Below are 115,343 nucleotides of genomic sequence, written 5' to 3' on the forward strand. Positions count from 1 at the left end.
CGCTCGGCTCGTCCGCGGACGCGTGGGATTCACCGGACGCCGCTTGGCCCTCCTCGGGCAACGTGACGACCGGCGCCGCGACGACGGGATCTCCGCCCGCGGGCTGCGCGGCGCCGCCGCACGCGCCGGAGGAAAGGGTCGCGGTGAGAAGGAGGAACCGGGAGCGGTCGATCTGCATGGCAACGAGAGAACATCGGAGCCGGGCGCGGCCGTCAAGGGCCAGGTGCGAGCCCGCTCAGAAGACGCCGCGGTCGAAGATCAACACGCGGCGGGGGCGCGGGGCGAAGGGGACGAGGTACGGGTGCGGCTCGCCCTCCGGCGGGCCCTCCGCGTTCCGCGCGGCGTGCTCGCGGAAGACCTCGACGTCCCGCTCGATGCTGTGGCCGAGGCGCGGATCCTTCGCGAGGTAATCGCGGAACAGGCCGAGACGGACGGTCGCGGCGAAGGCCGGATCGACGACGGCGACGTTGCACTCGCCCTCGTATTCGAAGCCGCGGTCGTTCACGTTGCAGCTCCCCACCATGACGAAGACGTCGTCGACGATGAGGAGCTTGCCGTGGTGATCGACCTCCTGCACGCGCCGCTTGCCGCGGCCGTCGCGGCCCGCGCAGCGGAGCGAATAGAGCTCGAAATGGGGGATCACCTCGCGGATCCGCTCGAAGCCGGCGTGGCAGAAGGCGCCGGCGAAGGGGTGGTTCGCCTGCGCCTCGCTCGTGATGACCAGGACCGAGAGGCGCGGGTTTCCACGGGCCGCCTCGGCGATGGCCTCGCTCACGTAGGTGGAGCGGAAGTACTGGTCCTCGATGTAAATGAGGCGGCGGGCGGCGGCGACGGCGCGCAGGTACACGTCGAGGATCCCGCGCTCGGTATGGGGCGCGGGCATGGTGCGCACGACCTGCACGGCCGATCGTCCCGGCGCCTCGGGCAGCACGGCGGGCTCGGGCGGGGGCACGTACGTCGCGCGCTCGGCGTGCGGGGCGCCGCGCTCGAGGAGCCGATTCCACCGCTCGCGGAAGTTCTCCTCGAGGTGCGCCACGCTCGGCCCCTCGATACGCGCCATGAAATCGTGGCGCGGCGGGTGATCCGCGGCGGCGAGCCCGTCCTTGACGCGGGCGCGGAACACGCTCGGGCGCGAGAATCGACAGCGGCAGGGGTCGAAGAGGTGGTGGCTCCGCGTATCCCAGTCGTTCTGGCGCATGTTCATGCCGCCGCAGAACCCGACGCGGCCGTCGACGACCACGGTCTTCTGGTGCATCGAGCCGATCTGCACCTCGCCGAGCAGGCGGTTCGGCAAGGAATGGCGCTCGTCGAAGAGGGGCCGCTCGGTCGGGTTCTCCTCGGAGAGCACCTCGAATCCGTCGCCCTCTTCCATCGCGACGCGCCGCGCCTCGCCCGGGATGGGCAAGAGCGGCGGGTCCCAGAGCAGGAGCTGCACGAGCACGGACGCCTTCGCGCGTGACTCGAGGATACGCTGGATGGTGTGGGCCTCGCGCTCCGCGGGCTCCGCGAGCGGATCGGGGCGCAAGAGCTCGAGCTCGGGCTCGTAGACCCACGTGGTGACGCGGATCGAGCGCTTCGCCTGCATGAGCGCCTCGGCCACCGCGCGCCAGCCGTCCTCGCCGTCGACGAGCATGTCCACGCGATTGCCGAGGGTCGGAGGAGCTCCAATAGGGGAAAACCACACGTAATCGAGGACGACATGGACGACGCTCCGGCCCTCCTCGCAAGAGGCGCGCGTGACGCGGGACCTCGCGCCTTCGAGGCCGCTCATCGCCGCGACGACGTCCCCGCATTTGCCCGGCGTGACGAAGATCGTGGTGCGCAGCGGCCGGAGCTCGAACGGAGAGGCCCCGGGCTCGACGATGAGCTCGTAATCGCCGCGGCGCGGCAAGAGGACGCGGCTCCGCCCCGGCGCGATCTCCTGCCCCACCACGGCCCCGCGTGGGCCGAGCAGACGCACGGATGCACCCTGGACAGGCGTGCTGTGAGGCGTCGTGACCAGCACTTCGAGCTCGGCCCGCTGCCGCGCCATAGGCCCTCCCCTACAGAGCGCCGTAGAGCCAACCGAGCGGACTCGAAAGCGTGCATACGCGAGCAACACCACCGAAAGACTGCGTACGTACGTTCGCAAGAAACGGGATTGCTACCGTCCCGAAAAAAACCGGTAGTATGCGGAGAGCGGAGGAATGACCTACCGATGAAGGCAGGTGAGCGCAGCGCAGAGGCGTCGGCGACGGCGAGGGAGGAGACCCTCGGCACGATCCCGCCAGGCTCGGGCGCCGTCGCGACGGCCGCGACGTGGCTCGACGAGCTGCTCGAGAGTGAACACCTGCACGTGGCTTTCCAGCCGATCGTCGATCTCGGCACGGGTGAGGTCATGGGCCGCGAGGTGCTCGGGCGCCTCGGGCCGGGCGCGTCCGAGGCGCACGCGCGCGGGGTCTCGGGGCCGCAGGCGCTCCTGGAGATGGCGCACTCGCACGGCAAGCTCGTGGCCGTCGATCGGCGCTTCCGCGAGATCGGGATCGAGACACTCGCGCGCGTGGGATCCGAAGGGGTGTTTTTCCTGAACGTCGATCCCCGGGTGATCGACGACCCGGCGTTCTCCGCGGGTTTTACGCGCAGGTTGCTCGAGGAGCACGGGGTCGCGCCGACGCGGATCGTCCTCGAGCTGACGGAGTCGGGGGCGGTGCTCGACAGCGACAGGCTGGAGCGGATCGTCCGGCACTACGCGAGCCAGGGGTTCCGCATCGCGCTCGACGACGTGGGCGCGGGGTACGCGTCGTTGACGGCGCTCGTGCGGGTGCGGCCGCATTTCTTGAAGCTCGACAAGGCCATCGTGCGGCACCTCTCGGGGGATCCGCTGCGCGCGCACCTCGTGCGATCGCTGGCGGATTTCGGGCGGCGCGCGGGGATCCAGGTGATCGCGGAGGGCATCGAGGACGAACACGATCTCTGCGCGTTGCTCGCGTGTGGCGTGGAGCTCGGTCAGGGCTACCTGCTCGCGCGGCCGGCGCCGGAGCTCGCGCCCTTGCCGACGAACGTGCGGGATCTCGTGCGCCGCGCGGCGAGGCAGGCGGAGGGGGACGGTCGGTCGAACCCGCCGCCGCGTACGATCGGCGCCCTGCGGGGCTCGCATGCGTCCGTGTTGCCCTTGACGAGCGCGGGGGAGGTGGCGTCGGTGCTGCGACGGTCGCCGGTGCACGCCGCGTTGCCCGTGGTGGACAGCGACGGTCACGTGCTCGGGCTCGCCACGCGCGAGCGGCTGCTCGACGAGCTCGCGCACACGCGCCGCGGAGGCTCGCCGATCGTGGCGCTCATGGATCCACACCCGCTGCGCGTGGACGAGGCGACGAGCCTGCCGGTGGCGCTGCGGCTGGCGACGTCGCGGGACGAACATCGCGTGTACGATCCGGTGATCGTGGAGCACCACGGGCGGTACCTCGGGACGGTGACGGTGCAGGTGCTGATGCAGGCGATCGCGGACGGGGAGTTCTAGCCGCACCGGCTGCAAGGCCCGTCGTGGTGCACCGGGACCCGCGTGCACGCGGTGCAAAGGGGTCTTGGAGTGTCACGAGACCCCTTTGCACGCGATGCAGACGGGTCTTGGAGTGTCACGAGACCCCTTTGCACGCGGTGCAGACGGGTCTTGGAGTGTCATGAGACCCCTTTGCACGCGGTGCAGACGGGTCTTGGAGTGTCATGAGACCCCTTTGCACGCGGTGCAGACGGGTCTTGGAGCGCGCCGGACGCACATTTTCCCGTCAGAGCGTGCTCTCGGGCCCGTAACAGGCCCCCACGAAGCCACAATGCAGCTTGCGGCAACGATCCAGCGGGACGGCGTCGAACCGGTCGGCCCAGCGGGCCTCGGCGAAGCGCTCGCCGAGGGTCTTTAGCTCGCCCGCGAAGCGGTCGTGCTCCGCGTTCGTGATGGTCCCGTCCTCGCCTTCGGCCGCGAGCCAGACGGGCTCGGGGTTCGCGCCCGCGAGGAAAACGACGCCGGCGCGGATGCGCCGCTCGGGCTCGCGGCGGTGCATGCTGAGCGCGTAGGCGTGGAGCTGGAAGGCGTAGACGGAGAGGTCGGAGCGCGGGCGGGAGAGCTTGTAGTCGATGACGTCGACCGTGCCGTCGGGCCGGAAGACGACGAAGTCGACGGCGCCACGCAGGCCGAGGGCGCGCGGGGAGCCGTCGGGCGCGGCGGAGAGGTCGACCGTCAGGACGAACGGCTCTTCGCGGAGCATACGCAGGCCCTGATCGCGGATCGATCGGGTGAAGGGGCCGTCGAGGAAACACGCGATGCCCTCGGCGATACGCGCCGCCTCGGGCACCTCGGGGCGCAGGCCGGCGAGCGCGAGACGGCGGCGGACGTCGGCGACGTCGACGGGGCGGCCGAAGGCCTCACGCGGCCAGCGCTCGAGCACGCCGTGCGCCGCGAGGCCACGGATGCGCGGGTCGAGGTCGGCTTCCGTGTCGATCTCCACGGCCTCCGTTGCGGGGTCGCCGGGCAGCTCGACGTAACCCGTGCTGATCGGCTCGTCGAAGCCCATGAGCTGGCGCAGGCGGAAGCGGCGCGCGCAGCCCTGGAAGAGCGAGAGCGGGGTCGTGGCGATCGAGATCGTGCGGGTCGGCGGGCGCTCGGGCCAAGGCGGCGCAGGGCCGGTCGGCGAGAGGGCGCCGCTGCGCGCCTCGCGTGGCTGCGCGTGCGGATCGGCGAGCAACACGGAGGCCTGCTCGCGGCGGGTGATCGCGTCCTTGATCGCGGGCTTCGTGAGGCCGTCTTTCAGGGCCTCGAACGCCGATCCTCCCTTCGCGCGCTTGCGGCTGCCTTCGGGAGGATCCGGCACGCCGATCATGACGAGCGCGCGCTTCGGCCGGGTGATCGCGACGTAGGTGAGGCGCTGTCGCTCGGCGAGCTCACGCGCGCGGGCGAGCTCGTCCGCCTTGGCTTGTGCTTCGGTGCGCAGCGCGTCGAGCACGGGCCGCTCGCCTCGCTCGAGCCGCGCGAGCATGGTGTCGGAGAGCGGATCCGGTCGTGAGGCGTGGTGGCGCAGGATCAACGTGGGCCGCGGGCCGCCGAGGGAGGCGATCTGCAGGCCGGAGGGCCGCGGGGAGACGCCGGCGTCGAGGTCGAGGACGATCACCACGGGGAAGTCGAGGCCCTTGCTCGCGTGGATCGTCATGAGGCGGACGGCGTCTTCTTCCTCGGCGAAGGTGGCCTCGTCGCGCTCGTCGGAGTCGTCACGCATGCGGCGATCGAGCCAGCGCACGAAGCCCGGGAGCGAGCCGCCGCGGCGACGCGCCACGCCGAGCAGGCGATCGACGTGGCCGATGCGCATCTCGGGCCGAGGCATGGCGGCGAAGACGCGGTCGAGGTCGAAGGCCGCGACGGCCGCGCGGATCGCCTCGCCGGGGTGCAGGCGCAAGGCCGCGCGGCGGAGCTCGACGAAGCGGCGGACGAAGTCCTCGAGGCGCGTGCGATCCGCGGGGCCGAGTTTTTCCCACGCGGGCAAGGCGGGCAGCAGGCGGAGCGCGTCCGAGCGTTCGAGGGGGAGAGACAGACCTGTTTTCGGCGCGCCGAGCCACGCGAGCGCGGCGTCGGACAGACCCACGGCGGGCCCACGCAGGACGGTGGCGAGCGCGAGGCGGTCGCGGCGATCGACGAGCAGCCGGAGCACGGCGGCGACGTCGCGGACCTCGGAGGTGTCGAAGAGCGCGCGGCCCGCGACGACGTGCGGGATGTCGATACGCGCGAGGGCGAGCTCGAGGAGCGGGAGCGTCTTCCGACGTCGCGCGAGGATGGCGATGTCGCGGAACGAGCCCTCGCCGCTGCGCACGTAACGAGCGGTGAAGGCCGCAGCGACGAAGGCCTCGCGCATGGATCGGGTGGCGCCGCGGACGACGGGCTCGGCGTCGGCCGGAGAAGCGCCGTCGTCGTCGACGAGCACGACCTCCCCCGCGCCCTGGGCTTCGGCGACGGGCATGAGGTGATCGGCGGGGCCGTAGACGACCTCGAAGTCACGTGGATGTGTATCTCCGGGGGCGTGAAAATCGTGGGCGGAGAAGGCGTTGACGAAGTCGAGGATCTTGCCGCCGCTGCGGCGGCTCTCGCGGAGGGCGACGAGGTCGGCGCGGGCGTCGCTCGCGCAGATCTCGGGGGCGAGGGCGAGGGCCTCGCGGGCGAGGGGGCCGCAGAGCTCACCCGTGATACGCGAGAAGACGGCGACGTCGGCGCCGCGGAAGCCGTAGATGGATTGCTTGCGATCGCCGACGAGGAAGAGGCCGTGCCCGATGAGGCCCTCGGCGTCCGGGGTGCGTCCGATCGGGCGTCCGCTGTCCTCGCGCTCGCGCAAGAGGTAGACGATGTCGCGCTGGGCGCGGCTCGTGTCCTGGAACTCGTCGACGAGGAGCGCGTCGATGGAGGCGCGGACCTGCGCGGCGATCTCGGGGCGATCACGCAGGCCGTCGCGGGCCATGCGGAGCATGTCGCCGAAGCTGAGCAAGCCTTCCTTGCGGCGGAGGGCGCCGAGGCGCGCGCGCGCATCCTCGAGCAACGCGACGATGCCACGCTCGCGCGCGGAGAGCGCGGGGGCCTCGCGCAGGATGGCGAGCAGGCCGGCGCCACGTTCGGCGCTGTTGTCGCCGGGCAGCTCCTCGCGGAAGGCGGCGAACTCCTTGTCGGCGTCGCTCGTCTTGCCACGCATGGCGACGGCGAAGAGCTCGCGGAGCGGCTCCTCGGCGGCGGCGGGGAAGAGCTCGCCGGGGCCGCCCTGCGCGAGGGCACGCGCGAGGTCCTGGGCCGCGTCCTTCGTGCGTGACCCGCCCGCGACGCAGGTGGCGACGACGGCGTCGAGCGAGGCGCGCAAGGAGCGCGCGCCGCGCTCGTGTTCGGCGAGCAGGAGCTCCGAGGGCAAGAGGCCCTCCTCGTCGAGGCGGTCGCAGAGGCTCGCGATCTGCTTGCGCGCGCCCCACACGCCGTTCGCGGCGGCGATGAGCGAACGCGCCGCCTCGGCCTGCGCGCCGCCGGCCGAGAGCGCGGCCGAGAGCGCCTCGTCGACCGCGAGATCCGCGAGGGCCTGCGCCTCGTCCTCCTCGACGACGCGCGCCTGCGGATCCACGCCGAGCGCGAGCGCGTGTGTCCGGACGATCTGCTGCGCGAGGCCGTGCAGCGTGTCGATGCGGGCGCCCGCAGCGCGACCGAGCGCATCCGCGGCGCGACGCTTGATCTCGGGGATGCTCGGCGGATCGGCGATGACGGCCCGGCGCGCCGCGATGATGGCCGCGAGCTTGGGCTCCGGCCCCTCCTGGTCCCAGGCGGCAATTTCTGCGAGCGCCGCCTGCACACGCGCCGCGATCTCCTGCGCCGCGGCGCGCGAGAAGGTGGTCGCGACGATCCGCTCGGGTGGGATCGGCTCGGCAGGTCTGTCGCCATCCGTTCGCCCCATCGAGGTGAGGCCAAGCGTGAGCAGGACGTAGAGCGCCGTGAGCCGGTACGTCTTTCCGGTGCCCGCGCTCGCGGCCACGACGATGTTGCGGCGGAAGGCGTAGAGGAGGGCGTCTTCGGGCGGCAGCGTCATCCTCCGCCCTCCTCGTCCGCCTCGCCGGGCACGACGGCCGGCCTGCGGCACACGTCCCGCGCGTCACAGCGATCGCAGAGATCCCCCTTCACGGGCCGCGGCTCGATGTGCCCGTCCCAGAGCGAGAGCACCACCCTGCGCGCCGTTCGTTCGGCGTCGAGGCGCTTGTCCGCGATGGCGCGCCGGTCCGGCTCCTTCGCGGGCTTCGCGCTGATCTCGCCCCGCTTGTCCGCGCCGATGTAGAGCGCCTGCACCTCCTCGGCCCCCGTCGCGCGCGCCACGGCCGCGGCGTAAAGCGGGAGCTGCAGGTGCAGCGTCCCTTGCTCGCTCTTGCTCGGGATCTGCCCCGTCTTGTAGTCGACGACGCGCGCGGCGCTTTTGCCGCCGTCCCCTCGATCCACACGGTCGATCTTGCCCTCGACGAAGACCGACGCCGAAGGCGCCGGCGCGCCCTCGCCTTCCCCCGGCATCGGCGCGATCGGCAGCGCGTCCCACGGCGCGGCCACCGACGGGCCGAACGGTTGTTCGGCGAGCGCAAACGAGAACCCTTGCTCGTCGAGGCCGTGCGCGACGAACCCGAGCGCGACGTCGACGGCCCCGATCAGGAGCTCCCGCCGCAGCGGCGCCGCCTCCTTGTCCGCGCCGACCGCGCGCATCGCCGCCTCGCGCGCCGCTTCGAGCGCCTTGCGCCGGTTCGCCCGCCCGCCCGCCTCCCACGCGGCCTGGAACGCCGCCGCCGTCGCCGCGTGCACCTGCGTGCCACGCTCGCGTGGATCGGCCGCCTCGAGCGCGTCCTCCTGCCGACGCGTGCGCCACACGCGCCGGGCAAACCCCGCGAACGCGCAACCCGCGGCCTTCTCGATGTGCGTCACCGCGATCGGCCGCGCGGGCATGTCCCCGCCGACACACGCGCGCAGGTGCGCGGCGAGCTCGGGATCGGTGAGCTCGATCCGCCCCGTGAAGGGCCCGGCGTCCGCGCGCGGATCCAGGAAGTACGCGAGGCGCGCCCGCTCGATCGAGACCCGATCCGCGATGAGCGGCGCCGGCGCCGAGCCCGCCGAGAGCAAGACGAGCTCCGCCCCGCGTGGATCGATCCGCGAGGCGGCCCGCGACACACGCGACGAGGGCTCGACACGCTCGGGTGTCTTCGCCCGCAAGGCGCGCGTCACGATCGCATGGGGCGCCGCCTCGTCGTCGGTCGTGCTGTACGAGACCACGACGCGACGCGCCCCGCCCATGGCCCAGGCGAGCTCGGCGCGCCGGATGCGATCACGCTCGCGCGCCGTGGGGGGACGCGCCGAGGCCGGCAGCGTCGACCAGAGCCGCTCGTCGATGAGCCCGCCGTCCGCCTCCGGCCCATACCCGCCCGGGCCGAGGCCCGTGACGATCAAGACCTCGTACCGGATCCCACACAGCTCGTTCGGGCGGGCGATCCGGACGGCGCTGGCGCGGCTGCCGCCGCCGTCGGAGCGGCCCTGTGACGCGGCGCGACGCACCTCGGCATACAGCTCCTCGACGCGGGCCGGCGCGTCCGCGAGGCCGAGCATGGCCGCCGCCTCGACGACGGCGCGTGTCGCGTCACGAATGGCGCGCACCGCCGCTTGCCCCTCGCCAATGGCGCGTAACGCGAGGGACCGGCCGCGCAGGGCCTCGACGCGTAACGCCGCGCCGAGCTCGCCCATCGAGGGCCGGCCGAGATCGAGCTTGTCGCAGAGCGCGCCGAACCTCGCCGCGATATCGGCGCGGGTCTGTCCTGCGGCGAGCAACGCGATACTCTCCAGCATTCGCGTGAGGGCCGCGGGCATCCAGGCCTCGTCCGTGTCGCCGGACGCTTCAATGACGGCGCGGAGATTGTCGACGAGCAGCGTGCCCGTCCGATCGACCTCGACGGGGACGTCGCGCAGCCTGTGGGCGAGTAATGCGGCCTTGGCCTCGGCGTCGCGCTCGTGGCGCTCGGAGACCCAGATGCCGGCGTGCAGGCCGGGGGCGCGGAGGATATCGATGACACGCTCGCGGGTGATGGGCCCGGACGCGAGCGCGAAGAGGCCAAGCGCGGCGCGGCCCTCGGGCGAAGCGTCGGGCGAGGGGCCGCGCGGCTCGTGAAAAGGAATCCGGGCGTCGGAGAGGGCGGCGCGTAGCGGATCGAGCGTGCCGTCGTCGAGCGCGGGGACGAGGATCGTAATGGATTCGGGCGGGACGCCGCTGCCGAGCGCGGTCAGGACCTCGGCCGCGACGGCCCGCGCCTCGCCCTCGGGGCCCGCGGCGCGCAAGACGAGGGCGGCGGCGCCGTCGCCGAGCGGGCTCCAATCGATCGAGGGGCCAAACGCGAGCTCGGACCAGCGTTTTTCGAGGACGGTGGCGACAGAGCCGACGGCCTCCTCGTCGAGGTCCGTCGGGTCGAACAGGGATTCCCCCGAGAAGAGCGGCATCTCGACGACGAGCCCACGCCCGCCGGCCTCGCGCGAGCGGGCATGCAAGGCCTCGAGCCAGGAGAGGTCGTCGGCCTCGAAGGAGAGCATGCCGGAGAGGGTGACGTCGTAGGCCGACATTTCCTGGAGGAGGGCGTCACAAGGGCCGCGGCGCAGGGCGCGGGAGAGGACGAACCCGGCACATCGCGGATCGACGAGGCTCTTTTGCGCGAGGATCTCGTCGGCGCGGCGCATGACCTCGGCGAGCAGGGCGGCCTGCGGGCCTTCGGCCTGGAAGAGGTGGTCCGGCCGAACACCGGCGCGGCGGAGGCGGCCGAGGGCGGCGTCGACGACGTCGGCGAACGCGACCCGCTCGGCGGGCGCGTCGGGCAGATCGACGCCGGCGATGGGGCCGGCTTCGAGGGCGACGCGGGAGACGAGGCGCGTCACGGCGTTCGAGGCGAGGCTACAATCCGGCTCGACCATGGCGAGCGCGCCTTGCACGAAGGCACGCAAGGTCCTCGCGCCACGCGCGGCTTGGCCCGGCGCGGCAAGGGCAATCTCGACGTGGCGATCGGTCGGCGCGAGAAACAGGGGGCGCCTTTTTGGCAGGGGGGGGATCGGGCGGCAAGAGGTTTCCCACGGGGGCGTCGGGCGGGTGAAACGGGGGACGAGGGCGGAGGGTTTGCCAGGGTCGGGGGTGGGGAGCGTCTGGTTTCCCGGCGCACCTCCGGGCGTCGTCGGCGGTGACGCGGCTGTTGGCAGGTGCACGGCGACTCGACTACAAGGGTCTGCATGCAGGACGCTCCGATCGATCTGCGGAGGCTTCAGCACTTCATCAAGCAGTGCGACCCGAATCAGCCGCTGGAGCCCGGGGATCCGCGGTACGTGGATTTCGACGCGGGCCAGCCGGTGCGCGGGTCGAGCGGCGCGAGGTGCATCGACCAGATCGAGCGGACCATCGTGTTCAACGAGCCCACGTCGCCGGTATGCCTGCTCTTCACGGGCTTCCCGGGCTCCGGCAAGACCACGGAGCTGCGCCGGCTGCAGAGGCGCCTGGAGGAGAACAAGCTCACGCCGTTCCACGTCGTGATGGTCGACTTTCAGGACTATCGCACGGAGCCGACGCCGCTCTCGATCCTGGAGACGTTGCGTGTCCTCGCCTTCGAGCTCGATCGCGCGGCGACACGCGCGGAGGGCCGCGACCCCGACGCGGAGCCGGGGTATCTGAAGCGGTTTTACGATTTCCTGAAGACGACGCAGATCGATTTGAAGGGGCTCGGCTTCGCGCAGCTCGGGGCGACGCTGATGTTCGAGGCGAAGGGGAATCACTCGTTTCGCAAGCAGCTCGAGGACGCCCTGGCGTCACGATTCCAGGTCTTCGTGCAGGACGCGCAGGAGGCGATGGCGGAGGCCGTGGTCCGGCTGCGCCGCGCGACCCACGCGCAGCAGATCGTGGTCCTCGTCGACGGGCTGGAGAAGGTGACGCCGCTGCGGGAGGAGGACCGGGAGATGCTGGAGGCGAGCGCCGAGACGGTCTTCGTCGAGCACGCGGCGCGGCTGCGATTGCCTTGCCACGTGGTCTACACGTTCCCGCTCTGGCTCCGCTTCCGGCACACCCAGCTCGACAGCTTTTATCATCGCCCCGCGCAGATCTTGCCGATGGTCAAGGTCGCGGATCCGGACGGCGTCACGTATGCGCCGGGTTATACGAAGCTGACGGACCTCGTGGGCAAGCGGCTCGATGTGGACGTGGTCTTCGGCCAGGATCGTCGAGAGACGCTCGACCGTCTGATCGCCGCGTCCGGCGGCTTCACGCGGGATCTCTTGCGGATGGTGCGCGAGGTGCTCTGGAGCGCGAACACGTTCCCGGTCGACGCGGAGACGATCCGGCAGATCATCGCCCGGACGGCCGAGGGGTATGTGATGGCGATCCGGGACAGCCACGCCGACCTGCTCGCCGAGATCGCCCAGACCCACAAATTGCCGCGGGGCGACGACGGGCGCGTCGCCCTCTTCGGGCGCCTGCTCCAGCTTTATCTCGTGCTCGCCTACCGCAATGGCGAGCCCTGGTTCGACGTGCACCCGCTCGTGCGCGGCGCGCCGATCATGCAGGAGCGGCTCGCGGGGAAGAAGGCTTGAGCCACGAGCCTCCCGCTGCGCTGCCCTCGTGGGCGGAGCCGTACCTCGACGAATTCGCGGGGATCCTGCGCGTCGTCGAGCTCTCGGGGGGTTTCGTGCTCCTGCCGGTGGAGGTGCCGGGGCCGGACCTCGCGCGCGCGCTCGCGGAGTGGCTCGAATCGAAGGGGCATGTGGCGCTCGTGTTCGCGCCGCAGGACGACGAGGAATGGCGGTATCTCTCGACCCGGCTGCTCGAAGCGAAGCCCGAGGAGGGCGGCGTCTGCGTGGTGATCGCGGGGGGTGATCTATCGACGAAGGGCGTGTCGCTCGCGTTTCGGCTGGTGAACGAGCGGCGGGACGCGATCTCGAAGCGGATCGGTTGTCCCTTGTTATGGTGCGGGACGGCGGAGTTCTTGCTGGAGACGGCGCAGTGGGCGCCCGATTTCTGGTCGGTGCGGGCGGTGGAGCGGAGGCTCCGGCTGCGGGAGAGGGAGGAGAAGCCGCGGGAGGAGGCGGCGGCCCCGTCGTCGAGGGCCGATCTGCTGGAGGAGGCGCGGCGGCAGGGGGATCGAAAGAGCATATCGACGCTGACCGTCGGCCAGATCCGTCCGATGCTGTCGGCGGGCGAGCTCGCGGAGGCGGAGGCGCTGCTCGCGGGGACGCCCGCGGCCATGGCGGAGAAGGACCCCGAGGACTGGGGCGAGATCGAGCTCTTGCGGGCGGAGGTCGCGCGGAGGCGGGGGCAGCTCGATCAATCCGAGGCGATGCTGCAGCAGATCCTCGCGGCGCCCGGCCTGCCGAAGTTGATTGCGTGCCGCGCGCACTTGCTCCTCGGGCGGGTGCGAGACACGGGGGACGACGCCGATTCCCAGGCAGCGGCCGTGCAGTATCAAACCGCGAAGGAGCTGGCGCAGGCGATACGCGCGCCGGCGCTCGAGCGCCTGGCCTCCTATCGTCACGTGTGGCGCTCGCCGCGTCACGTCCTCGAGCTCTGGGGCGCGTCTCGGACCACCAGCGTCGACGACCGCCCGGTCCAGGCTCTGCTCATGGCGATCGTGGCCGCGGCGATGGCGAGCTCCCACGACATCCAGCAGGCCAGGCGATTGCTGGCAGAAGCGTCCGCATTGGCAGAGCGCTCGAAGGACGATCCCACCATTCTTTTTGGCGGAGAGGTCGAGGAGGAGCTGCAAAAGGCGCGGGAGGTGATCACGCGGCTCGAGGCCAAGCCCGAGCCCAAGAAGGTGGCGATCACCCCGACGCCCGCGGTCCCGCAGGTCGAAGCCACGACGACGAGCAAGAGCGGCCGAGGGTGGTGGATCGCAGCCGTGGCGCTGGCCCTGGTCCTGGTAGGAAGCTGGGCCCTGTGGAGGTATTACGACGCGGTCGACGAGGTGCAGTTCTGCTTCACCGACGGAGCGCTGATCCACTGCACGCGTAGCCTCGGCGCCTGCGAAGAGCTCCGCGCGAAGATCGGCCCCTCCGCCGGGCCATGTCAACCCGTGACGACGACCTTCCCCTGAGCTTTTTGGGGTTTTCCCCGCCGCTCAGTCGCACGTCGTGTTGGTGATATACACCGGCCGGTTGGTGGAGCTGTCGCCGATGAAGAGGTTACAATCCACCAGGTAGAGCTTCGAGCCGGCGGTCGAGTTGATGGCCGTGCTGCCGACCTTCAGCGTGCCGTTCGAGAAGGACGCCGTCGTGCCCGTCACGCTCGACTGCCAGCGGGTGCTGCCCGTGGTCTTGTCGACGATCTGCAGGCGGCCGCTGCTGTTCAGGATGAGCTTGGCCTTGCCGGTCTCGAGGATCGTTTGGCTCGAGGTGGTCTTGGTGAGGCTGAAGCTCGAGGTGTTCCTGACCGCGTATTTGCAATCGTCGCTGTTGCACGCACCCGAGGCCCACAGGATGTCGCCCGAGGCGGTCGTGATCCGGAGCTGGTTGCGCATCAATTGCAATTCGCCGGCCACGCCCAGGTTCGTCTTCGAGGACCAGAGCGCGTTGTACTCGTCATCGTAGATGACGAGGTTGCCGTCCTCCTGGTTGCACAGATACTTCCCCGAGCCGCCGGTATTCGTCTGCCACACGGTGCTCCCGCTGCTGCTGTACAGGGCGAGGTTGCCCGTGAAGTCCCAGGTGAGCCTGTAGTCGTACCCAGCCCCGATGTAGTCGCCGTTCTTCAGGAGGTTCATGGCGCCCGGGAAGGCGGGGATGCAGAACGGGCCGCCGCCGTATTGAAACTCGTAGGCGTCGAAGGGCGTGATGTAGCCGTTGCTGTGGCGGTTCCAGTCCGTCTCGCTGTTCCATACCGAGACGCCGTCCGCGTCGACCAGGTGCACGACCTCGCCGATGAGGACCATGGCCGTCGCCTTGCTCCCGCCCATCGCCGTCGTCGTCTCGGTGCTCCAGACATACTGGCCGCCGGAGGTGATCTTCAGGTTGCCGTCGCTCTGGAAGGAGAGCGTGTCGGCATTGCTGGCGTGCGTGCCCGACGCCCAGATGACCTTGCCGTTCGTGGCGTAGAGGACGAGGTTGCCGTCGGACTGCCATTTGAAGGTCGCGGCGTCGTTCTTGAGCAGCGTGGTCGCCGCCGAGGTGCTCCAGGACGTGTAGCCCGTCCGTCGATCGAAGGTGCCCGTCGTCGAGACCGTCTCCGTGCAATCGGCGGAGCAGGTGTCGATCTCGCCGAGGGCGCACGTCCCATTGCCGCAATACTCGAAGTCGCCGCCCGCGGCCTTCTCGAAGGCATCGATGGTCTCGTAGACGAGCTCCCCGAGCTTGTCGTCGCGGTAGTTCATCCTGACGTTCTGGTGCGCGATCCGGGCGGTCGCCTCCTTCTGGTTGTCCTTCGTCGAGCTGTGATTGCCGCCGGACCGGTACGTACAGCGCCAGTACTCGTAGGTATGACAGGTCGTCCCCGAGGAGCTCGTGGGGTCGCTGTAACACCACTTCGAATCCACGTCGTTGTAGAACCCATTGTCGATGAGGAACACGAAGCAATCCGATTTGCAGCACTTGTTCCCGGATGAGTCGGAGTCGTGGTACACGGAGCCGAACGCGCTGTCGACCTCGTCCGACCAGTCGTCGAGGAAGAGCGCGACTTCGTCGGCCTCGCTCTCGATTCTGTTCGTCCGGAAGCTCGCGAGATCACTCGCGTCGAGCAGGTATTCCCCGGAGCCCGCCGCCACGCCCAGCGCATTCTTGGCGACCTCGATGTTGTACATCTCGACCAGCATCGCGTGGCGGATCGCCGCGAGGACCCGGTAGCCCTGGGCTCCGTCGAGGCCGTAGGCGATGAGGACATCCATCACGTCCTCGGCGTCGTCGTGGATGCTCTCGGCCCAGTCGTAGGATTGCTGGAGCGCGCTGATGCTCTGCGTCTGGTTGCGATAATACTCCGACGCGTCGCTGATGACGCCGTCCGATTTCGCCGCCAGCTCGGTCAGCGAATGCGCGTCGAGCTCCTCCGCCACGATGGCCTTGATGTTGGCGAGGTCCGAGCTCGAGAGCGAATAGCTGCTCGTCTCCCCTCCGAGGACACAAAGGCCAAAGTTGTCGGTCGAGCCGGAGGCCAGGCAGCCGATCGCATTCTTCACGAAGAGCGAGGCGACGCTGGAGACAAAGCTCGCCGAGGCTTCGCGCTCGGCCACGAGGCTCGTGCCAGCCAGGGCGCCGGCCACGGCGAGAGGGAGAAAGGCCGTGCGCATCGAGCGGCCGAATCCACGACGAAGGAGGCGAAGCTCATCGTTATTCGTTTGCATGGGCGTGGGTAGAGCATCGGCCGTGCCAGCTCTGCGAAGGCGGCGCGAGGAGGGAAAGCCCGCTGCAAAGAAGGCGATTTCGCGCCGTGCACCGGCGGGCGCCGCGCGCGAGGAGGGGGGATTGGAGGTTCGAGCCGCCATCGATGGAGGCGCGGACCTCCAACGTGCCGGACCCACCGCCGGACCGTGCCAAGAGGTGACTCTCACCTCCCCGTGAGACCCGTCGACGCCTGCGGCGAGCTGCTCGGACCAGCGAGGCGGCGCCGTCGGCCGCTGCCACGAGCTGCTCGGACGCGCGGCACGACGCGGTCGACCGCTCCCACGAGCTGCTCGGACACGCCCGATGGTGCCGTCGACCGCTCCCGCGAGCGACTCCGACTCGCCCGATGGCGTCGTCGACCGCTGCCGCGAGCGACTCCGACTCGCCTGATGGCGCGGTCGACCGTTGCCACGAGCTGCTCGCCCTCGCTTGAAGGGGCGACGCACGGTGATTTGGTTTACATTTGAAGAACGATCCGCTCCGGCGGCGGCGCCATGGAGGCCCGTCCGTCCTCGCGCTGGGCTTTCAGGACACGTCGTCGAACAACGCGGACGCGGACGAGACGAGCACGGCGCTGCGGTGCCACCGGTCGAGCGTGGACAGGTCCTTCGTCGCCAGCACGCGCCGGCGAACCTCGTCCGGGACGGCGAGCCCGCGCGTCTCGAGCACGTCGAGCACCGCCTTGGCCTTCGCCTCGATCGCACCCTCCTCCCGGCCCTCCTCCCGGCCCTGCTGGAAGTACTTGCGGGCAAAGTCGCTCTGGTACTCGTAGTTGCGAATCGTCATGGACTCCTCCAGCGCACGTCGGACCGCCTGGCTCAGCGCAGAGAATACCAGGTCTACATAAAGCGCGCTCCGCTCGGCGTCGAGACCCGCGCTCGCCCGGTCAAGAAAAACGTTTGGCCCGATGGAACCCCTACGTCCGCACCTCGATCCGCTCCGGCTCCATCGTCACCCCCAGGTACGCCAGCGCCTCGCTCGGGTCCGTGAACACCCCCATCGCACGCTCGTCCGTGCGCACCTGACGCGTCACCTGCAGGATCCCCACCGCCGTCTGCACCAGCGTCGCGATCTTCTGGAACTCTCGCAAGAAGTGCTTCCGCAATCGACCGAACTCCGCCTCGAACTCGGGGTCGTTCCGCGGCGGCGCCGGGCGCGCGTCGATGAGGATCATCGTCCGCGGACGCGAGACGTACCCGAGCGCGCTCTCCATCTCGACGAACGTCTCCCGCATCGCGTCGATGCTCGGATAAGGCTCGCTCGTACGCGTCGCGATCACGAGCTTCCGCGTCACGTCGTGCCGCAGCACCATGTACGGGTTGCGGAAGACCTCCTTCGGCCCCACTCGGCTCGAAGGGACGATCGTCATGTCGACGCAGCCTCCTCCCGCGTGCACGTCACCACGTGCAGCGATGCGCCGCTCACCGGCTTCACGTCCACCGCCCGGCCAAACCGCGTCCGCATGACGAGCGCGCGGATCGCAGGCGGATCCCGCGGCACGATGCTCCACTCGAGCAGGTGCTCCATCATCGGCAAGTCCGTGAGGTCCGGCGAGAGCGAAGCCCACACCGCCGCCCCGCCCGGCGCGAGGCGCCCCCAGATCCAGTCGAGCAGCGCGACCGCGTCGTCGTCCGAGAGGTAGTCGAAGAAGCTGAACGCATACACGAGGTGCTGCGGCGCGAGGAAGATCTCCGAGCCCGAACCCGAGAGGCTCAATGGCTCGGCGCAGAGGAAGGTCATCGACGCGGCGTGCCCCGCCTCCGAGGCCTGGTGGTTGCCACGGCGGAGCGCGTCCGGATCCGGGTCGATACACGTCGCCGCGAGGACCCCCTCGCCCGCCTCGTCCATCGCGTCGAGAAGCTCGTCGCCCCCGCCGCTCCCGATGCTCGTCACGAGGAACTTGCCGCCCTCGCCAAACTCGCCCGCCCGACGCACGATCTCGGCCACCATCACCCGGCGACCCTCGCGCCGCGCCTGGCAGACAGGCCGATCGAGGAACCACCGATCAACGAGCGGGCCAATGAGGCCGTCCCCCTCGGCGTCCGCGTCGGCGATCGCGCGGCGCGTCTCGTCGTCCTCGGCCACACCACAAGGTTTGTCGTAGATGCGCGCGATCGTCGCGCTCGACATGAGGAGCGAGAAGCAGTTGCGGAACACGAAGCTGCCCACGCCCTCACGCAAGCGGCTGATGTCCCGGAAGGTGAGGAGGTCGTCGACGCTGATCGCGAGCAGCGCCTTCTCCGTCGTGTGCTCCTCGAGCAGCGAGACCACACGATCACACGAGGACGCGACCACGCGCGCCGCCGCGTCCGGCGTGGTCCGGCGCTGCGCGAGCGACTCCTCGATACGCGTGACCTCCCGCGAGACGCCCGCGAGGCCGTCGATGAGGCTCGAAGGGACGTGCCGCGCCGAGAGCTGGCCATAACGCGCCTTGTGCGAGCGCTGGCCGCGGAGCTTGGTCAGGCTGCCGGAGAGGGCGCGCACGCGGCGGGACAAACTCACCGCGAGCGAGCGGTAGAAGCGCGCCGCGAGGTCGGGGTGCGCGCTGAGCAAGGCCTCGAGGTCGGCGTTGTCGATGCGGTTGAGGACGGCGTCCCCCTCGGCGACGACGGTGGCGCTCGCGCTGCGCCGCTCGAGGAAGCCGATCTCGCCGAGGACCTGGCCCGGGCCGAAGTAGCCGACGGTCACGCCGCCCGCGCGCACCGAGATGAAGCCCTCTTGCACGAGGAAGATGGCCTCGGGGCTCTGGCCCTCACGGACGACGATCTCGCCGCGCACGACGTGCCGCCTCTGGCTCGAGCGGAGCAGGAGGTCGATGTCCTGGTCCCCAAGAAAACTCAGCTTGTCACGGAGCATGCGTCGGACCTCCCTGATCCCCCACCGTCGCCTTGCGGAAATCGAACGCCGCCGGGATGCCGGCGAGGCCGTTCTCGATGACCCTCTCCCACGCCTCGAGCCCGAACCGATAGAGCGCGTCGCGGCTCTCGGGCACGTGGCGCGAGGCGCCGCCCATCGCCAGGTTCATCGCCCGGAGCAGCGGCGCGACGTGGCGCCACGGCGTGCGCGGATACGCGAGCGCGTCGGCGAGCTCTTCACCCACGAGGTGCCGCGACAGTCCAAAGAGCAGGTCCACGAGCCGCTGCGCCACCACCCGCTGCGCCGGGGTCTTCGCGAGCTCGAGCGGCGCCTCCATGAGCGCCTTGACGAGCGCGCGCGAGTCGTCGTCCGGCGGATCCATCACCGCGTGGATGAGCCGGATGAGGCGCAACCCCTCGGCCTCCGTCGCCGCGCAGATCTTCGAGTCGACCCCGCTGAGCAGGCCGCCGTAACGCCAGAGCTGCACGATGTCGTCACGCTCCTCCGGGAGGAACGCGAAGCCGAGCTTGGCGAGGCCCTCGATGAGCACGGACGAGAAGAGCACGTTCGTCCCGGCCATGTACGCCTGGTTCACGGGCATGCCCCAGCGCTCGAAGGGCCAGGACTTGCGCTGGAGCAAGAGCCTGCGCACCTGGGCGTGCATGAGCCGGACGCGGATCGTGATCTTGAAGCCCTCAGCGCCACGACGCAGGCCCCCCGGGCGGCAGGTCTCCACGAGGAAACGCGCGGTCTCGGTGAGCCTGCGGGAGGCGCGCTGGACGAGGCGACCCGAAGCCGTGAGGGGCTTGCTGCCATCCGGCGAGGCATACGAGAGCGGGAGCGAATAACAGGCGAGGACGACCGCGCCGAGCGGGCCCGTGCGTAACACGGCCCGGCCGCCACGGTCGAGTTTGTCCCAGTCGAGCCAGAGGGGGATCTCGTCGATCTGCCGGAAGAACTGCACGAACGCGCGCGGCGGACGGCGCACGGCCGCGATGCCCTCGTCGAGGGCCTGCGCGAGCATGCGGTTCGCCTGCGCGGGGCGGAGGTCGTTCAAGACCGCGACGAGCTCGTCGGCGGGCGGGTCGCCGCGCATGAGGAAGGGGCCAAAGGAGTCGACGGCCTCGCCGAAGCGGGCGCGGGCCACGTCTCGACCGACATACCAGGCGGGGACGCGTGGCACGACCGCGCCTTCGGGGATGTCGGGATGCAGCCTGGGGATGTCGGTGCTCATGGCCGCTTCACCACCCCGACTCCTACCACGCCCGGCCGACGCGACGAAAGCCCCGCGGCGCGCTCGGGCTCAGCGGATCGAGCGCGGGGGCCGCGCCGGCTCGTCGTGGGACGCTCCCTGCGAGGAGCCCGCGTGGGGGCTCGAGATCGGCGCGGCCTGCGAGGGCGGCGGGGTCGCGGTGGACGAGGGCGCGAGCGTGGAGGTCGAGGAGGGCGACGCGTGGGGCGGCTTCAAGCTGTGCCGCAAGGCGCGGTGGTAGGCGAGCGTGAACTCCTGGCGATCGGTGTAGACCGTGAGCATGCCCCCGAGCGCGAGGTTCGCGATCGAGACGCCCATGCTGACGATCTTCGAGCGCACGAGGATGTGGCTGCCCACGATCTTGCCGCGGATCCAGAAGATCCAATCCGTCAGCTTGAGGCGCGCGTCGGAGTCGTAGCCGCTGAGCTCCCACCAGTCGTTGAAGATGATCGGCCGCGCGCCATGGCCGATCAGTTTGTCGACGGGGTGCGTGATCTTTCCGACGACCTCTTTCTCGAGGTAACCCGTGACCTGCTCGTAAACGACGTCGTCGGTGACCTTGATGCGCAGCTCCCCCCGGCTCCAACGGAAGTGTTCTTCCGTACTGGAGCTAGCTCGCGGATGGCCTGCCGGGGGCATGTGCCACTGATACCGGAATCCAAGATGGAACGCTAGCTTCGGCCGAGCGGGGCGCGAACCGCTCGGTCGTTCGAGGGGCGGGGCTACCGCGGGCTGCTGATGGGGGCGCTGTCCGGCAGGGCCTCGATGATCCGGCGGCGGCTCGCGCGGAGGAGGCGGCCCACGCCAGGCTCGACGCTGGGGATCGCGGTGCCGATGAGGCGCGCCCGCTCCGCGAGGCGGCCGAGGCCCTCGGGGCCGATGCGCAGCCGCGCCTTCGGCTCGATCACGCAGAGCATGCCCCGCGTCCGGCCGGCCGCGTCGAGCACGGGCGCCGCCGCGAAGCCCCGCACGAGCCCCTCCATCACCGAGACGTCGCCCTGGAAAAACGGATGCGCGAACGCGTCCGCCACGACGAGCGTCTCCCCCGCCCCGAGCACGTGCCGGCCGATCCCCCCGAGCACCGGCCACCTGCGCCCATCCATCCCCACCGCCGACACGATCACGCGGCCCTCCCCCTGGGCCACGAGCGCCACGACCACCGACGCGTGCAGCTCCTCCGCCGCCGACCGCACGAACCAGTCGAGGCGCGGATCCTTCGGGCCCTCCTGCATCGAGCGGACCGAGTTCACCTGCGAGGTCGAGAGCGTCGCCTCCGAGAGCGGCGCCGGCATCTCGGCGCCCGCGAGCAGCGCCTCGGCGACGACACGCAGCGTGTCGGCCGATACGTTCCGCGGCAAGATCGCGCCGATGCCGAGGTGCTCGTGGAGCGCGCCGGCGAAGGCGCGGAGCTCGGGGAACGGCGAGGTGACGATCACCTTGGCGCCACGTCCGGCGATGCGGGAGCGCAACCAGTCGAGCACCTCGAAGCCGTCGACGACGGGCAACGAGAGGGCCGAGACGAGCAGCGCCGGCGTGCCGAAGCGGCGCAGGAGCCAGATGGCTCGCTCGCCGTCCTGCGCGACGAGCGGGACGAGGCCGAGGGCATCCACGACCGCGACCTGGGCGGCGGAGAGGGCTGGATCGGGTTCGGCGACGAGGGCGAATGCGGACATGAGGGACCTCCTCCGGGGGGCGGGGGGTTCAGGGAATTCGCCACCAACCTAAACAATTGTCGTGCCACCGCAAGATTGCGGTCGGGCGGCGCCCGATTGAGCAGATGCCGCGCGAACCGGGCTCGTGTCGCGCAAAGATCGCGCGCTTCCCGTCCGTCCCGCGCGAGGGGCGCTGAGGGCTGGACATCGCAGTGAGGAGCGGCGACATCGATCGCGGCGCGTTCAAGCGGGATCCTGTGCGAAGAGGGGGCGCACGTTCTCGGGGCCCTCGTTGCGCGGGTTGTTGACGCGGGTGGAGACGGGCGTCACGACGAGATCGTCTCCGCTGCGGGCGTCGACGATCGACTGCAGGAGATCCAGCCGATGCTCGTCGGGGTCGAGCCAGGGTCCGTAGGCGTCCGGGGAGAGGATGACGGGCATCCGATCATGGACGTCCGCCACGGCCGCGCGGGCCTCGGCCGTCAGGATGGTGAAGGTATCGAGCGTGCTGCCCTCGGCGTCCTTCCAGCGGGCCCAGAGGCCGGCGAAGGCGAAGGGTTTTTCGTCCGGGAGGTGCATGCGGCAGGGTTGTTTTTTCCCGTTCGCCAGCTTCTTCCACTCGTAGAAGCCGTCGGTGACGACGAGGCAACGCTTCGACTTGAAGCTCGAACGGTAGGCGGGCTTCTCGGCGGCGGTCTCGACCCGGGCGTTGATCATGCGGTCGCCGATGGAGACGTCCTTCGCCCACGAAGGGACGAGCCCCCAGCGCGCGAGCTCGATCGTGCGAGGCGCGCCAGGCGAGAGCACACGCACGATGGGCACGTCCTGGGTGGGCGAGACATTGAACCGCGGCGAGAGGAGCGGGACGTCGTCGACACCAAAAAGGGGACCGAGCAAGTTCGGCGCGACGTTGGTCAGGGTGTATCGACCACACATGGAAACATCCGAAACGTCTGGAAATGCCGCGGCTGGCGTACACGACGAAGGCGTCTCGCAGGACGCACCTCGCTCGTTCGTACCACATCGAGGGGCGCTCGTGGGGAGGAGGATGCGGACGCCCGTGAGGAAGGCGTGGCGTCGGCAGGCGAGGGGCGGATCCGGGCCGCATTCGAGCCGCAATTCCGGGGGAAATGGGCGTGCTACATTTCGAGGGCGGCGAGGCCCGGGAGAAACGAACGTATTCGCAGGCGCGCGCGCCGCTCGGGCGAGGCGCGAGGAGACAAAAAGCCCTGGGAAGGAGGCGCCGCTTTCGCTACCGTCGGCGCGATCCCCCGATGCTGGGTCGACTCGACCGAACGTCTCTCCTCGCCGCGGCCCTCGCCCTCGGAGCCTGCACGCGCGCCGCGCCCGAGCCCACGCGCGCCCCGAGCCACCCGCCGCCCGCGCCGTCCCCAAGGCTCGACGCGCCGCTCGAAGGCGGAGCGCGGCTGTTCCACACGGCGGTCGACGACGCGTTCTGGGTCTCGCACGAGCAAGGCCGGGATCGGCTGATCTCGGCCGGCGCGCGGTTCGAGCTGACGCCGGAGACGGGCGAGGTGCTCGCCGTGGCCTGGGACGTCGACCTCGCGCTGCGCGGCGATCCGCTGGTCGGGTCGCTCGCGGTCGCGGCGCACCTCGGCGGCGGGTTCGTACACTGGAGCCGCAACCGGGTCTTCCGGTCGGACACGTTCACGGGGCCGCTCCGGCCGGTCGCGCACGGCGGGTTGCTCGGGGCCGGAGCGGTCGTGCGGGGCGCGCGGAGCGGGCTCGACGCAGTGATGGTGTTCGGCGAGGCGGGCGCGGCGGCGCTGCGGAAGGGGAGCGATACGCTCGAGCCGGCGAGCGAGGCGGGGCTCGCGGATCTCGTGGCGCTCGGCCCGAAGCTCGGGTTACGCGTGGACGCCCTCGGCAGGCTGGCCTCGACGGGGGACGGCGGGGCGACGTGGAACGACGCGGCCGGCGTCGCGGGCCTCGGGAGCAAGACGGTGCTCGTCCAGCCGGACGCGCTCGCCGTGGAGACGTGGCGAGGGCGACTGCCGCTCGGCGCGGACGGGCGGTTCGGGGCGATGGACGGGGCGCAACACGGCTCGTCGCACGGGCGCAACTTCGAGCCGATCCTGCCCGGATCCCGCGCGGACGATCGGAACGCGTGGTGGATATGGCGGGACACGCCGCCGATCCAGGCGGCGGTGCTCGCCGGGGCGAGGGTCGCGGCGGGGCGGGCGCTCGCGCTGGCGCCGACGGCCCTCGCCGAGGTGGACCTCGCGACGGCCACGATCACCCGCGCGATGACGGATTTCCCGCAGCCGGGGCTGCTGTGCTCGGCGGTCCCGGGGCCCGAGGCGCCGCTCGTGGTCTGCGGCTGGGAGACGTACCAGGACTCGGCCTCGTACGTGCTCTCGCTTCGCGACGGGGCCTTCCCGCCCGTGGTCGAGCGGGCGTTCAGCGACGACGGGTATTTCGTGACCGACGACGCAGGCGCGCTCGGCTTCGTCGGGTCCTGCGCGCTCACGCCGAGGTTCTTCGACGTGAACGACCCGCCGCGCCTGGACACGAGCGAGATCCGGCCAGCGCCTCGGATCTGCGTGCGGCGAGGGCCAAACGACTGGGTCGAGCGCGTGATCGAGCTGCCCGAGGGGCGGGAGATCTACGGCTGGATCCCGCGGCGCGACGGGACGGCGGTGGCGCTCGTCGTCGACGGGAACGACGATGGTTTGCCCGCGCCGAAGGACGACGAGCCACGCGTCTCGGAGCAAGGCGGCGTGCGGATCGTGCGGGTCCCGCTGGATGTGGGGGGCCTCGTGTTCTCGCGCCCCTCGTGGAACCCGTACGGCATGTACGCGGGCGGCGCGCGGGGGCCACTCGGGCCGCTCGTGGACCGGCGCTTCCAGGTGCGCGAGGACGGCTCGATCGAGGGCTGGGTGGCGTCGACGAGCGGGGGCGAGGTGGGCGGCGTGTTCGCGGGGGTCGTCGTGGATCCACGCGGCCACGTGACGGCGTACCCCCCGCCGCCGCGGGTGCTCGGCATGATCGTGACGGGTGATTTCGGCCTGTCGCTCACGCGGGACGGCGAGCTCTTCGAGACGCTCGATCACGGGCGGAGCCATCACGCGGCGGGGCGCTCGCCCGTGCCCCCGGCGAGCTTCGGCGGGTCCTGCTCGCCGCTCGGGTGCGTGATCGGGCAGGTGACGCGCCTCGGCTGGGGCGCCCCGCGCGTGGAGCCCGTGGTGTACCCGGTCAAACCCTTCGAGGAGCCGGAGATCAAGGCGCCGGTGCGCCTCGCCTGCGCGCCGAGCGGCAAACCGGAGCTCGTCGCGGAGGCCGCGCTCGTGCCGGAGCGGAGCAGGTCGTCGTGGCAAACCGGGCTCGGCGACGTGATCACGCTCGTCCGCGAGGTGGAGAACGTGGCCGGGGAGCAGCGGGGGCAAGCGGCGCTGCCCGCGGACCTCCTGCAGTACGTGCCGCCGGACGTGCTCGCGCAGATCCCGAAGAGCCAGCTTCGGGCCATCGTGCAAGCCGCGCTCGCGGCGAGCGCGCCGCCGGGCGACGGGAAGGCGCAGGCGGCGGGGAAGGCGCCGCCGCGGAAGGCGAGCGGGCCGGCCTTGCGGACGCACTCGCTCGTGATGCGGGCGCCCTTCGATCCGAGCGGATCACCCGTGCGGATCGACGCGACGGGCGCGGACCTCGAGGAGGCGCGGCGCGTGGCGGTGACGCCGCTGCTCGCGCCGAAGGGGGACCTCGGGTTGCTCTTCGTGATGGACAAGCACGAGCTCGTGGTCACGCGTGATCGCGTGACGAGGCTCCCGATCTTCGAGCCGCGGCGGTACGCCCCGATCAGCGACGGCGCGGGGACGAGCGGGCTCTTGCTCGGCCCGGAGCGCGCGCTCGTGCTCGGCGAGATCCGGCGGCGTATGTCGCTCGAGGAGCACGGGCAGGCGCCGATGCGTCCGCCGGTGTTCCTCGGCCAGGAGCGCGACGGCGGGTCGCGCAGGCCGATGGCGCTCGGGCGGCGGGACGACGGGGCGCTCGGGCTCTTGCTCTGGGACGGGAGCCCGCCGCGGGTGGTCGCGATCGCGGAGCTCGATCCGAAGACGCAGAGCCCGAGGCCCCGCGCGCCGCTCGCGCCGTGGTCGACCGCGACGACGGCCGACGATCCCCGCTGCAAGAAGGCCTCGGGGTGGCGCGCGCTCGTGCCGATCGAGCCCTCGTCGTGGCTCGGGATCGACACGCGGGCCTTGCCGGGCGTCACGCTGCGCGGGCTGGGCGCGGCGCTCGTGCGCTGGAGCGAGTCCCGCGTGTGCGTGGAGGCGATCGACGTGGCGGCCGAGCGGCGGCCCGACGACGGCACGCGCAGCGAGGGCCACCTGGTCGTGCGCTGGGAGGCCTCCGGCGCGGCGCGGCGCGGCGCGGCGCTGCTTTCGGGTGGGCTGCGGCAGGAGCTCGCCTGCAAGCTCGAGCCGGCCGAGGAGCCGTCGCGATGAGGCGCGCCGCCCTCGGATCGGCCTGCGCGCTCCTCGTGGCCGCGGCGAGCTGCGGGGGGGCGCGCCCCGCGTCGATCACGCCTCCCGCGGGAGGAGCGGCCGGCGCGGCGACGGCGACGCCGCGGGCCTCGGCGCTGGGTACGCCGCGCTGGATCGTGGAGGAGATCACGGATTGGGTCGAGCGCGCCGAGGCCGGGGTCGATCGGTGGCTCGTCGGCGGTCGCCGTGTCGAGACGCGTGGCGCCGACGTGGTCGAGGCGGTCGAGGACAAGTCCGACTACGAAGGAGCCACGGTCGCCCCGCCGTGGAGCGCCGCGCCGGATGCGCCCTCGCGGTACGTGCTCTGGCGAGAGCGTGAGGTCTTCGGCGCGGCCACGTGGCTCGGCGAGGTCCGGCCCCTCGGCGAGCTGCCGGCGCCCGTGCAAGGCTCGTTCGACTGGCTCGACGGCACGGGGCTCGTCACGGAGGCCGGCGTGTTCGTCGTGCCCCCGGGGGGAGGAGCGCCCCGCGAGCTCGACCTGCCCGGGTTCGCCACCGGGCTCGCGGCCGACGCCCGCCGCGCGCTCGTGCTCACAGTGTTCGGACATGCGCGCCTGACGACCGACGGCGGCGCGACCTTCCGCGACGTCTCGGCCGAGCTGCCGGAGGCCCTGCTGGTCGAGGTCCGCGGCGAGGATCTCCACGTGCTCCTGCACAGCGAGGAGAGCCGGCTCGTCGACGCGCGTGGGGCCATCGTCTCGGATCGCGCCCCGCAGGGCCCCGCGCGCCACAGGCCGCCGCCCGACCTCGACGACCACTGGCCCGACGACCTGGGCATGACGCCCCTCGACGCGGCGACCTCGCGGGGCCTGCGCTGGCTCGAAGGTGACGTGATCGCGGTCGCGGAAAATGGCACGGTCGCGCGCGTCGACCTGCGCACGGGCCGGGCGAACGCGCGGCTCGTCTTGCCCACGCCCGAGCAGAGCTGCGCGCCCCTCCGCGTGAAGGACGCCGCGCTGCTCGTCTGCGAGTCCGACAACCGCGCGACGGTGCTCGACCTCGCGAGCGGCGGCCGCGTGGAGCGCACGTTTGATCTGCCCGGCGCCCCGAGCTGGGATCGCTTCGTCGTCGCGGACGGCGAGGCGCTCGGCTTCCTCGGCCCGTGCGAGGGGCCCGCGCCCGGCTCGCCGGCCGACGTCGTCGCCTCGGCCTCGCCCACGAACGCCTCGAACCAGCGCAGCCCCGTCTTCTGCGTCCGCGCGGGCCCCGGCGCCTGGGTCGAGCACAGGCTCTCGCTCGCGGACGCGAGCGACGTCGTCGCCTGGATCCCCCGGGCCGAGGGCGCCGCCGTGGCCCTCGTGGCCATCCCGGGCACGTTCCTGCACGGCGCGCCCCGCGTCACCACACGCGGCCCCCTCCGCGTCGTCCGCGTGGCCCGCAACGAGCCGCCGCTCGACATCACGACCTACACCTCCGACTCGTCCGTGCTTCTCACCCGCGCGCTGCACGTCACCCCCGACGGCACGATCGAGGGCTGGTTGCCCTCGGCGCACGGCCCGTCGAACCTCGCGGCCGTCACCATCGACCCGGAGGGCCACGCGCGGCAGCACCCCTTGCCCGCGCAGACGGTCAGCGTCACGACCTCGGGCCGCTTCGCGATCGCCCGCACCGAGGCCAACCGCCTCTTCGAGACCACCAACTACGGCCGCACCTTCCGCCCCGTCGCGCCCCCGCCGAGCGGCGGCTCCACCGAGCCGCTCTCGTGCAGCGAGGTCGGCTGCCAGTTCGGCACGTTCCTGCGGATCGGCTGGAACGAGGGGCCCGACGCCCCTGCCGAGGACACGACCCCGGCCCGGCAGGCGCCCGGCTACCAGCGCACGATCCCGGACCCGCCGCTCGTGCGCCTCGCCTGCCGGTTCGCCGGCCCGGGGGAGGGCAAGCGTATCCCCGAGTCGTTTGGCCTCGGCTACACGCAGGCCCCGATCGCCCGCATGGCCCCCGGCCGCATCGGCTTCACGGGCGGCATGCTCATCCCCTGGAGCGGCACGCCGCAGCTCGCCACCTCCGCCGACGCCGAGATCGCCTTCGTCCCCCTGCTCGACCTCGCCGCGCCGATCACGCGCGCCACCGTGCCGCTCTCGCGCCTCGGCAGCTCCCCGTTCCACCCGCACGAGATCCGGCTCGGTTACGTGCTCGACGGCGCGAAGGTGCGCGCGGTGGCCACCTCGGGGTACGGCCGCTGCGCCGCCCCGCTCACCGACGACGCGGGCCTGACGATGCCCATCGGCGGCGGCTGCACCGAAGAGCCCACGGTGGGCGTCGTGCTCGGCAGCCGCGCCCTGCTCGTGCATGGAGCGAGCATCCGGCGCGCTGTCTCCACGGTCGAGCTGCCCCGACAGACCCGCGACAAAACCCCCGGCCGCCCCGTCTCCGCCGGCGTCTTGCGCGAGCTCGGCTCGCTCCACCCGCCGAACGGCGCCCACCGCTACGACCTCGCCGCCGGCCTGCGCGGGCAGAGCCCCGTCGTCATCGCGGTCGACGCCGCCGGTGACGCCGTGCTCGCCCCGCTCGACCCGGATCGAGGCGCCCTCGGGGCCGAAACGCGCCTCGTGTCCCTCGAAGGCCTGCTCGCCGCCTCGGATCCCCGCTGCGCGCCCGCGCCCGACGACGCCCGCGTCGTCCTGCCCTTCGACACCGCGATCGGCCTCGCGCAGGGCTCGCTCCTCGGCGTCACGGCGAGTGGCTCCGCGGGGCTCGCCGTGTTGCGGTGGTCCGAGGCGCGCGTCTGCCTCGAGGCCGTGGAGATCGCCGTCCGCGACGAGCGCCACGAGCCCGAGCTCGGCGCCTACGACCCGCCGGGCACGGTCCGCAAGCTCGTCGCCCGCTTCGACGGCAAGGGCCCCGGCAAGGGCACGCTCGTCGTCCTCGGCTTCGGCGCCGAGGTCCGGCAGCCGCTCACCTGCGAAGGCATCGTCCGATGAGAAAACGCGCCTTCCCCCGGGCCGCGCCCCTCGCCCTGCTCGCCGCCTCCTTCACCGCCTGCGGCGGCGCGAAGCCCGCGCACCAGGGCGCCTCCACCGCAGCCCCCGCGCCGAAACTCCCCGCGCCCGCCGGACCCGAGGCGCTCCTCGGCCCGGCTCGGTACGTGCTCGCCGACGGCGTCGGCGTCGTCTTCGACCAGGCCGGCCGCCCCGCCGACCTGCCGCGCCCCGAGCCTGCCCTCGCCGACGGCACCCGCTTCCTGCTCAACGGCGGCCTCGTCCTCGCCGAGGCGCCTGGCCCCGAGCACCTCGTCGGCTTCCGCTCCTTGCCCGCGCGCCTCGGCGGCGGCTTCGTCTTCTGGTCGAATACGCGCACCTACCACGGCGCCACCTTCCTCGGCCCGCTTCGCCCCCTCGCCGAGGTCGCGGCCGAAGGCGGCGCGCGCCCCTGGCTCGACACCCTCGTCCTGCGCACCCCCCTCGGCCTGCTCGAGCTCGACCTCCGCGGCCCCGCCCCGGCCCTCCGCCGCACCGAGCTCGCGCGTTTCGCCGAGGCCATGTCCCTCGACGGCAAACACGGCGCCCGCATCGACGCCTTCGGCCGCGCCGAGATCACCCTCGACGGCGGCAAGACCTTCCGCGACCTCACCGCCGAGCGCGGCACGCGCCTCTCCGGCTTCATGGAGGGCCCGGCTGGCAGGCTCCTCCTGCTCACCGGCCAGGGCCACATGCAGCCCACGCTCGCCCTCGACCCTGGGAAGGGGCTCGTCCCCGTCGTCGCCGACCCTCCGAGCGACCTCGGCTGGGCGTCGATGCCCACCCCCCCGGAGGACCCGGCCCTCGCGAGCCGCACCCTCGCCCCTTTCGAGCTCGCGACCGCCGTCTTCGCCGGGGCCCGCCTCCCCGGGGGCCGCGCCATCGTCGGCGCCCGGGATCGCTCCGCCCGCGTCCTCTCCCTCGCCACGGGCCGCCCCCTCGGCGACGCCCCCTGGTCCACCGTCGCCGAGCCTTACGCCCGTTGCCAGCCCATCGCCCGCGGCGAAGGCCTCCTCTTCGCCTGCACCCACCCCCACGGCGCGCATGTCCTCGCCCTCGCGGGCGACCCCTCCGCGCCGCGCCTCGAAGCCACCTTCCCCGAGCCCGGGACCTTCGTCGCCGGCCTCCGCGAGCGTTTCGCCTTCCTGGGTCGATGTGGCGCCCTCGTGCCCACGGCCGCCGACTTCCGGGGCGCCCCGCCCGTCGAGATGGAGGGACAAAACCGGCTCTTCGGCCCCAGCGAGCCCCCGCCCGAGCCCCAGGACCCGCCCGAGCCCCTGGATCCGACCCCCACCGACGACGCCTACGTCTGCGTCCGCGGCGCCGACGGCGCCTGGACCGAGCGACGCCTGCGCGGCGAAGACGCGGCCCACCTCTACCGCTTCCTCCCCGGCGACGGCGGCACCGTCACGGCCCTCGTCCTCCGGCCGAAGCCCGAGAAAGCCGCTCCCCCTCCCGAGGGCGTCCGCGTCGTCCACGTCGACCCCGACGATCCCGCCCTCGGCGGCGCCCTCTTCCCGGCCCTGCTCACGCCCCAGGAGGACCTCCCCTACCGCTCGATCGACCGCGACTTCTGGCTCGACGACAAGGACGGCTCCCTCCACGGCTGGATCGCCCTGCCCCCCGAGGGCGAGGACGCCGAAGATCCCGAGTCCATCCCCCAGGGCCGCTCCGAGCGCCTCCTCCCCGTCTCCACGCGCCTCGGCGGACGCTTCGCCGGCGTCCACATCCGCCTCGACGGCCGCGTCGAGGTCCACCCCCTCCCGCCCGGCGTCGTCGAGGTGGTTCGCGGCGGCCCCTTCGCCCTCGCTCGCGCCAGCGTCGACGACCTCGACACCTATCACGAGACCATCGACGGCGGCCGCACCTTCCGCCCCGTCGCCCCGCCCCCGCCCGTCGTCGAGCTCCGCGCTCCCTACGACGCGAGCTCCATCCAGGGCTGCTCCGAGCTCGGCTGCGCCCTCGGAAACAGCGTCGTCCGCCTCGGCTGGGGGGGCCCCGCGCCCGCGGCCCCCAAACCTCCGCCCCCCGACGTCCCCTCGGCGCCCGCTCCGCCCGTCGAGCGCCTCGGCGCGCTCCCCCTCCGCTGCCGGCTCGCCGGCCCTCCCGCCCCGAAGGACACGCCCAAGCAGGGCACCTTCCTCCTCAACCCGAGCACGATCCGCCACGACCTCGGCTCTGCCGTCGGCGGCATGCGCGGCGACACCTTGACGGCCGACGTCGGCCTCCCCTTCGACACGCGCCCCCTGCGCGTGGTCACCGTCAAGGCCCCTGGCTTCGTCCTCCCCCCGGCCCGGGACGCCCTCGTCCCTGTCCTGCTCGCGGAGGGCCCCTCGCCTGTCGGCTTCTTCCTCCGCGCCAACGACCGTCGCCTCGACCTCGGCCTCCCGCGTGGCCTTTCGAGCCCTTCCGCCCTCCCCTTCGAGCACGGCGGCGACTTCAGGGTCGCTGTCGACCTCGACCGCGGCGACCTCCTCACGCTCGCCTCCTCCGAGCTCTCCCTCCTCCGCGGCGGCCTCCTTCGCCCCTTCGCCAAACCTGGCTACATCCCCGACGTCAAGCGCCAGCGCCTCGGCCTTGCCCGCCGCCTCGGCAAAGGCCCCGCGCGGGTTGCCTTGAGCCTCGTCTCTGGCAGCTCCGGCGACATCCTCCTCGCCGACCTCGACCTCCTCCGCGCCACCGTCGGCCCGCTCCGCCCGGCCGGCAGCCTCACGCGCCTCGACCCCTCCGCCGCCTGCCGCCCCGACCCCGACGCCTACCGCCTGCTCGCCGACGTCCTCGTGGACCTGCGGTTCGACCCGCCCCACCCGGATCAGGACGAAACCGGCCTCGACGCCACGGCCCTCGTCACCACCTCCGCGGGCCGCGCCTGCCTGGAGGGCCTCGAGGTCCGATGGCCGAAAAACGATCGGACGCTGATCGTGCGATTCCCGTCTGGAGAAGCCATCGTGCGGGAGGCGGGGCAACGGGGCGACAAGGCGGTCTGCTCGAGCCCGTGAGCGCGAAGTGGCTCGGTGGCGGCGTCAAGAGCATCGAGCGGTTGCAAACCGAACGATGTTCTACGGTGGCGTTGGCGCACCCTTCGCAGCCATCAACTGCTCGACCAGCAGATGGACGGTCGTGCAAGGGTTATCTTTCTCGGGGTTGTGGTTCGCCCCGTAACTGGTGAGCAAGTTCCGAGCATTCTTGATCGCGTCCGGCAACCGGTCCCGCAACGACATGAAGATCGTCTCGTCGTTCTTCTTGTACGGTCGACCGAGACGCTGGCTCAGTTTATCGGCATAGAGGTCGCGAGAGGTCGCCGAGGTATAGTACTCGAAGTGTAGCAGATACCAGATCTCGAACGCTTCGTTCGAGTAGGCGACCTGGAAGCCTGCGCGCCTCGCCTTCTCCAGCGCAGTATTGAAATTTTGCGCGGGAAACGAGTCCCGATCGAACACGCACCAATAATGGTCGTATCCCTCCTCCCTGCGCCGGATGGCTTCCTCGACCAGGCTCCGCGTGTTCCTGCCGGTCCCCACGACCTTGACCGATATGGAAGGGAGCCGGAAGCCCTCGAAGTACTGTGGCTCCGTCTTCGTTCCTTCACACACGATGAAGAAGGATGCGAGTGGCTTGCGTCCTCCGACGATACGCGGGCGGACGCCGCCCCTTGTGCCGTCGCGGGTCACTTCACGTCCTCCGGGTTGACGAGCTCGCCGATGATGGGCACGGCGCCGTACTTGCCGAGCAGGTAATCGCGCTCGTAACGCGCCTCGGCCGGCAGGTCGAACTCGGCAAGGGAGTAGAGCTTCGTGGCGCCGCGAGCATCTTTCTCGGTGAACCAAATCTGATCACGCCGAAGTAGCTGTCGATCGAGCAGATTCGTGTCGTGGGTAGCCGCGACGAGTTGCGCGTTGTTCGGGTTTGACTCCTCATGGAACAACCTCACGATCGCGCGGCACAGGCGAGGGTGGAGGCGGGCATCGAGTTCGTCGAGGAGCAACGTGGTTGCGCTCTTGAGGACATCGAGCAAGGGGCCAGCAAGAGCGATGAATTTTTGCGTGCCCGCGGACTCGTCACCCCATTTGAACTCCACCTCGCCCGTAGGCCGTCCGACCGAGTCGAACATCTTCCGTCGAACGACGAGGGTGCCGTACTCTTTGGAGAGGATCAGGTTTCTCAACTCTTCGCGTAGGTTGCCGGGCAACATCTCTGGTCCTATCTCGGGCGCAGAGATGCCTACGATTCCAAGATCGGCCTCGCGCGCCAGGCGAAGAATCTCCTGGGTCCACGCGCCTTCCCGGAGCTGGTGCATGGTGAAGCCCAGAAGCCTCTCATCCTCGAGCCCGGAGGCGATCCCGAGCTGCTCACGAAACCAAGCAATGATTTTTTGCGACTCGCTGCCGTTGAACTGCGCGACCACGGACAGAAACAGCGCATTGGCGCGAGTTTTCGTCACGACGTCCCGCCCTTCGGGAAACTCATCGCCAACGTCGATGCCGGACGCATCGCGTCGGAACAACGCCACCTCGAGATCTACACCCGCAGGAGCACGGAACAGGTGTTCCTCCGCGACACCAGCGCTGCGTACCGAGACGCTATATCGGTAACGAGAACCATTCAACATCCAGATCAATTCGAATGAACTTTCCCGTTCCGCAGCGACCGGGTCGAGCCGGAACGGAGTGACCTTGATGGGTTCGCCAGCCTGGGTATCCTTCGCCGAGTCGAGGACCAGCCACCGGACAAATTTGACTGCCTTGATGAAGTTCGACTTCCCGCTCGCGTTGGCTCCATAGATCAGCGTACTCTTCAGGAGCCGAATCCCGCCAGGCGCCTCGAACGTGTTCTCGATCAGCCCATCTGTTGCGTCTACCTCGGGCGCGGCGACCAGGCTGAGCGTCACGCGCTCGTTGAAAGACAGAAAGTTCTCGACGCTGAACTCGATGAGCATGGGTGTATCCTACGCGGCAAACACGCGTCCGCTGCGGATGCTGCGCGTGAAGCCAGGCCCCGTCAAGGGGCGCCTGTTACCCTTCACCGGTCCCTCCGCGCGGGCGGTTCTTTGTCGGCCATCTCGTACGCCCGCCCGAAGCCGGACAAGCCGCGGACGTTCGGCTCCACGACGACGTAGCCCTGCGACGTGAGGAAATACCGGTGGGTCCCAACCGACCTGCGACGCGGCCGCTCACGATGACGGGGGTCTTCTTCGGCGCCTTGTCGAGCCCGGCCGGGAGGTACAGGTTGACTCCGTCTCGTCCGTCTCGCGGTGTGACCGTTTCAGAGACAGCGCCAGGATCCCTCCTGGTTGATACATTCGAGCCCGAGGCCACACACGATCGGCTCCGGCCCGATGTTCGAATTGATCGAGCAGGGCATGTCCACCCCGACCGAATGCGGCGTCACGCAGCCCCATTGCTTCGTGCAGACGAGCGGCGCGGCGCAGGTCTTCGCGTTCGGCTGCTCGGGATCGCAGGCGTCGTGGACGAGGCCGTCGTCCTTCGTGACGCACGTCCCCGGCCAGGCGCCGGCGTAACAGTCGTCGTTGCCGTTGAGGCACAAGAAACGAGGGTCGTCCCGCTTTCCCGTGGGGAACGTCGAGCTGTAACATTGCCCCGTGGAGCAGGCGCGGTCCTCGACGCAGAGCGCGCCTGCCGGGGCGAGGCCCGCGCGCTTGCAGACGCCGGGGTGCCCGCACGGGTTGATGCCGCTGCAGATCGTCGTCCCCTCCGGCACTTCCTCCGGCGTCACGCGGGCGAGCGGCTCGCAGACGAGATCACCTTTGCAGCCGTCGGAGCCAAACGTCTCGTCCGTGCCCTCCTTCGACGCGTTCTCCCAGAAGCAGGGCCCATTCTCGCCCTGGAGCGGCTTGCAGCGCCCGAGCCGCTCGGGATCGTCCGGCGCCGCGCCGTAATTGCAGAGCAGGCCGTCGATACAATCCCTCACCGTCTGGCAGGGCTTGTCCTCCCGCCCGAGCTCCTCGCAGATCCCGTCGAAGCGACAGACGAGGCCGGTCTCGCACTGCTCGCCGCAGGGCTCCCCGCGCGGCGTCGGCTTCTCACAGTGGTTCGTCTCCAATGAGCAGAAGTACGGCTCCTCGCAGTCCTCGCGGGTAGGGTGACAGACGTTGATCGTGCCGTCCGCCGTCTCGACGACCTGCACTTCGCAGCCGAACACGCACTGCTCGCCGAGGCCGTGCCGCTTGCAGGAGGACGAGAGCGAGGTGAGGCCCGCGAGCAGGGCGAACGCGAGCAGGACGGCCGTTCTCTTGTGTTGCAATGGAGATTGGTTTCGCGTCATGATGGCCCACTCTATGAGAAAGCAGCGAGCGCAGGAAACGAAAAATGGCAAGGGGGCGCGCGGCGCGGCGCGGCTCCTCGTCGCGGCGGTCCTCCTCGGCGGGTGCGGCGGCGAGCCCGAAGGTCCGGGCGTCGTGGTGCCCGTCGGCTGGAGCGAATCCCTCGGCACGCCGAAGGTGAAACGCGCGCCCAATCCCTCGCGTGACGTCGACTGGAACGGCGACGGCTTCGCCGACCTCGTCACGCTGGACACCTCCCGTGATTCGAACTGGGTCGCCTTCTACCCGGGCGGCGAGACGGGCATCCGCTTCGACGAGGGCCATTACCGGCGCGCGCCCGGCGCGAGTTACGCGCCCCTCACCTGGGTCTCCCACGCGGGCGACGTCGACGCCGACGGTTACTCCGACCTGCTCGTCGGCAAGGACCTGCTCACGAAACAATCGCAGGTCTTTCTGTATCGCGGCGGCCCGAACGGGCCCACCGATCCCGAGGCCGTCGTCCTCGAAGAGTCGACCCCGCCCACGGAGGAGCGGCTCGGCCCGCGCGGCTATCCGGCCGGTGATCTCAATGGCGACGGCTTCGCCGACGTGCTCGTCATCCGGTTCTTCACGCACCTCGCCGTGCATTACGGCGCCGCGGGCGGCCCGAACGGCAAGCCGGACCTCGAGCTCGCCAACGACGGCGGGGGCCGGCAGATCCTCGGCGCCGTCCCCGTCGGCGATCTGCAAAACGACGGCTACGACGACGTGCTCATCGCCTGGCAAAACCCGAACACCGACGAGCTCGCCGTCAACCTCCACCTCGGCGGCCCCTCGGGCCTCGCGACCGAGGGCCCCCTGATGCCCGGCGACCTCACCTTCGGCAATGACTTCGGGCGCCTCGGCGGCCTGAGCTTCGATTTCGACGCCGACGGCACCGGCGACCTCGTCGGGTTCAACTGGCCAAATGGCTTCCTCCTCCCCGGCCCGAACGACAACGACGAGCCCATCCGCGTCTGGTATTCGTGGCTCCGCGGGGACGCGGCCGGCTTCTTCGGCAACCTCCGCGGCCTCGTCTCCTGGAAAGCGTCGAGCCCGGTGTACGGGAAGCCCTCCGAGGGCGTGGGCGCCGACGTGAACGGCGACGGCCACACCGACGTCATCGGCTCCTATGAGCTCGTCGACGACGGCACCGGGCCGCTGGAGCTCAACACCATCCGCGGCATCGGCGGCTTCTTCGGCGGCCCCGCGCGCGCCGAGCAAGAGGTCGGGGGCCTCGACTTCGCCGTCCCCATCAACCAGCAATACATCGACGCCGCGAACACGAACTTCTTCGCCCGCGCGGCCGGCTGCCCGGGCGACATCGACGGCGACGGCTTCGAGGACTGCGTGCAGATCGGCGAGTCACGCGTCTTCCTCTACCGCGGCTCCCCCGAAGGTCTACGCCTCGCCGAGGAGCGCCTGCTCGTCACGGAAGCCCGCACCGTCGCCACGCGCGCGACGCTCGTCTCGAAGCTCTTCCGGTAAAAACGCCTGCGTTTCAGGCGCAACGCGCGCTCGCAACGTGCGTCCCTCGCCAGATTTCTGGCTCCTGCATTTCGGAGCCGTCGCCCCACCCGGAGGAACGAGCGCTCCGCCCGGTCGGAGCCTGCGACCCTCGTGAAGGACACGCGCGCCGAAATGTCGGAGCGTACATCCCTCCGGAGGGACGCGCGCTCCGCACCGGCCAGATCCATATCCTACCCCCGAAGGACACGCGCTCCGCGATCTCGCAACGGTCGTCCTTCCGGCCGTCCAGCGGCGCCGCCGGGTCGGAGCGCGCGTCCCTCCGGAAGGCCAAGCGCTCCGCTTCGGCGAAACGCGTTTTTTTCGCGACGTCCACGCGTTCCCCCCGCGCGCAGCCACGTTTCGCCCGTCGCGGGCTCCTGCGCCTCGGGCCGGCACCGCCGTCCGGGCCGGCGCGCGCATCAGCCCGCGCGCAGCGGCGGCGTCGACGCGTCCTGGTCCTGCCGGTACTTCGCGGTCGCCACGTAATGAAGGACTCGGTTGCACTCGCCCGCGCTGCACCGCCCCGCGCACGCGTGCTGGCCTTCGAAGAGGGTCCGGCGCGACGCGAGGGCGTAGAGGATCTCGCGCGTCATGTCGTATCCGCCTTCTTCACATTTCGGCTCGGAGCACGGCACCTCGAAGAGGGCCGGCGCCTGGGCGAGGACGACGCGTCGGATGTAACGCGTGCCGCCCACCTTGTTGCCCCGAGGCGTCTCGTCGATCTCGATCTGGAGATCCATCAGGTCCGGCGCGCGCGAGGTGAGCTTGCCGGCGGCGTCCTCCCGGGCCAAACGCTGGTTCCGCCGCTCTGTGCGCTCGAGGTTCTTGCGGTAATTCATCGTCCTCCTTTGCTCGCGGTCACGAGCGAGCACGCGCCTCGCGATACGAGCGGCCGCTCACCGCGCGATCGGCGCGATCGAGCGGAGCTGCTTCTTGACCTTCTTGATGAAGGTCTCGGTGCATTTTCCGTGCGTGGCCTCGTGGTCCGCGATCTCGCGCATCAGCTTGGCCTTCGTGTCGTTCGAGACGTGCGCGCTCGCCTGCACATCGTTCGCAAGCTGAACGCCTTGGAACGTCACAGGCCCCTGGGCCTTCGGGGGTGGGGCGCCCGGCTTGTTCGTGCCGCGGTAGTGCGAAGGTTTCGTCTTCGTCACGTCACGCAGCCCGCCCTCGTCGGACCTCCGCCCCGTCCCGTGGCAACTCGGGCATCGCGTCTCGTTCCCGAAGGAGTTCGTGATACGGCCGTCGCCGCCGCAGATTCCGCAACTGTCGACCGCCATTCGTCGCTCCTCGCACGCGGGTCACCAGAGGCCCGGTGATTGTTTCATCCCCTGCTTTCGAGGGATAGAAAGCACAATGGCGGCGCGTCACGGCCGCTCGTGAGAGCCGCCGCAGCCGCGCCGCCGATTGTTGTTGCTCGATCAGTACCGGCCGCGACCGCCGCCGCCGCCGCCGCCGTAGCCGCCGCCACCGCCGCCACCGCGCTGGGGACGCTCCTGCGCCTCGTTCACCTTGATCGAGCGCCCGTCGAGCATCATCCCGTTGAACTGCGCGATGGCGTTGTTCGCCGCCTGCGCATTGCCCATCGTGATGAACGCGAAGCCGCGCGGCTGGCCCGTCTCACGGTCGGTGGGCATCGCCACCTCGCGGATGTCGCCGGCAGCGGCGAACGCGGCCTCCAGCGTGGCCTGGGTGGTGCTGAACGAGAGGTTTCCGACGTAAAGGCGATTTCCCATGTTGCTTTCGTGGCTTCTCGACGAGCGTCCGCGAGGACGCCAGGCGCCGACCGTTCGAAGAAGCCTCAGGGGGCGAACGGAGGGCGCACTGAAACGTACGAAGCCCCATCATGGGAACATCGTCCGCCGCAGCGCACGTTGCGTCATCCAGTCTTCCAAGCGAGCGTCAGTCTTCGGAAGAGGATCGACGTGCCAAGCTGCCAGGGACGTTTTCGTGTACAACGCGGTTGTATCGCCTCCGGCGACGTTTTGCAAGCATAAAAAAGGGCCTGTCCGCCTGCTCGCATCACAGGTAAAAATTCCCCGCCGCCTCGGGCTGGTAGGGGACGGCGAGCACGCGCAGCCGCCGCTGGCCGGCGATGGGCATCGGCCACACGATCGCCTGGCCCACGGCGAGCCCGAGCAGCGCCGTTCCAATCGGCGAGAGGACGGAGACCCGCCCTTGGTCGACATGCGCGTCGCGCGGATACGTGATCATCACCTCGCGGCGCCGCAGCGTGATCTCGTCCATGTAGACGACCCGGCTGTTCATCGTCACCACGTCGGGCGGCACGCTCGGCGGGGCGACGAGCTCGGCGCGCGCGAGCTCCCTGTCGAGCGCCTCCGCCGCCGCGCGCGTGACGCCTTCGAGGTGGTATTCGACGACCAGGCGGAGGCGCTCGGCGTCCTGGGTCGTGATCACGAGGTTCGGAGCGGTGGGATACATGGGATGGACCTCCTGTGCAGTGGTCTGGACATTCGAATGGAAAGAGAACGCGGCGCGGCGCGGCTCGACGCGCGCGCCGCGCTCGAGAGGAATCATTCGCCGCTTTCGTCTTGGTCGCTCTCCCCGGTGAGCACACCGGCGAGCGATCGCAGCCCCGCGACGCAAGACACCAGGAGCCCGAGCTTCACGAAAAGCACGAGCTCGGGGCGCGTGAGAAAGTACGAGAACCTCATCGCCGCCTCGTCGGTTGAAATCACGAACGAGCGAAGGCCGCGGCACACGCGCCTCGAACGCGCGAATGCCCGCCTTCGCCTGCTATCGCTCGGCGATCTCGACCGGAGGGCCCCGCGCCAGATCGGGCGCCCGCTCCTCGGCGCCGCGGCGCCTCGGATCGAGCCGATCGGCGGCCCCCACGTGGGTCGCGCGGCTCATGCCACGCCCGAACATCAACAAGCCTGGATCTGGAGGCTCGTTCACGTCACGGCCGCCCATGCTTCGCGCCGCAGAGCTGTTCTCTGGAGGATTCGTCATGGCGGCCCACGTTCACCTCCCAGCTTCCGAGACGGGGGCGCGAAACGCAAGCGCAAAGATTTCGTCCGTTATGGCGCGGCCAGGCGCGCGCTCCCCCTCCACGCGCCCCTTCGTCGGGGACGAACGCCCCGTCCCTGCGCCTCCCCCATGACAGACGGACTCGTCCGTCCCCGCCCCTGCGTGGTACCGTCGCTCCATGCACGACGCCTCTTCCTCTTCCAAGGATCGCCCGCGCTTCGCCCGCGGCGCCGCGGCCCTCTTCGCCCTCGGCTTCGCCTTTGTTGCGTGCGGCGGGAACGCGAACTACCCGGACCGCCCCGACGTCACGGCCGCGCAGGCCGCGTGGTGTGACGCCCTCGCCAAGTCCGAGGGCCCCGGCGGCGCCTGGGACCGCATGACGGAGTGCCGCTCGGCCTTCCCCGCGGCCTCGGCCGCGTACATCCGCGTGATGACGAAGTGTTTCTTCGAGCGCGTCGAGGAGGCCAAGCAGTCCGGTGATCCCGCCGCCGCCGACCGCGCCCTGCTCCTCTCCGAGTGCAACGAGAAGGCCCTCGTCGATCTGCCGATGACCAGCGCCGGCGTCGACGAGGTCATCGACGCCCGCTGCAACCGCGCCGTGCGCTGCGAGAAGGTCGAGTTCACCGAGTGCAAGGCCGCCATGAAGCGCCTCGAGCCCGCGCAGCAGGCCATGTTCACGACGCGGTACAACGCCCGGACGCTGCACGACATCGCCGGCTGCCTCGGCGGCTCCTGCGGCGACAACGAGGAGCAGGCCCAGGCCGAGTGTTACCAGAGCGCCGAGGACAAGCTCCTCTGGTTCCCGTGAACCACAATCTGATAGGTTGTCCCACCATGAAATCAGCGCTGACACACAAGGGCCCGCCGCGACGCGTAGCCCTCCTTCAGGCGTTCTTCGCCGCCCTCGCGCTCGCGTTCGTGCTCTTCGCGCCGACGCACGCGTTCGCCGCCGGCACCGTCACCATGGCCACGAAGGAGCCCGAGGAGGTCAACGGCCGGTGGAAGCTGAACTTCACCATCAACTACGGGTCGAAGCCGGACATCGCCTACGTGCCGATGATCTTCAGCTTCACCCCCGTCGTGCTCTACGAGCGCTCGCTCACCGACCAGTCCCCTGAGCGGCCGATCCTCACGAAGCTCCCGCTGAAAGGCCAGCCGAGCATCAACGAGAGCATGGACGTCGGCTTCTCCGACGCGAGCGGCAAGGTCTTCAACATCACGAAGTTCGACTTCGTGATCCGCCGCGACAAGGGCTTCGAGGCCGGCGAATACCAGCTCAAGATCACGCGCCAGAACGACGGCGCCCAGATGGGCCAGACCATCAAGCTGATCCTCAAGGGCGACAACCCCATCGTCGACCGTCGCGCCATCGTCTTCGCCGGCGAGAAAAAGAAGAAGAAGCCCGCCGAGGAGAAGAAGGCCGAAGACACCTCGGCCGAGAAGACCGAAGGCGGAAGCGAGCCCGCCGCCCCCGAGGAGACGAACGACGCAGCCGCCACGGGCGAGACGCCCACCGAGGCGCCCCCGTCCGTCGAGCCCAAGCAAGGCGGCTGCGGCTGCCGCGTCGCAGGCGCGCCTCGGCCCTCGTCCTTCGCAGGCCTGTCCGCTCTGCTCCTCGGCGCGGCCCTCGTCCTGCGCCGCAGGACCGCCCGCGGCTGATCGCGCCGCCGGACGTTCGCCGCGGCCCTTCCTTTTCCCGAGCATCCCGCAAAACCCGGCTCGCCTCCCTTTTCGGTGGGAAAGGCAGCAGTTCGGCCTGCAGAGCCCCTCCGCTGGGTGATATCCTCTCCGCTACTCGCCCGCCACGTACGGTCGGCGATCCAGAGCGGAGAAGGGCATGCGCAGACGCTTCGCATTTCTTGGTTTCGTGAGCACGCTCGGCGTGGCGATGTTCGCCTACGGCTGTAGCAGCGGCGGCAGCAGCAGCAGCGGCTCCGGCGGCGACGCCGGCGACTCGAGCGGCTCGAACAGCGGCGGAAACGGCCAGGGCGCACAGGGCGGCGAAGGGGGCTGCCTGTTCAACTGTGGCTCGGGCGGCAATGGGGGCACGCCGAACGTCCAGCAGCTCGTCATCACGCCCCAGAACCCGACGCTGAGCGTCGTCGACCTCAACAAGCCGAACCAGGTCTTCACCGTGAAGACCCAGGACGGCCAGGACGTCACGAGCAGCGTCTCGTGGGTTTACGAGCGCCCCGACATCGGCGACATGACCGGCGCGACCTTCACGCCCACCGGCAACGTCGGCGGCACGGGGGTCCTCACGGCCAAGCTCAACATGGCCGATGTCAGCACAAACGTCACGGTCAACGTCAAGAAGACCGTCAACGCGGCGAACCTCGACCCCGCGCAGCAGGCGGCCTTCGACACCCCGGTCGGCCCCGATCCGGGCATGAACGTCGTTTATCCGTACCACGACACCGTCTTCCCGCTCGGCGTCCTCGCGCCCGAGGTGCAGTGGAACAACGTCGGGAGCGGCGAGACCTACCGCCTCAAGATCACCGAGAAGCACCTCGAATACGTGGTCTATTTCCAGACCGGCGCGCCGGCTCGGTATCTGATGGACCAGAAGGACTGGGAATACATCGGCTCCTCCGGCACGGGCGCGCAGAGCGACCCGGTCCTGGTGCAGCTCTCGCGCCTCGCGCCCGGCGGCGGCGCCTACCAGCCCGTGGTCCAGACCTGGCGTATCGCGCAGGGCAAGGTCCGCGGCGCCGTGTATTACTGGGAGCTGCCCCTGAACGGCGCCGGCAACGGCCGCATCCTCAAGATCAAGCCCGAGTCCGCCACGCCCGAGGAGTTCTTCAACCCGGGCGGCTGCTGGGGCTGTCATACCGTCAGCCGCGACGGCAAGACCATGATGGCCACGCTCGACAGCAACGTGCCCTTCCCGCAGATCACCATCGATCTGACGCAGACGCCGGCCGTGTACGGCCCGATCCAGCCGCCCTCGCCCATCGGCGGCACGTTCGGCGCCTTCAACCACACGGGCGACAAGCTCGTCGTCAGCAACGACGCGGCGTCGAGCCCTGGCAGCTCCATCCTGCGCATCGTCGACGCCGCGGGCGGCGCGGTGCTCAACAACAACGCCATGGGCAATGGCTGCGGCGAGCCGGCGTGGTCGCCCGACGGCGCGAAGCTCGCGGCCATCTGCGGCCTCGGCGGCAATGGCTGGATCTTCGACGCGAACAGCGGTTACCTCGCGACGGGCGACGTCGCCGCCGACGGCGTCACCGTGAGCAACGTGAAGCAGATCGTCCAGCAGGCCGGCGCGCAGGGCCGCCCGGCGTACCCGAGCTTCACCTCCGACAGCCAGTACATCGCGTTCGGCCGTCCCACCCAGGGCTCGCGGTCGACGGGCAATGGCGACCTCTGGCTCGTCAAGCCCGACGGCACCGAGCTGAAGAAGCTCGCGATCGCGGCGAGCGACAACAAGAGCTTCAACCCCGTCTTCGCGCCGCAGCGCGCGGGCGGCTACTACTGGCTCGTCTTCATCTCGCGCCGCGATTACGGCAACACCCTGGTCAACACGAACCGGCAGCAGCTCTGGATGACGGCGATCGACGACCCGCCGACGGCCGCCGATCCCTCGCATCCGCCCTTCTACATGCGCGGCCAGGAGGGCAATGGCCTCTCCGAGAACGCGTACATGGCGAAGGAGCCCTGCAAGGAGAAGGGCGAGGGCTGCGTGACGGGCGCCGATTGCTGCGACGGTCAATGCGTCAAGGATCAGAGCTCCGGCGCGTACGTCTGCGGCGAGGCCCCGCCGCCCGGCTCCTGCTCGGAGACCGGCAACGCCTGCACGACGATGGCCGATTGCTGCAACCCGGTCGACGAGTGCATCGACGGTTTCTGCGCGCAGAAGCCGCCGAAGTGACCTTCCCCCTCGCCTGCCCTCCCTCTCCGCGCGGCGCGCGCTTCGGAGAGGGAGGGAGCTCCCGCCTCCCCGCGATCGTCGCCTTCTCCCATCACTGACAAAACTCGGCGTGGCACTTGCCTTGCTCGGCGTGCCGCGCCCGTGCTTTTTTTGCGCGCGTGCCCGATTGACCAGCACATGCAGGATGTGCGTCACGGGCATGGTCGCCGCGATTTTCCAGCAAAAAGAAAAGGAGCCTTCGCGCGGATAGCTTGAGGAACCGACGAGAGACCGGACAATCGAATACAAGGAGACAAAGCATCGTGATTACCCTTAACGTGGTGACGAAAAGCGCGACGTTCTTCGCGTCCGCGGCGGTGCTGCTCTCGAGCATGAGCGGGACGGCCCTCGCCCAGGACAAAGGCGCGCTCGAAGACCTGGGAAAGTACGTCTTTTTCGACAAGATCTCGTCTCCGCCTCGCCAGGCTTGTGCGACGTGCCACGTCGCCAAGCACGGCTGGACGGCCGGCGTGGCCGGCGTCAACAAAAACGGCGTCGTGGTCCCCGGCGCCGACCCCAAGGCGGCCGGCCGGCGCAAGCCTCCGAGCAGCGCCTACGCGAGCTTCAGCCCGCCCTTCGCCACCCTGCCGAAGACCATGACCATCGCCGTGCTCTCGCCCGAGGTCGCGTGCACGAACGGCTTCTTGCCCCTCTGTTACGGCGGCGCCTTCTGGGACGGCCGCGCCGAGGGCCGCGACAAGCCCTTCAAGGCCCCGCCGAACTTCACGGGGGAGGGCGCGGTCGCGCACGTCGGCTCCGAGATCTTCAGCAGCCTCCTCTTCGAGGACGCCTACGAGGGTTTCCTCGGCCCGCTCGCGGATCAGGCGCTCGGGCCCTTCCCGAACGACAACGAGCAGAACGTACCCGACGGCAGGGATCACGGCCTGCCCGGCGCCGAGGCCGTCTGCTTGCACGTCGCGTCGTCCGATTATGCGCCTCTTTACACGATGGCCTGGGGCGAGCCGATCAACTGCCGCATCCCGGACATCGCCTTCAAGCGCGTCGCGCTCGCGCTCGCGGCCTGGCAGCACTCCGACGAGGTGAACTCGTTCAGCTCGAAGCGCGACATGGCCGCCCGGACCATCGACGCGCAGGGCCGGGAGGTCCTCGCGCTCCCCTTCAGCAGCCTGACCCCAGAGGAGAACCTGGGGCACGACCTGTTTTACGGGCGCAACGACTCGGGCCTGAACCCCGAGCTCAAGGCCGCGCGCTGCAATGCCTGCCACAGCAGCGGCGAGTCGGCCTTCCTCGGGCCCGCGCTGGCCTCGAAGGGCGACGAGCTCGACCAGATCTACAGCGATTTCGCCTATCACAGCATCGGGCTGCCGCCGAACTGCGACGCCACGAACTACGACCCCGATGGCGGCGACGCCGGCATCCTCTCGCACGCCGATCCGAGCGCCGTCTACGACGAGCTCGACCCGGACGCGACCCCCTTCGCCGGCCACTTCAAGACCCCCACCCTGCGCAACGTCGACAAGCGCCAGGGCAAGGGTTTCCCCAAGGCCTACATGCACAATGGGTACTTCAAGACCCTCGAGCAGGTGGTCCACTTCTACAACACCTCGGTCCTGCTCCGGGACCACGTGAGCTGCCCGCCCTGCACGACGGCCGAGGAGGCGATGGAAAGGGGTTGCTGGCCGGAGCCGGAGTTCAATATCGACAACGCGGCCGAGAACCTGGGCCTCATCGGCGACCTCGAGCTCACCGAGCAGCAAGAGGCCGCGCTCGTGGCGTACCTGAGGACACTCTCCGATACCCTCACCGTGGATCCGCCGAAGCCCTTCAAGGGCAAGCCCAAGGGACAGGGCAAGGGCAAGGGCAAGTGACCGTACGCGAGGCGTGAGCCCGTCGCCCGGCCGAACGGCCTGACGCGACGGAGAGCGCGCCGCGAAGGTTCTGGCATACTGCCCCCCGTGCGTCCCACCGTCCTCCTCTTCGACATCGACGGCACCCTCATCGACTCCGGCGGCGCGGGCCGCCGCTCCATGGAGCGCGCCTTCGAGCGCGTCATCGGCCGGGCCGACGCGTGCGCTCACTTCTCCTTCGACGGCATGACCGATCGCGCCATCGTCCGCTCGGGCCTCGACGCCTCCGGCGAGCGCGTGGACGAGCCGGCCATCGACCGCGTCCTCGGCGCCTACCTCGAGGCCCTCGCCGCCGAGGTCGCCGCCTCCACCGGGTACACCACCCACCCCGGCGTCGACCTCGTCCTCGATCGCGCCGCGGCGCATTCCCACATCGCCCTCGGCCTCGGCACCGGCAATGTCCGGGACGGCGCGCGCATCAAGCTCGATCGCGCCCGCCTCTTCGATCGTTTCTCCTTCGGCGGCTTCGGCTGCGACGCCGAGGACCGCGCCGCGATCCTCGCGGCCGGCGCGCGGCGCGGAGCGGAGCAACTCCGCCGCGATCTCCATGATTGTCGCGTCGTCGTCATCGGCGACACACCCAAGGACGTCGCGGCGGCCCTCGCCATCGGGGCCGAGTCGCTCGCCGTCGCCACGGGCAGGTTCGTCCCGGGAGAGCTCGGCCGGGCCGGCGCCACGTTCGTCTGCGACAACCTTCTTTCGCCCGGGGCCTTCGCAATGCTCTTCCCCGACGCCTAGGGTTCGGATTATACCGGGCAAAACCCCTCGGAGCCCGGTTCATGAAACAACGCTCGTTCTCCTCCCTCGCCGTCCTCGCCCCGCTCGCCCTCACGGCCGCGGCCCTCGCGTGCAGCTCTGCGCCTCCCCCGCCCACACAGTCCTCGGCCACGGCGGCCACGGGCGGCGCGGCCGCGGCGGCGCAAGGGCCGGGCGCCGCCGCCGAGAAGCCACCCACGGCCGAGGAGGCGCACGGCTTCACGATCCGCGTCAACGACGACCTCAAGAAGCTCTGGACGGCGTCGGCGCGCGCGGCCTGGGTCAACAAGACCTACATCACGGACGACACCACGGCGCTCTCGGCGGCGGCCGAGGAGGCCAACATGGAGTACCTCGGCGGCGCGATCACCGGCGCGACCCGCTTCGACGGCCTGACCCTCCCCGAGCCCGTCGCGCGCCAGCTCAAGCTCATCAAGCTCTCGAGCACCCTGCCGGCGCCCGCGGACCCGAAGAAGCGGGCCGAGCTCGCGCAGATCGCCGTCTCCATGGAGGCGGATTATGGCAAGGGCAAGTATTGCCCCTCGCGCCTCGGCGGCAAATGCCAGAACCTCGACGAGCTCTCCAACATCATGGGGAAGAGCCGCAAGTACGACGAGCTGCTCGAGGCGTGGACCGGCTGGCACTCGATCGCGCCGCCGATCCGCGAGCGGTACAGCCGTTACGTCGAGCTCGGCAACGAGGGCGCGCGCTCCATCGGCTTCTCCGACATGGGCGCGCTCTGGCGCTCCGGCTACGACATGACGCCCGAGGCCTTCGAGGCCGACACCGAGCGCCTGTGGAACCAGGTCAAGCCCCTCTACGACGAGCTGCATTGCCTCGTCCGCTCGAAGCTCCGCAAGGTCTACGGCAAGGACAAGATCGGCGACAAGGCCCCGATCCCCGCGCACCTGCTCGGCAACATGTGGGCGCAGGACTGGTCGAACCTCTACGACCTCGTCACGCCGTACCCGAAAGAGGCCTCGATCGACGTCACGAAGGCGCTCGAAGGCAAGAAGGTCGACGCCATTGAAATGGTCAAGATGGGCGAGAGGTTCTTCACCTCGCTCGGCCTCGACCCCCTGCCGAAGACCTTCTGGGAGCGCTCCCTCTTCGTCCGCCCGCGCGACCGCGAGGTCGTCTGCCACGCGAGCGCCTGGGACGTCACCTACGGCGGCGACATCCGCATCAAGATGTGCATCGAGCCGAAGGAGGAGGATTTCATCACGATCCACCACGAGCTCGGCCACAACTACTATTACGTCTACTACCACACCCTCCCGGTCCTCTTCCAGGCGGGCGCCAACGACGGCTTCCACGAGGGCATCGGCGACACGGTCGCCCTGAGCGTGACCCCGGGCTACCTGAAGACGATCGGCCTGCTCAAGGACGCGCCCGAGAACCCGAAGGCCGAGACGAACTTCCTGATGAAGCAGGCGCTCTCGAAGATCGCCTTCCTCCCGTTCGGCAAGCTCATCGATCAATGGCGGTGGGACGTCTTCGCGGGCAAGACGCCGCCGGCGAAGTACAACGAGGCGTGGTGGAATCTGCGGCAGAAATACCAGGGCGTCGCGTCCCCGGTTCCGCGCAGCGAGAAGGACTTCGATCCCGGGGCGAAGTTCCACGTCCCTGGCGGCACGCCCTACACGCGGTACTTCCTGGCGCACATCTACCAGTTCCAGTTCCACCGCGCGCTCTGCAAGGCCGCCGGCCACACGGGCCCGCTGCACACCTGCTCGATTTACGGCAACAAGGCCGCCGGCGACAAGCTCAAGGCGATGCTGGCGATGGGCGCGAGCAAGCCCTGGCCGGAGGCCATGAAGGCGATCTCCGGCGAGACCCAGGGCGACGCGAGCGCGATCCTCGAATACTTCGAGCCTCTTCGCAAATTCATCCGCGAAGAGAGCAAGGGCGAGACCTGCGGCTGGTGATCGGATCGGCCCCCTCGGGACGAAACACCGAGGGGGCCCGTCTGCTCAGTTGAACAGGTAATCGCAGAGCTCGCTGCCCGGGCAGCAGATGTCGAGGCCGCCGAATTGCTCGGTGTGCGCGCAGACGCGGGATCCCTTGCTCGGGTAATAATACGCCCAGAAGAAGCACATCTCCTGGTTCGCCGACTCCCCGAACCCGACCTGCGAGCTGCTCTGGTTGTCCCAGGCGCACGTGAACCGGAAGCCGCCGCCTTGCGGCACCTCGAACGGCGGATCGTGGTACACGGTCGGCGGCTCGCTCCAGAGCCAGTTATCGACCTTGTACACGCTGACCTCCCCCCCGAGCTCGCCCGACGCCGTCGCGACGGTCACGTTCTTGCCCCACTGGTGCGTGTGGCCCGTGACCCCGAAGAACTTCGACCCGGCGAGGTCCGCGGGCAGCGCCATGTACACGGGCCCGAGCGACGCCGTCGAGTGCGGCGCGATACTGATGTCGGGGCTGCCGATGAAGAGGAAATCGGCCTCGTCCTTGAAATCCTCCTCCTTCATCACGTGGAACGTCGACGTCGCCGACACGTCGAGCTCGCTCAGCGACGCGTTCAGGTAATGCATCTCGAGCCGCACCATCTGGTTCGGCTGCATCGTGAACCCGACGCCGTCCGGCAGCGTCAGCGTCTCCTCGTGCTTCTGCGTGATCATCACCGGCGCGCCCTTCGACGGGTCGAGCGTGTCGGCGAACGGCTGGCAATCGTAGGGCTCGAGCTGCTCCATCGTGTCGTTCGTCCGGTACACGATGAGGTGGTGCGAGCCCGTCGGCAGCACGTTGTGGATCTCGTGGATCCGGATCATCTCGTCATTGCCGAGCCGCTTGATCACGCATTGCGTCCGCTCCGTCCCGGGCGCGACCTTCACGGGGTCGAACGTCACCGTATACGACATCCCCGACCCGCCGGCCCCGCCGCCGCCGTTGCCGCTGCTGCTGCTGCTGCCGTTGCCGCTGCCCCCGCTCCCTCCGCCCCCCGCGCCGCCCGGCCCGCCGCCCGCCGGCCCGAGCTGCACGTCGCCGGAGCTCGAGCAACCGACCATTGCAAAAGAAATCGCGACCACGGAAAGAAGCGTTCTCATGGTAATTCTCGCTTTCGTGTGGGCAAGGAGCGTGGAAAACGAGCATACCGCGGCGCCGAACGCCGCGTCCATGCCTTTCCGCAGAGACGCGCGGACTTCCGCAATCGTCGCAATTTTAGATGAGTGAAAAACCCCTCTCCCGGACGGGAGAGGGGCTGGGGTGAGGGAGAGGGGTTGGGGTGAGGGCGTCGCTCAGCGCCGGCGACGACGCCGGAACGGCACGAGCATCGCCGCGAGCAGCGCGCCGAAGAGGCCCATCGAGGTCTTCGTGTCGCTCTCGCCCGCCACGCTGCAGTTGCAGCCGCCCTCGACGTCCGAGCCGGGCGTCGAGCCGCCCGTGCCGCCGCCGCCGCCTTCACCGGTCGACTCGGGCCGGCACTCCGCCGAGCAGCCGTCGCCGTTGGTCGTGTTGCCGTCGTCGCACACCTCGCCGGTCGTCAGCACGCCGTTGCCGCACCCCGTCGCGGTGCAGTTCGAGTCGCAGCCGTCGCCGTCGTCCTTGTTGCCGTCGTCGCACGCCTCGCCGTCGGTCACGGTGCCGTTGCCGCAGGCCGTCGACTTGCAGTTCGCGTCGCAGCCGTCGCCGTCGTCCGCGTTGCCGTCGTCGCACTCCTCGCCGAGCGTCTGCACGCCGTTGCCGCAGGCCGTCGCCGTGCAGTTCGAATCGCAGCCGTCGCCGTCGCTCGTGTTGCCGTCGTCGCAGGCCTCGCCCTCGTTGAGGATCGCATTGCCGCAGCCCGGCAGCTTGCAGTTCGAGTCGCAGCCGTCGCCGTCGTCGGTGTTGCCGTCGTCGCAGTCCTCGCCCGTGGTCTGGATGCCGTTGCCGCAGACGCTCGGCGTGCAATTCGAATCGCAGCCGTCGCCGTCGACCGTATTGCCGTCCTCGCAGGACTCGCCCGCCGTCAGCACGCCGTTGCCGCAGGCCGTCGCCGTGCAGTTCACGTCGCAGCCGTCGCCGTTCGTGTCGTTGCCGTCGTCGCAGGCCTCGCCCTCGCCGACGAACCCGTTGCCGCAGCTCGGGTTGAGGCAGTTGCCGTCGCAGCCGTCGCCGCCCACCGTGTTGCCGTCGTCGCAGAGCTCGCCGCCGGTCACGATGTTGTTGCCGCAGCCCGTCGGCGTGCAGTTCGCGTCGCAGCCGTCGCCGTTCGCGAGGTTGCCGTCGTCGCAGGTCTCGTCGCCGGCCATCACGCCGTTGCCGCAGGCCGTGACCGTGCAGTTCGAGTCGCAGCCGTCGTTGTCGGCCGTGTTGCCGTCGTCGCAGACCTCGCCCTCGGTCACGAAGCCGTTGCCGCAACCCGTCGGCTGGCAGTTCGCGTCGCAGCCGTCGCCGCTCACGGTGTTGCCGTCGTCGCAGGCCTCGCCGTCCGTCACGACGCCGTTGCCGCAGGCCGTGACCGTGCAGTTCGCGTCGCAGCCGTCGCCGCTCGCCACGTTGCCGTCGTCGCAGGCCTCGCCTTCCGTCTGGACGTTGTTGCCGCAGGCCGTCGGCGTGCAGTTCGTGTCACAGCCGTCGCCGCTCGTCGCGTTGCCGTCGTCGCACGCCTCGCCGCTCGTCACGACGCCGTTGCCGCAGGCCGTGATCGTGCAGTTCGAATCGCAGCCGTCGTCGCTGTCCGTGTTGCCGTCGTCGCACGTCTCGCCGGCCTCGGCCTCGGCCACGCCGTCGCCGCAGGCGCCGACGTCGAGCGTCATGACGATGTGCATGTCCGGGAAGCCGATCGCCGCGGTGTCCGTCGGCTCGTTGATGGAGCACTCCGGCGCGCGGATGTAGCTCGGCGCCGACTGCCCCGCGCCGTTCGAGCCGACGTAGAAGAACCTGCCGTCCGCGGAGCCGTCCGGCGCGAAGATCTCGACGACGATCTGATCCTGCGTATCGAAGGAGATGCTCGGGTTCAGGGGGACCGTGATCAGCGACGCCTGCTGATCCGGGACCGACACGGTGACGGCGCCGATCTGGACGAGGTTCGCCACCTCGAAGGTCGAGCCGAGCGTGTAGAACTTGACCTGGATGTCCTGCGGGCCGCCGAGCGCCTCGTCGATGCCGAACTGCACGCTGCGGATCCCGCTCGCGGGGATGCCGATGCCGAACAGATCGAACGCGCGATAGAACGAGTTTTCGGACGTACCGGCGCCGCTGCCGCAGGCCGCAGAGGCCCCGTAATCGACCGTGGTGGGGTCGGTGTTTTGCGTGATGGGCGCGGCGCCGGCGAGGCTCGCGAACCCGAGCACCGCGCCGACACACATCACCCCGAAGAACCCTCGCTTCATCATCATACCCTCCGCGCCTCCTCGCTGGCCGAGACCAAAACCCCGGGTCCTCGCTGCGTCCGCTCCGAACCCTCGTCGCTTCATGCGCACGAGAGGCGGGACATCCGGGAGTCGGGCCAGAGGATGGTCAAATATCGTGAGCAAACGATCATGAATCCGCCCCCGTGGCAAGAGCGGAATGAGCGCTGGACGCTTTTTTTACCGCCCGGACGACGGACACGTGGCTCAGCCCAGCGCCACGCGCGCGGCGCGCTCGAGGCCCGTGCGCTGTGCCTGTACGCTGTCGAAGAGCGCGAGTTGACCTTTGCCGCGCACGAGGTTGTGTTCACCACGCGCCGGGAATCGCCGCGGGTCGAAGCCAAAATACGCTTCGCGCAGCGCGTCCGCGAGGAACCGCGCCGAGAGCTCCAAGGTTATCGTCGCGAGCCCATCCACCACGGCCCCCGCCTCCTCGACCGAGACGAGCCCCAAAGGACGCGTGATCTCGCCATACCCCGCGAGCGCCGCGCCGAACGTGTCCGCGTCGAGCGTCACGCGCTCGACGTCCTCCCCCGCCGGATTGCACCAGGAGCGAAGCGCGTCCCCCATCTCGAACGGCCATATCATCCGCCCGAGTGTGTCCAGATCCACGAGGCACACGGCCTGTTCGCCCTGAAACAGCAGATTCGATATTTTCAGGTCTCCGTGCACGTGGCGCGACGGCAGGCCCGAGAGATCCGGCAGTCGGGCGGCCTCGGCGAGCAGGCGCCGCGCGAGCGGCTCGACCTCGCCGAAGAGCCGGTGCCCCGCGTGCGCCTCGAGCGCGGCTTCGAGCGTGGCGAGGTGCTTCTTCGTGTCGTGCACGCCCGCCCGCACGTGCCGGTAGTCGTACACGAGATCGGCGACGGCCGCGTGAAACCGCGCGACCATGCGGCCCGCCTCGCGCGCGACGCTCCCGCTCGGCACGCGATCGTGGCTCCTCCCCGCCACGTACGTGAGGGCGCGATAGGGCCGCCCCTCCTCGTCGTCGACCCAGAGCGCGCCGTCGTCCGTGCGCAAAGGCCGCGGCGTCACGAGGCCCTTCCGCGCGAGGTGCGTGGTCACGGCGTCGATGTCCTCGTTCACCACACCCGCGAACACCGGGTGCAGCCGCTGCACGATCACCTTGCCCGCGCGGCCCTCGACGAGGAACGTGCGGTTGATGAGGCCCCCGCCATGCACGGCGTGAGGCCGGCCGTCGAGGTCACGGTAGCGGGCGAGGATCCATGCCGGGATCGTCTCCATCGGCGCGCGAGGATGCACCGGGAGGCGTTTTTCGACAAGAACTCAGTCCCCGGCGAGCGCCTGATCGAGGTCCGCGATCAGGTCCCGCGTCGCCTCGATCCCCACCGAGAGCCGCAGCAGATCCTTCGGCACGCGCGAGCCCTCCCCCTCCACGCTCGCGCGGTGCTCGATGAGGCTCTCCACCCCGCCGAGCGACGTCGCGCGTTTCCACAACGAGACCCGCGACGCGACCCGCACCGCCGCCGCCTCGCCGCCGCGAATCCGGATCGAGAGCATCCCGCCGAAGGCCCCGTCCATCTGCCGCGCCGCCACCACGTGCCCGGGGAACGAGGACAAACCCGGGTACAACACGGAGAGCACGCGCGGGTGCCGCTCGAGGCGCTCGGCGATGGCGAGCGCGCTCGCGGAGGCCGCCCGCACCCGCAGGAACAAGGTCCGCATTCCCCGCACGAGCAGCCAGGCCTCGAAGGGCCCCGCGAGGCTGCCGATCTGCGACCGCGTCGCGCGAATGCGCTCCCAGAAATCGCCCTCGCGCGCCGCCGTCAAGGTGCCGGCGAGGACGTCGGAGTGACCATTCAGATATTTCGTCGCCGAATGCAGCACGAGGTCGGCGCCCCAGTCGATCGGCCGCGTGAGCACCGGCGTCGCCGACGTCGAGTCCACGCAGACGAGCGCGCCCGCCGCGCGCGCGAGCCGCGACACCTCGGCGATGTCCGTCACGCCCCAGAGCGGGTTCGCCGGCGTCTCCACCCAGACGAGCCGCGTCTCGCCCGGCACGATCGCCTTCGCGACCTCTCGCGGATCCGTCATGTCGACGATCGACGCCCGCAACCCGAACCGCGCCCCCGCGCTGCGAATCCAGCTCTGGAGCGAGCAGTACATCGCCTCCGGCACGACGACGTGGTCCCCGGCCTCGAGGCTCAGGAACACCGCCGTCGCCGCGGCCATCCCCGACGCGAACAGCATGCTCGACGCGCCGCCCTCGAGCGCCGTCACCAGGGCCTCGGCTTGATCGAACGTGGGGTTGTCCGAGCGGCCGTAGACCCTGCCCGACCGGTACTGGTTGTCCGGATCTCGCAGGAACGTCGTCGACGGGTGAATGGGCGCGACAATCGCGCGCGTCTCCGGATCCACCCATCCGAGCGCCTGCGCCGCAATGCTCTCCCGGGCGAACTCTCGTCCTGTGGAATCGTCCCGCATGGGCCTCCTCGACGCCCCCACTCTACCCCGAATCTCCGAGGGCGCCCGGCCTCTTTTCGTTCGATCGCGGGAATAAGCCGAGAGCAAAAACCCGAAATGCCATCGATTCGGCATTCCTGGGAGAGCTCTCCCCGCGGGCCGGCCGGCTCGACGAACGGCTCGGCGCGCGCGGGCGACTGGGACTAAAACGCGGGGGCCTTCTTCTGGGCGGCCATTTGCCGGATGCAATACGAGAGCCCCTGTCGCAGGGTCCCGAGCGTCTTCAACGACGATAGATCCATCCCGATCGAGATGATCGTCTGCGCCACGTTCGGCCGGATGCCCGTGACGACCCCGCTCGCGCCGAGCAGGCCGAGCGCGCGGACCATCCCGATGAGGTAGTTCGCCGTCGCCGTGTCCACCACGTCGACCCCGGTCAGGTCGAGCAGCACGTAGCGGGCGCCCGTGCGCGAGACCGAGGCGAGCAGATCGTTCATCACCCGCGCCGCGCGGCTCGAATCGAGGATCCCCACGAGCGGCAGCGCGATCACCCCCTCCCATACCTCGAGGACCGGCGTCTCCAGGTTCCGGATCACGTCCTCTTGCCGCTCGATCAGATCCACCTTCTGCGCGAGATCCCGCTGCGCCCGCTGCGCCTCGGAGACGTCGATCGACATCCCGATCACGCCCGTCACCTCGCCGCCTTCGCCGATGACCGGCGTATACCAGCTCTCCCAGAAGACGCCCGGCGAGGGCTCCGTGACCTTGCGGTGCTTCTCGCCCTGGAGCGCGCGGCGCAGCCACACGTTCGCCTCCTCGGGGTAGAGATCGAACGCGCATTTCCCCGTGATATCCGCCTGGGCCTGTGCCGCTTTCCCGTCGTGGAACGTGAAGTTGCCCTTGGGGTCGACAGCCCAGACCACGACGTCCAGGTTATCGAGCAGCGAGCGCAAAATGGTCGCCTCTGCAGCAGGTCCGCGGTCGACGCCACCACCGTCCATGCCACCCTCCCCCGGCCAGAAAGGCCGTACAAATCGTAATGGGTTCAGGAGCTACCATGGACGGATAGCCAGCGCCACGGCTCTGACGGCGCCGAGGCTGGAAAAGCAGCAATCGGACGGGGTGGCCCGCAGGAAATGGACGGGGCGCGTGAATGGGCCCCCGCGCGGCGCGGGGGGCCCGAAACGCCCACTACGGAATCAATACTGCGGGTGCTTCTCGAGGATGGAGAGGACCTCGAGCAGCTCGGGATCGTCGCCCTGCGTGTTGGCCGCCTTCGCCAGGGCGTGGGCGTCCACGAGGGCCTGATGCCCGCCCGACTTCAGGGCCTCGGCGAAGGCCACGATGGCCTTGGCCTTGGGCAGCCCGGGCTTTTGCGCCGAGAGCAGCTCCCCCACCGTCGTCGTGATCGCGGTCTCCTGGTCGAGGTACGTGAGCGGCGTCTTCCAGCGCGCCCGCACGGTGATCGTATCGGCCTGGACGATCTGCGCCGGGTCGCAGGCCTTGAGCACCTGATTGAAGATCATCGCGTCGCTCGGCGCGAGGTGCTGCGGCTCGACCTCCTCGGGGTTCTCCGAGTACTCCTCGCCGTAGAATTTGTGCATCTGGAAGTACCACGGCATCGTCAGCTCGACCTGCACGCCACGCGCCGCGACCTCCATCGTCTCGTCGAATCGGTCGACGAACATACGCGCCGCCTCGGCCGGGTCGTCGAGGTAGATGTACGCGCCGCGCCCCTTGTCGGTCACGATATCCATGAGCCTGTCCTCGTACGAGCCGGCGGGCCCGGTCCCCACGCCGACCAGGTAAATGCCCTCCTTGTCGGCGTCCTTCGATTTCTCGCCGATGAAATCGGCGTCCGTCTGCCCCACGTTCGCCCCGCCGTCGCTGATCAGCACCATGCGGTTGAGCCTGCCCGGACCATAATGTTGCTCGGCGAGCGCGTATCCCGCGACGAGGCCGCTGTGCAGGTCCGTCCCGCCGTTCGCCTGGAGCCCGTCGGCCAGGGCCACGATCTTCGGGTCGTTCGGCCCCGTCACCACGTGGCCGCTGAGCACCACGTTGTTGCTCGTGTTCCAGGTGACGGCATTGACGACGTCGCCCTCCGACAGGCTCGCGGCGAGGGCCTTCACCGCGGCCCGCTCGCGCTCGATCCCGGGCCCGCCCATCGAGCCCGAGGTGTCGAGCACGAACGTCACCGTCATCGGGCGCCGCGGCTCGACGGCGTCGTAGGATCGCACGGCGATCTGGAAATCGAGCTCGTTTTCGACCGCGGTGTTCGCGAGCTCGGGGAAAATCGCGAGCTCTCCCGCCGGCGGGGCCTGGTAACGAATCTTGTAATAATTGAGGAACTCATACGTGCGGATCTCGTGCGCCATCGGCTCGAGGCCCAGGTGGATGAGCTCGCGGACGTGGACGGGAGAGCCCATCGAGTTCGAATCGTCGGCCGAGAGGTAAAGGACGACGGGCTTCGAGTCATCGAGCCCCTCGCAGGTGAACTCCGTCGAGGCGTCGGTGCCCGCGTCCTGCGAAGGCACCGGCACCGCCGGATCGGACGGAGGGGGCTCGGTCGGGAGATCACCGCCGCCGCCGCCGCCGTGGAAGCCGCCCCCGTGGCCCTCGCCCGCGCCCGCCCCCACCGACCCCACGGGCCCATTTCCGCCCGACGCTTCGGCAAACCCCCCCGCGCTCGTGCTGCCATCCACGGCGAAACACGCGGCGAGACTCCCGCCGAGCGAAGCAAATGCCAAAAAAGGGACGCCGAACAAGCGCAACGACCGGTGTTTCATGAGGACCCTCCGGAGCAAGGACGCGAGAGCCAGCAAGCGACATGCCCGGGCGCGAGCGCACGATTCCCGCGGTGAACCTCGTTCTTTTTGAACCGGCGCGCCTGGCCCACGCTGGCACAACGAGGACGCCCGTCGGCCCGCGGCGTCATGACCTCACGCGGGGGGGGTAAGGTCGGGGCGCGACAGGTAAGGCCGAGTAAGGCGACGACGAGGGCGAACCACCCTAGCTTTGCACGTGTCGACGGCGGGCGCGTATCGCTCGCCTCCCTCCGAACCCTGGACAGCACGAGGTCCCATGAACTTTCGCCCTTCTTACGCCCTTGTTTTCTCCCTGCTCGCCGCCGCCTGCCAAGATGCAGCCGTTTGTGAGGAGGGGAGCGTCGACCAAGATGGCCAGTGCGTCGCCCCCGCCTCCCCCCTCGGGTGGGTGCGGCTGACGCACCTCGATGTCAAATACGACCTGTCGAAGCCGGTGTACGTCAACAACCGGGTCCCCATCACCTTCGGCATCACCGCGAACAGCGACGACCCCGCGAATCCGACCACCGAGAACGTCGCCGTCACCTTCTCGTTCGTCGAGGCGAATCCCAGCGACCCGAACAATCCCATCGCGTGCAGCTCCAGCGCCATCAACGTCGAGGTGATCTGCGACGGGACCGAGCGGTTCGTCGACGCCTTCATCTGGCCCACCACGCAATGCGCCGAGCTCGCCGCGAAAAACGCCGAGGTGAACCTCCAGGTCGATTTCAACGGCGACCCCGAGCTCGCGGCCGAGATCGGGTCGAAGCTCACCGCCCCGAGCGTCGTGTTCACGGAGGCGCGCCGCAGCGACGAGCTGAACCAGCGTTGCCGCGCTTCGCTCGACGCGGCGGACCCCAAGCCCGGCTGCGTGCACGCCATCAACCTCCAGCCGACCCCCACCGGCGCCGAAGGCTCGCTCATCGACGTCCGCTACGCCCTCAGCTCGAGCTCCTCGGTTGCCATCGTGCCGATGGTGCAGACCGAGGACATCGGCCCCGAAGGCCCCGCCGACGTCGACCCGACCCTGGTCGTCCAGTCGCGTTTCGTCATCAACGGGCGAGATCCGTACATCTCCCCCCTGGACCCGGCGCTGATTCCGCCGGCGCTCCTCGAGGCCGTCCCCGACATCGAGGAGGAGCTCAAGTTCGACCTCGACGACGCGACGCTGGCCGCCCTCACCACGCTGCCTGGCAAGGCCACCGTTTCGTACACCATCCGATCGGCCGCCGACAGCAATACACAAATGCCCCTCACCATCCGGGATCCCGCCGATCCGACGAAGAAGGTCGCCGAGGTCGTCGTCGAAAAGATCGTGCCCGGCACGCCCAACGACGCCGTGCACGAGCTCTTCCTCGAGGGCGCCGCCCTCGAAGCGGTGGCGCCCGGAGGCGTGTGGGCGAACCAGAACGACTTCATCGTCCGCGGCTGCTTCACCGGCGAGTTCGCGCAGGGCGGCAACGAGGGCGACGGCAACCTCGACGATTGCCGCGAGCTCGAGGTCGTGCTCGTCCGCGAGGCGTCGTCCGCGTCGGCGGCCTCCTCGCGCAGCTTCAACAAGGCGTTCGAGCGCAAGCTCGGCAATGATCGCATCGCGATCGAGAGCTCGATGTCGACCCAGAACCGCCTCGACCTGAGCGGCGCGTTCAGCCGGACCGAAGGGGAGGTCGCGCTGAAGGGCAAGATCGGCAAGAGCTTCGACCTGACGCTGGCGCGCGCCTTCGCCGACGCGAACCTCGCCGTCGACCCCACGAAGACCTCGTACGAGGTGGGCGTCGACGCCTTCGGAAAGCGCATCTTCGGCGTGTCGGAGCAGGCGTCGATCATCGTCCAGACCGAGGACTTCAGCGCCTCGAAGTCCTTCACGATCGGCAACCTCGGCTTCGGCTTCGGGCCCGTGACCGTCGGCATCAAGATCGGCGTCGGCGGCACCATCGGCGTCGAGCTCGAAGACACCCTCGAGGTCTTGGCGGACAACACGAGCTGCCAGGCGCTCCTGAATGCGCCCGACACCATCCCGCAATGCGGCCGGATCACGCGCGTCACGTCGCCGAATTTCGGCCTGACCGGCAGCCTCGAGGGCGGCATCGACCTGAAGATCGTGAAGGCGGGCGTGGCCGCGGATCTCCGCTTCGCCACCACGAGCTTCCCGCTCGAGACGACGCTCGGCTTCGGGATCACCGACCAGAACAAGATGCTCGTCCGCGGCAACGCGACCTGGGACATGACGTTCACGCCGCTCTCCGGTGACATCTCGATCGTCGGCAAGGTCGGCTTCCGTCGCTTCGCCAAGCGCCTGAAGGTCCACCTCTTCAGCTTCTCCACGCCCACCATCGAGACGCGGCTCCTGAGCGCGTCGATGGCCAACTTCGAGGAGCTCCAGTGAGCGTCATGGCGAAGGGTACGCAGAGAGGCGTCCTCGCGGCGCTGCTCGCAGCCGCTTCGATCCTGGGGATCACGTTGGGTCTCCGGCGAGCGGCGGAGCCCGAGGCGCCTGCCAAAGAGACGGAGGCCGCGCGCGCGGCCTCGGTCGCCCCGCTCTGCCAGTTCAACCTCGGCGAGACGGCGGCGTTCACGCTCGAGTCGACGGCGCGCGACGTGCGCGGCGAGGAAGAGGACCACTTCCGAGCGACGTTGAGCTGGGAGGTCGTCGAGCAGCTCTCCGCCACGCGTCATCGGCTGCGCGCCGCGCTGAGCGACGTCTCCCGGAGCGACACGTTGACGCTGCCGGAGGAGCGCGCCGAGGGGCCGCTCACCGACCCGTTTTTCGTCGACATCGACGCCTCGTGTCGGTTCGTCGGCTTCGGCTTCGCGCGGGACTGGGACGCTCGCCGTCGTCAGCTCGTGACGTCGATGCTCTCGACCCACGAGTTCGTGCTGCCTGCCACGCTCGAGACGGGACGCTGGAGCGCGTCCCAGTCCGATGGGATGGGCCCCTTCGAGGCGCGTTACGAGAACGTGTCCGAGGGGCCGGGCTCGGCGCTACGTTTCAAGCGGCGCAAGGCCGCCTACGACGGGAAAACGCGCGCCGAGGCGCTCGGCCTGTCGGTCGTGGTGGTCGCCTCGGAGGCCACCGCGAACTTCGACCCGAACCGCCCGCAATGGCTCAGGTCGACGTCCGGATTCGAGCGCATCCAGGTCCTCGTGCAGGGCAACGTCCAGGCGGACTTGCTCCAGCGCTTCCGCCTGGTGCGGGACGACGCGCGTTTCGTCGCGATACGCGCCACGTCGCCGGGCGACGCCGACTTCCGCGACGCCTCCGCCCTCGAGGTCGCGCACGATCAAAAGGTCGATGCCGAGATGGCGAAGGTGACCTACGAGGAGGCGCTGCGGTCGTTCCTCGCCCACTTCCGCGGGACCGGGGATCCGAGCTACGCGGCGGCGCGCGAGCTCGCGGCGTGGTTGAAGGCGCACCCCGAGGGAGCCAAACGGTTGGTCGCCGCGCTGCGGGCGGGCGACATCAACGACGCGGCCCGGCCCGCGTTGTTCCTGGGGCTCGAGCTGTCGGGCACCGAGGCCGCGCGCGCCGCCCTCTCGGACGTGCTCGAGGACCGGCGATTCCGCACGGTCGACCGCGCCCGGGCCGCGTCCGCCCTGTCCGACATCGGCGCGCCCACGCGGGACACGGCCGAGCTGCTCCTCGCGAAGGCGCAGAAGGACCACGACGACATGGTCGCGAACGTCAGCTTGCTCGGCCTCGGCAGCATGGCCCGGCGGAGCGGCGACGATGACGAGCTCAAGGCGTACGTCCACGCCTCGCTCGACAGGGAGCTCTCCGCCGCCGGGGACGAGACCAAGGCGCGCCTCGTCCTCGACGCCATGGGCAACAGCGGCGACCCGGCCTTCGCCGACGAGCTCGAGGCGCAGCTCGACGCGGAGAGCGCTTCGACGCGGCAACACGCGGCCGAAGCGCTGGGGCGCCTCGATCCCGTCGAGGCCGGGCCGCGCCTCCTCGGCCGTCTCCGCGAGGAGACGGATCCCGCCGTCCGCGCCACGATCGTGGGGGCCATGCGCGGCGCGCCCACGGCCGACGCGATCACGCTGATGGCGGACAAACTCGCGGCCAGCACGTCGATCCCGGAGCGGGCCGCGATCATCACGTGGCTCGGCGCCGCGTCTCGTACGCGCCCCGAGGCGCGCAGCCACCTCGTTTCGCAGTTCCACCGCGAGACGAGCGCTCGGCTGATGCAGCTCATCGGCACCTTCGTGCCCGCGGCGGCGCTGCGATGAGCGCGCGAGCAGCGTTCGCCGGTGTCGTGCTGGCGGCGCTGCTCGCCGGCTGTTCCTCGCACGTCCCTGCAGCTCCGGACGCTGCCGCGTCGGCCTGGGTCGAGGCCTTCACCACGCAGTTCGAGAGCGACGGCGAGACCGGCAGCGTGGTTCTCCCCGCCGAGGAGCCCATCGCTGCCCTCGCCGTGCGCGCCACCACGGCCCCCGGCGTTTGCTTCCAGCCGAGCTCGGTCGTCGACGGCGAAGGGCGCGTGGTGGTCGACGGGCGCAGCGCAGGCGCGTTTTGCCGCGACTGTGAGCTGCGTTCGTCGGTCGCCGTCGAATCTGGTGTTTTTCTTCTCCCGACGGAGGCGGGGCATTTCGAGCCGGCGACCGGCCTCTCGCTCCGCTTCGCTCGGGTCGACTGCCGGACCCTGACGCCGCTCACGGCCCCGGAAGACCGCCCCACGCTGCGAGTCGCGACGCAGCGTATCGAGACGATCCCGGATCTCGCGACGATCGACCTGCGCTTCCACATCACGAAGAGCTCGATCCTGTTCGGCGACGAGGACCGCCAGGAGGAGTTGATGGCACACCTCGGGCAGGAGCTCGCCTCGGGAGGCCTCGTTCCCCGGCTCGTCGACGTTCACGAGCTCGACGCGCTCCCCGGGGAGCTCCGCTTTCACGCGGGCGACCCCACGGCATTGTCTGCGCTCCTCACGAACGCCCCGCCCAAGGCCGAGACGACCATCGACGTCGTCTTCGGCGGCTGCTTGCTCTACGACGACCCGATCTTCGGCCCGCCCGTCGAAGTCAAGGGATTCACGCCGAGGATCCCGGGCGGCGCCGGCCCCGCCGACGCCGTATTCATGCCCGGCCTCGATTGTTTCGCGCAAGCCGCGGGGCCCGTCGATCTGCCCGCCCGCTCGCAGGCGCGCCTCCTCGCGCACGAGCTCGGCCATTATCTCGGCCTCTACCACGCCGTCGAAGCGGACGGCCTCGCCGACCCGCTCGACGACACCGGCCCGGACAACCTCATGTTTTTCCGCCCCGATCAGGCCACGGCGGTCGGCTTCAGCCCATTCCAAGGCCGCGTGATGCGGATGCACCCTGCCGCGCGCGCCCGCTGACCGTCGAGGTCACGACGCGCCTTCGGTCGGATTCGCGCCGGGCGTCGCGCCGTCGAAGCGCTGCACCTCGAGGTTGGGATCCAGGGCATACCCGTCGTCCTGGCTGCGCAAGAAGTCCCGCAACCCGCGACGCCGCAGCTTGGAGACCGCCACGTAGATGCGGTTCGCCGCGGCGTCGGTTCGAATGCGCTCTCCCGGCCAGGCCGCGCGCTGGATCTCCTCCAGCGAGAGCCCCACGCCGGGCCGCGCGCGCCGCTGCTCGACCAGCGCGAACAGGATGCGGCGCAGGACGGGATGCTGCCGCAGATCCTCCCATTCGCCCCCCGGGGGTCGATAACAACCCGCGCTCGGCGCGATCACCAGCGCGTCGGCGGACAGCTCCTCGGCGGCCTCGGCCGACAGGCGACCCAGCGCGGCGCTCAGGATCCGGAGGCCGATACGCACGTCGTCCGACAGCTCGGCCGGCGACGGGCCGCCCGGCGCCGAAGCGCGGTGCGCTCGCTCCATCCGCTGCCGCACGCGCTGCAGGAGCGCCCTCGCTTCCTGCGGCTCGTTCGCCTCCAGCGCCTCGGCGGCGCAAAGCTCCGCCGCGCCCCAGGCCAGATCCACGAACGCCGCCGCCAGCGCGTCTCCACCACTCGTGACCGCGAGCTCCGCCTCCGCGAGCAGCCCGCGGGACGTGGTGAGGTCCCCGAGCGCCGCGAGCACCATCGCCAGCCTGCCTCGCGCCAGCGTCTCGGACCGGACGTCCCCGGTGGTGCGGAGCGCCAGGAGGGCGCGCTCATGATACCCGCGCGCGGACGCGAGCTGGCTGCGCTCGTGCTGCAGCGTGCCCAGGTTGCCGAGGGCGATCGCCTCCAGGCGCCGATCCCCGGCCCGCTCGAGGAGGCGCAGCCCGAACTCGTAATGCACGAGCGCCGTGCCCAGGTCGCCCTGCTCCTGCTCCAGCACGCCCAGGTTCACCTGAACGATGCCCTGGAGCCGCACCACGCCCGCATCGCCGAGCACGCGCAGCGCGTCCTGGTAGCGCTCCCTGGCGGCCTCGTACTGGCGGAGGTCGTGCAGCAGGGCCCCGAGGTTCGCCAGCAGCCTTCCCTCCGCGCGCCGGTCCCCCTGGCCGGCCAGGCGCGACATGGCGAGGTCGTAACACGCCCGCGCCTCCGAGAGCTCGCGCTGCTCGTGGTGGAGCACGCCCAGGTCGGTGACGATCGCCGCCTGGATGGCGAACAGGCCCGAAGCCTCCGCCAGCTCGATTCCCTGATCGAACCTCGAGCGCGCCTCGTCCACGTGACCTCGCACCTGCGCGGCGCGGCCTCGCGCCGCGAAGAGCGGCGCGCCGAGCGCCGGCGGCAGGTCCGGCGCGAGGTGTAACGCTCGCTCCAGCAGCTCGAGCAAGAGGTCCGCCGGCCCCCGTCGCGCCAGCGCCGGTTCGATCGCGAGCAGCGCCCGGACGGCGCGTTCGGGCGCGGGGCCCGCGCGAGGCCGGTGCTCTCCGCTCGGCGACCGCTCCAGCCGCCCGAGCTCGCGCTTCAGCGCCGCCACCACGTTGTCCCGCAGCTCGGCGTCCAGCGGCTCGTCCGGGCTCTGCTCGTGCCTCCCGAGGGCCAGCGTCAGGAAGTGCGCCGTGTGGCGCGCCTCCGCGTGGAGCTCGGGATCGATCTGCGCGTAGTGCTCGTCGAGGAGCTCGCGCACGCACTCGAAGAGCCCCAGCTTCCCCGTGCCGAGCACCCGGAGCAGCGACTTTCCCCGCAGGGATTCGAGCCGAGAGAGCACGTCCTTGGCGCTCAGCACCGCCTCCGCCGACGAAAACGAAAAGGCCCCAGGGAACAGCGAACACTCGACCAGCGCGCGCTGGTCCTCCTCCGTCAGGAGGTCCCACGACCACTCCAGCGCCGTGCGGAGGGTGGCCTGGCGTGGCTCGGCGTCACGAAAGCCGCCACAAAGAACGTCGAGCCGCTTGCCCAGCCGGGAGATCAGCCCGTCCACGCCGAGCAGGGGCAGCCGCACGGCGGCCAGCTCGATGGCCAGCGGGATCCCCTCGAGCTTCTGGACCAGCTCCGCGATGCGGGGGGCGTTCTCGTCGGTCAGCTCGAACGCGTCGTCCTCGGCCCGCGCCTTGAGCAAAAAGAGCTGGACCGCTTCGGACGCGGCGAACGCGGCGTCCGCGGGCAGGCTGAGCGGGCCGAGCTCCAGGATCCCCTCACCGCGGAGCCGCAGCCGCTCGCGCGAGCCCAGAAGAAAACGAACCTCGGGCGCCTCCCGCAACCAGCGACCGACGGTCTCGACGGCGAGGTGCGCGATCCGCTCGAAGTTGTCGAGCACCAGGAGGATCGGCCCCCGCGCGGCCAGCACGCGCCCGAGTCGAACCGGGGCCTGGTCGGACTCGCGCCCGCCGGGCAAGACGACGTCGAGCGCGCTCGCGACCGTCTCGCACACCGTCCCCAGGCAACGCGCGCTGGAGAGATCCACGAACAGGGACTCACCCGCAAACCGGCTCGCATACTCGACCGCCAGGCGGGTCTTTCCGATGCCGGCCGGCCCCCACAACGTGATCAGGCGCCTCTCGCGAAACAACACGCCGATGCGCTCGAGGTCGGCGCCTCGCCCGACGAACGGGGTGAGCAGCTCCAGCGACGGGATGTCGGAGCCGCGCACGGCGGAGCTCGGCGGACCCACGGCTCACTGTGCGGCGGGGCTTGCGCCTGCCCGGCGAACCTCGAAGCGCACCTCGCCGGCGGGAGTGTTCGCCAGCACGGGCAGGATATCGTTCGAGAAATCCATCGGACGGACCGGGGTGACTTGCGCGAAGACCTCCGCTGCCTCGATCAGGCCACACCAGGTGCCGTGCACCTCCGGCTCGACCCCGCCGTCGTCGATCACCACCACGCCCCAGGGGCACTCGGCGTCGGCCGGCGATTCGTACACCGCCGAGCGACTCCCGGCCCCCGCTCGCTCGGCCAGGGTCGTGTGCACGGCCCCGTCCGGCGCGGTGAGGGTGATGTCCGTCTCCTCTCCCCGCCGCGTCACGTCGAGCCGAAAGCCGTCGTTTTCGAGCGGCGCGGAGCCTGACGCGAGCGAACCGGCGAACCAGCGCGAATGGGTCGCGAAGGTCGTCTCGCCCCCGCAAACGTAGGCGTACACGTTGCCCCACTCCGACACGGCCAGGCCCACGACCGCGTCCGCGGTCTCCAGCCGGCCGGTGAACATGGAAACCTGCGCCGCGCCGGGCGGATCGCGATCCTCCTCCCCGCTGCAGGCGACGAGGCACAGGGCCAGCGGGACGAGGAGCTTCCGATGTCTACCTGAAGCAAAGATCACGGCCGAAAGTTAGCACTACCCCGCCGGCTCGCCAAGCAGGTGTTCTTATGCGCCGAGCTCACGCCCGAGCTCCATCGTCCGCTGATTTTCGGGCACGCGCTCGAGGAAGCTCTCGCGCATCGTGGCGTCCATCATTCGATTCGCCCGCAAAAGCAGCCGCGTCCGCGCCTGGAAAATCGCGTGTCTCCCGCTCGCCGCGCTCCCCGACGCGAGCAGCGCCTCGGCATACACGAGCCGCAGCAGCGCCTCGCCCTCCTCCATGCCCCCGAGCGACGCCAGGAGCCCCATCGCCGCGCCCGCGATCCCGAGCCCCGACGGCCAGTTGTCCTGCGCGAGCAGCGCCCGCGCCCACGCCGCGAGCGCGAACGCCCGCAGCGGCCCGATCGCCGCGAGCGCCTCCGCCGCGCTCTCGGCCTCGATCTCCGCCGCCTCCGCGTCCCCGCGCGCGAGCAGCAGCGCCGACAGATAAATACGCGCCCGCCCCTCCTGCCGCCGGTTCGATTGGTGCGCGAAATCGGCGATCGCCTCGCGCACGTACCGCTCGCCCTCCTCGATCGCCCCGCGCGCCGCGAGCGCCGGCCCGAGGTTCTGCTTCGCCAGCGCCGCCACGTTGGAGAGCCCGAGCCGCCGCGCGTCGCCGAGGATCTCCACGAGCTCCCGCTCCGCCTCCGCGAACAGCCCGAGCTGGATCCGCGCGTGCGCCGCGTTCACCCGCGCCACACACGCGTCCCGCCGGTTGCCCGTCCCGAGGAACGCCGGAATGCTGCGCGCCGTCTGCAACAGCGCGCCCGCCGGGTCCCCCTCGCAGAGCGCGCGTGACGCGTGCAGCGCATACAGCCGCGCCTCCACGCCCTCGTCCTGCGCCGACATCGGCCCGACCTCCCGGAGCTCGGCGACGAGCACCTCCGCCGCCGCGTGCTCCCCCGCGTGCAGCAGCGACGCCGCCACGTGCGCCACCGCGCTCACCGCCATCGCCGAACCCCGCATCGCCTCCGCGCCCGGCGCGCCCACCTCCTCCGCGAGCGCGGAGAGCGCCTCCCTCTGCCCGAGCCGGACCAGCATCGACGCCGCCGTCGCCGCCGCCGCATACCAGGCCCCGCTGCCCCGCGAGAGCGCCTTCATCGCGCTCGCCGCCCGCGCCGCGGCCTCGGACGCCTCCCCGAGCCAGCGATACGCCTCCGCCTGCAGATACGAAAGCTCCCCGCGCGCCTCCCCCGACGCGCCCCGCGCCGCCTTCTCGGCCCGCTCGATCGCCGCCCGGAAATCGTTGCCCTCGAGCGCCTGCTCCGCCGCCCGCCGGTACCACGCCGCGGCCCTCGCCGGCACCCTTCCTCGCTCGTAATGTTCCGCCAGGACAACCGCGTCCCGCTCCCCCGCCTCCTCCAGCCACGCCCCCGCGAGCTCGTGCCCGAGCGCCCGATCCGACAGCGTCAGCGCCGCATACGCCGCCTCCCGCACGAGCGCGTGCCGGAACGTGTACTCCTCCTGCGCGGGAAAGCGGCTCTCGGCCCGCTTCACCACGAGCTCCCGCGCGCAGAGATCCGCGAGCAATCCCCCCAGGCTCGCCTCGCCCGGCCCCTCGCCGAGCAGCGCCGCGGCCCCGCCGCGCCAGAACACCTGCCCGAACACGCTCCCTGCGCGCAAGAGCCGCCGCGCCTCCGGGGCGAGCGCGTGCAGCCGCGCCTCCACCATCGCCAGCACCGTCTCCGGCAGCTCCGCGGCCCGCCCGCTCTCCGCCGCGCGGATCAGCTCCTCCAGGTAAAACGCATTGCCCCCGGCCCGCTCCACGAGCCGGCGCGCCATTTCGTCCGAAATGCGCTCCCCGAGCACCTCCCGCACGAGCGACGTCGCCGCCTTCTTCGAGAGCTCCTTCAACCGGATCTCCTGCACCGGCCGCCCCTCCCAGAGCCGCGGGAACACCTCCGGCAAATCGGGCCGCGCGAGCGCCAGCACGAAGATCGGCCGCTCCGGCAGCGCGCGCAACAGCTCGTCCACGAGCTTCACCGTCGGCCGATCCCCCCAGTGCAAATCCTCGAGGATCAACATCGCCGGCCGCTCCTCCGTCTCGGCGCGCAGCAGATCCTCCCACGCCGCCCGGATCTGATCCCCCATCAGCAAGGGATCCCGCCGCGCCGCGCGTAATTCGATGCTCTCCTCGTCCGCCGCCGGCACACCCGCGAGCGGCCCGAGGAACATCACCGCCCGCTCGAGCGCCCGGCCCACGAGGTGCCGCCCGAGCCGCGCCCGCAGCCTCTGCCGCTGCACGTCGAGCGGCATCCCCCCTGACAAACCCGCCTGCCCACGCAACATCTGCCCCACGAGCGCGAACGGCGAATTCTGGCTCATCGGATCCCCCTGCCCGACCCAGACGCCAATCGCATCCTGCCGCTCCCTGAGCTTGCGCAAGAGCTCATGCCGAAGCCGGCTCTTGCCCATCCCCGGCGGCCCGAGGATCACGGCCGCCCGCGACAGCGGCTCGTCGAAGCACTCGTCCACGAGCGCCATCAAAATCGCGAGCTCGCTCTCCCGACCGACACAATGCGTGGGCCTGCCGAGCAGCGTCCGCGCCGCCTCCGTCAACTCGCGCTCGCCGCGCAGGTAAAGCCCCTCCTCATCGCCGTCGACGTCGAACCGCACATCGAGCAGCCCCGCCATCACATCGTCCAGGCGAATCGGCGGCGCCCTCCCCGCCATTCCCTTCTTCCCGAGCAGCCGCACCCCCCGCTCGATCACCGCGCCCATCGGCAACCCCTCGGACGAGACCTCCGCCCCCGCCACGAGCGCCATCGGCGCCTCCGGCAACACCTCCCGCAACGCCAGCGCCGACCGCGCCGCCCGCGCCGCCTGATCCGTCGCCGCCCCCGTCGACAGCAGGCTCACGACCAGCGTGCCATCCGACAGCGCATCGAGCCGCCCGCCATACCGCTCCACGACCCCCGCCAGCGACCTCCCCCGCCCCGTATCCACATCCGCCGCCGTCTCCGCCCCCGCAAGCGCGACCGTCGGCCCATAAACCCCGCTCTCCCCCACCCTCGGCGCCCGCTCGCCCCGCGGCAATCTCGTGAGCACGAGCGAAACCACACGCCGCTCCTTGCCCGTGAGCCCACTCGGCCGCGCACTCGTCTCGGCCACCTCGGTATCCCCCACGATCCCGAGCCCCGCGAGCGCCGCCGCCACCGCCGCCCCATCCGCAGGCCGCTCCTTCGACGCCTTCGCCAGCATCCGCGCCACGAGCGCGTCGAGCGCCTCCGGCACCCCACTCCGCACCGACGAGACCCGCGGCGCCTCCTCCAGCACCACCTTGAGCAGCGCCGCATGCATCTCCTCCGCCACGAACGGCGGCCGCCCCGTCAAGCAATGAAACAGCACACACCCGAGCGCAAACACATCCGCCCGCGCATCGATCCGCCTCGACCCCCGCGCCTGCTCCGGCGCCATGTACGCCGGTGTCCCGATGACGAACCCGGTATGCGTCAGCGCCTCGCCCCCCTCGACCCGCGCAATCCCAAAATCGAGCAGCCTGACCTCGGCCGGACTCTGCCCCACGAGAAAAATGTTCGCCGGCTTGAGATCCCGATGCACGATCCCAGCCCCATGCGCGACCCCAAGCGCCTCGGCCACACGCCGCGCGACCCCCACACTCTCCGCAACGTCGAGCCCAGCACGCTTGAGCCGCTCCGCGAGCGTCTCACCCTCCAGCCACTCGAGCGCGAGCCAAGGCTCCCCCTCCACGCCGAGCCCATGCGCCACATGCCGCACGATCCCCGGATGATCGAGCCCCTCGAGCAGCTCCGCCTCCCGCACGAACCGCGTCGCCGTATCCTCATGCGCGTGCGCCCAGAGCACCTTGACCGCGACGAGCCCCCCCGTCCTGCGATCCCTCGCACGAAACACCTTCCCCATGCCCCCCGAGCCCGCCACCTTGTCGAGCTCGAACCGATCCGCGACAACATCTCCGGGCTTCATCCTGGGAGCCCGATGGGTAGCGGAAGGCGCGAGAGAAGGCCAGGATTTCGGCGGTGAGGGCGGGCGGCTGGCAGCGTGTGCGCCGGGGCGCCGCCCCGGACCCCGCGGGGGCTGTCCGCCCCTCGACCCGGACCAGGCACGGCCTGGACCGAGGGGGGAGGAACTGCGCGATGCGCAGTTCCTCCCACGGGCCCGTGGGAAGAACACGGGCGTGTGGTTGGAGCTGGCGATGGGGCCGGCGACGCGTACACCTGCCCGAGATCGAGTTTGTCGTCCATACTCTGCCCGGCATCCTACGCGATCGGTTTGTCGGGGTCAATGATCACCGCTCCCGTCCTCTGGAGCGACGACTCGCTCGGCGCAGCCGCTTCCCACTCTGCGATGATTTCCTCCAGCGCGGATTCGATGGGACCGCGCTCGTAGAGTTCGTCGAACGTCGTATCGTACACGAACAACCTGCCATGTTTATGGGCGTAGTAACACACGTTTGATGCGTCCATGAAGAACGAAAGCTCTGGGTCCAGCGCCATGGCGTGCTTGACTTCCACTCGCTCTAGCAATTCATGGAGATTATAGAGCCCAAAAAGCTTCTTGAACGACGGCATGGCTACTTTCAGGGAACTGTCCACGAGGAATCCTCCACGACAGGAGCCGTAAATCTGCTGGTGCACGCGAAACTCCGACGCCGGCGCTCTCGTCCAATCGGTCGAGTAGAACAGCTCCGAGACGGACGCCGTGCCTGCTCCCCATATCTTTGCGCGCATGCCCTGCATGTAGGTCTCGTCTGGCTGTCCGTAGCGGCGCATGAGCACTCGCTCTAGAATTCCGAGGTCGTTGCTACTCATGGTTTTCTGAAATCTCCTCCATGCGCTTCCAGGTGTCCCTTCGTCCCTCCTCGCACCGGGCGCACGACAGAAGGGTCGGCCGCAAGGTCGGGCCGGTTGGCGACGGTAGGATCATGATGCCAGTTGACATCGTCCGGAAACCTGCCGGTGGCACGGATCTCTGCCAGCTCCTCGTCGGTCCATACACCACTCCCTCGGCCGCCAGCTCGAATATTCTCGAGCTCTTGGGCCTTCTTGAGACGTACACCCTTATCGCGCGCCGTCTCAATCGCCCGCCTCTCCGGCGTGCCCTTGGGTGGAAGCCGCGCTTTCCCCGCCGTCGCGCCATTCGGACTCGACACCGGCCTCGTCGTCGTCTTGACAGTCGTCCCGTTCTGTGCCGGCGGCGTCGCCGCCTTCGGCGTGCTCGCAGCCGGCGCGCTCGACAGCCTCGGCCGCCGCAAGAACCCGCCCGGCCCGCCCGCCGCGCTCGGCAGGAACACCGGCATGCTGCGGAGCCTCTGCTGAGCCGCCCGCAGCGCCCTCGCCCCGGCGGTCTCGAGGCTTGCCGCTCCCCCGGAGGCGACCATCAACAAGGCGTCCGCCAGGGCGTTCACCATCGCGAACTTCAGCTCGATGTCCGCCCAGCCTCTGCCATAACCCTTGAGAAAGGCTTCCCACGCGATCTTGGCGAGCCGCTCGTCGTCGTACGTCGGCAGCTCGGGGATTGCATTCAACTGTCTGGCCAGCTCGGCCTGCATTTCCTCGGCACGCTGGGGGGCCCTCCGGAGCAACAGGGTCCAGGCTCCCTCCCCGCCCAAGAGGCGGTCATGGGTCTTCTTCATTTCTGCCGCCCCGCCGAGCGTCACACCCCATTCGCGCCCGATCCGCTCCCCGGTACGCCTCGCCTCCTCCTCGGCCTCCTTTCGCGCGACGATGGCCCTCCTCTGCTCCTCGTTCATTTTCCCAGCCGGAGGCGGCGGACACGGCACGCGCATCCCAGGCGCGGGCGCGGGCGTCGTTTGCCCGAGGTAACGCCCATCCGGTGGCCGATTCCTCGGCCTGTCGCAGGGCCTCAGCCCCGACGTCCGCGTCACGGTCCGGACGGTCGAGCGCGCCTCGGCGCTCGGCTTCTCCGCTTCCTCGTCAGCCGCCTCCTCCTCCGGCGGCGGTGGTGGTGGCGGCGGCGGCGGCGGCTTGTCGCAGGGCAGATCCTGATGAGCGATCCCCAGCAGCCTCAGACTCTCGGGCGGCGCGTACGGGTCGTAAACAAAAACGGCCTTGACCGGGCCACTCTCGAGCAGCTCCTCGACCGGCTGGCGCGCCGTTCGAGGCGTCCCGTCTCCGAGCTCGTACCAGGCGCGCGCATCCGGCGCGACGCCGGGATGGCGCCGGCAAACACGAAACACGCGCTTGCCATCCGGCGTCGCCTGCGCCCACGCCTGCGTGTTCGCCGACGTCGCGCCGCACCCGAGGAGCCACGCCGACACGCCCAAAGCCGAGAGCACCGGCAGCCCGCGCCGAAAGAACCACAACGCGACGCCCACGAACATCAGGGCGGCGCGGGTGATCCAGATGCGACGGGGCGCGCGGCGCAAGGTCATGGCGAGGGTTTCCCTTTCAGGCCAACCGGCAGCCTGGGTCACACGATACGCCCTTCCGCGCGCGCCGACCTGCGCATCACGCCCGTCTGACGCGCAGACAACGTCGCAAGCGCCGGAGAGCCCACCTGCGATGGCGCGGAAGCGTCCGCAAACGTCTGCAGGACAGCGCCGCGATGGTGCAGGGGCCGCCGCAAGCGCTTGCGACACGCGCCGCGCCAGCGCAGGACCCTTCGCAAGCACTTGCGGACGCCCGCCGCGACGGCGCAGAGCAGGTTTCCGTCGACTGCACGCGCCCCCCGCACCCTCACGCGGCGCGCCGCAACCGCTTGCGGACGTCACCGCGCCATCGCGGCAGACCTCGCAAGCGCTTGCGGACGCATCCGCGTCCTCCCCACGGCCCAGAGCCGCGGAAAAAGCGCGGCGAGCGCCTACAACCCCGCCCACCCCGACGGCAGCACCCGCGTGACGTAGATCGCCCCGCCATTCCCGTCAGGCTTGTAGACCGCCGCCTCGCCCCACGCGAGCGTGTCGAGCAGCTCGCAGTTGAACCCCGAATGCCCCACGATCGCCACATTCGCGCCCGCGGGCGGCTCCGACGCGGCCAGCATCATCGTATTCGCGCAGCGGCCCTCCTCGTCGTAGACGTAATAGCTGATCTCGGTGCGCTCCTCGATCGCCGGCCCGAGGTCCATGAGCTCGGCCGTCTTCACGCACCGGCAATACTCGCTCGACAGCACGCGCCCGAACGGAAAACCGCGGCCCTTCACGGCGAGGCCAATGTCCTCCGCCTGCGTCACGCCCTGCGCATTGAGCTGCCGCGCAGTCGCCGTCGCGCAATTCGACTCACAGCTCTTCCACCAGCCCGGCGACGACGTACGCGCCGCCGTCCCGAGCGCCAGGTTGTCCTGGCAGACGTCCGCAGCCGCGTGCCGCCACACGACATTGTACCCGCCGCCGACGAGCGCCTGCCCGATCGTCACGGAGAGCTCGGCCCCCGCCGCCCCGCCGCCGCAACTCCCGGCCTCGTCGCAGCCGTACACGGCGTAATGGTACGTGCGCGGCGTCGTCGCCGTCGTCGGCGCCAGATGGCGGAGCGGCTCCGTCGAAGCGGACGCCGCGCCCTCGTAAACCACCGTCGCCGCCGGATCGTCCGGGCCGGCAGGCGCCCCATTCAACACGCGGACGACCCTCGACGCAGGCTTGCTCGATTTCACCCACGAGAGCTCGACATACCCCCCGGCGACGAGCGCCTTCATCTCACTCGGATCAAACGCAGCCCCGCCACCACCCCCACCCGCGCCTCCGCCCCCGCCCTCACCGCCGCTCCCGCCCTCGCCGCCCATGCCCCCGAGCCCGCCGCTCCCGCCCTCGCCACCCATGCCCCCGAGCCCGCCCGTGCCGCCCGTGCCGCCCGTGCCGCCCGTGCCCGTCGAGGTCGAGGTCGACGACGACGCCCCCACGCTCGGGCCGCCCGACGTGGTGAACCCTGCTTCCCCCTCGTCCGTGCACCCTGTCCCGACGCAGACCAGACCGAGGAGCACCGACGTCGCGCTGACGAGCTTTTTCATTGATTCCTTTTCCTAGAACACCCCCGGCGGCGGGTCAACATCGTCCCGAACGGCGCTTCCAGGGCTGGCGCAACTTGCCGCGATTTCCGCAACGACGCGGAAGGCCTCATCATCCAAATTGTCGGCGCTCGTGATGTGATGCCCGGCGGCCCCCGACGGCCCCGGACGCGTGCTCACCACGAGCGCCGTCCTCTTCATTCCAAGGCCCAATCCGGGAACGAACGATCATGCCGACGAACCTCGGCGGGGCCGCGCGCCTCGCCCTCCTGCCCATCGCCCTGCTCGCCGCGAGCTGCAACCAGGCCGCCGAGCCCGAATGCACCGATGGCCCCATTTGCGAGACGAAGGCTACCGGCGATCGCTACGTCGTGCCGCGCTGCGTACCCGCCTGGAACGCCGGGCCCGTGCCCGCCGACTGCGGCGTCTTCGTCTCCACGAGCCTCGGCGACGACGACGCGCCCGGCACACAGGACAAACCCGTCCGCAGCCTCGCCCGCGCCGCCGAGCTCGCCGGCATCGAGCGGCCCATCTATGCCTGCGCCGAGGACTTTCACGACCGCCTCGTCCTGCCCGCCGGCGCGAGCCTCTTCGGCGGCCTCGATTGCACGGACGGATATCGCTGGACGGACGACCTCGCGAAGACACGCCTCCACGGCGCGCCCGACGAGATCCCGCTCGTACTCGCGCCCGGCCCCGAGGTGAGCCGCATCGAGGACCTCGCCATCTTCGCCGCCGACGCGACGAGGCCCGGCGGCTCGTCCATCGCGCTCGTCGCCGACCACACGCGCGCCGAGCTCCGGCGCTGCGACGTCCGCGCCGGCAAGGGCAAGGACGGCGAAAATGGCGCGAGCCTCCCGTACGACCCCGCGCTCGACGGCCTCGACGGCGTGCCAGGCGAGGCCGCCTGCGTCGCCGATTTCAACCTCGGCACCCCGGGCGGCCCGCGCGTCTCGCGCACGTGCGAGGGCGGGCCCGGCACGACCGGCGGGCAAGGCGGCGACGGCGGCGCGATCACCCCGGACTCGTTGCAATCGACCCCCGGGAAATCCGGCGAGGTCGGCGCGCCCGCAGCCCCGATGTTTGGCCTCGGCGGCGCGGGCGACGCGGGCAACGGCTGGAGCTGCGTGATGGGCAAGGGCACGGCGGGAAACAACGGATCACGCGGCACGCCCGGCGCGGGCGCCGCGGGGTTCGGCTGGCTCGACGCGAATGGATACGCCGGTATCGCCGGCGGCGTCGGCGGCTTTGGTTTGCCGGGACAAGGCGGCGGCGGCGCCGGGGGCGCGCGGGGCGGGGCCTCCATTTGCGCAAACGCGACGCCCGGGGCGGGCGCGAGCGGCGGCAGCGGCGGCACCGGCGGCTGCGGCGGGCGCGGCGGCACCGGCGGCGGGCCCGGCGGCGCGAGCATCGGGATCGCCAGCATCGAATCGAGGCTCGTGCTCTGGGACGGCCGCGTCGTCGCCGGTCGCGGCGGCCGGGGCGGCGACGGCGCGGACGGCCAGCCCGGCGGGAGCGGCGGCAATGGCGGCATGGGCGGCGCAGGCAAGGGCCCGAGCGCGCCCGACGCCTGCCAGGGCGGCGCGGGTGGAATGGGCGGCAAGGGTGGCCCCGGCGGCGGCGGCCTCGGCGGGCCTTCCCTCGTGATCGCGCACGTCGGCGCCGAGCCCGAGCTACGCGGCAAGGTCTCGCTCGCCACGGGCAAACCCGGCGACGGCGGCAAGGGCGGCGACGCCGACCTCCTCGGCAACCGCGGCGCGCCCGGCATGGGCGCGGCCATCCGCGGCTTTTAGTCCCCCATCCCGGACGCGCTCGCGCCCGAAAAAGTGACACCGGCCGGTGGCCTCGCTGTACGATGGGTCTTCCCCCCGAACGCGAGGTCCATCGTGCTCCGACGCCTCCTCTTCTCCTTCGCTGCAATCGGCCTCTCCCTGACCACGATCGCTTGCGGCGGCGGGAGCACGCAAAACGCCGGGGCGCAGACGGCCGCGGACGCGCCGAAGAAGCCCGCGGCGGATCCGAAGCTCGGCCGCAGCAAGGAGACCCCCGTCCCCCGCTGCGGCCCGGTCGACAGCTACGCGTTCGTCTCGGAGTACACGTGCAAGGACGGCTCCCAGCCGCTCGGCCGCGATCCCCACATGGGACAGCAGGCGCGCACGGGCAATGTCGGCGCGAACCACACCGGTCACATCATCGATCGATACGTCGTCGCGTGCCCCGAGGGCGAGGTCGAGATCTACGTCGACATGTATGGCTGCGACGCGGCGGAGAAGCGGCTCGAGCAGATGCGGGACGCGGACAACCCCTTCGGCCCGCCGGGCAAAGCCTTGCCGCGCCCGCGCCTCCTGGCGATCGCCAGCGTGTTCAAGAAAATGGCCGAGGCGCCGCTCTCGACGGCGAGCCGCGAGCATATCGGCCACGCGGTCGGGTGGGTCTCGGCGAGCCCCGACATCCAGGTGCGCCTCTGCCCGTTCTTCCGCGATTTCATCGACGGCCCGAACCCGAAGAGCCGCTCCGGGGCGGGCACGATCCTGCTCGCCTACGCCATCCTCGGCGCCGCGGCGTACCAGATCGAGAGCCCCCTGCTCGATCCAATGGACGCCCAGGTCGCGGGCCTGCAGACGGCCGTCGACGTGTACCGGAAGCTGCGAGACGAGGGCGGCTTCAGCCCCGTGCCCGTGATGGAGAAGCTCGACAAGGTCGAGTCCGACGGCAAGCTCGCGGATTGGCTCGCCAAGAATGGTGATTGCGGGCCCTGATCAATCGATCCGCTCGAGCAGCGCCGCCGCCCCGAGCCCACCCGCCGCGCAGATCCCGAGCAGCGCCGTCCGCTTGTCGGAACGGACGAGCTCGTTCGCCATCGTCGTCACCATCCGCGCGCCCGTCGCGCCAAACGGATGCCCGAGCGCGATCGAGCCGCCGTGCACGTTGAGCCGCGCTGGATCCACCTCGCCCACGGCCGCCGATTTCCCGAGCCGCTCCCGCGCGAACGCCGCGCTGCCGAGCATCTTCAGCACGCAGAGCACCTGCGCCGCGAACGCCTCGTGTAGATCCACGAGGTCGATCTCCCCGAGCGATCTCCCCGCCCGATCGAGCACCTTCGGAATGGCGAGCGCCGGCCCCATGAGCAATTGATCCGCCGGATCGACGCCCACGTAGGCCCACGAGGAGATCGTCGCCCTCGGCCGGTACCCGAGCGCCCGCGCCTTCTCCTCGCTCATGAGCAACACCGCCGCGGCGCCGTCCGTCAAGGGGCTCGCATTGCCCGCCGTCACCGTGCCGTCCTTCGCGAACACCGGGCGGAGCTTCCCGAGCTTCTCTTCATTCGTGTCGGCCCGCACGAGCCCATCGGCGTGCACCCATTTGCCTGCGCTCGCCTCGACAGGCGTGATCTCCTCGTCGAACCGCCCCGACGCCATCGCCGCCGCCGCGCGGTGGTGCGAGCGCGCCGCGAAGACGTCCTGCGCCGCGCGGGAAATCTCGTTCCGGCGCGCCATCTTCTCGGCCGCCTCGCCCATCACCTCGCCCGTCGTCCGCTCCGCGATCTTCGGCCTCGTCGGCAGGATGTCCGTGAAAGGCGCGAGTTTGCCCATGGCGCCGAGGATCGCCTTCGGATCGGCCTTGCCCAGCGCCACGGGCGCGAGCGCGTGCACCACCTTCTGCGGCAGCTTGATCTCCGCGTTGCTCGTCGAGTCGCTCCCGCCCGCGATCACCACGTCCGCCTCGCCGCGCTCGATCGCCGCCGCCGCGAGCGTCACCGCCTGCAACCCCGACGCGCACGCCCGCGTCACCGTCATCGCCTCGCACGCGGGATCGAGCCTCAGATCCAGCGCGATCTCACGCCCCACGTTCGGCGCCGTGCCCGGCAGGATGACCCCGCCCCACACGATCGACTCGACGTCACCCCGCCCGAGGTTCGCCCGTTGGAGGAGGCCCCGCGCCGCGGCCACGCCGAGCGCGATCGTGTCGAGCTTCGTGAAATCCGTGAATGCCTTGACGAACGGCGTCCGCACGCCGTCGACGATCACCGCCCGCCGCCCCGTTTTTCCGCTCATCCCCATTCTCTTCACGCGCCGATGAGCGCGCCTCCACAGACCCGCACCGTCCGCCCCGTGATCCCCGCGGCCCCCGGGCTCGCGAGGAACGTGATGACCTCGGCCACGTCCTCGGGCAAACCCCCCTGCCCGAGCGCGGCGAGCCGCCGCCCCGCCTCCCGCACCGTCACCGGGATCGCCGCCGTCAGGCGCGTCTCGATGAACCCCGGCGCGACCGCGTTCACCGTGATCCCGCGCTCTGCGAGCGTCGGCCAGAGGCCCGCGACGAACCCCATGATCCCCGCCTTCGAGGCCGCGTACGCCGATTGCCCCACGTTCCCGGCGATCCCCGCGATCGACGAGAGACAAACCACGCGCCCGCCCTCGCGGAGCAAGGGCTCGAGCGCCTCGTGTGTCCGGACGACCGCGCCGAGGTTCACCGCGATCACCTCGTCCCATTGCCGCTCGCTCATGCGGCCGAGCGTCTTGTCCCGCGTGATCCCCGCGTTGTGCACGACGACGTCGAGCCCGCCGAGCGCCCGCACGACGTCCGCGATCCGCGAGGGCGCCTCCTCGGCCCCGAGATCCACGAGCAGCGCCGTCCCGTGGATCGACCGCGCGAGCTGGCTCGTCGGCCCGTCGTCGCCGGGCCTGTCGAGGCAAACCACGTGCGCGCCCTCCTCGGCGAGCCGCCTCGCCGTCGCCGCGCCGATCCCTCGCGCCGCGCCGGTCACGACCGCGATCTTCTTCTCCAGCGGCCGCACGAAGGGCGGTTTGTCGAGGGCGCCGTTCGTCCGCGTGTCGACCACGAACGGCTGCGCCGAGACGAACGCCGACCTCGGCGAGAGCAAGAATCGAAGCACCGGGCCGAGGCGCATCTCCGCGCCCTTCTCCACCCGCACGAGGTTCGCCGTCGCCCCCACGCGGCCGATCTCCTTCGCCACGCTCCGGACAAACCCGTCGAGCGCCCCCTGCGCAGCCGACGCCGCGGGGCTGTCGCCGCTCGGCCTCCCGAGGACGAGGACGCGGCCCGAGCGCGCGATGCGGCCGACCAGCGGATGAAACGTCTCGTAAAGCGCGCGGAGGGCCGCGACGTCGCGCAGCCCCGTCGCGTCGAAGACGACGCCCGCCACGCGCTCCTTGTCCTGGAGCGCCGCGAGCGCACGCGCGGGCCGGCCGTAGGCTTCTCCCGGCTCCACGAACGAGGCCGCGATCGAATCGGGCCCGATCAAATACGCATTCGCCCCCGCCGCCGCGAGCGCCTCGGCGATCACCGGCGAGAGCTCGGCGCCTTGCGTCGCGCCCACGACCACACAAGCGTCCGCGAGTGGCCTCTCGCGCCACGGCCCGCGCGCGCGCCTGAGCGGCACGGGCAACGGAATGGGCAGGCCGAGCGCGCTCAGGACCGCCCGCGCGCGCGCATTTTTACCGAGCTCCAACAACACGTCGTTCATCGCCCCACCTCCGCCTCCGCCTCGAACCGACCTTCGAGATAACTCCCGCCGCCATGGGCGTCCCCCACCCAGATCCCACGATTCTGATCCACGTACACCCCGACCCGCGCCGGCAGGACGAGCGGCCGGGTGAACCGCACGTCGATCACCGAGAGCCGGCCCGGATCCCCCGCGAGCCGCGCCCGGTTCAAGGCCTCGATCGCCCGCGCGAGCGTCGAGAACCCGTGCAGGATACACGAACGGAAGCCCGCCGCCCGCGCGTACGGGGCGATCCAGTGGATCGGATTGAAATCCCCGGTCAGCTTGGCGAAATCGAGGCCCGCGCTCTCCGGGATCCGCGAGAACGCGATCTCACGCGCCTCGGCCGGCACCGTGGGCCGCGCCTTCTTCTCTTTGCCCTCGCGCTTCTCGAGCGGGATGAACGTACGCATCTCGGCCACGAGCGCCATCCCCGCGCTCTCCGTCCCCGTCTCGATACGCTGGGTCACGAGCGCACGGTGACCGTCGTCGTCCACCTTCTCGATCCGCGCCCGCACCCGGAGCGGCTCGTTCGCAGGCAACATCGCGCGTTGCTCGATCCGACAGCCCGCGTTCACCACGCGCCCGAGCGGATACGGCAGCACCGCGAGCGCCCGCGCCGCGAGAGGAAACCCCCATTGCGGGAAGAGATGCGCCGGCAGCCGCCCGCGATACCACGCCGGATCGCCGCCCACGTGTTTCACGTAATCCCGCACCAGATCCGCCGGCCGCGGCGGGATCTCGGCCTCCAGCCACCCGCCCCGCTCGGGATCGATCCCGCTCGCCGGGCGCCGCGTCAGCGACGAGAGCGCCGCCTGCCCCATCCCTCGCAACACCGGGAGCTGCGAGAGCACGTGTTTCGTCGGTACACCCATGGATCTCACTCCGCCGCGACGGCCGGCTTTCCTTCGGCTTCCGGCGCGAGCATCGAGAGGATGCGCCCGCCCGTGGTGGTGATCTCCTCGCAGAGCGCGCGCGCCCGGAGCTCGGCCCGATCGAGGTACCGCTCGGCGAGCTCGCGCCGCCCGGGATGTTTTTTCGCCTGCGCCACCAGGATCTCCGCGACGGCCTCGTCCGCGAGCAGGCGGATCAGGCGCTCGGCGTGCAGCATCGCGAGCGAAAAGTCACGCTTCGGATCCCAGCCCTTCGTGAGCGCGTCGCGCCAGCTCGCGATCGGCACGACCGAGAGCGTCCGCAGCTTGCCCGCCGCCGTGCGCGTGAGCAGGTGCTGCTGCGCCGACAGCGAATGGCCTTGCACCCGCGCGAGCCGCCGATCGAGCTCGTCTTTCGCGGTCAACGCGCCGAGCCTCGCGTCCGCGATACGCCCGAGGAAATCCCGCGGCCGCTTGATGGCCCCGAGGAGCGTGTCCTTCATGGCCATGAGCGCCTGGATCTGGCTCGTCCCCTCGTAAATGGGCATCACGAGCGCGTCCCGGAGGAGCTTCTCCGCCCCGTAATCCTTGGTGTATCCGACGCCCCCGTGGATCTGGATCGCGCGCCGGGCGATCTCCACGGCCTTCTCCGCGGCCAGGTATTTGAGCAGCGGCGTCAGCCTGCGCGAGCGCGCGCGCCACCGCGGCAGCTCGCGTGAGACGCGCTCCCGCTCGGCGGGCCCGAGCCCCGCCGAGAACCGCTCGAAGAGGACGAGCTTCTGCGCCATCTCCTCGCAATACGCCGCCTCCACCGCGAGCGCCCGGAGCCCCTGGATGTCCGTCTGCATCTCGTCGAGGTAATCGGCGATCATCTCGTGCCGCGCGATGGGCTTGCCCATCGAGCGCCGCTCCTCGGCGTACGCCCGCGCCATTCGATACGCGCTCTCGGCGAGCCCGATGCTCTCGAACCCCACGCCGACACGCGCGTTGTTCATCAGCACGAGCATGTACTTGAACCCCTCGCCCCGCTTGCCGATGAGCTCCCCCGGCACGCCCTCGAACGAGAGCGCCGCCGTCACCGAGCCGTGATGCCCGAGCTTCTCCTCGACCCGGTCGATCGTCACGTATCGCTTACGCGTGCCGTCCGGCAGATCGTCGTAGGCCTTGACGAGGAACATCGAGAGCCCGCCGAGCCCCGCGAACGCATCGTCCGGGTCCGTCGCCGCCTCGGTCCGGGCGATGACGAAATGGTATTTCCCGTGCCCCGACGTGATGAAGATCTTCTGCCCCGTCAGATACCAGCGCCCATCTTCGCCGAGCTCCGCCCGCGTGCGCAGCGCGGCCATGTCGCTGCCCGCGTTTGGCTCCGTGATGTCCATGCAGCCCCAGGCGTCACCGCGGGCGATCTCCTCGATCGCGCTCGCGAAGCGCGTGGACTCGATCCGCCCGCGCGCGGGGTCGAGCGCGGTCGAGCCTTCGTAGATCGAATACGCGAGCAGCGCCATCGCCATCCCGCCGTGGAACGAGTGATGCGTCATCACCGAGACGTCGGCGCGCGCGATCATCTCCCCCGAGAGGAAATACAGGAGCAAGGGCGCATTGAGCCCCCCGAGCTCGCGCGGCAGGCAGAGCCTGTGCAGCTCCGCCGCCTTGATCGCCTCGAAGACGTGGTTCATCGCCGGGCCCGAGACGGCCTCTCCATTCTCGAGGTGCGTGTCCTCGCGGTCGATCGCCGCGGCGCGCGTGGCGATCTGCTCGGCGGCGAGCGCGCCCGTGGAGCCGGCCACCTCACGATAAAACGCGACGGCCTCGTGTGGCGTCTTGAACCCGTCCTCGGTCCGGTATCCGAGCTCGGTCACCTCCACGAGCGGCGCCCAGTCGATGCCCTCCTCGAAATGGAACCTGAGGTCGTCGTTGTCGGTGAAGAAATTGGCCATGGATTCACCTCTTCTGGTGGGCCCCGCCTCGGGGCCTCCCGGGGGAAAACAAGCTCGCGCGCGCGATCCGGGCGAGCTCTCGATCGCTCCTGGCGCGCGCGTCGTCGTCGAGCGCCCCTTGCATCACGGAGGCCGTCGCCGCCGCGGAGATGACGAAGAGCATCACGTGCACCACGTACGCCTCCGCATCGACATCGCAGTGGTGTTTGCCCGCGGCCTGCCCGGTGCGAATGTACCCCGCGACCGCCTCGAGCCAAGGCCGCACCGGCCCTCGCAGGAGCTTCCGCGTCTCGGCGGGCCGATCGAGCGCCTCGCGCAGGACGACACGCGCGCGGTCCGGATCCGCGGCGAAAAACGCCGACAGCTCGCCGAAGACCGCCTCGAAGCGATCCTCGCTCGCCGCCGCCGCGAGCAAGAGCCGCGGCAATGTGTCGTTCCAGTGCGCGAGGATCGCGCCGAGCACCGCCTGCCGGAGGTGCTCCTTCGACGGGAAATGATGCAGCACCGCCTGCTTCGTCAGCGACACCTCGTCCGCCACGGCCTGCACGCTGGTCGCGTCGAAGCCCTGCGCCGCGAAGAGGCGCGTCGCCGCGGCGACGATGGCGCGCGGGACGTCGAGGTCGGGAGAACGGGCGAGAACCATCCGGTCGGGACTTCCCTACCAGGTGGTAAGCGAGTGGTCAAGCGGTTCTCCTGGACGCGAAATGGGTAGCACGCCGCTCATCATGCGTGCTACCACACCTCCCCCGGGACGTTCGCTTGCGCCTCCGCCCTCTTTTCCCTTCGGCCCTCCTCGTTCTGGCGTCGCTCGTCGCCTCGCCGGCGCGCGCGCACGAGGAGATCACGCCGCCTTCGCCAAAGAGCCAGCCCAGGCCGGCCTGGCCCGACGGCCGCGCCGCGGCGCACGACGTGATCGTCCCGCTCGTGATCACGGTCGGCCCCGACGGGCGCGCCGTGGCGATCGAGGTCGAGGCGAGCGTCTCGCCGGCCTTCGACGCCGAGGCGATCCGCGCCGCAGCCGCGTGGACATTCGAGCCAGCGCGCCGGAGCGGCAAACCCGTCAAGGCCAAGATCCGCATGATCGCGCGATTCGAGGGCGAAGCGGCGAAGCACGACAAACCGGCGGACAAACCCGCGCCCGGCCTCGTGGATCCGCCCCCGCACCCGCACCCGCATCCGCCGCCCCCGCCGCCGCGGCCGATCTCCGTCACCGTTCGGGGCGAAGGGCCGCCGCGCAGCGCCTCCGAGGTCGTACAGAAGCGCGACGTCCTCGCCGCGGCCCCGCACCGCACGGCGAGTGATCTTTTGCGGGTCGTGCCGGGCGTCTTCATCACGCAGCACGGCGGCCAGGGCAAGGCGCACCAGATCTTCTTGCGGGGGTTCGACGCGGCGCACGGCCAGGATCTCGAGCTCCGCGTCGCGGGCGCGCCGGTCAACGAGGTCTCGAACGTCCACGGCCAGGGATATGCCGACCTGCATTTCGTGATGCCCGAGGTCGTGAAGAGCGTCCGCGCGAAGGTCGGGCCCTACGATCCGCGGCAAGGTGATTTCGCGGTCGCGGGCACGATCGAAATGGACCTCGGCCTCGCCGAGGCGGGGTTCTCCTCGTCCCTCGGCCTCGGCACCTACGGCGAGCGGCGCCTCTTTCTCGCCTATCGCCCCGCGGGCACGACCGAGGCGACGTTCGGGGCCTTCGAGGCGCAGAGCACCGACGGATTCGGCCCCTCCCGCGCCGCCCGCCGCGCCTCGGCCATCGCCCAGCACGTCTTTCCCCTCGGCCAGAACCTCTCGGCCCGCGTCATGGCCTCGGCCTACGCGGCGCGGTTCTCCTCGGCCGGCGTCCTGCGCCGCGACGACGTCGAGCGCGGGCTCGTCGATCGATTCGCGACCTACGACGCGCGCCAGGGCGGCGACTCCACCCGCGTCCAGGTCGTGCTCTCCCTCGACCACGACGACGACAGCGGCAAGGCGCGCTTCTCCTTCACGCCTTATCTCGTCCTGCGAGGCCTGCGGCTCCGCGCCAATTACACAGGTTTCCTCGGCGACCCGATCGACGGCGACTCGCAGCAGCAGATCAACGAGGCGACGACCTTCGGTTTGTCCGCCCATTACCACCGCAAGACGCCGCTCTTCTCCCCCGAGGACGCCCTCGAGATCGGCGTCCAGGCGCGGGGGGACTCGATCGAGCAATCGCAACGGAGGCTCTCGGTCGTCACCGATCGCGTGACGGACACCCTCGTCGACGCCCGCGTCCGCGCCGCCGACGTCGCCGGCTACGTCGACGCCTCGCTCCGGCCGCTGCGCCGCGTGGTGATCCGCGGCGGCGTGCGCGTGGATGGGCTCTTTTATGGCGTCACGGACCTCGCCTCGGGCGAAGGCGCGGGGGCGGCGCGCGCGGCCATGGGCGCGCGCGTGGGTGGAAAGGCCACGATCGACGTCACGTTGCTCCCGGGCCTGCACGCGGTCGCGAGTTATGGCGACGGCTTTCGCTCCCCGCAGGCCCGGACGCTCGGCGACGGCGAACGCACGCCCTTCACCACCGTGCGCTCCTTCGAGGCGGGCCTGCGTTATGCCGACGGCGAGCGCGCGCGGGCGAACCTCAGCGTCTTTCATACCCGCCTCTCCGACGACCTCGTCTTCGACGAGAAGGCCGCCGCCTACGAGCGCGTCCCGGCCACGCAGCGCACCGGCTTCTCGCTCGATTTCGTCCTGCGCCCGCGCTCGTGGATCGTCGAGAGCGGCAGCGTCACGTATTCGCGCGCCTCGTTCACGGAGGCGGGCCCCGACGCGGACCTCGGCTCGCTCGTCCCCTACTCGCCCCAGCTCGTCGCGCGCGCCGACGTCGCGCTCACGCCTCGCCTCGCGCGCCTCTTCGGCCGTGATCTCGTGGGCAAGATCGGCGTGGGCCTCGCCTACCTCGGCGCCCGGCCCCTGCGCTTCGGGGAGTTTGGCCGGGACATCTTCCTCGCGGACGCGACCGTGGGCGCGCGGCTGCGCGAGGTCGAGATCGAGCTCGACGTCTACAACCTGCTCGACGCGAAATGGTACGACGGCCAGTTCACCTATGCATCGAGCTTCACCCGCGGCGCGGCGCCCTCGCTCGTGCCGCTCGACCACGTGACGGTGGGCGCGCCGCTCACCTTGATGGGCACCTTGTCCCTGCACCTCTAGGGGAACCGAGCAGCATCATGAAACGAAACATGGTTCGTCTGGGCCTCTCGTCCGCGGCCGGGTTTTTCCTGGTCGGCCTCTCGCTCGCCGCGGGCGCCCTCGCCTCCGCCTGCGGGCCCGCCGAGGCCACGAGCGGCAAGCGCGTCGCCTTGCAGACGCGTATCGTCGCCGACGACGGGATCAACGCGCCGTTCGTCAATTCCTACGGCTGGTCGATCCGCCTCGACGTCGCCGCCGTCTCCGTCGGCCCACTTTATTATTTCAACGGCGCGCCCATCTTCTCGACCGCCGCCGCTCCGACGCGCCCCGGGCCTTCCTTCGCCTCGCTCCTCGGCGTCGGCGTCGCCCACGCGCACCCCGGCCATTACCAGGCCGGCGACGCCATGGGCCAGGTGCTCGTCCCGTCCTCGGTCGACCTCGCGAAAGGCCCCGCCGACCTCCCGCCCGGCGCGGGCGTGACGGGCGTGTATCGCTCCGCCCGCTTCTCGTTCGAGCCCACGCCCACGGGCGACGCGAAGGACCTCCTCGCGGGGCACGTCCTCGTGCTCGAAGGCGAGGCGCAAAAAGACACGATGAGCCGTGTCTTCCGCGTCGAAGCCGACGCCGAGGACGTGCTCGACGCGTACGGCGAGCCGCGCCTCGAAGGGTGCGCCTTCGCAGGCGCGCCCGACGTGCAGGACGACGGCACGATCACCGTCCACGTCGCCCCGAGCGTATGGCTCGATCAAGCCGAGTTCGACGCGGTGCCCGAGAGCCCGGACGGCGCCCCCGTCGTCCTGCCGCGCGACGGCGCGGCGTTCCGCGCGATCGTCCGCGGATTCAAGAAGGGATCCGCCGTGACCTTCCACCATTCGACACCTTGACGAGGTTACCATGAAAAACCATTTCGGAAAAACCTGCCTTGGCCTCGCCGCCGCCCTCCTCGCGGGTTGCGGCGCCGAGGAGCCCGCCGGCCGCGGGGACGTGGCCATCACGACCTGGGGCGAGGGGTACATCGAGCAGGAGATCCCCGCGTCCGAATTCGAGGACGGCTGGACCATCCGATTCTCGAAGTTCCTCGTCGTGCTCGGCGGCGTGCGGATCGCCGACGACGCGGGCGAGATCGGCGCCGAGATGACGACGACCAAGCTCTTCGATCACGTGGCCCAGGGGGTCAAGCCGCTCGTCACGTTCCCGGGCCTCGAGGCCAAGCCGTGGACGAAGGTGAGCTTCGAGGTCCGCCCCGCGGGCGACGACACCGAGCTCGGCGAAGGCGCGACCGCGGCCGACCTCGACGCCATGAAGCAAGGCAATTTCGCCCTCTTCGCGGAGGGCGAGGCCACGCAGGGCGCGACAAAAAAGACGTTCCGCTGGGGCTTCGGCGTGCCCACGGCGTACACCGAATGCAAAGGCGAGAAGGACGGCCGCGAGACGCCCGGGGTCCTCGTCACGAACGGCGGCGTCGACAACGTGGAGCTCACGATCCACGGCGATCACCTGTTCTACGACGATCTGCAATCGCCCACCGCGAAGCTCCGCTTCGACGCCCTCGCCTCGGCGGACGAAAACGGCGACGGCGAGGTCACGCTCGCCGAGCTCGCCGCGAAGAAGCTCGTGGACATCGACCCCGCGGACGGCGCCTACGGCACGGGCGCGGCCGGCGACGTGAACGACCTCGGCGCGTTCGTCACCGACCTCTCCCGCACGGTTGGACATTTCCGCGGCGAAGGCGAGTGCTTCGCCGCGGACCCGAAATGACAAGATTGGTCACCCGGACGACCAACGGGTGACAATTTTGGTCACCGCGGCCCTGACGCGGCGCGGCGCCACGCGCCACTCGCTCATCTTTCTTGCATCCGGAGCCCTGGATCCAGGACGATGCGAGCATGGCACGCGGCATGCTTGGCGCGCGCTCTCCAAGGAAACGAGACATGAAGCGGCGGAGGCAAAATCGAGGCTTCACCTTGGTCGAGGTGATGCTCGTGGTCGTCATCATCGGCGTGCTGGCGGCGCTCGCCATGTTCGGCGTGCGGCGTTATCTCGCGGCGGCGAAGGTCAGCGAGGCAAAGCAATCGATGGGCGTCATTGCGCGCGGCATTGCGATGCTCACCGAGCGGACCGCGAAGAGCGAGGTCCTGCCCCTCGGCGGCGAATCGGCCACGAGCACCTCGGTCTGGTGCCCCGAGTGCGGCGGGAGCATGACGTGCGTCGCGCCCCAGACCGTCCCGGCGGCCAAAAAATACCAGCCCAACAACTCGGGCGGCCAGGACTTCGACCAGTGCTGCTGGCGCTGCGTCCGCTTCGGGATCAGCGACCCGACCTATTACCAGTATCGTTATTCCGTGGAGCAATCCTACCTCGGGCCGCCCCTCGGCGGCCCCGACCCCGGCCCCACGGGCGTCGAGGTCGCCGCCGTGGGTGACCTCGACGGCGACGGGACGCTGAGCACGTTGACGCTCGCCGGGACACGCGACACGCAGAGCGGCACGATCCGGTTCTCCACGCACATCTTCGTCGACAACGAGCACGAGTGAGGCTCACGCCGCCCGCGGCGTCTCCACCTCGATCGGCCACGCCGCGGCGGGCGGCGCGCGGAGCGCGATCGCCAGCACCTCGTCGAGCGTCTCGACGAAGTGGAAATGCAGCGACCGCAGCACCTCCTCCGGGAGATCCTCGAGCTCGGCCTCGTTGTCCCGCGGCAGGATGATCTCCGGAATGCCCGCCCGGTGCGCGCCGAGCACCTTCTCCTTCACGCCGCCGATCGGCAAGACCCGCCCGCGCAGCGTGATTTCCCCGGTCATCGCGACGTCCTTGCGGACGCGCCGCCCCGAGAGCGCCGACACGATCGCCGTCGCCATCGTCACGCCCGCGCTCGGCCCGTCCTTGGGGATCGCCCCGGCGGGCACGTGGACGTGGATGTCCCGGCCCTCCAGCCGATCCCGCGGCACGCCGAGCGCCGCGGAGTGCTCACGCGCGTACGTCAGCGCCGCGCGCCCGCTCTCTTTCATGACGTCGCCGAGCTGCCCCGTCAGCGCGAGCTCGCCTTTGCCCGGCACGATGCTCGCCTCGACGTGCATGATATCGCCGCCCTCCTGCGTGTAATACATGCCCGTGGCCACCCCGAGCTCGTCTCGATCGAGCGCGGTCGTCGGTCGCATGCGCGGGCGCCTGAGCAGCACGCGGACGTCCGCCACCGTATCGACGCGCACCCGCTCTGCGGCCCCCGTGGCGATACGATGGGCCGCCTTCCGCGCCAGCGAGCCGATCGCCCGCTCGAGCTGCCGCACGCCCGCCTCGTGCGTATAACTCGTGATCACGTCGAGCAGCGCCGTGTCCGACACGACGAGCTGCTCCTCCTCGAGCGCGCACTCGCGCCGCTGTCGCGGCAAGAGATACCGTCGCGCGATCTCGAGTTTTTCGAGCTCCGTGTATCCGGGGAACGTGATCGTCTCCATCCGGTCGAGCAGGGGCGAGGGGATCCCCTCGCGCAGGTTCGCCGTGCACACGAAGAGGACCTCCGAGAGGTCGAAGGGCAAACCCAGGTAATGGTCGACGAACGACACGTTCTGCGCCGGATCGAGCACCTCGAGCAGCGCCGCCGCCGGGTCGCCCTGGTACGACACGCCGAGTTTGTCGATCTCGTCCAACGTGAAGACCGGGTTCTTCGAGCCCACGCGCCGCATGCCCTGCAGGATGCGCCCCGGCATCGCGCCGACGTACGTGCGCCGGTGGCCGCGGATATCGGCCTCGTCGCGCGCGCCGCCGAGCGAGACGCGGATGTATTTGCGCCCCATCGCCCGCGCGATGCTCTCCGCGATGCTCGTCTTCCCCGTCCCCGGAGGCCCGAGGAAGAGCAGGATCGGCCCCCGCGCGGCCCGCTGCGCCCGCTCGAGCGGCGAGGAATGTCCCTGCAGGCGCAGCTTGATCACGCTGAGCAGCTCGAGCACCCGGTCCTTCACGTCCCCGAGGCCGTAATGGTCCTCGTCGAGGATCCGCCGCGCCATCTCCAGATCGACGTGATCGTCCGTCCGCCGGTTCCACGGCAGATCACCGACCCACTCGAGCCAGCTCGTCACGACCTGCGCCTCGGGGGAGGTCTCGCGGCTCATCCGCCGCAGCCGCCCGAGCTCGCGTCGCACCTCCTCGCGCACCTCGACCGGCAGGTCCGCCGCGTCGATCTTCTTCTCCAGCCGATCCGCGATGCCCGCCTCGTCCTCCTCGCCGAGCTCTTTCTGGATCGCCTTCAATTGCTCGCGCAGGTAGAGCTCCCGCTGCCGCTCGCCGAGCTCCTCCTGCACCGTCGTCCGGATCTTCTCCTGCGTCTCGGCAATGCCGATTTGCCGGTGCAAATGCACGGTGAGCGCGCGCAGCCGCTCCACGGTCCGGAGCGTCTCCAGGAGGCCCTGCTTCTCGGCCACGGGGAGGTCGAGGTAAAACGCGACGTGATTGGCGAGCGCGCCCGGATCCTCGACGCCGCCGAGGAACTGCTCGAGCGCCTCCTTCGGCGCGCCGCGACGCCTTCCGTACTCGATCGCTCGCTCGCGCACCTCGCGGGCGAGCGCGAGCACGACCGCCTCCTCGCCCGGGCGGCGAGGCAGATCCGCGAGCTCCACGCAAGCCGCGCGCAAGATCCCGTCCTCGGTCACGTATCGAAGCGCGGTGGCCCGGCGCTCGCATTGCAGGACGAGCGAGAGCCCCGTCCCCAGCCGCTGCACCTGGGCGATGCGCCCGATCACGCCGACCGCGAAGAGACTGCTCTCCGTGGGCTCCTCCGAGGTGTCACGTTGCGCGACGGCGAAGACACGCTTGTCCTCCCCTTCGGCGCGGAGCGCGATCTCGACCGCGCGCAGCGTCTTCAGCCTTCCGGCCGTGATCGGCGTCGCGAGCCCCGGAAACAGGACGGTGTCGCGCAGCGGTAGGACGGGCAAGGTGAACCGTTCGGCCATCATATCCCCCGGGATTCGTCGCCAGGATCCGCGTCTGCGAGGGCCGTGCCATCAGGGACGTCACCGATCGTCCACCAAGGAGCGGCGTACGTATCCCCTCCGCGCGCCCGGGATACGGCGAGGCGCACGAGCGAACGCGCGGACGGGGCAAACGGTGGTAGGTTCGTCCCCGTCATGTCGATCGAAATTCGCCTCCTCGGACCCGAGCAAACGGACGAGTTCGTCCTGCCCATCCGCACCGCCTTCGGTATCCCGCACTCGTCGGAGCGCACGGAGCGCACGCGCCGCCTGCCCGAGCTCACGACACGAATCACCGCCTTCGAAGGGAGCGAGGTCCTCGGCTCGGCCGGCGCGTTCGCCTTCGATTTCATCACGCCCGGCGGCGCAGCGGTCCCCACCTCGGGCCTGACGATGGTCGCGGTGATGCCGACGCACCGGAGACGCGGCATCCTGCGCGAGCTCATCCAGAGGCAACTCGAGGACGCGCGCGAGCGCGGCCAGCCCATCGCGGCGCTCTGGGCGACCGAGGCGACGATTTATGGTCGCTTCGGATATGGCCTCGCCTCGTTCGCGGGCGACGTATCGATCGTGCGCGACCGCTCGGCGTTCGTGGGCTCGCCCGTCCCCTTCCAGGCGCGCTTCGTGACTGAAGCGGAGGCGCTCGATCGGTTCCCGCCCATCTACGAGCGCGCCCGCCGCGCCGCCACTTGTATGCCCTCGCGTTCGCCCGGTTGGTGGAGCCTGCGCAGGCTGCCCGACCTGGAGACGATGCGGCAAGGCTCGGGGCCGCTGCAGCGCGTGATCTTCCAGATCGACGGCCGCGACGAGGCCTATGCGCTCTACCGCTTGCGCCTCGAATCGGTCGACCCGCAGATCCCGGTCACCACGGTGACGGTGCAGGAGGCGATCGGCGCGACGCCCGCGGGCACGCGCGCCGCGTGGCGTTACCTTTGCGACCTGGACCTCGCGACGCGGATCAATGCCACCTGTTTGCCCCCGGATCACCCGCTCTTCTTGCTGCTCGCCGAGCCGCGGCGGATGCATTACAGCACCTACGACGCCGTGTGGGTCCGCGTCGTGGACGTCCCTTCGGCGCTCGCGGCGCGGCGATACTACGCGGAGGGCTCGATCGTGATCGAGGTCGACGACACATTCTGCCCGTGGAACGCGGGCCGTTATCGGCTCGACGCCTCCGCCGCGCGCGTGACGCGGACCGAGGAGCCCTGCGACCTGCAGGTCACGGCGGCGGCGCTCGGATCGGCCTACCTCGGGGGTTTTTCCTTCACGCGCCTCGCGGAGGCGGGAGGCGTGGTTGCGAGGACCGAAGGCGCGCTCGAGCGCGCCGATCGGATGTTCGTCGCGCCGCGCCTGCCATTCTGCCCGGAAATCTTCTGACGTTTACTGCATTTGCTCTGGCGGCGGCATCGGTCCCCGGGGGCCCGGGGGCCGCAACCCCTTGGGCAAACGTGGCCTCGGCGGCCCGTCCTCCGGGCCTCCGCGCCTCGGCCCCTTGCGCGGGCCTCTGCCGCCGCCCTCCTCGGCCGGATCCTGGGCGCGCGACATCGGCGCCTCGTCCGTGTCGCTCCCGTCCTCGCCGCCGGCCCGATCCTCGGCTTCGGCCTTCTTGTCGTCGGCCTCGGCGTCGAACGCGAGCCGCTCCGCGAGCGGCATCTCGGGCAGCTCGACGAGCGCGCCGTCCCCGAGGAAGGGCAGGATGTTGATGTACGCGTTCATGGCGTGACAAACCGAGTCTGTCCGGACATACCGTTCCCGCACGCTCCAGAACACGCCGCCCAGGGCCGCCTTCGGGTTCTTCACCACGAAATCGTTCTCGGGCGCGTAGGTGTATTGCATGATCTGCCGGACGGCGAAAACCACGGCGTCCTTGTAGGCGTCGCAGCTCTCCTTGCCCTTCTCCCTGCAGAACATGAACACCTCGCTCATGACCTCGGCGAGCCAGCCGGTGCCGCTGCTCGACAAGGAGCCCTTCCAGCGCCCGTGCCGGTAGGCGTCCTCGGGCCGCTTCCATTGCCGGCCGAGGAGCTCGCGCGAGCAGCGGAAGACGATGTCCTCGGTGCGTTTGTCGCCGCTCGCCCTGGTGAAATCGAGCAGCGAGAGGACGAGCCACGAGCTCGAGATCGGGTTCGGCTTGCGGTACTCGTCGCCGACGTAGCAGCCCTTCGCCTCGACCTTCTGGGCGAGGTACATCGCCGTGGTCGCGGCGGCGTCGAGGTATTTCGTCTCCTTCGTCGCGCGGTAGAGGCGCGAGAGCGCGGAGAGGACCTGCCCGGTGTAAAGCGTCGACTCCTTCGCGTGCACCTTCCACGGGCCGCCCTCGTGCTGGCTCAGCGCGGCGCGCACGGCGCCCGTGGGGAGCTGCATCGAAATGAGCCAATCGCCGGCCTTGCGCGAGGCGTCGAGGTACTTCTTGTCCTGCGTGAGCGTGTGGAGCTCGAGCAGCGTGAAGATCGTCTTCGAGGTCGTGCCGACGACCAGCTTGCGCTCGGGTTTGCCGCGCTTGAGATCGAGCGTGTAGAAGAACCCGCCCGCGGTGTGGTCGCGCTCGTCGCGGCTCTGCATCGAGAGGAGGAACTCGGCCGCGCTCTTCGTCCGGTCGAGCAGGCTCTTGTCCTTCTTCATCGCGTGGAGCTTGAGGAGCGTGAAGCCCGTCGACGCCGTGTAAATGGTGTGGAGCTCGGGCTCGAACGCGTCGGCCGGCGCGTGATAGTACTTGTGCGCCCCCTTGTGCTCGGGGTCGAGCACGCGCAGGAGATACGCCTGCCCCTCGTCGATACGCTGCGCGAGCAGCCCCTTGTCGAACTTGCGCAGCGGGACGAGGCCGTGATCGAGCTCGAGCCCCTTGCCCTGGTGCTCGAGGATCGAGACGCCGTGATCCGGCAGCTCGATGGCGATACGCCGCGGCCCGAGCGCCTCCTTCGTCCCGCCCCCGGAGGCGACGGCGCGGCGCGTGGCCTCCTTCAGGGCCACACAAAGCGAGGCATCCGAGGCCTCGCCGCGCGCGACCTGCGCGCCCTCGTGATACCCCCACACGACGGCGCGGAATGGCTTCGGGGACTGCGTCGGCAGATCACAGGCCACGCTCTCGCCGGCCTTCTCCACCGCCGCGACCTTTCGCACGAAGCCGAGGACCCGATCACGAAAGACCTGGTTTTCGAGCGGCTCGGCCGCGCTCTCGGGCCCGGTGATCGTCGGATCCGGCACCTTGGACAGGTGCTCCTGGATCTTCTGATCGAAACGATCGTCGCGAACCGTGGGCCTGGGGAGCCTCGCCTTCTTTTTGTCGGGCGCCGCGGCCGCGCTCGCCGAGGCGCTCGGCGCGGGCGCCGCCTCGTTACCTTGTGCGCCTCGCTGGCAACCCGCGGCGCCCGAGAGGGAGAGCGCCGCCGCGGAGACCAGCGCCGAAAACCAGGTTATCGAAATGGAGCATCTTTGGCGCATGGAAAGGTCCGGGAAGGGAACTCCGACCCTTACCAAGGATCAAGGGTCCGCGCAAGGCAGCACGAAATCGTCGCGGGCCCCTCGGCGCCACCGTGGACGGAGGCGCGCGGCGCTGCGATGAGCATCTCACACGACCCAGCCCGCGTGGCATTTCACCATTGACGCAGCGCAGGGGCCATTTGGTGCGACACGCGTGCACATCGGCGCCTCGAACACCTCGTGCCCGCGCCTTGACACCCTGGAGGCGCGTCGGTTAGGTAGGAAGACTTTTATTCCTTCATCTTGTGTGAAGGACGAAGGGAGCGACTCGATGCGCAGCTTCTTGAATCGTGGTCCCGTGGCACGGACGGCGGGTCTTTTGACGGCGCTCTTGTTCGTGGCCGGGCCGGGATGCGCCACGAATACGGGTGATGCAGGCGAGAAGACCGGCGAGGCCGAGCTGGAGGCCAAAGGGCCGACCTCGTTCCTGTCGGCCGATGACCCGAGTTATCGGATCGTCTGGGGCGAGGAGGAGGAAGAAGAAGAGGAGGAGGAGGAAGAAGAAGAGGAGGAGGAAGAAGAGGAGCAGGAGCTCGAGGAGGGCGACATCTACCGTGTCATGAACAATGGCACCCTCCTGAACCTCAACTGGTACCGCGGCCTGCAGGTCATCGACGTCAGTGACGTGACCGAGCCGAAGGTCGTCGGCCAGCTCCAGGTCGGCGGCAGCCCGGTCGAGATGTACGTCGACGGGACGCGCGCGATCCTCCTGATGAACGACTGGTACGGCTACAAGGGCAAGCCGAACAGCCTCGAGATCGACTCGACCTCGGGCGGCACCGTGCTGCTCGTCGACATCTCGGTCCCCTCGAAGCCCGTGCTTTTGTCGCAGTACGACGTGCCCGGCTACATCCAGACGAGCCGCTACGCGAACGGCGCCACGCAAGACGCGCTGTTCGTCGCGGCGAGCCACTATGATTGGTTCATCAACGATCAGGGCTCCTGGGAGTGGATCCTCGGCAGCACGGTGAAGAGCTTCGACGTCGGGCAGACGGCGATGACCGAGAAGAGCGAGCTCGCGCTCGGCGGCTACGTCTCGGCCATCCACGCGGAGAACGAGGTGCTGCTCGTGGCGCGTGAGCAGGACTGGTGGTCGTCGCAGAAGAGCGACGTCGCGGTCATCGACATCTCCGACAACCTCGGCACGATGGTCCCGCGCGACGAGGTGTCCGTCGACGGCTACATCCGGTCGCAGTTCCACATGGACTACCGGAACAACCAGGTCCGCATCTTCTCGGGCCCGCAATGGGGCTGGGGCCAGCAGAGCTACCTGCAGACGTTCGACGCGACGAACCTCGACGACCTCGTGCCGATCAGCAAGGTGCCCTTCGGCTCGGACATGAGCCTGTTCGCCGCGGTCTTCCTCGACGATCGCGCGTTCGCCGTGACGTACCGCAACTTCGACCCGTTCCACGCCTTCTCGATTGCTCCGGACGGCCAGGCCGTGGAGAAGAGCGAGTTCATCGTCTCGGGCTGGAACGACTTCTTCCGGCCCGCCTTCAGCAACACGCGCCTCGTCGGCATCGGCGTCGACGATCAGAACGGCCGCAAGCTCGCCGTCAGCCTCTACGACATCACGGACCTCGAGAACCCGAACCCGCTCGTCGCGCGCCAGGAGGTGCAGGGCGACGACTACGGCTGGAACTGGTCCGAGGCGAACTGGGACCACCGCGCCTTCAGCGTGCTGCACAACGCGGTCAGCGTGCAGGCGCCGACGGGCGAGACGGAGACGGGCCTCGTGCTGCTGCCGTTCTCCGGCTACAAGGTCGTGAACGGATCCTGGTCGTACGAGTCCGCCGTCCAGATCTTCACGTTCTCGCCGACGTCGGTGACGCGCCGCGGGCTCATGGCGCACCCCGACCAGGTCCGCCGCGCGTTCAAGCTCGATCCGACGAACGGGGCGAACCTCTCGGAGACGAAGCTCCGCATCTGGGATCAATCGGATCTCGACGCGCCCGAGAAGGTCGGCGAGCTCGAGCTCGCGCCGGACTACAGCCGCGTCTGGGTCTACGACGATCACCGCGCGCGCCTGCGCGGCCCGGACTTCGACGATTACTGGTACTATTACGACCCGGACGCGAAGGCGAAGATCGAGATCATCGACGAGGACGAGCCCGCCGACACCGGCACGCCCGTCGCCACCTTCGAGGTCCCGGCGAGCGCGCAGTACTATCAGGTGGGTGATCTGTTCGTCGCGATGAGCGGCCGATGGGTCAACTATCCGAGCTACGAGACGACGATCAAGGTGTGGGATCTCTCCGATCCCGAGGAGCCCGTGGAGGCCGGGACGCTCGTCACGACGGAGCTGCCCTACTCCTATTCCTACGCCTACGGCAGCAGCGCCGGCATCGTCGGCAAGAAGACGCTCGGGTTCGTCACGTCCACCCGGGTGCAGGGCGAGAGGATCGAGGACGTCGAGGTCTGCAACCGCTCCTACTGGGGCTATTCGTCCTGCCGCGGTCAGGAGGGCTGCACGTTCTTCGCGGGTCGTCAGAACTGCAAGACCCTCGACGGCGGCGCGCTCGATTACTGCAATGGTGGCTTCGCGCAATGCACCGACCACGCCGACGCGGAGACGACCTGCGTGGAGGTCGATCCGAGCCAGGTGCCGGGGCTCTACGCGTACTGCTACGGCGACGGCTACGACGCGATCCGCCAGCGCACGAAGGCGCAGCTCCGGCTCATCAACTTCTCGAACCCGTCGCAGCCGACCGTCCTCGCGCCGATCGACCTGACCCCCGGACAAACCGACGAGTACGTCGCGGCCAGCGGCCTGGATGACGACATCTACGTGACGATCAAGAGGTCGGCGTCCGTGCAGGGCGACACGCGACCCTACGCGCGGTACTTCCTGAAGAAGCTCGACCTGAAGAAGCCCGCGCAGCCGGACCTCGAGGACGAGATCAACGTGCCGGGCACGATCCTCGCGAAGAAGGGCAACACGATCTTCACGAGAGACGCGGTCTGGGGCGAGCAGTTCATCGAGACGGCCGTCGCGAAGCTGAAGCTCAAGGGCAAGAAGGCCGAGCTCGAGAACAAGCACCACTTCGCGGGTCGCTCGGTCGGCGGGCTCCTCATCGACGACGGCGATCGGCCCGTCGCCGCGCACAACCTCGTGTGGGAGAACTACAGCTACTACACGAACAACAATGACCGGTTCAGCGTCCTCGTGCCCCAGGGCGGCCATGCCAATGGGTTCACGGTCGCGTCGAACGTGAAGCGCCCGCAATACGCGTCGCTGATGAGCGTCGACGAGCACCGCGCCTTCTTCAGCCTGAACGGCGGCGTGCTCATGGCGAACCTGGACGATCCGGCGAACCCGACCTCCACGGCATTCTTCCCGGGTTGGAGCTGGTACTACAGCGTGGTGCCGATCGTCGACGGCGACGAGGTGCTGATCGCGTCGGGCCGCTACGGCATCCACGAGGCGGACCTCGACACGTACAACCTGCTCACGAGCGGCAACTAACTCGCCTCGTCTCCTCGCGCGTGGGGGGTTCGGCCCCCCGCGCCCCCGCCATTGACACTCCCCGCCCCATGGGCCCATGATGCGGCCCCGACGCACCCCTCCATCCACTCTCCGGGAACCGCATGAGCAAACGCAAAGAGCTTTCGTACAAATGGGTCATCATCGGCGGCGGCGTCATCATGACGCTCCACTTCGTGATGCGCCTCCTGCTCGCCGGCGGCGTCTCGGCCTCGATCATCGGCAGCTACGGGCCCGACACCGGCCGCCTCGTGATCGCCGGCATCGTGGCGTTGGTCTCGTACTTCGTCGGCGGGATCCTCATCGGCATCTTCAGCCCCGGGGAGACGGTCAAGGAGCCCGCCCTCGCGACGTTCATGGCGATCCTCCCGAACGCCATGCACACGATCATCTGGCACATCGAGTACAACTACTCGATGGCCGGCGTGCCCCTCGGCCTGCTCACGACGTTCGCCATCGGCATCCTCATGGCCGTCGCAGGCGCATGGATCGGCGAGAAGGTCCAGGGCCGGACCGTCGAAAAGCTGCGCGAAGAGGGCGAGCTGCCGCCCGCGAAGCCCTCGAGCGACACGAACTGAGCGGTCTTTCCCGCCTCCGCGCGCAAACCTTCCGTCCACCACCTCCCCTCACGACACATACGATCCAGGAACCGATCTCGTGGTATCCTGGGTTCCATCGTGACCGTCATTGCCGAGGGACAGCTCATCGCCGGAAAGATCCGCCTCGAGCGCCCGCTCGCACGAGGCGGCATGGGCGCCGTCTGGATCGCCCACCACCTCAAGCTCGATCGGGCCGTGGCCGTGAAGTTCATGGAGCCGGCCCTCGCCGCCTCCGAGGTCGCGCGCGCCCGCTTCGAACGCGAGGCGCGCGCCGCGGCGCAGATCCAGAGCGCCCACGTCGTCGAGGTGCACGACTACGGCGTCGAGGGCGAAACACCCTACATCGTGATGGAGCTGCTCCGCGGCGAAGACCTCGCCGCGCGCCTCGACAAACGCGGCAAGCTCGACCTCGCCGAGGCCCTCCGCGTCACCCAGCCGATCTGCAAGGCCCTCCGCCGCGCCCACGAGCTCGGCCTCGTGCACCGCGACCTCAAGCCCGGCAACGTCTTCCTCGCGCGGCAAGACGACGAGGAGATCGTCAAGCTGCTCGACTTCGGCATCGCCAAAGCCGTGACCCCCGGGACACCACAATCCGGCGACGTCACGCGCTCGGGCAACCTCGTCGGCTCGCCGCTCTACATGAGCCCCGAGCAGATCCGGAAATCGAAGGAGGTCGACCACCGCAGTGATCTCTGGTCCCTCGGCGTGATCCTCTACCAGATGCTCACGGGCAGGACGCCGTTCGTCGAGGACGAGGTCGGCGCGGTGCTCGTGGCGATCTGCACCGATCCGATCCCGAGACCCTCGAGCCTCACGCCCGAGCTCGGCCCCGAGGTGGACCGCTTCTTCGATCGTGCCCTCGCCCGCGACCCGGCCGAGCGCTTCCAGAGCTCGCGCGAGCTCATCGAGGCCCTCGAGGCGCTCGCCACGAAATGCGCCGCGCCGACGACACGCGCCGCGGACGCCGCATGTTGCTCGAGCCCCAGGCTCGACGCGACCGCCGAGGCCCCGAGCCCCGCGCCCCGTACGGTCGAGAAAAACGCCGTCGCCCTCGCCGAGACGATGCAGGCGCCCGAAGGGCCGGGCACGCTCACGCTCTCGCCCTCGGGCCGGACGCAGCAGGACGCGAGGACGCAGAAGGATCGGCCGCGGAGGTTCGCCGCCGCAGCGGCCGGTGTGCTCGCGCTCGGCGCCGTCGGGTGGGTCTACCTCGGCCCGACCGCGCCGGCGCACGAGAACGAGGCGCACGTGGACGAGGCGTGCGTGGACGGCCCGGGGAGCCCGACATTGCCCCTGCCGCCGCCCGTGACCGAGCCCGAGGCGCCCACGCCGCCCACGCCCACGCCCGAGGCGGCCCCGCAGCCGCCGCCGGAGGGGGTCGCCGAGGCCGAATCCCAGAAGCGAGCGCCGACCGAGGCGAACGTTCGGATCGACAAACCGTTCGTCCCTGCCAAACCCTCGCCCGCAAAGGCGGACGCGGACGGGAAAGACGAGCCCGCGCAGGCCCCGACGCCGAACGACGACGACGAGCTGCTCGGCCTTTCGAAGCCCGCCGCGCCGCAGCCCCTCCGATGATCCGAAGCGGTCGCGTCTTGCTCGCCGGAGCCGCCCTGGCCGCGACGCTGACCCTCCCCGCGAGATCGGAGGCGGACGAGCCGCCGAAGGACGAGACGACGAGCGCGCCGCCCCCGGGCCCCTCCGAGGAGGAAGAGCGCGAGCAGAAGCGCACGATCGCCCTCGAAAAAGGCCGCCGCGCGATGCAGCTCTTCCGCGCCGCCAAATACGCCGAGGCCTATCCGCTGTTCCGCGACGCCAACGAGCAATTCCACACGCCGCAGCTCGTGCTTTACATGGCCCGGTGCCAGGACAAACGCGGCAAGCTGCTCGAGGCGCGCGCGCTCTACGAGCGGACGCTCGCCGAGACGTTGCCGGAGAACCCGTCGGAGTCACTGCTCCGGGCGCGGCAAGCGGCGACGGCGGAGCTCGGGCCGGTGCGCCTGCGCATCCCGACGCTCGCGGTCGACGTGCGCGGACCGCCGCCCGCGGAGGTGACGATCTTCGTGGACGGCGAGCTCTGGCCGCTGGGCGAGCCACGCGAGCTCGATCCGGGCAAACACGAGGTCGAGGCGCTGTCGCGCAGCGGCGCGCGGACGAACCGGGAGGTGGAGCTGCCCGAGGGCCGCAGCGTGTCGATCGTGCTGCGCCTCGGCCTCTTCGCGAAGAGCGTGGAGCGGACGATCGAGCCCACGCCGCCGGAGCCCACGAGGCCGGTGTGGAGCGTCGTCGCCGCGAGTGGGCTCTTTTCGATCGGCGCGTTCGCGCTCGTGACGGGCGTGGTGATGGGCGGGCTCACGCTCGATCGGAGAGCCGTGCTCGAGCGGGAATGCGTGCAGCAGCGCTGCACGCCGTCGGGCTTCGATGCGTACGAGCAGACGAAGACGTACGCGTCGGTCTCGAACCTGGGGCTCGGCGCGGCGGCGCTCGCGGCCGCGGCGGGGGCCGGCGTGCTTCTTTTCGTGCCGAGCTCGAAGCCTGCCGCGCGCGGCGCGAGCGTGGAGCTCTTGGTCGGGGGCCCGTTCGTCGGCGCGCGGGGCGTGTTTTGAGGAGGATCACGCTGCTATCGATCGGCGGGGCCGCGGCGCTCCTCGGCTGCGAGACGTTCATCGCGCTGGGGGACGATTACACCGAGGAATGCGCCGCGCTCACGACGGTGTACCGGGACGCGGACGGCGACGGCGACGGGAACCCGCACGAGCCGCTCGTCTGGTGCGGGGATCCGCCGCCCGAGTACGTGACGAACACGCGTGATTGCGACGACGAGCGGGCCGACGTGAACACGCGCGCGCCCGACGATCAGTGCGACGGCGTCGATCAAGACTGCGACGAGGACCCCGACGACGAGTTCACGAAGCTCGATTGCCCGATCCAGGAAAACGAGGCGGAGGCGTGCCCGGGGCGCAGCGAATGTGTGGGCGCCGAGGTGCTCTGTTACGCGATCTTCTACTTCGACGGGGACAACGACGGATACGGCAGCATCCCGCGCCTCGCCGACACCCCCGGGACGTGCGCGCCGCCGGACGATCCCGGCGTGTGGGTCCGCGAGGGCAACGATTGCATAGACAATGACCCCACGATCCACCCGGGGGCCGAGGAGCTCTGCGACGGGGTCGATCAGAACTGCAACGGGACCCTGGGGCGTGTCTATCTGCGACAAACCTTTTCGGAGATCGTGCTGAACGCGGGCGCGCCGGGCGAGGCTTGGTCGTGCGGGACGAACAGCGGCTTCGAGCAGGGGGCGCCGAGCGAAAACGCGTGCCATCGCCCGGAGGCCGACGTCACGCCCACGGAGGACGGGAACCTCGTGGGCGTGGGCCTCGGGGCGTGTGTCCCGCCCGGGACCTCGGGCGAGGTCGAATCTCCGATCGTGGATACGTCGGACGCGCCCCACCTCGAGCTCCGATTCCACGAATGGGTCGATTTCACCCCGGAAGGGACCAGCGGCGCCCCTCCGACCGTGACGCTCTCGGTGCAACAAGGGTCCCAGCGAACGACGTTGTTCTCGCTGGTGAACCCCGGGCCCGTGGGGACACGAACGGCGCCGGCGTGGAGCGAGGTCGAGAGGACGCTCGATACATTCGCGGGCCCGAGCACGTCGCTCGTCTGGTCCTACGAGAGCGGCGACGCGGTGGGCTGGGGCGGATATGCGTTCGACGACGTGGAGCTCGTCGACGAGCCCTGCGTCGATCCGCACTGATTCATTTGCACGTCGTCCCTTTGGCCGGGACCTTCCGATCGACGAGGTAATCGGTGACCGCCTGGTCGATGCAGGTGTGGTCGCGGAGGAACGAGATGTGCCCCGGGCCCTCGCGCGTGAGCAAGACGCCGGAGGAGAGCTGCTCGGCGAGCGAGACGGACCAGGCATACGGCGTCGCCGGATCGCCGGTGCCGCCCACGACGAGGATCGGCGGCGCGCCCGCGGCGGAGACGGGCGTATTCGATCGCCAGGGTGGAACCGGCCAGCGCGCCGAGGGCAACGCCGTGGCGGGCAAAGACGCGCCGAAGCGCGGCGCCTTCGATTGGAGCTCGCCCGTCAAGGCCTGGTAGACCGCGGGATCCGCGGGGAACGGCAGGTCGACCGAGATGACCCCGTAATACACCTCGAACGAATCGTCGTAGCTGCCATCCTCGCTCCGGGCGACATAGTCGTCCGCATACGCGAGCAGGCCCGACCCGTCGCCCGCGGCCGCGAGCGCGAGCGCCTCGGCGAGGCCCTTCCACTGCGATTCGTCGTAGAGCGGCCGCGCCACGCCATACACGAACTCCCCGGGGCCGAGCGCGCGCTCCCCGCCCGGCGGCGCAGGCAGGGGGGAGGCCTCGATCGCGGCCTTCACGGCGTCGTACGCGCTCTGGGGGTCGCCGCCCGAATGAAACGCGCACTTGGCGTCCGCCGCGCAATCCGCGAGGAATTTCTCGAGCTCGGCCTCGAATGCGACGGCCTGCCCCTCGATGTACCTGTCGCCCGGGACCGTCGGATCGATCGCCGCGTCGAGCACGAGCGCCCGCACACGTTCCGGGTAGGTCTCGGCGTACATCGCCCCGACGAACGTTCCATACGAAAAACCCAGGAAGGTGAGCTTCTCGTCGCCGAGGGCCTCGCGGAGGAGGTCCATGTCGCGGACGATGTGGTTGGTCCCGACGAACGGCAAGAGCTCGCCGCTCCGCGCCTCGCAAGCGGCCGCGAACGCGTCGGCGCCGGCGACGAGGGCCTGCTGCTCGGCGGCGTCGTCGGGGGTCGGATCGAGGCCGATGAGGGGGCCGAGGTCGTCGACGCAATCGATCCGGGGCGTGCTCCCGGCCTGGCCGCGAGGGTCGAAGCCCACGAGATCGAAGCGATCCTTGAGGGGTTGGGGCAAAAAAATCTGAAGGCCGCGCGCCCAGCCGACGCCGGATCCGCCCGGCCCGCCGGGGTTGACGAGCAAGGAGCCGATACGCGCGGACGGAACCGCGGCCGGGCGGCGCACGAGCGGAATGGAAAAGGTCCTTCCGTCCGGCGCGTCGTGGTTCACGGGCACGGAGAACGTGGCGCATTCGAAGCCTCCGCCGCACTCCTCCCATGAAATGGCAGGCGGCGACGGCGCGGGCGCGGGATCGGGGTCGTCGCCGCAGCCGAGGAAGAGCGCGAAAACGAGGAACGGAGAGACCCGACAGAGGCGCCGCGGGGACGAGGTGACCATGACGAGGTCCATGGTACCCGATTCGAATGCGGGGAGCTTCTAGCTCGCTGGCCGGAGCCGAGCGCGTCCGCCGAGGGTATCGAGGTCGTGCAGGCAAAGCCGCGAGGACGGCACCGCCTCGCGCGCGAGGTCGGCCACGCGCGCGTGGTGCGTGAAGAAGAGGACCTGCGTCTTCAGCGAGAGATCGCCGAGGATGGAGAGCGCGGCGCGGGAGCGCGCGTCGTCGAAATTGACGAGGATGTCGTCGAGGATGAACGGAATGGGTTCGTTGTGCTCGAAATGGCGCTCCAGGCTCGCCATGCGGAGCGCAAAAAAGAGCTGATCACGCGTCCCGTCGCTGAGCCCCTCCACGCCGACGCGCTCGCCCGAGGCGCGGACGCATTTCAGGACGGGCCGGCTCTCGTCGCCCTCGTCGTCGCCGCGAATTTCCAGGAAAGAGCCGAGGGTGAGGCGCTGGAAGAGCTCCGAGGCGCGCCGCACGATGGGCCCCTGGTGCCGCTCGCGGTAATGCTTGATCTCGTCTTCGAGCAGGCGGAACGCGAGCCGCGCCCGCGCGTACTCCTCGACGAGCACGCCCATCGCCGCGAGGTGACCCTCCGCCTCCGCCGCGGCCTGCGCGGCCCCGTCCCCGCCGTCGACGCGCCCGCGGCGCTCCTCGAGCTTGCCGATCTCCTGCTCGACCCTGGCCTTGGCGTCGTTCTTCGCCTGGATCTGCTCCTCCAGCGAGGAGAGCTCCGCGGCCACGTCGTCCCCGGACAAACCATGGCACTCCGCGACGAGGGCCTCGATGCCGAGCCCCTCGCCGAGGTGGAGGAGCTGGTCCTCGATCGGCGCGAGGCGGGCCTTGCGCGCGCGGACCTCCTTCGAGCGATCCTCGGCGTCGACGAGCTCGGCGAGGCTCTCGGCCCGCGCGGCGGCCTGGAGCGCGCCGAGCTCGTTCTCCGCGGCCTTGCGGCGCAGGATCACCTCTTCGAGCTCGCGCCGCTTCTCCTCGAGCTTCTGCGCGTCCTTCTGCCGCGCGATCTCGTCCTTCTCGGCCGCGAGGAAGCGCTCGACGACGAGGCCCGCCGCGTGCTCGATCGGCGCGCCCTCGAGGTCGGGCGCCGCGGCGCGGGTGATCTCGGAGACGCGCTCCGCGAAGAGACGCGCGTCCCGCTCGATGCCCTCGATGCGACGCCGCCGGTCCCGCGCGTCGGCGCAGCGCTTCTCGAGCTCGCTCCGCAGCGTGAGCACCTCCTCCGCCTCGACCGTGCCCGTCGCGGGCGGCAGATCCATGCCCGCCATCGCCTCGGCCCACTGCGCGGACCACGCGCCGAGCTCGGCGCGGCGCCGCTCGAGCAGGGCCTTGCACTGCGCGACCTGGTCCTTCGCGCGCGCGAGGTCACGCTCGTGCGCCTCGTGATCCTTCTGCGCCTTCGCCTCCCGCTCGCAGACGGCGCGCGCCCGCTCCATGAGCGCGGGCAAGCCCTTCGCGGCGAGCCCGAGCGGGCGGAGGAGCGCGCCGAGCGCCTCCTCGTGATCGGCCGCGAGCGAGCGATCCTGGGCGAGCAGCGACTCGGCCTCGGCCCACCGGCGCTTGTCCTCGACGAGCCGCTCGTACTGCCCGAGGAAGCCCTTCATCTCCGCGGGCGAGAGGGGCGCGACGGAGCTCGCCTTCCAGAGCTCCTGCCACTGCCGGAGGAGCTCGTCGCGCGCCGCTTCGAGCGTGACGCGCTCGGCGTCGAGCTCGGCGAGCTCGCGCGAGATCCCTTGTTGCTCCAATGATTTTTGCGAGACCTTCGCCACGCGGTCCGCCTCGCGGAAGAGGCGATCGGCGAGATCGTCCGCGCGCCGCACGCTGGCCTCGTAGTCGAGCACCGCGTCGATGCCGGGGCGCGAGGGCCCGCTGCGGAAGGCCGCGACGTCGTCCGAGGCGCGCGCGTGCTCCGGGAGCAACACGCGCCGGAGCTCGAACCAGGCCGCGTCCCGCCCGCCCCGCGCCGCGGCGACGTCCGCCTCCGTGGGCACGGCGCCGCCGCGCCGGATCTGCTCGAGCTCACGCTCGAGCGCCGAGAGCTTGCGCTTCCGATCGGCGAGGGTTTGTCCGAGGGAGCGGAGCTCCTCGTCCTTCGCCCCGAGGGCCCGCTCGAAGCGCTCGATCGTCTCGCGCGTCGGCATGGGCAGGTTGCCGATCCTGTCGAACGGGACGTCGAAGAGCGAGAGCGCGGCGCGGCCGGCTTGCACGCGTTGCCCGAGGCTCTCGGCGGCGCGCGCGCGCTCCTGAATGCGTTTGTCGAGGTCGCCCTCGCGCCGGGCGACCTCGAGCGCGTGCGCGAGCGCCTCCACGTCCGCGGGCGGAGGCAAGGCCGCGCCGCGCCGCTTCTCGTCGTCGAGGCGCTCCTCGGCCGCGGCGAGCGCGCTCTCCGCGCTCTTCGCGGCGGCGTCGAGCTCGACCTTCTGCTTGACGAGCGAGCGCACGCGCGTGCTCACGACCGACGAGAGCCGCCACGCCTCGGCCTCCTCGACGGAGATGGCCCGACCGAGGCGCGCGCAGAGCGCCCGCGCTTCGTCCTCGACCTGCCGGAGCTCCCCGCGCAGCCGGTTCGCGTCGAGGCTCGCCTTCTTGTGGCTGCCGAGCTCCCCCTGCACCTGCCGCACGAGCGCGCCCTTCTGCAGGAGGGCCGTGGGGACCACGAGCACGGCGAGCTTGCCTTCGATCTCGCTCACGTCCTCGCGCAGTTTTTCCTCGCGGGGGCCGGCCTCGTGGATGACGGCCTGCGCGCGGCGGCGATCTTCGGCCGCGGTCTCGGGCAGGACCACGACGTCGCGCCGCGCGTCGAGCGCCGCGAGGATCTCGGCTCGCTCGGCGATGGGGCGGAGCGCCTGCTTCACGCGCTGGAGGCGTCGCATGCGGCGGCCGAGGTCGACGAGCTCGGCGGCGATGCGGGCCGTCTCGGCGCGACGGTCGGCGAGCTGTTTGTTGATGTCCTCGAAGTCGCGCGCCGACTGCGAGAGCTCCTGCGCGCGCCTCTTGGCCTCCTTGAACCTGTCGATCGCCTCGTTGATTTTCTTCTTCTTGCCGCGCGGCAGGTAGATCTCCGCCGCGCGGCCCTCGAGCTTGCGCAGGAGCGAGGCCACGGTCTGGCCGAGGCCCGCGCCGAAGAGGCTCTCGCCGAGATCGCCCTGCCCTTCGGCGAGCTCGCGCCCGCCCTTCACGAGGCCGTCGTGCGAGAGGCCGAACATGGTCTCGAACTGCGCGCGCTCGATGTTGCCGAGCAGCTTGCGCAAGATCGCCTCGTCGAGCGGCTGCCCCGCGGGATCGAGCAGCGTCTCCTTGCGGCCCTTGCGCCGGACGATCGCGAGCTCGGAGCCGTCCTCGGCGCCGATGCGGCCGCTGATGCGGAGGTCCGACATCTTGTGCCGGTGGTCGTCGTTCGTGCGCTCGGGGATGCCGAAGAGCAGGCCACCCACGGCGCGCAGCGTGGTGCTCTTGCCGGCCTCGTTCGAACCGACGACGAGGTGGAAGGCGCGGGCCGGCGACGAGAAATCGAGCGCGAGATCCGAGAAGGGTCCCCAGCGCAAGAGCTCGAGCGAGAGGATCTTCAAGCGTCGTCTCCCTCTCCGGAGAGCTGCGGCAGGAGGTAATCCGGCAGCTCGTCGACGATGCGGCGCAGGACCGAGAGGTCGGTGATCTTTGCGGCCGCGTCGGTCTGGAAGAACTCCTGGGGGAGCTTGCCGACGATGTCGGAGAGCTCCTTGCCGAGCTTGTCGAGCGCCTCGTCGTCGTCGCGGAGGAAGCGCAGCGTCTTCAAGAGGCCGCCGATGGGGTTGTCGTTCGCGGCGAGCGCGTCGATGTCGGCCGGCGTGCGGGTGCGGAGCTCGACCTTCTCGATCCACGCCTCGCCGAGGTCGTTCGCGAGGCCGCGAATCTCGCCGCGCCAGTGGCCGACGTCGCGCACGAGGGCGGCGTGGGCGCGGCTCGCGCCGGTGAGGACGATGCGGGCGCAGACGACGCGGCCGTCAGCGGCCTCGACCTCGTTCGAGAGGGCGGCGCGGCAGAGCTCGAGGACGTCGTCGGGCGAACGCGCGGGCGAGGCGTCGACCTGACAGGCGGCCCAGCGCGCGACGTCGAGGACACGATGCTCGACCGATTTCACGCGGCCCTCCTCGACCGTGACGAGGCTCGCGCCCTTGGGCCCGGTCTCGCGGGCGTGGCGGCCCTGCAGATTGCCTGGGAAAACGACCCACGGTCTCTCGTGCAGGACCTCGCGGGCGTGGACGTGGCCGAGGGCCCAGTAGTCGTATCCCTTCTGGACGAGGGACTCGACGCGGCAAGGGGCATAAGGCGCGTGCCCTTCGCGCCCCTCGGCGGCCGTGTGCAAGAGGCCGATGTTGAAGCAATCCGAGCGCGGCGCGGGGTAGGTCTGGGCGAGGTCCTCGGTCGTCTCGGCGCGGGCGTAGCCGCGGCCGTGCACGGCGACGCCGAGGTCGTCGAGGACGACGGTCTCGGCGCGGGAGGTCGAGAGCTCACGCACGCCCTCGGGCAAGCGGAGGATCTTGCTCTTCGCGTCGTGGTTGCCGCGGACGATGAAGACGCGGATGCCGGCCTCGCGCAGGCGCGCCATCTGCCGGACGAAGAAGAGGCCGGTGTTGTAGTCGGTCCAGTCGCCGTCGTAGAGGTCGCCGGCGATGAGGAGGAAATCGACCGACTCGGCGATGCACGACTCGACGAGGGCCTCGAGGGCCCTGCGCGTCGCGCCGCGGAGTTTGTCCGCGGGCGCCCCCTCGTAACGATCGAGCCCGCGCAGGGGACTGTCGAGGTGGATGTCCGCCGCGTGGAAGAACTTCATGGACGGCCGCGGATACTACCCGCGGCCCCCCGCTCGGTCGATCGATTTACTCGACCGCCTGCGCCTGTTCGATCGCGTCCTCGCGCCGATCGCGCAGGTTCACCGCGAGCACCTTCTTGCGCACCCGCACGAACTCCGGCGTGACCTCGACGAGTTCGTCGGCGTCGATCCACTCCATCGCGGTCTCGATGGTGAGCAGCCTCGGGCTCGCGAGCAGGACGTTCTCGTCCTTGCCGTGGTTGCGGATGTTGGAGAGCTTCTTCTCCTTGATCACGTTGCAGTCCGTGTCGTTCGGCCGGTTGTGCTCGCCGCAGATCATGCCCTCGTACACCTCGACGCCCGGCACGATGAAGAACGTGCCGCGCGGCTGCAGGTGGTGGAGCGCGTAGGGCGTCGCGACCCCCGCGCGATCGGCCACGATGGCGCCCGTGGGCCTGCGCATCATGGGCCCGCCCCACGGCGTCCAGCCGTCGAACATGGTGTTGAGCAGGCCCGTGCCGCGCGTCGAGGTGAGGAACTCGCCGCGGAAGCCGATGAGCCCGCGCGAGGGGACCTGGAACTCGAGGCGCGCCCGGCCAAACCCGGGGTTCGTCATCTTCACCATGCGCCCGCGCCGCGACGAGAGCCGCTCGGTCACGATGCCGACGTACGTCTCCGGGACGTCGATCACCACGAGCTCGACAGGCTCCATGACCTGTCCGTCGATCTCGCGCGTCACGACCTCGGGGTTCGAGAGCTGCATCTCGTAGCCCTCGCGCCGCATCGTCTCGACGAGGATCGCGAGCTGCAGCTCGCCGCGGCCGAGCACCATGAACGTGTCGGGCGAGTCGGTGGGCTCGACGCGGATCGCCAGGTTCTTGCGGGCCTCGCGCTCCAGCCGATCCTTGAGCTGGCGGCTCGTCAGGAACTTCGACTGCTTGCTCTTGCCCGCGAACGGCGAGGTGTTGACGCCGATCTTCATCTTGATCGTCGGCTCCTCGACGACGATCCGCGGCAGGGCGTCGGGGCGCGCCGGGTCGGCGATCGTGTCGCCGATGTTCACGTCGAGGCCCGCGATGGCCACGACCTCGCCCGCCTGCGCGACGTCCGCGTTCACGCGCTTGAGGCCCTCGAAGGTGAAGAGCGCCTTCACCGCGCCCTTCGTGACCTTGCCGTTCTCGCCGAGGACCACGACCTCACCCGTCTGCTTGACGGTGCCGCGCATGATGCGCCCGACCGCGAGCCGGCCGACGTAGTCGTCGTGCGTCGTGTTGCAGACGATGATCTGGAGCGGCTCCTCGGGGTCGCCCTCGGGCGCGGGGACACGCGAGAGGACCGTCTCGAAGAGCGGCACGAGGTTCGTGAGCTCGTGCTCGAGCTCGCGCTTGCACTGGCCGAGCTTGCCGATCGCGTAGACCGTGGGGAAATCGGTCTGCGCGTCGCTCGCGCCGAGGTCGCAGAAGAGGTCGAAGACCTCGGAGAGGACCTCGTGCGGCCGCGCGTCCTGGCGGTCGATCTTGTTGATGACGACGATGAGCGGGAAGCCTCGCTCGAGGCACTTGGAGAGCACGAAGCGCGTCTGCGGCAGCGGCCCCTCGGCCGCGTCGACGAGCAGGATGGCGCCGTCGGCCATCATGAGGGTGCGCTCGACCTCGCCGCCGAAGTCCGAGTGTCCCGGCGTGTCGACGATGTTGATCTTGGTGCCCTTCCAGCGGACGCTCGTGTTCTTCGCAAGGATGGTGATTCCTCGCTCGCGCTCGAGGTCGTTCGAGTCCATCACGCGCTCGGCAACCACCTCGTTGTCGCGGAAAGCGCCCGCCTGGCGGAGCATGTGATCGACGAGCGTGGTCTTACCGTGGTCGACGTGGGCCACGATGGCGATGTTACGGAGATCCTTGCGAGCCATTTTTGAGGGGCCGGCTCCTAGCACGCGCTACGAGACGATGCGAGCGAGCCCATCCGACCCCAGAGCCGCGACGGCCTGGCAGAACACGGGCTTTTCCGGCATGGTGCGCGCCGAAAAAAATGTTGGATCTGGACCTCTTTCGGAAGCTCGCCGAGGAGCTCATCCCTTTCAACAAGTGGCTCGGCCTCAAGGTCGAGCACCTCGCGAAGGGCCACATCACGCTGTCGATCCCCTGGCGCGACGAGCTCATCGGTGACCCCATCCGCCAGGCGATCCACGGTGGCGTGATCAGCACGCTCGCCGACACGGCGGGCGGGCTCTGCGTGTGGAGCGCGATCGAGAACCCCACGATGGGCCGCGTCTCCACCGTGGATTTGCGCGTGGATTACCTCCGGCCCGGTCGCCGCGAGGCGCTCGTCGGCGACGCCACCACGGTGCGCGTCGGCGCCAAGCTCGGCTGGGCCGACATCCGGCTCTACCACCCGAGCGCCACCTCCGAGCTCGTCGCCACGGCCCGCGGCGTCTACGCGCTGAAGCACCCGAAGCAGCCGCAGCGCGACGCCTGACGAGCAGGCTCTTGGCCAAGATCAGGCGAGCGAGGGTATCCTCGTCGCATGCGACCTTTGACCTTGGCGCTCGTCGCCTGCCTCTCGGGCGCCGCGTGCGCGACCGCCGCGGGGCAAGCCTGGGTGCAGGACGAAGGTGAGCCCGCGCGGAGCCCGGAGCATCGCGGCTGGTCCGACGCCCGAGGCGCGCGCGCCGGGTTCCTCACCCAGGAGAGCGCGCCCGACCGAGTGGCCTCCGCGACGCGGAGACACGAGCCCGCGGCCGCCCCGCCCAAGGGCGCGGAGGAGGTCGTGACCATCACGGCGCGAGGCTCGGGCGCGACGCCCGCGGCGGCCTTCCGCAACGGCGAGCGCTTCCGCAACACCTACTACGACTTCCCGAAGGAAGACGCGTCGGGCCCGAAAGACGCGACGATCTACGACGCGAGCTGCAAGCCGATCACGAACGTCACGCAGGACTTCCACGATCGCGTCTGCGTGCAAGGCAGCGGCCGCCTCTCGACCGGCGAGACCGTGAGCTTCGCCAAGCGCGACTGCGCGTGCGCCGCGCTCTGCCCGCGCACGAGCCAGAAGATCTGCTTCGAACGGCTCGACCCCGCCCGCTTCCCCGCGGGGCGCGGCGCCCTCGGCAAGCCGATCACGCCGCTGCGCTCGGTGGCCGTGGACTCGTCGGTGATCCCGCTCGGGACCGTTCTCTATATCCCCGAGTTCAAGGGCGTCAGCCTGCCCGAGGGCGGGCGCCACGACGGCTGCTTCGTCGCCGAGGACCGCGGCATGAAGGTCGTTGGACGTCAAATCGACGTCTTCACGGGTGATCCCGCCGCGACGATCCGCCTGAACGCGCTCGTGCCCTCGAACCGCGGCGTACGTGTCTACGCCGACGACGCGCGTTGCCGCTCGCTCGCCACGCGCGCGCCCTGACGACGCGAAGCCGCTTCCACATCCCCCGGAAATCCACATGGTCAGCGGAGTGCCCGGTTGCGCCGCCGCGCGCACGCTGGCACGCTTCGTGGCCGAGTCGCCGCACATGGCCGCGCCGCCTCCTGCCCCCACGACCGGAATGCCCTTCGTCCTCCCTCCGGGGCTCGCACCGACGGCAGAAGCCAACCTGGTGCAGACGCCGCTGCTGCACCTCTACGTGTACCTGCTCGACAAGGGCCTCTCGGGCACGCTCGTGCTCACCACGAAGGCGGGCGCGCGCGCGGTGGTGGCGTTCGACGAGGGGACGCCGAGCCGCGTGATGGACGTCGCGGGCACCCGGTACGCCGAACGGACGCCGCTCGAAGCGGCCATGATCAAGCTCTGCGCGCTCGAGGCCGAGACACGGTACGCGTTTTATGCAGGGACCGATCTGCTCGCCGAGCGCGGCGCCGAGGTGCCACGCGTCGAGCCACTCGCGGTGATCATGGCCGGCGCGCGCGCGTTCGTCGGGGCGCCGCAGGCCGAGGCGACGCTGAAGCGGATCGAGGAGGTACCGATGGGGCTCGCGCCCGGCGCGACGCCGGAGCGGTTCCGGCTCACGCCCGAGGAGCGCGCGCTCCTCGAGAGGCTCCGCAAGACGCGGACGAAGCTCTCCGACCTCGTGAAATCGAGCGGCGTGCCCCCGCGTATCGTGCGCGGCGTGGTCTACGGGATGACGATCACGCGGCACGTCGATTTCGGCGGCTCCACGCGCCCGCCCGTGGGGCTCGAGCGCGCCGGCGCGCGCCCTGCGATGGGCTCCGAGGTGCACGCCGGGTGGATGCCCACGACGGGGACGACGGGGCTGCAGTACGTGGACCAGACCGGGATGCGCCCGCGCGACGCGACCGGCTCGCCCCCGCCGGCCGTGGTGCAAGGAGCGCCGTCGGGGAACGAGAAGCGCCGCGCCGAGATCGAGGCCAAGCTCGCGTCCGCGCCGAACGAGGACCATTTCCAGATGCTCGGCGTCTCGCGCGACGCGACGTCGAGCGACGTCCGGAGCGCCTATTTCAAGCTGGCGCTGGTGCTCCACCCGGACAAACTCCCGAAGGACCTGCACGATCTCAAGCCGCGGGTGGCGCGGCTCTTCGCCTCGGTCAACGCGGCCTACGAGGCGCTGAAGGACGACGCCGGGCGCGCCCAGTACCTCGCGTCGCTCAGCGGGAGCGGCCGGCCGGTCGACGAGCAGGCGAAGGTCGAGCGCGTGGTGAACGCGGCGCTCGAGTTCGAGAAGGCCGAGGTCTTCCTGAACAAGAAGGACCTCGCCGCGGCCGAGGCGTGCGTGCGGCGCGCCCTCGGCGCCGATCCCGAGCAGCCCTCGTACACGGCGCTCTTCGCCTGGGTCGTGGCGAGCCGGCGGCCGCTGCCGACGCCGCCCGAGGAGGGCAAGACCATCCCGTATTACGACGACTGCATCACGCAGCTCGACGGCGTGCTCAAGGCGGAGCCCGATTACGAGAAGGCGCTCGTCTACCGCGCCAGGCTGCTCAAGCTCGCCGGGCGCCTCCAGGCGTCCTACCGGGACTACAAGCGAAGCGCCCAGATCAACCCGAAGAACATCGAGGCGGCGCGCGAGGTTCGTCTTTATGAAATGAGACACCCGCCCGAGGACGACGGGCCGGGCGGCGGAGCCGGGGGAGGCCGCGGCCTCTTCGGCAATCTCTTCAACAAGAAGCGCTGAGCGCCTCCCCCGGGCCCTCGGCCCTCAGCCGCCTGGGCAGGTGACGAGGATGCCGCCGTCGGGCAGTTTGTCGCAATAGATCTGCGCGCAAGGGTCGTCCATGCACGCGCAGCTCGGCGTATCGCCGCACGCGGCGGGGATCGGCGCGCACTGGAACGAATCCGGGAAGCCGACGACGTCCGACGTGGTCTTCTGGCAATACTCCGTGGCCTCGTCGCAGAAGCCGTGGCCGCAGGGGAACATGTCGTCGGCCGGCGGCTTGCAATTGCCGAGGTCCGAGACGTCCTGGCCCGCCGCGGCCGCGTCGCAGGGATTGCCATACACGGTGCCGTCGCACGCGCACGTCGGCAAATAAGCGTCCGGGCACGCCTCCGGCCGGGGCTTGCAAATGCCCGTGTGGTCGGTGTCGCCGCACCGATCATTCGGGAAATCACAATATTCGTCGGCGGGACACACGAGCCCGGCGAATCCACCACAAGCCGCGCCGCCGCTGCCGCCGCCCATTCCACCGGCGCCGCCCGCCTGGCCGCCGCCGCCCATTCCGCCGAGACCACCCGAGCCGGAAGCGCCGCCGAGGCCGCCCTCACCACCCGCGCCCCCGCCGGCCGCGCCCGAGCCCCCCGAGCCATTGTTCGTATCGACGAACGTCACGTTGCACCCGGCGAGCAGCAAAACAGCGAGAGAAGAAGCACACAACCAACCATGCAAAGCCAATCGCATCACGGCCTCCAGACACGCCTTCAGCAAGCGTAATGCCACAGCGTATCACGTTCTCTTCGCGCCCACCGTGACGCCCGACGGCCGGCCGCGGTGTCGCTGCCCTGGCCCAGCCTGCGCCAGAACGATCAGCGCGCCGCGGCGACGGAGGCGCCGAGCGCCCGGAGCGCGCGGCAGACGGTCTCGTCCCGGCAAGGCCCGACGCGGCCGCCGTGCAAGGCCCACGGCGCCTCACGCACGAGCGCAGGATCCCGCACGTCGGGGCCACGCCAGGGCTCGAGCGCCCGCGCGAGCCGCGCCTCACGCTCCGTCGCCGCCGGGAGCGAGAGCGTGATCTGCGGCGATATGCCGACCTTCTGCACCGGCGCCCCGTCCGGCAAAGAATAGAGCAACGTCGTCAACCGAAGGACGCCCGCGTGCGCCTCGTCATCGAGGTACTCCTGCGCGCACCCTTTGCCATACGTCCGGTCTCCAATCACCACGCCGCGACGATAACTGGCGATCGCCCCCGCGATCATCTCCGCGGCGCTCGCCGAGTCGCCGTCCACGAGCGCCGCGAGCGGCCCCGAATACGACTCCTCGGCAGGCACCTCCGGCGCGCGCTCGACCTCGACGCCGCCGTCACGCCGGCGCATCGGGAACAGCGCCGCGCCGGGGAGGAAATGGCCAAGCGCCGCGATGGCGCCGTCCGTCGAGCCCCCGCCGTTCGCCCGCAGGTCGAGCACCACGCCGCGGATGTCGCGCGCCTCGCGGACCCGCGCGAGCGCCGCCCCGATCCGATCGCCGAGATCGTCGGGGACGTCGGGGATGGTGACGATCGCGACGCGCCCGTCCGCATACCGGACCACGTCGAAGGGCAACGCCGGAGGCTCGGCCGGCGGCGCGGGGCCCTCTTTCGCGGGGCCGGGCAGGATCGCGAACTCCACCGGCCGCGCGGCGTGGGGCCTCAGGATCGTCACGGGCGCCGGCGGCCCGTGTGGCGCATCAACGACGAGGGCGCTCTGCTCGGCCTGCTCGACGCTCATGCCCGCGAGCGGCACGCCGCGCACCGCGAGCACGACGTCGCCGTCGACGAGCGGCGCGAGCGCGCCCCGGTCGATCCGGACGCCGAGCGCCGTCCGCGTCATCTCCGACCAGAGGCGCAGAGGAGGCGCCGTCTCGAGGTCGAGGTCGTAGATCGAGATCTCCTCCTCGAGCGGGGCCCAGGCGCCGTGCGCGTCGAGCTGCGGCACGTACGCGCGCACCGCGGCCGCGATGACGACCCGGCCCCAGGCCTCGGCCGTGAGGTCGGGGAAGAGCCGCTCGCTCGCCGCTTCGACGTACGGGTCGAGCGCCGGGCCGTAGGCAACCCGCGCAGCGCCGATCTCGCGCCCGAGCTCTCGCGCGAGGTCACGGCCGCTCCGCGTGACCGGCCCCTCCTCGAAGGGCGACACGCTCACCGTACGCCAGACCTCGGCCGGCGAGCGCGTCGGGGCGCGACCTTCGGGGCGGCCCTCGCGGAGGCCCTCGTCGAAGGCGGCGCGGAGCGTCGTCATCCACGCGGCGAGTGAGGCTCCCACGACGTCCGCCGCGGCGCAGGGGCCTGCGTTTGGCGCGGCTTCGAGCTCGCGCAGGAGCCGCTCGCCCTCGCGACGCAGGGCGGGCGCGACGGGCGTGTCGGGCGCGATGGACCAGAGGCCGTGGGGGTCGAGCCAGTCGACGACCCCGTCGGCAAAACTTGCGGCCTCGATGTCGCTCACGGGGGCGGCGAGGTTCGTTCGGACCTGCGTGACGATGGTGCGCGCGGCCTCGCAGGAGAGGGCCGCGGGCGCGCCCGTGGGCAGGACGATTCCGCCGCCCGAGGG

77 protein-coding genes (2 of these 77 cut by a window edge) are annotated in these 115,343 nt (G+C 70.4%); 31 read left to right on the top strand and 46 right to left on the bottom strand.

Annotated elements, in window-relative coordinates:
• Positions 1-178 carry the beginning of a hypothetical protein gene (locus GF068_RS24485; RefSeq protein ID WP_153821880.1) on the bottom strand. 464 nt of this gene lie to the left of the window's left edge, so 178 of the gene's 642 nt are visible here — the first part of the coding sequence; the start codon lies at positions 176-178; its stop codon lies beyond the left edge, outside the window.
• A gap of 57 nt (positions 179-235) precedes the next feature.
• On the bottom strand, positions 236-2,032 hold the full coding sequence (locus tag GF068_RS24490) for a phospholipase D-like domain-containing protein (protein WP_153821881.1): 1,797 nt from the start codon (positions 2,030-2,032) through the stop codon (positions 236-238).
• A 165-nt stretch (positions 2,033-2,197) separates the two neighbouring features.
• On the opposite strand from GF068_RS24490, the gene GF068_RS24495 reads away from it, so the two are divergent.
• A complete protein-coding gene (locus GF068_RS24495) occupies positions 2,198-3,496 on the top strand; it encodes an EAL domain-containing protein (protein ID WP_170319647.1) in 1,299 nt (432 codons plus the stop codon).
• 265 nt (positions 3,497-3,761) lie between these two features.
• Here the strand turns inward: GF068_RS24495 and GF068_RS24500 are convergent, their stop codons facing one another.
• Together GF068_RS24500 and GF068_RS24505 are read right to left on the bottom strand one after the other, a co-directional pair.
• On the bottom strand, positions 3,762-7,571 hold the full coding sequence (locus GF068_RS24500) for a UvrD-helicase domain-containing protein (RefSeq protein ID WP_153821883.1): 3,810 nt from the start codon (positions 7,569-7,571) through the stop codon (positions 3,762-3,764).
• On the bottom strand, positions 7,568-10,495 hold the full coding sequence (locus GF068_RS24505; protein WP_153821884.1) for a PD-(D/E)XK nuclease family protein: 2,928 nt from the start codon (positions 10,493-10,495) through the stop codon (positions 7,568-7,570). The genes GF068_RS24500 and GF068_RS24505 overlap by 4 nt, the downstream gene beginning before the upstream one ends.
• A gap of 279 nt (positions 10,496-10,774) precedes the next feature.
• Between GF068_RS24505 and GF068_RS24510 the strand changes: the two genes are divergently transcribed.
• Positions 10,775-12,121 (top strand): P-loop NTPase fold protein, encoded by a 1,347-nt coding sequence (locus GF068_RS24510; protein WP_153821885.1) that lies wholly within the window; start codon positions 10,775-10,777, stop codon positions 12,119-12,121.
• A complete protein-coding gene (locus GF068_RS24515) occupies positions 12,118-13,620 on the top strand; it encodes a hypothetical protein (RefSeq protein ID WP_153821886.1) in 1,503 nt (500 codons plus the stop codon). The genes GF068_RS24510 and GF068_RS24515 overlap by 4 nt, the downstream gene beginning before the upstream one ends.
• 24 nt (positions 13,621-13,644) lie before the next feature.
• On the opposite strand, the gene GF068_RS24520 is transcribed toward GF068_RS24515, so the two are convergent.
• From GF068_RS24520 to GF068_RS24555, 8 genes are all read right to left on the bottom strand, one after another.
• Complete coding sequence (locus tag GF068_RS24520) at positions 13,645-15,855, bottom strand: hypothetical protein (RefSeq protein ID WP_170319648.1); 2,211 nt, start codon at positions 15,853-15,855, stop codon at positions 13,645-13,647.
• 565 nt (positions 15,856-16,420) lie between these two features.
• Entirely contained in the window at positions 16,421-16,681 is a 261-nt protein-coding gene (locus GF068_RS24525; RefSeq protein ID WP_153821888.1) for a hypothetical protein, read from the bottom strand.
• 130 nt (positions 16,682-16,811) lie between these two features.
• Positions 16,812-17,264 carry a hypothetical protein gene (locus GF068_RS24530; RefSeq protein WP_153821889.1) on the bottom strand — a complete coding sequence of 151 codons (453 nt, stop codon included), beginning with the start codon at positions 17,262-17,264 and terminating at the stop codon, positions 16,812-16,814.
• Positions 17,261-18,751 (bottom strand): cyclic nucleotide-binding domain-containing protein, encoded by a 1,491-nt coding sequence (locus GF068_RS24535; RefSeq protein ID WP_153821890.1) that lies wholly within the window; start codon positions 18,749-18,751, stop codon positions 17,261-17,263. The genes GF068_RS24530 and GF068_RS24535 overlap by 4 nt, the downstream gene beginning before the upstream one ends.
• Positions 18,741-19,985: an oxygenase MpaB family protein gene (locus tag GF068_RS24540; RefSeq protein ID WP_153821891.1), complete on the bottom strand. Its 1,245-nt coding sequence runs from the start codon at positions 19,983-19,985 to the stop codon at positions 18,741-18,743. The genes GF068_RS24535 and GF068_RS24540 overlap by 11 nt, the downstream gene beginning before the upstream one ends.
• Positions 19,986-20,054: 69 nt before the next feature.
• Positions 20,055-20,642, bottom strand: a complete 588-nt coding sequence (locus GF068_RS24545) for a hypothetical protein (protein ID WP_153821892.1) — start codon at positions 20,640-20,642, stop codon at positions 20,055-20,057.
• Positions 20,643-20,725: 83 nt separating this feature from the next.
• Positions 20,726-21,676, bottom strand: coding sequence for a response regulator (locus tag GF068_RS24550; RefSeq protein WP_153821893.1), 951 nt, complete (start codon positions 21,674-21,676; stop codon positions 20,726-20,728).
• A 222-nt stretch (positions 21,677-21,898) separates the two neighbouring features.
• Positions 21,899-22,591, bottom strand: a complete 693-nt coding sequence (locus GF068_RS24555; RefSeq protein WP_153821894.1) for an SOS response-associated peptidase — start codon at positions 22,589-22,591, stop codon at positions 21,899-21,901.
• Between the two features lie 338 nt (positions 22,592-22,929).
• Between GF068_RS24555 and GF068_RS24560 the strand changes: the two genes are divergently transcribed.
• From GF068_RS24560 to GF068_RS24570, 3 genes are read left to right on the top strand one after another with little or no spacing between them, the layout of a single operon-like run.
• On the top strand, positions 22,930-26,115 hold the full coding sequence (locus GF068_RS24560; protein WP_153821895.1) for a hypothetical protein: 3,186 nt from the start codon (positions 22,930-22,932) through the stop codon (positions 26,113-26,115).
• Complete coding sequence (locus GF068_RS24565; RefSeq protein WP_153821896.1) at positions 26,112-29,075, top strand: hypothetical protein; 2,964 nt, start codon at positions 26,112-26,114, stop codon at positions 29,073-29,075. Before GF068_RS24560 ends, GF068_RS24565 begins: the two co-directional genes overlap by 4 nt.
• A complete protein-coding gene (locus tag GF068_RS24570; RefSeq protein WP_153821897.1) occupies positions 29,072-32,110 on the top strand; it encodes a hypothetical protein in 3,039 nt (1,012 codons plus the stop codon). Before GF068_RS24565 ends, GF068_RS24570 begins: the two co-directional genes overlap by 4 nt.
• Before the next feature lie 60 nt (positions 32,111-32,170).
• Here the strand turns inward: GF068_RS24570 and GF068_RS24575 are convergent, their stop codons facing one another.
• From GF068_RS24575 to GF068_RS24585, 3 genes are all read right to left on the bottom strand, one after another.
• On the bottom strand, positions 32,171-32,782 hold the full coding sequence (locus GF068_RS24575; RefSeq protein ID WP_206079537.1) for an RloB domain-containing protein: 612 nt from the start codon (positions 32,780-32,782) through the stop codon (positions 32,171-32,173).
• Positions 32,779-34,047 (bottom strand): AAA family ATPase, encoded by a 1,269-nt coding sequence (locus GF068_RS44345; RefSeq protein WP_153821899.1) that lies wholly within the window; start codon positions 34,045-34,047, stop codon positions 32,779-32,781. Before GF068_RS44345 ends, GF068_RS24575 begins: the two co-directional genes overlap by 4 nt.
• Before the next feature lie 326 nt (positions 34,048-34,373).
• Positions 34,374-35,393, bottom strand: coding sequence for a hypothetical protein (locus GF068_RS24585; protein WP_153821900.1), 1,020 nt, complete (start codon positions 35,391-35,393; stop codon positions 34,374-34,376).
• A 13-nt stretch (positions 35,394-35,406) separates the two neighbouring features.
• Between GF068_RS24585 and GF068_RS24590 the strand changes: the two genes are divergently transcribed.
• On the top strand, positions 35,407-36,897 hold the full coding sequence (locus GF068_RS24590; protein WP_170319649.1) for an FG-GAP repeat domain-containing protein: 1,491 nt from the start codon (positions 35,407-35,409) through the stop codon (positions 36,895-36,897).
• A 440-nt stretch (positions 36,898-37,337) separates the two neighbouring features.
• Here the strand turns inward: GF068_RS24590 and GF068_RS24595 are convergent, their stop codons facing one another.
• The 6 genes from GF068_RS24595 to GF068_RS24620 all read right to left on the bottom strand — a co-directional run bounded on the left by GF068_RS24595 (position 37,338) and on the right by GF068_RS24620 (position 39,891).
• Positions 37,338-37,757 (bottom strand): hypothetical protein, encoded by a 420-nt coding sequence (locus tag GF068_RS24595; protein WP_153821902.1) that lies wholly within the window; start codon positions 37,755-37,757, stop codon positions 37,338-37,340.
• A 57-nt stretch (positions 37,758-37,814) separates the two neighbouring features.
• On the bottom strand, positions 37,815-38,198 hold the full coding sequence (locus GF068_RS24600) for a molecular chaperone DnaJ (RefSeq protein WP_153821903.1): 384 nt from the start codon (positions 38,196-38,198) through the stop codon (positions 37,815-37,817).
• 141 nt (positions 38,199-38,339) lie between these two features.
• Entirely contained in the window at positions 38,340-38,654 is a 315-nt protein-coding gene (locus GF068_RS24605; RefSeq protein ID WP_153821904.1) for an RNA recognition motif domain-containing protein, read from the bottom strand.
• Positions 38,655-38,940: 286 nt separating this feature from the next.
• Positions 38,941-39,360, bottom strand: a complete 420-nt coding sequence (rnk, locus tag GF068_RS24610; protein ID WP_153821905.1) for a nucleoside diphosphate kinase regulator — start codon at positions 39,358-39,360, stop codon at positions 38,941-38,943.
• 92 nt (positions 39,361-39,452) lie between these two features.
• Positions 39,453-39,593: a hypothetical protein gene (locus GF068_RS24615; RefSeq protein ID WP_153821906.1), complete on the bottom strand. Its 141-nt coding sequence runs from the start codon at positions 39,591-39,593 to the stop codon at positions 39,453-39,455.
• Positions 39,594-39,675: 82 nt separating this feature from the next.
• Entirely contained in the window at positions 39,676-39,891 is a 216-nt protein-coding gene (locus GF068_RS24620) for a hypothetical protein (protein ID WP_153821907.1), read from the bottom strand.
• A gap of 196 nt (positions 39,892-40,087) precedes the next feature.
• Here GF068_RS24620 and GF068_RS24625 point away from each other — a divergent pair, with 196 nt between their 5' ends.
• The 6 genes from GF068_RS24625 (at position 40,088) to GF068_RS24650 (ending at position 48,374) form a co-directional block, all read left to right on the top strand.
• On the top strand, positions 40,088-40,717 hold the full coding sequence (locus tag GF068_RS24625) for a hypothetical protein (RefSeq protein WP_153821908.1): 630 nt from the start codon (positions 40,088-40,090) through the stop codon (positions 40,715-40,717).
• Positions 40,718-40,743: 26 nt separating this feature from the next.
• Complete coding sequence (locus GF068_RS24630) at positions 40,744-41,568, top strand: MYXO-CTERM sorting domain-containing protein (protein ID WP_153821909.1); 825 nt, start codon at positions 40,744-40,746, stop codon at positions 41,566-41,568.
• Between the two features lie 178 nt (positions 41,569-41,746).
• The gene (locus GF068_RS24635; protein WP_153821910.1) at positions 41,747-43,783 is read left to right on the top strand and encodes a TolB family protein; all 2,037 of its coding nucleotides are present in this window, start codon (positions 41,747-41,749) and stop codon (positions 43,781-43,783) included.
• A gap of 320 nt (positions 43,784-44,103) precedes the next feature.
• Positions 44,104-45,651 carry a cytochrome c peroxidase gene (locus GF068_RS24640; RefSeq protein ID WP_170319650.1) on the top strand — a complete coding sequence of 516 codons (1,548 nt, stop codon included), beginning with the start codon at positions 44,104-44,106 and terminating at the stop codon, positions 45,649-45,651.
• 87 nt (positions 45,652-45,738) lie between these two features.
• The gene (locus GF068_RS24645) at positions 45,739-46,428 is read left to right on the top strand and encodes an HAD family hydrolase (protein ID WP_338046554.1); all 690 of its coding nucleotides are present in this window, start codon (positions 45,739-45,741) and stop codon (positions 46,426-46,428) included.
• Positions 46,429-46,469: 41 nt separating this feature from the next.
• Complete coding sequence (locus GF068_RS24650) at positions 46,470-48,374, top strand: M2 family metallopeptidase (protein WP_153821913.1); 1,905 nt, start codon at positions 46,470-46,472, stop codon at positions 48,372-48,374.
• A gap of 45 nt (positions 48,375-48,419) precedes the next feature.
• Here the strand turns inward: GF068_RS24650 and GF068_RS24655 are convergent, their stop codons facing one another.
• From GF068_RS24655 to GF068_RS24680, 6 genes are all read right to left on the bottom strand, one after another.
• On the bottom strand, positions 48,420-49,499 hold the full coding sequence (locus GF068_RS24655) for a monooxygenase (protein ID WP_153821914.1): 1,080 nt from the start codon (positions 49,497-49,499) through the stop codon (positions 48,420-48,422).
• 192 nt (positions 49,500-49,691) lie between these two features.
• The gene (locus tag GF068_RS24660; protein ID WP_170319651.1) at positions 49,692-51,773 is read right to left on the bottom strand and encodes a DUF4215 domain-containing protein; all 2,082 of its coding nucleotides are present in this window, start codon (positions 51,771-51,773) and stop codon (positions 49,692-49,694) included.
• Between the two features lie 219 nt (positions 51,774-51,992).
• Complete coding sequence (locus GF068_RS24665; RefSeq protein WP_153821916.1) at positions 51,993-53,030, bottom strand: phosphotransferase enzyme family protein; 1,038 nt, start codon at positions 53,028-53,030, stop codon at positions 51,993-51,995.
• A gap of 42 nt (positions 53,031-53,072) precedes the next feature.
• Complete coding sequence (locus GF068_RS24670; protein ID WP_153821917.1) at positions 53,073-54,230, bottom strand: trans-sulfuration enzyme family protein; 1,158 nt, start codon at positions 54,228-54,230, stop codon at positions 53,073-53,075.
• Positions 54,231-54,412: 182 nt separating this feature from the next.
• Positions 54,413-55,210 carry an STAS domain-containing protein gene (locus GF068_RS24675; protein WP_153821918.1) on the bottom strand — a complete coding sequence of 266 codons (798 nt, stop codon included), beginning with the start codon at positions 55,208-55,210 and terminating at the stop codon, positions 54,413-54,415.
• Positions 55,211-55,408: 198 nt separating this feature from the next.
• The gene (locus GF068_RS24680) at positions 55,409-56,998 is read right to left on the bottom strand and encodes a vWA domain-containing protein (RefSeq protein ID WP_153821919.1); all 1,590 of its coding nucleotides are present in this window, start codon (positions 56,996-56,998) and stop codon (positions 55,409-55,411) included.
• Between the two features lie 427 nt (positions 56,999-57,425).
• Here GF068_RS24680 and GF068_RS24685 point away from each other — a divergent pair, with 427 nt between their 5' ends.
• From GF068_RS24685 to GF068_RS24695, 3 genes are read left to right on the top strand one after another with little or no spacing between them, the layout of a single operon-like run.
• The gene (locus GF068_RS24685; protein ID WP_170319652.1) at positions 57,426-59,402 is read left to right on the top strand and encodes a hypothetical protein; all 1,977 of its coding nucleotides are present in this window, start codon (positions 57,426-57,428) and stop codon (positions 59,400-59,402) included.
• 5 nt (positions 59,403-59,407) lie between these two features.
• A complete protein-coding gene (locus GF068_RS24690; protein WP_153821921.1) occupies positions 59,408-61,246 on the top strand; it encodes a HEAT repeat domain-containing protein in 1,839 nt (612 codons plus the stop codon).
• Positions 61,243-62,355, top strand: coding sequence for a zinc metalloprotease (locus GF068_RS24695; protein ID WP_153821922.1), 1,113 nt, complete (start codon positions 61,243-61,245; stop codon positions 62,353-62,355). The genes GF068_RS24690 and GF068_RS24695 overlap by 4 nt, the downstream gene beginning before the upstream one ends.
• Positions 62,356-62,364: 9 nt before the next feature.
• On the opposite strand, the gene GF068_RS24700 is transcribed toward GF068_RS24695, so the two are convergent.
• From GF068_RS24700 to GF068_RS44350, 6 genes are all read right to left on the bottom strand, one after another.
• Positions 62,365-65,010 carry a tetratricopeptide repeat protein gene (locus tag GF068_RS24700; RefSeq protein ID WP_153821923.1) on the bottom strand — a complete coding sequence of 882 codons (2,646 nt, stop codon included), beginning with the start codon at positions 65,008-65,010 and terminating at the stop codon, positions 62,365-62,367.
• A gap of 24 nt (positions 65,011-65,034) precedes the next feature.
• Positions 65,035-65,673, bottom strand: coding sequence for a hypothetical protein (locus GF068_RS24705; RefSeq protein ID WP_153821924.1), 639 nt, complete (start codon positions 65,671-65,673; stop codon positions 65,035-65,037).
• A 45-nt stretch (positions 65,674-65,718) separates the two neighbouring features.
• A complete protein-coding gene (locus GF068_RS46420) occupies positions 65,719-69,639 on the bottom strand; it encodes a serine/threonine-protein kinase (RefSeq protein ID WP_153821925.1) in 3,921 nt (1,306 codons plus the stop codon).
• A 293-nt stretch (positions 69,640-69,932) separates the two neighbouring features.
• Positions 69,933-70,484 carry a hypothetical protein gene (locus GF068_RS24715; RefSeq protein ID WP_153821926.1) on the bottom strand — a complete coding sequence of 184 codons (552 nt, stop codon included), beginning with the start codon at positions 70,482-70,484 and terminating at the stop codon, positions 69,933-69,935.
• Positions 70,481-71,425, bottom strand: coding sequence for a hypothetical protein (locus tag GF068_RS43695; RefSeq protein WP_170319653.1), 945 nt, complete (start codon positions 71,423-71,425; stop codon positions 70,481-70,483). The genes GF068_RS24715 and GF068_RS43695 overlap by 4 nt, the downstream gene beginning before the upstream one ends.
• A gap of 1,070 nt (positions 71,426-72,495) precedes the next feature.
• Positions 72,496-73,635 carry a histidine phosphatase family protein gene (locus GF068_RS44350; protein WP_206079538.1) on the bottom strand — a complete coding sequence of 380 codons (1,140 nt, stop codon included), beginning with the start codon at positions 73,633-73,635 and terminating at the stop codon, positions 72,496-72,498.
• A gap of 227 nt (positions 73,636-73,862) precedes the next feature.
• On the opposite strand from GF068_RS44350, the gene GF068_RS24730 reads away from it, so the two are divergent.
• On the top strand, positions 73,863-75,425 hold the full coding sequence (locus tag GF068_RS24730) for a PGRS family protein (RefSeq protein WP_153821928.1): 1,563 nt from the start codon (positions 73,863-73,865) through the stop codon (positions 75,423-75,425).
• Between the two features lie 93 nt (positions 75,426-75,518).
• Positions 75,519-76,391, top strand: a complete 873-nt coding sequence (locus GF068_RS24735; protein WP_153821929.1) for a hypothetical protein — start codon at positions 75,519-75,521, stop codon at positions 76,389-76,391.
• Here the strand turns inward: GF068_RS24735 and GF068_RS24740 are convergent, their stop codons facing one another.
• The 5 genes from GF068_RS24740 to GF068_RS24760 are packed head-to-tail and all read right to left on the bottom strand — an operon-like array spanning position 76,392 to position 82,590.
• Complete coding sequence (locus GF068_RS24740) at positions 76,392-77,687, bottom strand: acetyl-CoA C-acyltransferase (RefSeq protein ID WP_170319654.1); 1,296 nt, start codon at positions 77,685-77,687, stop codon at positions 76,392-76,394.
• Between the two features lie 11 nt (positions 77,688-77,698).
• Positions 77,699-79,120, bottom strand: coding sequence for a 3-oxoacyl-ACP reductase (locus GF068_RS24745; protein ID WP_153821930.1), 1,422 nt, complete (start codon positions 79,118-79,120; stop codon positions 77,699-77,701).
• The gene (locus GF068_RS24750; protein WP_153821931.1) at positions 79,117-80,013 is read right to left on the bottom strand and encodes a MaoC/PaaZ C-terminal domain-containing protein; all 897 of its coding nucleotides are present in this window, start codon (positions 80,011-80,013) and stop codon (positions 79,117-79,119) included. The genes GF068_RS24745 and GF068_RS24750 overlap by 4 nt, the downstream gene beginning before the upstream one ends.
• A gap of 5 nt (positions 80,014-80,018) precedes the next feature.
• Positions 80,019-81,947 (bottom strand): acyl-CoA dehydrogenase family protein, encoded by a 1,929-nt coding sequence (locus GF068_RS24755; RefSeq protein ID WP_153821932.1) that lies wholly within the window; start codon positions 81,945-81,947, stop codon positions 80,019-80,021.
• A gap of 4 nt (positions 81,948-81,951) precedes the next feature.
• Entirely contained in the window at positions 81,952-82,590 is a 639-nt protein-coding gene (locus tag GF068_RS24760) for a TetR/AcrR family transcriptional regulator (protein WP_153821933.1), read from the bottom strand.
• A gap of 116 nt (positions 82,591-82,706) precedes the next feature.
• On the opposite strand from GF068_RS24760, the gene GF068_RS24765 reads away from it, so the two are divergent.
• From GF068_RS24765 to GF068_RS24780, 4 genes are all read left to right on the top strand, one after another.
• The gene (locus tag GF068_RS24765) at positions 82,707-85,118 is read left to right on the top strand and encodes a TonB-dependent receptor domain-containing protein (protein ID WP_153821934.1); all 2,412 of its coding nucleotides are present in this window, start codon (positions 82,707-82,709) and stop codon (positions 85,116-85,118) included.
• 17 nt (positions 85,119-85,135) lie between these two features.
• Positions 85,136-85,981, top strand: a complete 846-nt coding sequence (locus GF068_RS24770; protein ID WP_153821935.1) for a hypothetical protein — start codon at positions 85,136-85,138, stop codon at positions 85,979-85,981.
• Positions 85,982-85,991: 10 nt separating this feature from the next.
• Complete coding sequence (locus GF068_RS24775) at positions 85,992-86,855, top strand: hypothetical protein (protein ID WP_153821936.1); 864 nt, start codon at positions 85,992-85,994, stop codon at positions 86,853-86,855.
• Between the two features lie 173 nt (positions 86,856-87,028).
• Positions 87,029-87,631, top strand: a complete 603-nt coding sequence (locus GF068_RS24780) for a type II secretion system protein (RefSeq protein WP_153821937.1) — start codon at positions 87,029-87,031, stop codon at positions 87,629-87,631.
• Between the two features lie 3 nt (positions 87,632-87,634).
• Here GF068_RS24780 and lon read toward each other — a convergent pair whose 3' ends face one another.
• Entirely contained in the window at positions 87,635-90,046 is a 2,412-nt protein-coding gene (gene lon / locus GF068_RS24785) for an endopeptidase La (protein WP_240807374.1), read from the bottom strand.
• Between the two features lie 171 nt (positions 90,047-90,217).
• Between lon and GF068_RS24790 the strand changes: the two genes are divergently transcribed.
• Complete coding sequence (locus GF068_RS24790; RefSeq protein WP_153821938.1) at positions 90,218-91,438, top strand: GNAT family N-acetyltransferase; 1,221 nt, start codon at positions 90,218-90,220, stop codon at positions 91,436-91,438.
• Between the two features lie 3 nt (positions 91,439-91,441).
• Here the strand turns inward: GF068_RS24790 and GF068_RS24795 are convergent, their stop codons facing one another.
• On the bottom strand, positions 91,442-93,502 hold the full coding sequence (locus tag GF068_RS24795) for a glycoside hydrolase family protein (RefSeq protein WP_206079539.1): 2,061 nt from the start codon (positions 93,500-93,502) through the stop codon (positions 91,442-91,444).
• Between the two features lie 310 nt (positions 93,503-93,812).
• Between GF068_RS24795 and GF068_RS24800 the strand changes: the two genes are divergently transcribed.
• The 5 genes from GF068_RS24800 to GF068_RS24815 all read left to right on the top strand — a co-directional run bounded on the left by GF068_RS24800 (position 93,813) and on the right by GF068_RS24815 (position 101,381).
• On the top strand, positions 93,813-97,010 hold the full coding sequence (locus tag GF068_RS24800) for a beta-propeller domain-containing protein (protein WP_153821939.1): 3,198 nt from the start codon (positions 93,813-93,815) through the stop codon (positions 97,008-97,010).
• 122 nt (positions 97,011-97,132) lie between these two features.
• Complete coding sequence (locus GF068_RS24805) at positions 97,133-97,606, top strand: hypothetical protein (RefSeq protein ID WP_153821940.1); 474 nt, start codon at positions 97,133-97,135, stop codon at positions 97,604-97,606.
• Positions 97,607-97,705: 99 nt separating this feature from the next.
• The gene (locus GF068_RS24810) at positions 97,706-99,202 is read left to right on the top strand and encodes a protein kinase domain-containing protein (protein WP_153821941.1); all 1,497 of its coding nucleotides are present in this window, start codon (positions 97,706-97,708) and stop codon (positions 99,200-99,202) included.
• A complete protein-coding gene (locus GF068_RS43700) occupies positions 99,199-100,230 on the top strand; it encodes a tetratricopeptide repeat protein (RefSeq protein ID WP_170319655.1) in 1,032 nt (343 codons plus the stop codon). Before GF068_RS24810 ends, GF068_RS43700 begins: the two co-directional genes overlap by 4 nt.
• Complete coding sequence (locus tag GF068_RS24815) at positions 100,227-101,381, top strand: putative metal-binding motif-containing protein (protein WP_170319656.1); 1,155 nt, start codon at positions 100,227-100,229, stop codon at positions 101,379-101,381. The genes GF068_RS43700 and GF068_RS24815 overlap by 4 nt, the downstream gene beginning before the upstream one ends.
• 1 nt (position 101,382) lies before the next feature.
• On the opposite strand, the gene GF068_RS24820 is transcribed toward GF068_RS24815, so the two are convergent.
• Genes GF068_RS24820 through typA form a run of 4 tightly spaced genes read right to left on the bottom strand, consistent with a single transcriptional unit; the run spans position 101,383 to position 109,575 of the window.
• A complete protein-coding gene (locus tag GF068_RS24820; protein WP_170319657.1) occupies positions 101,383-102,861 on the bottom strand; it encodes an alpha/beta hydrolase in 1,479 nt (492 codons plus the stop codon).
• Positions 102,862-102,900: 39 nt separating this feature from the next.
• Positions 102,901-106,446 (bottom strand): YhaN family protein, encoded by a 3,546-nt coding sequence (locus tag GF068_RS24825; protein WP_153821944.1) that lies wholly within the window; start codon positions 106,444-106,446, stop codon positions 102,901-102,903.
• Complete coding sequence (locus GF068_RS24830; RefSeq protein WP_153821945.1) at positions 106,443-107,690, bottom strand: metallophosphoesterase family protein; 1,248 nt, start codon at positions 107,688-107,690, stop codon at positions 106,443-106,445. Before GF068_RS24830 ends, GF068_RS24825 begins: the two co-directional genes overlap by 4 nt.
• 46 nt (positions 107,691-107,736) lie before the next feature.
• Entirely contained in the window at positions 107,737-109,575 is a 1,839-nt protein-coding gene (gene typA / locus GF068_RS24835) for a translational GTPase TypA (protein ID WP_153821946.1), read from the bottom strand.
• A gap of 119 nt (positions 109,576-109,694) precedes the next feature.
• On the opposite strand from typA, the gene GF068_RS24840 reads away from it, so the two are divergent.
• Genes GF068_RS24840 through GF068_RS24850 form a run of 3 tightly spaced genes read left to right on the top strand, consistent with a single transcriptional unit; the run spans position 109,695 to position 112,782 of the window.
• Positions 109,695-110,141 carry a hotdog fold thioesterase gene (locus GF068_RS24840; RefSeq protein ID WP_153821947.1) on the top strand — a complete coding sequence of 149 codons (447 nt, stop codon included), beginning with the start codon at positions 109,695-109,697 and terminating at the stop codon, positions 110,139-110,141.
• A 48-nt stretch (positions 110,142-110,189) separates the two neighbouring features.
• Complete coding sequence (locus tag GF068_RS24845; RefSeq protein ID WP_153821948.1) at positions 110,190-111,062, top strand: 3D domain-containing protein; 873 nt, start codon at positions 110,190-110,192, stop codon at positions 111,060-111,062.
• A gap of 37 nt (positions 111,063-111,099) precedes the next feature.
• On the top strand, positions 111,100-112,782 hold the full coding sequence (locus GF068_RS24850; protein WP_153821949.1) for a J domain-containing protein: 1,683 nt from the start codon (positions 111,100-111,102) through the stop codon (positions 112,780-112,782).
• A 24-nt stretch (positions 112,783-112,806) separates the two neighbouring features.
• Here the strand turns inward: GF068_RS24850 and GF068_RS24855 are convergent, their stop codons facing one another.
• Positions 112,807-113,502 carry a hypothetical protein gene (locus GF068_RS24855; RefSeq protein WP_153821950.1) on the bottom strand — a complete coding sequence of 232 codons (696 nt, stop codon included), beginning with the start codon at positions 113,500-113,502 and terminating at the stop codon, positions 112,807-112,809.
• Between the two features lie 125 nt (positions 113,503-113,627).
• A protein-coding gene (locus GF068_RS47140; RefSeq protein WP_338046555.1) for a S41 family peptidase crosses the window boundary here: on the bottom strand, positions 113,628-115,343 show its 3' portion. 177 nt of this gene lie beyond the right edge of the window; 1,716 of the gene's 1,893 nt are visible here — the last part of the coding sequence; the start codon falls outside the window, past its right edge; it ends in the stop codon at positions 113,628-113,630.

This window comes from Polyangium spumosum, assembly GCF_009649845.1.
Taxonomy (GTDB): Bacteria; Myxococcota_A; Polyangia; order Polyangiales; family Polyangiaceae; genus Polyangium; species Polyangium spumosum.

Excerpts from the sequence above, each read along its gene's own strand:
- GF068_RS24540 (WP_153821891.1), bottom strand. The coding sequence starts at position 19,985 with ATGAGCACCGACATCCCCAGGCTGCATCCCGACATCCCCGAAGGCGCG.
- GF068_RS24795 (WP_206079539.1), bottom strand. The coding sequence starts at position 93,502 with ATGCGCCAAAGATGCTCCATTTCGATAACCTGGTTTTCGGCGCTGGTC.
- lon (WP_240807374.1), bottom strand. The coding sequence starts at position 90,046 with ATGATGGCCGAACGGTTCACCTTGCCCGTCCTACCGCTGCGCGACACC.
- rnk (WP_153821905.1), bottom strand. The coding sequence starts at position 39,360 with ATGTATCCCACCGCTCCGAACCTCGTGATCACGACCCAGGACGCCGAG.
- GF068_RS24655 (WP_153821914.1), bottom strand. The coding sequence starts at position 49,499 with ATGAGAACGCTTCTTTCCGTGGTCGCGATTTCTTTTGCAATGGTCGGT.
- GF068_RS44345 (WP_153821899.1), bottom strand. The coding sequence starts at position 34,047 with ATGCTCATCGAGTTCAGCGTCGAGAACTTTCTGTCTTTCAACGAGCGC.
- GF068_RS24630 (WP_153821909.1), top strand. The coding sequence starts at position 40,744 with ATGAAATCAGCGCTGACACACAAGGGCCCGCCGCGACGCGTAGCCCTC.
- GF068_RS24775 (WP_153821936.1), top strand. The coding sequence starts at position 85,992 with ATGAAAAACCATTTCGGAAAAACCTGCCTTGGCCTCGCCGCCGCCCTC.
- typA (WP_153821946.1), bottom strand. The coding sequence starts at position 109,575 with ATGGCTCGCAAGGATCTCCGTAACATCGCCATCGTGGCCCACGTCGAC.
- GF068_RS24800 (WP_153821939.1), top strand. The coding sequence starts at position 93,813 with ATGCGCAGCTTCTTGAATCGTGGTCCCGTGGCACGGACGGCGGGTCTT.
- GF068_RS24665 (WP_153821916.1), bottom strand. The coding sequence starts at position 53,030 with ATGGAGACGATCCCGGCATGGATCCTCGCCCGCTACCGTGACCTCGAC.
- GF068_RS24670 (WP_153821917.1), bottom strand. The coding sequence starts at position 54,230 with ATGCGGGACGATTCCACAGGACGAGAGTTCGCCCGGGAGAGCATTGCG.
- GF068_RS24845 (WP_153821948.1), top strand. The coding sequence starts at position 110,190 with ATGCGACCTTTGACCTTGGCGCTCGTCGCCTGCCTCTCGGGCGCCGCG.
- GF068_RS24495 (WP_170319647.1), top strand. The coding sequence starts at position 2,198 with ATGAAGGCAGGTGAGCGCAGCGCAGAGGCGTCGGCGACGGCGAGGGAG.
- GF068_RS24780 (WP_153821937.1), top strand. The coding sequence starts at position 87,029 with ATGAAGCGGCGGAGGCAAAATCGAGGCTTCACCTTGGTCGAGGTGATG.
- GF068_RS24510 (WP_153821885.1), top strand. The coding sequence starts at position 10,775 with ATGCAGGACGCTCCGATCGATCTGCGGAGGCTTCAGCACTTCATCAAG.
- GF068_RS24650 (WP_153821913.1), top strand. The coding sequence starts at position 46,470 with ATGAAACAACGCTCGTTCTCCTCCCTCGCCGTCCTCGCCCCGCTCGCC.
- GF068_RS24565 (WP_153821896.1), top strand. The coding sequence starts at position 26,112 with ATGAGGCGCGCCGCCCTCGGATCGGCCTGCGCGCTCCTCGTGGCCGCG.
- GF068_RS24615 (WP_153821906.1), bottom strand. The coding sequence starts at position 39,593 with ATGAGGTTCTCGTACTTTCTCACGCGCCCCGAGCTCGTGCTTTTCGTG.
- GF068_RS24740 (WP_170319654.1), bottom strand. The coding sequence starts at position 77,687 with ATGAGCGGAAAAACGGGGCGGCGGGCGGTGATCGTCGACGGCGTGCGG.
- GF068_RS24830 (WP_153821945.1), bottom strand. The coding sequence starts at position 107,690 with ATGAAGTTCTTCCACGCGGCGGACATCCACCTCGACAGTCCCCTGCGC.
- GF068_RS24805 (WP_153821940.1), top strand. The coding sequence starts at position 97,133 with ATGAGCAAACGCAAAGAGCTTTCGTACAAATGGGTCATCATCGGCGGC.
- GF068_RS24635 (WP_153821910.1), top strand. The coding sequence starts at position 41,747 with ATGCGCAGACGCTTCGCATTTCTTGGTTTCGTGAGCACGCTCGGCGTG.
- GF068_RS24525 (WP_153821888.1), bottom strand. The coding sequence starts at position 16,681 with ATGACGATTCGCAACTACGAGTACCAGAGCGACTTTGCCCGCAAGTAC.
- GF068_RS24585 (WP_153821900.1), bottom strand. The coding sequence starts at position 35,393 with ATGACGCGAAACCAATCTCCATTGCAACACAAGAGAACGGCCGTCCTG.
- GF068_RS24770 (WP_153821935.1), top strand. The coding sequence starts at position 85,136 with ATGAAACGAAACATGGTTCGTCTGGGCCTCTCGTCCGCGGCCGGGTTT.
- GF068_RS24730 (WP_153821928.1), top strand. The coding sequence starts at position 73,863 with ATGCCGACGAACCTCGGCGGGGCCGCGCGCCTCGCCCTCCTGCCCATC.
- GF068_RS24755 (WP_153821932.1), bottom strand. The coding sequence starts at position 81,947 with ATGGCCAATTTCTTCACCGACAACGACGACCTCAGGTTCCATTTCGAG.
- GF068_RS24695 (WP_153821922.1), top strand. The coding sequence starts at position 61,243 with ATGAGCGCGCGAGCAGCGTTCGCCGGTGTCGTGCTGGCGGCGCTGCTC.
- GF068_RS24600 (WP_153821903.1), bottom strand. The coding sequence starts at position 38,198 with ATGGCGGTCGACAGTTGCGGAATCTGCGGCGGCGACGGCCGTATCACG.
- GF068_RS24680 (WP_153821919.1), bottom strand. The coding sequence starts at position 56,998 with ATGAAACACCGGTCGTTGCGCTTGTTCGGCGTCCCTTTTTTGGCATTT.
- GF068_RS43700 (WP_170319655.1), top strand. The coding sequence starts at position 99,199 with ATGATCCGAAGCGGTCGCGTCTTGCTCGCCGGAGCCGCCCTGGCCGCG.
- GF068_RS24790 (WP_153821938.1), top strand. The coding sequence starts at position 90,218 with ATGTCGATCGAAATTCGCCTCCTCGGACCCGAGCAAACGGACGAGTTC.
- GF068_RS24675 (WP_153821918.1), bottom strand. The coding sequence starts at position 55,210 with ATGGACGGTGGTGGCGTCGACCGCGGACCTGCTGCAGAGGCGACCATT.
- GF068_RS24530 (WP_153821889.1), bottom strand. The coding sequence starts at position 17,264 with ATGACGATCGTCCCTTCGAGCCGAGTGGGGCCGAAGGAGGTCTTCCGC.
- GF068_RS24750 (WP_153821931.1), bottom strand. The coding sequence starts at position 80,013 with ATGGGTGTACCGACGAAACACGTGCTCTCGCAGCTCCCGGTGTTGCGA.
- GF068_RS24550 (WP_153821893.1), bottom strand. The coding sequence starts at position 21,676 with ATGTCCGCATTCGCCCTCGTCGCCGAACCCGATCCAGCCCTCTCCGCC.
- GF068_RS24820 (WP_170319657.1), bottom strand. The coding sequence starts at position 102,861 with ATGGTCACCTCGTCCCCGCGGCGCCTCTGTCGGGTCTCTCCGTTCCTC.
- GF068_RS44350 (WP_206079538.1), bottom strand. The coding sequence starts at position 73,635 with ATGAAAAAGCTCGTCAGCGCGACGTCGGTGCTCCTCGGTCTGGTCTGC.
- GF068_RS24690 (WP_153821921.1), top strand. The coding sequence starts at position 59,408 with ATGGCGAAGGGTACGCAGAGAGGCGTCCTCGCGGCGCTGCTCGCAGCC.
- GF068_RS24620 (WP_153821907.1), bottom strand. The coding sequence starts at position 39,891 with ATGACGAATCCTCCAGAGAACAGCTCTGCGGCGCGAAGCATGGGCGGC.
- GF068_RS24760 (WP_153821933.1), bottom strand. The coding sequence starts at position 82,590 with ATGGTTCTCGCCCGTTCTCCCGACCTCGACGTCCCGCGCGCCATCGTC.
- GF068_RS24520 (WP_170319648.1), bottom strand. The coding sequence starts at position 15,855 with ATGCAAACGAATAACGATGAGCTTCGCCTCCTTCGTCGTGGATTCGGC.
- GF068_RS24500 (WP_153821883.1), bottom strand. The coding sequence starts at position 7,571 with ATGACGCTGCCGCCCGAAGACGCCCTCCTCTACGCCTTCCGCCGCAAC.
- GF068_RS24745 (WP_153821930.1), bottom strand. The coding sequence starts at position 79,120 with ATGAACGACGTGTTGTTGGAGCTCGGTAAAAATGCGCGCGCGCGGGCG.
- GF068_RS24855 (WP_153821950.1), bottom strand. The coding sequence starts at position 113,502 with ATGCGATTGGCTTTGCATGGTTGGTTGTGTGCTTCTTCTCTCGCTGTT.
- GF068_RS24535 (WP_153821890.1), bottom strand. The coding sequence starts at position 18,751 with ATGCTCCGTGACAAGCTGAGTTTTCTTGGGGACCAGGACATCGACCTC.
- GF068_RS24560 (WP_153821895.1), top strand. The coding sequence starts at position 22,930 with ATGCTGGGTCGACTCGACCGAACGTCTCTCCTCGCCGCGGCCCTCGCC.
- GF068_RS46420 (WP_153821925.1), bottom strand. The coding sequence starts at position 69,639 with ATGAAGCCCGGAGATGTTGTCGCGGATCGGTTCGAGCTCGACAAGGTG.
- GF068_RS43695 (WP_170319653.1), bottom strand. The coding sequence starts at position 71,425 with ATGAACGAGGAGCAGAGGAGGGCCATCGTCGCGCGAAAGGAGGCCGAG.
- GF068_RS24545 (WP_153821892.1), bottom strand. The coding sequence starts at position 20,642 with ATGCCCCCGGCAGGCCATCCGCGAGCTAGCTCCAGTACGGAAGAACAC.
- GF068_RS24660 (WP_170319651.1), bottom strand. The coding sequence starts at position 51,773 with ATGATGATGAAGCGAGGGTTCTTCGGGGTGATGTGTGTCGGCGCGGTG.
- GF068_RS24605 (WP_153821904.1), bottom strand. The coding sequence starts at position 38,654 with ATGGGAAATCGCCTTTACGTCGGAAACCTCTCGTTCAGCACCACCCAG.
- GF068_RS24595 (WP_153821902.1), bottom strand. The coding sequence starts at position 37,757 with ATGAATTACCGCAAGAACCTCGAGCGCACAGAGCGGCGGAACCAGCGT.
- GF068_RS24555 (WP_153821894.1), bottom strand. The coding sequence starts at position 22,591 with ATGTGTGGTCGATACACCCTGACCAACGTCGCGCCGAACTTGCTCGGT.
- GF068_RS24715 (WP_153821926.1), bottom strand. The coding sequence starts at position 70,484 with ATGAGTAGCAACGACCTCGGAATTCTAGAGCGAGTGCTCATGCGCCGC.
- GF068_RS24850 (WP_153821949.1), top strand. The coding sequence starts at position 111,100 with ATGGTCAGCGGAGTGCCCGGTTGCGCCGCCGCGCGCACGCTGGCACGC.
- GF068_RS24590 (WP_170319649.1), top strand. The coding sequence starts at position 35,407 with ATGAGAAAGCAGCGAGCGCAGGAAACGAAAAATGGCAAGGGGGCGCGC.
- GF068_RS24570 (WP_153821897.1), top strand. The coding sequence starts at position 29,072 with ATGAGAAAACGCGCCTTCCCCCGGGCCGCGCCCCTCGCCCTGCTCGCC.
- GF068_RS24840 (WP_153821947.1), top strand. The coding sequence starts at position 109,695 with ATGTTGGATCTGGACCTCTTTCGGAAGCTCGCCGAGGAGCTCATCCCT.
- GF068_RS24490 (WP_153821881.1), bottom strand. The coding sequence starts at position 2,032 with ATGGCGCGGCAGCGGGCCGAGCTCGAAGTGCTGGTCACGACGCCTCAC.
- GF068_RS24625 (WP_153821908.1), top strand. The coding sequence starts at position 40,088 with ATGCACGACGCCTCTTCCTCTTCCAAGGATCGCCCGCGCTTCGCCCGC.